Source organism: Bradyrhizobium sp. Kon37, from assembly GCF_055807535.1.
This window is the reverse complement of record NZ_JBVVOY010000017.1, coordinates 57,198-162,723: the sequence shown is the minus strand read 5'-3', so window position 1 is coordinate 162,723 and position 105,526 is coordinate 57,198. Positions and strand designations below refer to the sequence as shown.

109 protein-coding genes and 1 tRNA gene (1 of these 110 running past the window's edge) are annotated in these 105,526 nt (G+C 64.5%); 51 read left to right on the top strand and 59 right to left on the bottom strand.

The window, feature by feature from the left end:
* Positions 1-249: 249 nt before the first annotated feature.
* Positions 250-639: a hypothetical protein gene (locus AC0L3J_RS27065; protein ID WP_473348908.1), complete on the top strand. Its 390-nt coding sequence runs from the start codon at positions 250-252 to the stop codon at positions 637-639.
* Positions 640-713: 74 nt separating this feature from the next.
* On the opposite strand, the gene AC0L3J_RS27060 is transcribed toward AC0L3J_RS27065, so the two are convergent.
* A complete protein-coding gene (locus AC0L3J_RS27060; protein WP_473348906.1) occupies positions 714-1,757 on the bottom strand; it encodes a polysaccharide deacetylase family protein in 1,044 nt (347 codons plus the stop codon).
* Between the two features lie 253 nt (positions 1,758-2,010).
* Here AC0L3J_RS27060 and AC0L3J_RS27055 point away from each other — a divergent pair, with 253 nt between their 5' ends.
* Together AC0L3J_RS27055 and AC0L3J_RS27050 are read left to right on the top strand one after the other, a co-directional pair.
* Positions 2,011-2,322 carry a hypothetical protein gene (locus AC0L3J_RS27055; RefSeq protein ID WP_473348905.1) on the top strand — a complete coding sequence of 104 codons (312 nt, stop codon included), beginning with the start codon at positions 2,011-2,013 and terminating at the stop codon, positions 2,320-2,322.
* Positions 2,323-2,501: 179 nt separating this feature from the next.
* On the top strand, positions 2,502-2,714 hold the full coding sequence (locus tag AC0L3J_RS27050; protein ID WP_007604145.1) for a hypothetical protein: 213 nt from the start codon (positions 2,502-2,504) through the stop codon (positions 2,712-2,714).
* A 25-nt stretch (positions 2,715-2,739) separates the two neighbouring features.
* On the opposite strand, the gene AC0L3J_RS27045 is transcribed toward AC0L3J_RS27050, so the two are convergent.
* Positions 2,740-4,428: an MFS transporter gene (locus AC0L3J_RS27045; RefSeq protein WP_473293541.1), complete on the bottom strand. Its 1,689-nt coding sequence runs from the start codon at positions 4,426-4,428 to the stop codon at positions 2,740-2,742.
* 172 nt (positions 4,429-4,600) lie between these two features.
* Here AC0L3J_RS27045 and AC0L3J_RS27040 point away from each other — a divergent pair, with 172 nt between their 5' ends.
* From AC0L3J_RS27040 to AC0L3J_RS27010, 7 genes are all read left to right on the top strand, one after another.
* The gene (locus tag AC0L3J_RS27040) at positions 4,601-5,968 is read left to right on the top strand and encodes a hydrolase (protein ID WP_473348904.1); all 1,368 of its coding nucleotides are present in this window, start codon (positions 4,601-4,603) and stop codon (positions 5,966-5,968) included.
* 34 nt (positions 5,969-6,002) lie between these two features.
* A complete protein-coding gene (locus AC0L3J_RS27035; RefSeq protein ID WP_473348903.1) occupies positions 6,003-7,370 on the top strand; it encodes a cytochrome P450 in 1,368 nt (455 codons plus the stop codon).
* Positions 7,371-7,420: 50 nt separating this feature from the next.
* Positions 7,421-8,830 (top strand): DUF5939 domain-containing protein, encoded by a 1,410-nt coding sequence (locus AC0L3J_RS27030; RefSeq protein ID WP_473348902.1) that lies wholly within the window; start codon positions 7,421-7,423, stop codon positions 8,828-8,830.
* A 291-nt stretch (positions 8,831-9,121) separates the two neighbouring features.
* Positions 9,122-9,610: a tellurite resistance TerB family protein gene (locus tag AC0L3J_RS27025; RefSeq protein WP_027566318.1), complete on the top strand. Its 489-nt coding sequence runs from the start codon at positions 9,122-9,124 to the stop codon at positions 9,608-9,610.
* Positions 9,611-9,836: 226 nt separating this feature from the next.
* Positions 9,837-10,616 (top strand): SDR family NAD(P)-dependent oxidoreductase, encoded by a 780-nt coding sequence (locus tag AC0L3J_RS27020; protein ID WP_473348901.1) that lies wholly within the window; start codon positions 9,837-9,839, stop codon positions 10,614-10,616.
* Positions 10,617-10,743: 127 nt separating this feature from the next.
* Complete coding sequence (locus tag AC0L3J_RS27015) at positions 10,744-11,538, top strand: glutamine amidotransferase (protein WP_473348900.1); 795 nt, start codon at positions 10,744-10,746, stop codon at positions 11,536-11,538.
* A gap of 121 nt (positions 11,539-11,659) precedes the next feature.
* On the top strand, positions 11,660-12,472 hold the full coding sequence (locus AC0L3J_RS27010) for an enoyl-CoA hydratase (protein ID WP_473348899.1): 813 nt from the start codon (positions 11,660-11,662) through the stop codon (positions 12,470-12,472).
* A 124-nt stretch (positions 12,473-12,596) separates the two neighbouring features.
* Here the strand turns inward: AC0L3J_RS27010 and AC0L3J_RS27005 are convergent.
* Positions 12,597-12,672: transfer RNA gene (locus AC0L3J_RS27005), tRNA-Ala, on the bottom strand.
* A gap of 188 nt (positions 12,673-12,860) precedes the next feature.
* On the opposite strand from AC0L3J_RS27005, the gene AC0L3J_RS27000 reads away from it, so the two are divergent.
* Genes AC0L3J_RS27000 through AC0L3J_RS26990 form a run of 3 tightly spaced genes read left to right on the top strand, consistent with a single transcriptional unit; the run spans position 12,861 to position 14,411 of the window.
* Positions 12,861-13,151 carry a YggT family protein gene (locus AC0L3J_RS27000; RefSeq protein WP_007598721.1) on the top strand — a complete coding sequence of 97 codons (291 nt, stop codon included), beginning with the start codon at positions 12,861-12,863 and terminating at the stop codon, positions 13,149-13,151.
* Between the two features lie 20 nt (positions 13,152-13,171).
* Entirely contained in the window at positions 13,172-13,516 is a 345-nt protein-coding gene (locus AC0L3J_RS26995; RefSeq protein ID WP_027566322.1) for a DUF167 domain-containing protein, read from the top strand.
* 10 nt (positions 13,517-13,526) lie between these two features.
* Positions 13,527-14,411: a bifunctional methylenetetrahydrofolate dehydrogenase/methenyltetrahydrofolate cyclohydrolase gene (locus tag AC0L3J_RS26990; protein ID WP_473348898.1), complete on the top strand. Its 885-nt coding sequence runs from the start codon at positions 13,527-13,529 to the stop codon at positions 14,409-14,411.
* A gap of 43 nt (positions 14,412-14,454) precedes the next feature.
* Here AC0L3J_RS26990 and ppa read toward each other — a convergent pair whose 3' ends face one another.
* Both ppa and AC0L3J_RS26980 read right to left on the bottom strand, forming a co-directional pair.
* Positions 14,455-14,991, bottom strand: a complete 537-nt coding sequence (ppa, locus tag AC0L3J_RS26985; protein WP_456766858.1) for an inorganic diphosphatase — start codon at positions 14,989-14,991, stop codon at positions 14,455-14,457.
* Positions 14,992-15,168: 177 nt separating this feature from the next.
* On the bottom strand, positions 15,169-15,678 hold the full coding sequence (locus AC0L3J_RS26980) for a GNAT family N-acetyltransferase (RefSeq protein WP_007598725.1): 510 nt from the start codon (positions 15,676-15,678) through the stop codon (positions 15,169-15,171).
* Positions 15,679-15,941: 263 nt separating this feature from the next.
* On the opposite strand from AC0L3J_RS26980, the gene AC0L3J_RS26975 reads away from it, so the two are divergent.
* From AC0L3J_RS26975 to AC0L3J_RS26960, 4 genes are read left to right on the top strand one after another with little or no spacing between them, the layout of a single operon-like run.
* A complete protein-coding gene (locus AC0L3J_RS26975) occupies positions 15,942-16,832 on the top strand; it encodes an alpha/beta hydrolase family protein (RefSeq protein WP_473348897.1) in 891 nt (296 codons plus the stop codon).
* Complete coding sequence (locus AC0L3J_RS26970) at positions 16,829-17,296, top strand: DUF2269 family protein (protein WP_473348896.1); 468 nt, start codon at positions 16,829-16,831, stop codon at positions 17,294-17,296. The genes AC0L3J_RS26975 and AC0L3J_RS26970 overlap by 4 nt, the downstream gene beginning before the upstream one ends.
* A gap of 8 nt (positions 17,297-17,304) precedes the next feature.
* Positions 17,305-18,624, top strand: coding sequence for a DoxX-like family protein (locus AC0L3J_RS26965; protein WP_473348895.1), 1,320 nt, complete (start codon positions 17,305-17,307; stop codon positions 18,622-18,624).
* Entirely contained in the window at positions 18,624-19,031 is a 408-nt protein-coding gene (locus AC0L3J_RS26960) for a thiol-disulfide oxidoreductase DCC family protein (protein ID WP_473348894.1), read from the top strand. The genes AC0L3J_RS26965 and AC0L3J_RS26960 overlap by 1 nt, the downstream gene beginning before the upstream one ends.
* 91 nt (positions 19,032-19,122) lie before the next feature.
* Here the strand turns inward: AC0L3J_RS26960 and AC0L3J_RS26955 are convergent, their stop codons facing one another.
* The 6 genes from AC0L3J_RS26955 to AC0L3J_RS26930 all read right to left on the bottom strand — a co-directional run bounded on the left by AC0L3J_RS26955 (position 19,123) and on the right by AC0L3J_RS26930 (position 25,814).
* The gene (locus AC0L3J_RS26955; RefSeq protein WP_473348913.1) at positions 19,123-20,367 is read right to left on the bottom strand and encodes a flavin monoamine oxidase family protein; all 1,245 of its coding nucleotides are present in this window, start codon (positions 20,365-20,367) and stop codon (positions 19,123-19,125) included.
* A gap of 125 nt (positions 20,368-20,492) precedes the next feature.
* Positions 20,493-22,319, bottom strand: a complete 1,827-nt coding sequence (typA, locus tag AC0L3J_RS26950) for a translational GTPase TypA (protein WP_007598731.1) — start codon at positions 22,317-22,319, stop codon at positions 20,493-20,495.
* Positions 22,320-22,575: 256 nt separating this feature from the next.
* Positions 22,576-22,845: a hypothetical protein gene (locus tag AC0L3J_RS26945; protein WP_473348893.1), complete on the bottom strand. Its 270-nt coding sequence runs from the start codon at positions 22,843-22,845 to the stop codon at positions 22,576-22,578.
* Positions 22,842-24,272, bottom strand: a complete 1,431-nt coding sequence (locus AC0L3J_RS26940) for a radical SAM protein (RefSeq protein ID WP_473348892.1) — start codon at positions 24,270-24,272, stop codon at positions 22,842-22,844. The genes AC0L3J_RS26945 and AC0L3J_RS26940 overlap by 4 nt, the downstream gene beginning before the upstream one ends.
* On the bottom strand, positions 24,253-24,969 hold the full coding sequence (locus AC0L3J_RS26935; RefSeq protein ID WP_473348891.1) for a prolipoprotein diacylglyceryl transferase family protein: 717 nt from the start codon (positions 24,967-24,969) through the stop codon (positions 24,253-24,255). The genes AC0L3J_RS26940 and AC0L3J_RS26935 overlap by 20 nt, the downstream gene beginning before the upstream one ends.
* An 80-nt stretch (positions 24,970-25,049) precedes the next feature.
* Complete coding sequence (locus tag AC0L3J_RS26930; RefSeq protein WP_473348890.1) at positions 25,050-25,814, bottom strand: Crp/Fnr family transcriptional regulator; 765 nt, start codon at positions 25,812-25,814, stop codon at positions 25,050-25,052.
* Positions 25,815-25,969: 155 nt separating this feature from the next.
* Between AC0L3J_RS26930 and AC0L3J_RS26925 the strand changes: the two genes are divergently transcribed.
* Positions 25,970-26,371 (top strand): response regulator, encoded by a 402-nt coding sequence (locus AC0L3J_RS26925; RefSeq protein ID WP_473348889.1) that lies wholly within the window; start codon positions 25,970-25,972, stop codon positions 26,369-26,371.
* 10 nt (positions 26,372-26,381) lie between these two features.
* Here the strand turns inward: AC0L3J_RS26925 and AC0L3J_RS26920 are convergent, their stop codons facing one another.
* Positions 26,382-27,923, bottom strand: coding sequence for an alkaline phosphatase D family protein (locus AC0L3J_RS26920; RefSeq protein ID WP_473348888.1), 1,542 nt, complete (start codon positions 27,921-27,923; stop codon positions 26,382-26,384).
* 106 nt (positions 27,924-28,029) lie between these two features.
* Positions 28,030-29,475, bottom strand: a complete 1,446-nt coding sequence (locus AC0L3J_RS26915; protein ID WP_456766848.1) for a TAXI family TRAP transporter solute-binding subunit — start codon at positions 29,473-29,475, stop codon at positions 28,030-28,032.
* 154 nt (positions 29,476-29,629) lie between these two features.
* Between AC0L3J_RS26915 and AC0L3J_RS26910 the strand changes: the two genes are divergently transcribed.
* The gene (locus tag AC0L3J_RS26910) at positions 29,630-29,932 is read left to right on the top strand and encodes a 4a-hydroxytetrahydrobiopterin dehydratase (RefSeq protein WP_473348887.1); all 303 of its coding nucleotides are present in this window, start codon (positions 29,630-29,632) and stop codon (positions 29,930-29,932) included.
* Positions 29,933-30,036: 104 nt separating this feature from the next.
* A complete protein-coding gene (locus tag AC0L3J_RS26905; RefSeq protein ID WP_473348886.1) occupies positions 30,037-30,417 on the top strand; it encodes a YkvA family protein in 381 nt (126 codons plus the stop codon).
* A 179-nt stretch (positions 30,418-30,596) separates the two neighbouring features.
* Here the strand turns inward: AC0L3J_RS26905 and AC0L3J_RS26900 are convergent, their stop codons facing one another.
* Positions 30,597-31,571: an NADPH:quinone oxidoreductase family protein gene (locus AC0L3J_RS26900; protein ID WP_027566338.1), complete on the bottom strand. Its 975-nt coding sequence runs from the start codon at positions 31,569-31,571 to the stop codon at positions 30,597-30,599.
* Between the two features lie 237 nt (positions 31,572-31,808).
* Here AC0L3J_RS26900 and AC0L3J_RS26895 point away from each other — a divergent pair, with 237 nt between their 5' ends.
* The 6 genes from AC0L3J_RS26895 to argG all read left to right on the top strand — a co-directional run bounded on the left by AC0L3J_RS26895 (position 31,809) and on the right by argG (position 37,712).
* Complete coding sequence (locus AC0L3J_RS26895) at positions 31,809-32,648, top strand: SDR family oxidoreductase (protein WP_456766845.1); 840 nt, start codon at positions 31,809-31,811, stop codon at positions 32,646-32,648.
* A 117-nt stretch (positions 32,649-32,765) separates the two neighbouring features.
* A complete protein-coding gene (locus AC0L3J_RS26890) occupies positions 32,766-33,443 on the top strand; it encodes an invasion associated locus B family protein (RefSeq protein ID WP_473348885.1) in 678 nt (225 codons plus the stop codon).
* A 189-nt stretch (positions 33,444-33,632) separates the two neighbouring features.
* Positions 33,633-34,835: a dual-specificity RNA methyltransferase RlmN gene (rlmN, locus tag AC0L3J_RS26885; RefSeq protein WP_473348884.1), complete on the top strand. Its 1,203-nt coding sequence runs from the start codon at positions 33,633-33,635 to the stop codon at positions 34,833-34,835.
* 117 nt (positions 34,836-34,952) lie between these two features.
* Positions 34,953-35,447 carry a hypothetical protein gene (locus AC0L3J_RS26880; protein WP_027514939.1) on the top strand — a complete coding sequence of 165 codons (495 nt, stop codon included), beginning with the start codon at positions 34,953-34,955 and terminating at the stop codon, positions 35,445-35,447.
* A gap of 56 nt (positions 35,448-35,503) precedes the next feature.
* Entirely contained in the window at positions 35,504-36,280 is a 777-nt protein-coding gene (locus AC0L3J_RS26875; RefSeq protein WP_473348883.1) for a phosphatase PAP2 family protein, read from the top strand.
* 94 nt (positions 36,281-36,374) lie between these two features.
* Complete coding sequence (gene argG / locus AC0L3J_RS26870) at positions 36,375-37,712, top strand: argininosuccinate synthase (RefSeq protein ID WP_473348882.1); 1,338 nt, start codon at positions 36,375-36,377, stop codon at positions 37,710-37,712.
* A gap of 149 nt (positions 37,713-37,861) precedes the next feature.
* On the opposite strand, the gene AC0L3J_RS26865 is transcribed toward argG, so the two are convergent.
* From AC0L3J_RS26865 to sdhC, 11 genes are all read right to left on the bottom strand, one after another.
* Positions 37,862-40,051 carry an OmpA family protein gene (locus AC0L3J_RS26865; protein ID WP_473348881.1) on the bottom strand — a complete coding sequence of 730 codons (2,190 nt, stop codon included), beginning with the start codon at positions 40,049-40,051 and terminating at the stop codon, positions 37,862-37,864.
* 186 nt (positions 40,052-40,237) lie between these two features.
* Positions 40,238-40,480, bottom strand: coding sequence for a hypothetical protein (locus AC0L3J_RS26860; RefSeq protein WP_456766840.1), 243 nt, complete (start codon positions 40,478-40,480; stop codon positions 40,238-40,240).
* On the bottom strand, positions 40,480-40,965 hold the full coding sequence (locus AC0L3J_RS26855) for a pyridoxamine 5'-phosphate oxidase family protein (protein ID WP_456766839.1): 486 nt from the start codon (positions 40,963-40,965) through the stop codon (positions 40,480-40,482). Before AC0L3J_RS26855 ends, AC0L3J_RS26860 begins: the two co-directional genes overlap by 1 nt.
* Positions 40,966-41,037: 72 nt before the next feature.
* Positions 41,038-41,424, bottom strand: a complete 387-nt coding sequence (locus AC0L3J_RS26850; RefSeq protein ID WP_027514944.1) for a VOC family protein — start codon at positions 41,422-41,424, stop codon at positions 41,038-41,040.
* Positions 41,425-41,445: 21 nt separating this feature from the next.
* The gene (locus tag AC0L3J_RS26845; RefSeq protein ID WP_473348880.1) at positions 41,446-42,270 is read right to left on the bottom strand and encodes an FkbM family methyltransferase; all 825 of its coding nucleotides are present in this window, start codon (positions 42,268-42,270) and stop codon (positions 41,446-41,448) included.
* Between the two features lie 164 nt (positions 42,271-42,434).
* Positions 42,435-44,393: an ABC transporter ATP-binding protein/permease gene (locus AC0L3J_RS26840; RefSeq protein WP_473348879.1), complete on the bottom strand. Its 1,959-nt coding sequence runs from the start codon at positions 44,391-44,393 to the stop codon at positions 42,435-42,437.
* Positions 44,394-44,446: 53 nt separating this feature from the next.
* Complete coding sequence (locus tag AC0L3J_RS26835; protein ID WP_473348878.1) at positions 44,447-46,639, bottom strand: ATP-binding protein; 2,193 nt, start codon at positions 46,637-46,639, stop codon at positions 44,447-44,449.
* 189 nt (positions 46,640-46,828) lie between these two features.
* Positions 46,829-47,611 (bottom strand): succinate dehydrogenase iron-sulfur subunit, encoded by a 783-nt coding sequence (locus AC0L3J_RS26830; RefSeq protein WP_027566351.1) that lies wholly within the window; start codon positions 47,609-47,611, stop codon positions 46,829-46,831.
* A 42-nt stretch (positions 47,612-47,653) separates the two neighbouring features.
* Positions 47,654-49,489 (bottom strand): succinate dehydrogenase flavoprotein subunit, encoded by a 1,836-nt coding sequence (gene sdhA, locus AC0L3J_RS26825; protein WP_007598775.1) that lies wholly within the window; start codon positions 49,487-49,489, stop codon positions 47,654-47,656.
* A gap of 3 nt (positions 49,490-49,492) precedes the next feature.
* Positions 49,493-49,909: a succinate dehydrogenase, hydrophobic membrane anchor protein gene (sdhD, locus tag AC0L3J_RS26820; RefSeq protein WP_007598776.1), complete on the bottom strand. Its 417-nt coding sequence runs from the start codon at positions 49,907-49,909 to the stop codon at positions 49,493-49,495.
* The gene (gene sdhC / locus AC0L3J_RS26815) at positions 49,906-50,304 is read right to left on the bottom strand and encodes a succinate dehydrogenase, cytochrome b556 subunit (RefSeq protein ID WP_473348877.1); all 399 of its coding nucleotides are present in this window, start codon (positions 50,302-50,304) and stop codon (positions 49,906-49,908) included. Before sdhC ends, sdhD begins: the two co-directional genes overlap by 4 nt.
* A gap of 517 nt (positions 50,305-50,821) precedes the next feature.
* On the opposite strand from sdhC, the gene AC0L3J_RS26810 reads away from it, so the two are divergent.
* Positions 50,822-51,682, top strand: coding sequence for a sulfite exporter TauE/SafE family protein (locus AC0L3J_RS26810; protein ID WP_473348876.1), 861 nt, complete (start codon positions 50,822-50,824; stop codon positions 51,680-51,682).
* Here AC0L3J_RS26810 and AC0L3J_RS26805 read toward each other — a convergent pair.
* Both AC0L3J_RS26805 and AC0L3J_RS26800 read right to left on the bottom strand, forming a co-directional pair.
* Complete coding sequence (locus AC0L3J_RS26805; RefSeq protein ID WP_456766829.1) at positions 51,675-52,184, bottom strand: hypothetical protein; 510 nt, start codon at positions 52,182-52,184, stop codon at positions 51,675-51,677. The genes AC0L3J_RS26810 and AC0L3J_RS26805 overlap by 8 nt on opposite strands.
* A gap of 28 nt (positions 52,185-52,212) precedes the next feature.
* A complete protein-coding gene (locus AC0L3J_RS26800) occupies positions 52,213-53,742 on the bottom strand; it encodes a malonate--CoA ligase (RefSeq protein ID WP_473348875.1) in 1,530 nt (509 codons plus the stop codon).
* Between the two features lie 126 nt (positions 53,743-53,868).
* Here AC0L3J_RS26800 and AC0L3J_RS26795 point away from each other — a divergent pair, with 126 nt between their 5' ends.
* From AC0L3J_RS26795 to AC0L3J_RS26780, 4 genes are all read left to right on the top strand, one after another.
* Entirely contained in the window at positions 53,869-54,630 is a 762-nt protein-coding gene (locus AC0L3J_RS26795; protein WP_473348874.1) for an SDR family oxidoreductase, read from the top strand.
* Between the two features lie 364 nt (positions 54,631-54,994).
* Entirely contained in the window at positions 54,995-55,549 is a 555-nt protein-coding gene (locus tag AC0L3J_RS26790; protein ID WP_354064749.1) for a fasciclin domain-containing protein, read from the top strand.
* 183 nt (positions 55,550-55,732) lie between these two features.
* Entirely contained in the window at positions 55,733-56,362 is a 630-nt protein-coding gene (locus AC0L3J_RS26785; protein ID WP_473348873.1) for a cytochrome b/b6 domain-containing protein, read from the top strand.
* A gap of 15 nt (positions 56,363-56,377) precedes the next feature.
* A complete protein-coding gene (locus tag AC0L3J_RS26780) occupies positions 56,378-57,160 on the top strand; it encodes a molybdopterin-dependent oxidoreductase (protein ID WP_473348872.1) in 783 nt (260 codons plus the stop codon).
* A 166-nt stretch (positions 57,161-57,326) separates the two neighbouring features.
* On the opposite strand, the gene AC0L3J_RS26775 is transcribed toward AC0L3J_RS26780, so the two are convergent.
* Entirely contained in the window at positions 57,327-58,517 is a 1,191-nt protein-coding gene (locus tag AC0L3J_RS26775) for a YbfB/YjiJ family MFS transporter (protein ID WP_473348871.1), read from the bottom strand.
* Positions 58,518-58,744: 227 nt separating this feature from the next.
* Between AC0L3J_RS26775 and leuB the strand changes: the two genes are divergently transcribed.
* Positions 58,745-59,857 (top strand): 3-isopropylmalate dehydrogenase, encoded by a 1,113-nt coding sequence (gene leuB / locus AC0L3J_RS26770; RefSeq protein ID WP_473348870.1) that lies wholly within the window; start codon positions 58,745-58,747, stop codon positions 59,855-59,857.
* 149 nt (positions 59,858-60,006) lie between these two features.
* Here the strand turns inward: leuB and AC0L3J_RS26765 are convergent, their stop codons facing one another.
* Together AC0L3J_RS26765 and AC0L3J_RS26760 are read right to left on the bottom strand one after the other, a co-directional pair.
* Positions 60,007-60,393, bottom strand: a complete 387-nt coding sequence (locus AC0L3J_RS26765; protein WP_027566362.1) for a hypothetical protein — start codon at positions 60,391-60,393, stop codon at positions 60,007-60,009.
* 156 nt (positions 60,394-60,549) lie between these two features.
* Positions 60,550-61,341: a hypothetical protein gene (locus AC0L3J_RS26760; protein ID WP_473348869.1), complete on the bottom strand. Its 792-nt coding sequence runs from the start codon at positions 61,339-61,341 to the stop codon at positions 60,550-60,552.
* 116 nt (positions 61,342-61,457) lie between these two features.
* On the opposite strand from AC0L3J_RS26760, the gene AC0L3J_RS26755 reads away from it, so the two are divergent.
* Positions 61,458-62,492 carry an aspartate-semialdehyde dehydrogenase gene (locus tag AC0L3J_RS26755; RefSeq protein ID WP_275174609.1) on the top strand — a complete coding sequence of 345 codons (1,035 nt, stop codon included), beginning with the start codon at positions 61,458-61,460 and terminating at the stop codon, positions 62,490-62,492.
* A gap of 113 nt (positions 62,493-62,605) precedes the next feature.
* Here the strand turns inward: AC0L3J_RS26755 and AC0L3J_RS26750 are convergent, their stop codons facing one another.
* Positions 62,606-63,250: a carbonic anhydrase gene (locus AC0L3J_RS26750; RefSeq protein ID WP_473348868.1), complete on the bottom strand. Its 645-nt coding sequence runs from the start codon at positions 63,248-63,250 to the stop codon at positions 62,606-62,608.
* 111 nt (positions 63,251-63,361) lie between these two features.
* Here AC0L3J_RS26750 and AC0L3J_RS26745 point away from each other — a divergent pair, with 111 nt between their 5' ends.
* Positions 63,362-64,243, top strand: coding sequence for an HpcH/HpaI aldolase/citrate lyase family protein (locus tag AC0L3J_RS26745; RefSeq protein ID WP_473348867.1), 882 nt, complete (start codon positions 63,362-63,364; stop codon positions 64,241-64,243).
* Between the two features lie 55 nt (positions 64,244-64,298).
* On the opposite strand, the gene AC0L3J_RS26740 is transcribed toward AC0L3J_RS26745, so the two are convergent.
* The gene (locus tag AC0L3J_RS26740) at positions 64,299-65,270 is read right to left on the bottom strand and encodes a helix-turn-helix transcriptional regulator (RefSeq protein WP_473348866.1); all 972 of its coding nucleotides are present in this window, start codon (positions 65,268-65,270) and stop codon (positions 64,299-64,301) included.
* Positions 65,271-65,539: 269 nt separating this feature from the next.
* Complete coding sequence (locus tag AC0L3J_RS26735) at positions 65,540-65,935, bottom strand: hypothetical protein (RefSeq protein WP_456769892.1); 396 nt, start codon at positions 65,933-65,935, stop codon at positions 65,540-65,542.
* Here AC0L3J_RS26735 and AC0L3J_RS26730 point away from each other — a divergent pair.
* Positions 65,819-67,447: a methyl-accepting chemotaxis protein gene (locus AC0L3J_RS26730; protein WP_473348912.1), complete on the top strand. Its 1,629-nt coding sequence runs from the start codon at positions 65,819-65,821 to the stop codon at positions 67,445-67,447. The two genes, AC0L3J_RS26735 and AC0L3J_RS26730, sit on opposite strands and share 117 nt — an antisense overlap.
* A 180-nt stretch (positions 67,448-67,627) precedes the next feature.
* On the opposite strand, the gene AC0L3J_RS26725 is transcribed toward AC0L3J_RS26730, so the two are convergent.
* Positions 67,628-68,383, bottom strand: a complete 756-nt coding sequence (locus AC0L3J_RS26725) for an SDR family oxidoreductase (RefSeq protein ID WP_473348865.1) — start codon at positions 68,381-68,383, stop codon at positions 67,628-67,630.
* A 191-nt stretch (positions 68,384-68,574) separates the two neighbouring features.
* Here AC0L3J_RS26725 and AC0L3J_RS26720 point away from each other — a divergent pair, with 191 nt between their 5' ends.
* Together AC0L3J_RS26720 and AC0L3J_RS26715 are read left to right on the top strand one after the other, a co-directional pair.
* Positions 68,575-69,468, top strand: coding sequence for an AraC family transcriptional regulator (locus AC0L3J_RS26720; RefSeq protein WP_473348864.1), 894 nt, complete (start codon positions 68,575-68,577; stop codon positions 69,466-69,468).
* Between the two features lie 11 nt (positions 69,469-69,479).
* Positions 69,480-70,253 (top strand): N-acyl homoserine lactonase family protein, encoded by a 774-nt coding sequence (locus AC0L3J_RS26715; protein ID WP_473348863.1) that lies wholly within the window; start codon positions 69,480-69,482, stop codon positions 70,251-70,253.
* Here AC0L3J_RS26715 and AC0L3J_RS26710 read toward each other — a convergent pair.
* The 4 genes from AC0L3J_RS26710 to AC0L3J_RS26695 all read right to left on the bottom strand — a co-directional run bounded on the left by AC0L3J_RS26710 (position 70,250) and on the right by AC0L3J_RS26695 (position 72,784).
* On the bottom strand, positions 70,250-70,669 hold the full coding sequence (locus tag AC0L3J_RS26710) for a hypothetical protein (RefSeq protein ID WP_473348862.1): 420 nt from the start codon (positions 70,667-70,669) through the stop codon (positions 70,250-70,252). The genes AC0L3J_RS26715 and AC0L3J_RS26710 overlap by 4 nt on opposite strands.
* Before the next feature lie 151 nt (positions 70,670-70,820).
* Entirely contained in the window at positions 70,821-71,606 is a 786-nt protein-coding gene (locus AC0L3J_RS26705; RefSeq protein WP_473348861.1) for a glycosyltransferase family 32 protein, read from the bottom strand.
* 81 nt (positions 71,607-71,687) lie between these two features.
* Positions 71,688-72,293 carry a 3-isopropylmalate dehydratase small subunit gene (leuD, locus tag AC0L3J_RS26700; RefSeq protein ID WP_018459795.1) on the bottom strand — a complete coding sequence of 202 codons (606 nt, stop codon included), beginning with the start codon at positions 72,291-72,293 and terminating at the stop codon, positions 71,688-71,690.
* Positions 72,294-72,382: 89 nt separating this feature from the next.
* The gene (locus AC0L3J_RS26695; RefSeq protein WP_473348860.1) at positions 72,383-72,784 is read right to left on the bottom strand and encodes a metallopeptidase family protein; all 402 of its coding nucleotides are present in this window, start codon (positions 72,782-72,784) and stop codon (positions 72,383-72,385) included.
* Between the two features lie 155 nt (positions 72,785-72,939).
* On the opposite strand from AC0L3J_RS26695, the gene AC0L3J_RS26690 reads away from it, so the two are divergent.
* From AC0L3J_RS26690 to AC0L3J_RS26680, 3 genes are all read left to right on the top strand, one after another.
* Positions 72,940-73,221 carry a hypothetical protein gene (locus AC0L3J_RS26690; protein ID WP_456769762.1) on the top strand — a complete coding sequence of 94 codons (282 nt, stop codon included), beginning with the start codon at positions 72,940-72,942 and terminating at the stop codon, positions 73,219-73,221.
* Positions 73,222-73,262: 41 nt separating this feature from the next.
* Positions 73,263-73,520, top strand: coding sequence for a hypothetical protein (locus tag AC0L3J_RS26685; RefSeq protein WP_473348859.1), 258 nt, complete (start codon positions 73,263-73,265; stop codon positions 73,518-73,520).
* A gap of 155 nt (positions 73,521-73,675) precedes the next feature.
* A complete protein-coding gene (locus AC0L3J_RS26680; protein WP_473348858.1) occupies positions 73,676-74,242 on the top strand; it encodes a hypothetical protein in 567 nt (188 codons plus the stop codon).
* A gap of 109 nt (positions 74,243-74,351) precedes the next feature.
* Here the strand turns inward: AC0L3J_RS26680 and AC0L3J_RS26675 are convergent, their stop codons facing one another.
* From AC0L3J_RS26675 to ffh, 7 genes are all read right to left on the bottom strand, one after another.
* Entirely contained in the window at positions 74,352-74,561 is a 210-nt protein-coding gene (locus AC0L3J_RS26675) for a hypothetical protein (RefSeq protein WP_456766809.1), read from the bottom strand.
* A gap of 95 nt (positions 74,562-74,656) precedes the next feature.
* Positions 74,657-76,063 (bottom strand): 3-isopropylmalate dehydratase large subunit, encoded by a 1,407-nt coding sequence (leuC, locus tag AC0L3J_RS26670; RefSeq protein ID WP_473348856.1) that lies wholly within the window; start codon positions 76,061-76,063, stop codon positions 74,657-74,659.
* A gap of 323 nt (positions 76,064-76,386) precedes the next feature.
* Positions 76,387-76,773 carry a 50S ribosomal protein L19 gene (gene rplS, locus AC0L3J_RS26665; RefSeq protein ID WP_007598824.1) on the bottom strand — a complete coding sequence of 129 codons (387 nt, stop codon included), beginning with the start codon at positions 76,771-76,773 and terminating at the stop codon, positions 76,387-76,389.
* A gap of 110 nt (positions 76,774-76,883) precedes the next feature.
* Positions 76,884-77,639 carry a tRNA (guanosine(37)-N1)-methyltransferase TrmD gene (trmD, locus tag AC0L3J_RS26660; protein WP_473348855.1) on the bottom strand — a complete coding sequence of 252 codons (756 nt, stop codon included), beginning with the start codon at positions 77,637-77,639 and terminating at the stop codon, positions 76,884-76,886.
* A 116-nt stretch (positions 77,640-77,755) separates the two neighbouring features.
* The gene (gene rimM, locus AC0L3J_RS26655) at positions 77,756-78,343 is read right to left on the bottom strand and encodes a ribosome maturation factor RimM (RefSeq protein ID WP_473348854.1); all 588 of its coding nucleotides are present in this window, start codon (positions 78,341-78,343) and stop codon (positions 77,756-77,758) included.
* A 9-nt stretch (positions 78,344-78,352) separates the two neighbouring features.
* Positions 78,353-78,685, bottom strand: coding sequence for a 30S ribosomal protein S16 (rpsP, locus tag AC0L3J_RS26650; RefSeq protein ID WP_143842481.1), 333 nt, complete (start codon positions 78,683-78,685; stop codon positions 78,353-78,355).
* An 86-nt stretch (positions 78,686-78,771) separates the two neighbouring features.
* Positions 78,772-80,319 (bottom strand): signal recognition particle protein, encoded by a 1,548-nt coding sequence (ffh, locus tag AC0L3J_RS26645; RefSeq protein WP_007598828.1) that lies wholly within the window; start codon positions 80,317-80,319, stop codon positions 78,772-78,774.
* Positions 80,320-80,704: 385 nt separating this feature from the next.
* Here ffh and AC0L3J_RS26640 point away from each other — a divergent pair, with 385 nt between their 5' ends.
* On the top strand, positions 80,705-81,769 hold the full coding sequence (locus AC0L3J_RS26640) for an MBL fold metallo-hydrolase (RefSeq protein ID WP_473348852.1): 1,065 nt from the start codon (positions 80,705-80,707) through the stop codon (positions 81,767-81,769).
* A 182-nt stretch (positions 81,770-81,951) separates the two neighbouring features.
* Here AC0L3J_RS26640 and AC0L3J_RS26635 read toward each other — a convergent pair whose 3' ends face one another.
* The gene (locus AC0L3J_RS26635) at positions 81,952-82,668 is read right to left on the bottom strand and encodes an SIMPL domain-containing protein (RefSeq protein ID WP_473348851.1); all 717 of its coding nucleotides are present in this window, start codon (positions 82,666-82,668) and stop codon (positions 81,952-81,954) included.
* A 5-nt stretch (positions 82,669-82,673) separates the two neighbouring features.
* Positions 82,674-83,459: a GyrI-like domain-containing protein gene (locus tag AC0L3J_RS26630; protein WP_473348850.1), complete on the bottom strand. Its 786-nt coding sequence runs from the start codon at positions 83,457-83,459 to the stop codon at positions 82,674-82,676.
* A gap of 220 nt (positions 83,460-83,679) precedes the next feature.
* Here AC0L3J_RS26630 and dapF point away from each other — a divergent pair, with 220 nt between their 5' ends.
* The gene (gene dapF, locus AC0L3J_RS26625) at positions 83,680-84,555 is read left to right on the top strand and encodes a diaminopimelate epimerase (RefSeq protein ID WP_473348849.1); all 876 of its coding nucleotides are present in this window, start codon (positions 83,680-83,682) and stop codon (positions 84,553-84,555) included.
* Positions 84,555-85,808: a tRNA (N(6)-L-threonylcarbamoyladenosine(37)-C(2))-methylthiotransferase MtaB gene (gene mtaB, locus AC0L3J_RS26620; RefSeq protein WP_473348848.1), complete on the top strand. Its 1,254-nt coding sequence runs from the start codon at positions 84,555-84,557 to the stop codon at positions 85,806-85,808. The genes dapF and mtaB overlap by 1 nt, the downstream gene beginning before the upstream one ends.
* A 162-nt stretch (positions 85,809-85,970) precedes the next feature.
* Here the strand turns inward: mtaB and AC0L3J_RS26615 are convergent, their stop codons facing one another.
* Both AC0L3J_RS26615 and AC0L3J_RS26610 read right to left on the bottom strand, forming a co-directional pair.
* Positions 85,971-87,080, bottom strand: coding sequence for a DUF2336 domain-containing protein (locus tag AC0L3J_RS26615; protein ID WP_473348847.1), 1,110 nt, complete (start codon positions 87,078-87,080; stop codon positions 85,971-85,973).
* A 136-nt stretch (positions 87,081-87,216) separates the two neighbouring features.
* Positions 87,217-87,918, bottom strand: coding sequence for an RluA family pseudouridine synthase (locus AC0L3J_RS26610; protein ID WP_473348911.1), 702 nt, complete (start codon positions 87,916-87,918; stop codon positions 87,217-87,219).
* Positions 87,919-87,996: 78 nt separating this feature from the next.
* Here AC0L3J_RS26610 and ftsY point away from each other — a divergent pair, with 78 nt between their 5' ends.
* Together ftsY and AC0L3J_RS26600 are read left to right on the top strand one after the other, a co-directional pair.
* Entirely contained in the window at positions 87,997-88,944 is a 948-nt protein-coding gene (gene ftsY, locus AC0L3J_RS26605) for a signal recognition particle-docking protein FtsY (RefSeq protein ID WP_473297037.1), read from the top strand.
* A gap of 3 nt (positions 88,945-88,947) precedes the next feature.
* A complete protein-coding gene (locus AC0L3J_RS26600; RefSeq protein WP_007598838.1) occupies positions 88,948-89,550 on the top strand; it encodes a septation protein A in 603 nt (200 codons plus the stop codon).
* A gap of 178 nt (positions 89,551-89,728) precedes the next feature.
* Here AC0L3J_RS26600 and AC0L3J_RS26595 read toward each other — a convergent pair whose 3' ends face one another.
* The 5 genes from AC0L3J_RS26595 to ccmA form a co-directional block, all read right to left on the bottom strand.
* Positions 89,729-90,322: a DsbE family thiol:disulfide interchange protein gene (locus tag AC0L3J_RS26595; protein ID WP_473348846.1), complete on the bottom strand. Its 594-nt coding sequence runs from the start codon at positions 90,320-90,322 to the stop codon at positions 89,729-89,731.
* A 24-nt stretch (positions 90,323-90,346) separates the two neighbouring features.
* A complete protein-coding gene (ccmD, locus tag AC0L3J_RS26590; protein WP_106945552.1) occupies positions 90,347-90,532 on the bottom strand; it encodes a heme exporter protein CcmD in 186 nt (61 codons plus the stop codon).
* Positions 90,529-91,317 carry a heme ABC transporter permease gene (locus tag AC0L3J_RS26585; RefSeq protein ID WP_473348845.1) on the bottom strand — a complete coding sequence of 263 codons (789 nt, stop codon included), beginning with the start codon at positions 91,315-91,317 and terminating at the stop codon, positions 90,529-90,531. The genes ccmD and AC0L3J_RS26585 overlap by 4 nt, the downstream gene beginning before the upstream one ends.
* Before the next feature lie 91 nt (positions 91,318-91,408).
* Entirely contained in the window at positions 91,409-92,077 is a 669-nt protein-coding gene (gene ccmB, locus AC0L3J_RS26580; RefSeq protein ID WP_106945554.1) for a heme exporter protein CcmB, read from the bottom strand.
* A 277-nt stretch (positions 92,078-92,354) separates the two neighbouring features.
* Positions 92,355-92,957, bottom strand: a complete 603-nt coding sequence (gene ccmA / locus AC0L3J_RS26575) for a heme ABC exporter ATP-binding protein CcmA (protein ID WP_473348910.1) — start codon at positions 92,955-92,957, stop codon at positions 92,355-92,357.
* Between the two features lie 242 nt (positions 92,958-93,199).
* On the opposite strand from ccmA, the gene acnA reads away from it, so the two are divergent.
* From acnA to AC0L3J_RS26560, 3 genes are all read left to right on the top strand, one after another.
* A complete protein-coding gene (gene acnA / locus AC0L3J_RS26570; protein ID WP_473348843.1) occupies positions 93,200-95,920 on the top strand; it encodes an aconitate hydratase AcnA in 2,721 nt (906 codons plus the stop codon).
* A 234-nt stretch (positions 95,921-96,154) separates the two neighbouring features.
* Positions 96,155-96,946 (top strand): DUF1223 domain-containing protein, encoded by a 792-nt coding sequence (locus tag AC0L3J_RS26565; protein WP_456766794.1) that lies wholly within the window; start codon positions 96,155-96,157, stop codon positions 96,944-96,946.
* Positions 96,947-97,567: 621 nt separating this feature from the next.
* A complete protein-coding gene (locus AC0L3J_RS26560; RefSeq protein ID WP_473348842.1) occupies positions 97,568-97,936 on the top strand; it encodes a DUF2794 domain-containing protein in 369 nt (122 codons plus the stop codon).
* Positions 97,937-98,048: 112 nt separating this feature from the next.
* Here the strand turns inward: AC0L3J_RS26560 and AC0L3J_RS26555 are convergent, their stop codons facing one another.
* The 4 genes from AC0L3J_RS26555 to AC0L3J_RS26540 all read right to left on the bottom strand — a co-directional run bounded on the left by AC0L3J_RS26555 (position 98,049) and on the right by AC0L3J_RS26540 (position 103,155).
* A complete protein-coding gene (locus AC0L3J_RS26555) occupies positions 98,049-98,579 on the bottom strand; it encodes a GNAT family N-acetyltransferase (RefSeq protein WP_473348841.1) in 531 nt (176 codons plus the stop codon).
* 224 nt (positions 98,580-98,803) lie between these two features.
* The gene (locus tag AC0L3J_RS26550) at positions 98,804-99,595 is read right to left on the bottom strand and encodes a Bax inhibitor-1/YccA family protein (protein WP_007598855.1); all 792 of its coding nucleotides are present in this window, start codon (positions 99,593-99,595) and stop codon (positions 98,804-98,806) included.
* 270 nt (positions 99,596-99,865) lie between these two features.
* The gene (locus tag AC0L3J_RS26545; protein WP_473348840.1) at positions 99,866-102,436 is read right to left on the bottom strand and encodes an ABC transporter permease; all 2,571 of its coding nucleotides are present in this window, start codon (positions 102,434-102,436) and stop codon (positions 99,866-99,868) included.
* Complete coding sequence (locus tag AC0L3J_RS26540; RefSeq protein WP_007604314.1) at positions 102,433-103,155, bottom strand: ABC transporter ATP-binding protein; 723 nt, start codon at positions 103,153-103,155, stop codon at positions 102,433-102,435. The genes AC0L3J_RS26545 and AC0L3J_RS26540 overlap by 4 nt, the downstream gene beginning before the upstream one ends.
* Positions 103,156-103,210: 55 nt before the next feature.
* Here AC0L3J_RS26540 and AC0L3J_RS26535 point away from each other — a divergent pair, with 55 nt between their 5' ends.
* Together AC0L3J_RS26535 and thpR are read left to right on the top strand one after the other, a co-directional pair.
* A complete protein-coding gene (locus AC0L3J_RS26535) occupies positions 103,211-103,846 on the top strand; it encodes an arylesterase (RefSeq protein WP_473348838.1) in 636 nt (211 codons plus the stop codon).
* 187 nt (positions 103,847-104,033) lie between these two features.
* A complete protein-coding gene (gene thpR / locus AC0L3J_RS26530; protein ID WP_007598862.1) occupies positions 104,034-104,570 on the top strand; it encodes an RNA 2',3'-cyclic phosphodiesterase in 537 nt (178 codons plus the stop codon).
* A 67-nt stretch (positions 104,571-104,637) separates the two neighbouring features.
* On the opposite strand, the gene AC0L3J_RS26525 is transcribed toward thpR, so the two are convergent.
* A complete protein-coding gene (locus AC0L3J_RS26525; protein WP_354201509.1) occupies positions 104,638-104,892 on the bottom strand; it encodes a type II toxin-antitoxin system VapB family antitoxin in 255 nt (84 codons plus the stop codon).
* 138 nt (positions 104,893-105,030) lie between these two features.
* Between AC0L3J_RS26525 and zapE the strand changes: the two genes are divergently transcribed.
* On the top strand, positions 105,031-105,526 hold the start of the coding sequence (zapE, locus tag AC0L3J_RS26520; RefSeq protein ID WP_473348837.1) for a cell division protein ZapE. 689 nt of this gene lie beyond the right edge of the window; the window shows 496 of its 1,185 coding nt (coding positions 1-496); the start codon lies at positions 105,031-105,033; its stop codon lies off the right edge, out of view.

Genomic DNA, 105,526 nt, shown 5'->3' with positions numbered 1-105,526 from the left:
GCTTGGAGAGGTTGAACAAGGCGTTGGGACTGGCGAAGGGCACGCCGTTGTCGGAGCGAATGGCGAGCGGCAGGCCGGCGCATTCGGTCATCATGTGCGCACTGCGCAGATGAGTCCGGTCGAGCGCAGCCATTGCATCACCGTGGCATCACGTCGGATCTCGCACGGCAGTCCGAGTGATCGTGATCACATAAACTCGCGATCGGCTCTCCTAGTGTCCAGCTCACGCCAAACACGGGGAGATTTCATATGCGCAAGATCATTCTGGTGGCCGCTATGGTGCTGGTCTCTGCCTCTGCCCAGGCCGGAGGCCCGCGCAGCCTGTCGCTGTCCGCGGTGAGCGAGCCGGCTTCGGTTCAGCAAACGACGCCGGCACTTGCTGCCGCGCCGACGCAGGTGAGCGAAGCAGCGCCAGCCGCCGAAGCTCCGAAATATCTCGATCGCCCGCCGGCGGTTTCGCTTGCTGCGCCTGCGGCGGCCGCCGCGCCCACACCGACGACCACGACGGCCTCAGCGCCCGCGGCGACGACCCAACCCGCCGCGAAGACGACGGCCAAGGCAGACAAGCCGAAGCACAAGCGCAGCTGGACCGAAGGCCGCATCATCAGCGAGCTGCATCGTCACGGCATCTACTGGTAAGATGCCTGCTCTCAAAAAGCATATGGCCGGGACAAGCCCGGCCATGACGCGAGAGTTTTGGATTTGATCGGCGCTTACTGCGAAACCGTCTGCACCACGCTTCCGATCGGACGCGCGCTTGAGGTCGGCACCTTCAGGTCCTTCAGCAGCGCCTCGTCATACTCCGGCAGCGTCTGGAAGGTCGTCTTGGCCTTCATCTGCACGATCTTGTAGCCGCCGGCCTTGAGACGCGCGAGCAGCGCCGGCATGGCTTCGCCGGTGTGCTTCTGGAAGTCGTGCATCAGGATGATGCCCTTGCCGAGCTTGTCGAGCCTGGTCATCACGGTCTCGATGATCTTCTCCGGCGTCGCGCCCTTCCTGAAGTCGAAGGAGTCGATGTCGGTCGAGAACATCGCGACGTTGCGAGTGCCGAAATAGCTCATGATCGCCGGATTGTGCTGAAGCTGCGGGAAGCGGAAGAACGGTGCGGGATTGGTGCCGAGCGCAAACCTCACTGCGCTGAAGCCCTTCTCGACCTCGTCCTTGGCCATTTGCTCCGTCATCTTCTTGCCGTTCAGATTGACGTGCGACCAGGTGTGCGCGCCGACCGTGTGGCCCTGGGCCACCACCTGACGCAGGATCTCCGGATGGTAGGTTGCATGCTTGCCGACCGAGAAGAAAAGGCCCTTGGTGCATTCATCTGCGAGCGCCTTCAGCACCGCGGGCGTGTTGACCGGCCAGGGACCGTCGTCGAAGGTCAGCACGACCTCTTTGTCGGTGAGGAAGTCGAACTGCTTGAAGTGATCGAAGCCGAAGCCCGGACCGCCGGTGGTGTCGATCTCGACCACTCTGGAGACGCCGAGCGCGTTCGGATTGGCGCAGGTCGATTTCTGCTGAACCGGCATCGGCGCAGGTGCGGGCGCCGGGGCTGCTGCCGGCTTGGCCGCAATCGCCGCTGTGGTCGCGACGTCGTCCTTGGCGGCGAGCTTCGCCTGTGCCGGCAATGGATCGGCGGCACGGGCGGCAATCGTCTTGGGAGCGGCCTGGTCGGCGCGCGAGGAATAATAAAACCAACCGCCGGCGGCAATCACGACCGCCGCAACTACACTGGCCAGCATCAGGCCCAACGCATTACGCATCGCCATTCTTTCCAATTACGCAACCAAACCGGCGGAATTTCCCGCTCGCCGAGCCATTAATGCGAAGGAACAGTTAACGTGACACCAACACGACTGCGGATATGAAGGAATTTCAGCGAGGTGCACCAACGTGACCGAAGTCACAGAGGGTGGGCCTCCCGTGACCGTCATCACAGTGGAAACTGTTTTGCTGGAGCATGGTCAGTCCCATCAACAACGGGCCCGCTTCCAGCGGTGCCAATGGGAGCTTCAAATGACCAACTCGCTGAACATCAAGTCCTTGAGTAGCAAGATCCGCGACACCAGCCTGGCTCTGGGCTTTGCCGCCATCCTCTCGATCGCCTCGACCGGCTCCAGCTTCGCCTTCTCGTCCGAAGCGCAGCAGCAGTGCACCGGCGACGCCTTCCGCCTGTGCTCGTCGGAAATCCCGAACATCCCGAAGATCACGGCGTGCATGATGAAGCATCGTTCGGATCTGAGCGCCGGTTGCCGCACCGTGATGGACAAGGAACTCGCCAAGGGCGGCGCGTCACGCAAGGTCGCTGACGCCCAGGACAGTCAGTAACAGACAGTCAGTAACAGCAACGATAGCTCGTTGCGTCGGTTAGCTCCCCTCGCGATGTGCCCCGGCGTGAATGCCGGAGCCACGCGGCGGCGCAAGCCCGCCTGCCAATAAAGCCGTTGCGGCTTCGGTATCGTCGCTCTAGCTTCCCCGCACATCTTCCGGGTAAGAGGCATTACGCGATGACCAGATTTCTTTTCATTATTCCATTGATCCTGTTTGCATCGGCCGCGTCCGCGCAGCAGCCCGGTCACGACGCCTGTGCGCGCGATGTGACGCGCTTCTGCCGCCCGGTGATGAACAATGGCGATCAGGCTGTGCTCGCCTGCCTCAAGCAGAACCGTACGCGGCTCACCAAAGGCTGCGACAAAGTGCTGACGGATCACGGGCAGTAAGACGTCGCTACGGACTCGCAAAAACCTACGTGCTGCTTCCCGCCGCAGTGGCGACCACGGGCAGCACCTCACTTGCGGCCTGGTCCGGCGTCTCCTCTTTCCAGCGCACTGAGCCGAACGGACGCTCCAGCATGCGGCGGATCCGCACCGGATCGGGGCCGATGTGGAAATCGATCGCTTCCTGATGCAGCGCGCGTTCGGACTGGGTCGAGCGGTTGCGCTGGCGCAGATAGTCGAGCCAGGTCGGACAGTGGTAGCGCTCGGTCCACAATTCGGGATCGGCGATGTCGCGCGCGATCGACCAGCCATAGGCACCGTTGCGCTGACGAGAGAGCTGCACGTCCTGCATCACGTTGTGAAAGGCGCGGGCGTTCTCTTGGGCGACGCGGTATTCGATCTCGACCACCAGCGGCCCGCTGCGTGCCGTGAGCGACAGTTTGACTTCAGGATCGGCCAGCACATCGGCGTCTTCGTTACGGGCGCCGACGCGCGGCATCGTGAGCCAGATCCCCAGCACCGGCGAGATCAGCATCAGCCCGGCGGCCGTCAGCAACGCGACCTCGACGCCGGCATAGTCGGTGAGATGGCCCCAGCCCCAGGCGCCGATCGCGATGCCGCCGGAAATCGAGGCCTGGAACGCCGCGAGCGAGCGGCCCGCGACCCAGCGCGGCGCCGAGAGCTGCACGCCGATATTGAACAGCGCAATGGCGGCCATCCAGACCGCGCCTGCGAGCACCAGGGCAGCCGCGGTCAGCACCGGCTCGGTGCTCACGGCGAGAGCGGCCATCGCAAACGCCATCGAGATGGTGCAGGCGCGGATCGCAGCTTCGCCGCTCATGCGCTTGCGCAATTCGTGGATATTGAGCGCACCGACCACGGCGCCCATCCCGAAGGCGCCGAGCATGATGCCGTAGGTTTGCGCGCCGCCATGCAGCAGATCGCGCGCCACCAGCGGCATCAGCGCCATGATGGCACCGCCAATCAGGCCCATCACCAGCGTGCGCAACAGCACGATCTTGATCGGCGGCGAATTGGTGATGTAACGGAAGCCCGAGACCATGGCGCGGTTGAGCTTCTCCCGCGGCAGGCGCGAGGGTTCGGTGTTGCGCCGCCAGAGCAGCAGTACCACCAGCAGGGGCAGATAGAGGATCGCATTGCACGCAAACGCCGCCACCGCACCGAGCGCGGCGACGATGACACCACCGACCGCCGGGCCGAAGCTGCGCGCGATGTTGTAGCTGATGCCGTTCAGCGCGACGGCCGACGGCAGAGCATCGGGCGGCACCTGCTCGCTGACTGAGGACTGCCAGGCCGGACCGAACAGTGCGTTGCCGCTGCCGACGACGAAGCAGAAGACGAGCAGCGTTTCCGGGGAAATGTAGTTGAGCCAGGCCAGGACCGTGAGCGCGGTCGCGCCAGTCAGCGCGATCATGAGTGCGATCAGGGTCACGATGCGGCGGTCATACATGTCGGCGATGGCGCCGGCCGGCATCGAGATCAGCATGATCGGCAGCATCAGAGCGGTCTGCACCAGCGCCACCTTGTCCGCCGAGGCCGCCATCTGCGTCATCGCCCAGGCGGCGCCCACGCCCTGGATCAGCAGGCCGAGATTGGAGAGCAGGCTGGCGAGCCAGATGCGCCGGAACACGGTGTACCGCAGCGGCGCCATGATGCCGTCGGCCGCAATTTTCTGGCGGTTCGTCTGCTCGGTCATATCCCCTTCCAAATGGGCTGGCAGAAGTGGTCCTGAAGTTGTCTTGACGTTGTCTTGGAGTGGTCTTTGGGCGATTCCGACAAGCTCAGTGATGCCTGCGAAAGTCCTTCGCTGTCCAGTGGTTAGGCCGGTATAAGCGGTGCAAAGAGATGGTTTTGCCGGGGAGGAACAGATGAAGCTGTCACGACGGATGATCTTGCAAGGGGCCGGCAGCTTGCCCTTCGCAGTTGCGAGCCTGCGGACGGGCGCATTGGCTCAACCTTCACCTGCCGGGCCGGGCGAGGTGTCTCCGATCCTGTTCGTCCACGGCAATGGCGACTACGACGCGCTCTGGATGACGACCTTGTGGCGGATGGAATCCAACGGTATCGCCCGCGACCGCATGGCGGCGATCAATTTCACCGATCCCAATGCACGAAGTGACGACAAGGTCGAACAGGCGGGCCGCTCCTCGACCGAGGACCAGCGCCGCGAGCTCGCCGCCGCTATAGCCGAACTGAAGCACCGCACCGGCGCCGCCCGCGTGGCGCTGGTCGGCAGCTCGCGCGGCGGCTATGCCATCCGCAACGTCATCAAGAACGGCGGCGCCGGCGATGTCAGCCACGCCGTGCTGTGCGGCACGCCCAATCACGGCGTGTTCGCGACCGACGACCAGCCCAACAGCGAGTTCAACGGTCGCGGCGCGTTCCTGCGCAGCCTGAACGAGGGCGAGAGCGAGGTGACGCCGGGTGTCGCCTTCCTCACCTTGCGCAGTGACGGCATGGACAAATACGCGCAAGCCGATGGCCGCTTCATCGGCAAGCCCGGTACGCCGACCGGCGTCAGCGTCGAAGGTCCGGAGTTGAAGGGGGCCACCAACCTCGTGCTCGGCGCACTCGATCATCGCGAGGTGGCGTTTCACCCCCGGGCCTTCCGCGAGATCTACAAGTTCATCGCCGGCCGCGAGCCCGCGCGCATCGCGATCGCGCCGGAGCAGGGCGTGAAGTTGAGCGGCCTTGTTACCGGCACGCCCGGCGGCGTGTCGACCAATCGCCCGGTGGCCGGCGCAACCGTCGATGTCTTTCGCGTCGATCCTGAAACCGGGGAGCGCAAGGGTAGCGCCGTGTACAGCGCGAAGACCGGCGCCGATGGCCGCTGGGGACCGGCGCAGGTCGAGCCTTCCTGGTCGCTCGAATTCGCCCTCGCAGCGCCGGATGCGCCGACGACGCACATCTACCGCTCGCCCTTCCCGCGCTCATCGGACGTGGTGCATCTGCGCGCTGCGCGTCCGCTCGGGCCCGCGGACAAGGACGCCGGGGCTGTCGTGATCATGTCGCGCCCGCGCGGTTATTTCGGCCTGCCGCGGGACGTGGTGCTGCTCGACGGCAAGGAGCCGTCGGACGTCAAATCGGGTGTGCCCACGGATTCGACAGCAACACTGCGCCTTGCGGCCGGCGAGGTCGGGCGTAACATCGTGGCCCAATTTGGCGAAGAACGAATTGTGGCACGCGCCTGGCCTGCCTCCGAGAACAGGATTGCGATTGCCGAGCTGACTTATTAGCTAATTGCCTGCGTCACCTCTGCGGGAGCGAGCCATGAACATCGCCAGCGTGCGTCGGCCCATCGTCCCTCCGACCCCGCCGCGTGCGCCCGACGACATGTCGTTCCTTGCCCGGCTTGCCGTGATCAAGCGGAACATGATCGCGACCTGGGGGCAGCGCGCCTACGAGGAAGACGTCATCGAGGGCCGCTTCTTCTTCCGCAACAGTTTCATCCTGAACCGGCCGGATGCGATCCGGCACGTCCTGCTCAGCAATTACGAGAATTATTCGCGCACCCCGGCGGGCATCCGCATGCTGCGCCCCGTGCTCGGCGACGGTCTTCTGATTGCGGAGGGCCATTCGTGGACGTTTCAGCGCCGCACTCTCGCGCCCGCGTTCACCCCGCGTGCGACGGCAAATCTCGTTCCGCACATGACGGCGGTGCTCGACGAGACCATCGCGAAGCTCGACGCGCGAACGAGCGAGCCGGTCGATCTGCGCGAGATCATGCAGCGGATGACGCTTGAGATCGCCGGACGCACCATGTTCTCGTTCGGCATGGATCGCCATGGCCCGACCTTGCGCAACTTCGTCATGGAGTATGGAGCCCGACTCGGACGGCCGTACTTACTCGATATGGTGCTGCCGCTGTCCTGGCCGAGCCCGATGGATTTTGCCCGCGCCCGTTTCCGCAAGCGCTGGACCGAATTCGTCGCGATGCTGATCGCCGAGCGGCGTGAGATGGGCAAGAAGGACGGCGCGCCGCCGCGCGATCTGTTCGATCTCATGGACGAGGCGCGTGACCCTGAAACCGGCAAAGGCTTTTCGGACGAGCAACTGGTCGACGAAGTCGCGACCATGATCCTCGCGGGTCACGAGACCACGGCGACCGCGCTGTTCTGGGCGCTCTATCTGCTCGCGCTCGATCCCGATACGCAGGAGGAGATCGCCTCCGAGACGCGTGGCGAACACCTCGACAGCATGGCCGACATCGATCGTCAGAAGTTCACCCGCGCCGCGATCGAGGAGACCATGCGGCTTTATCCGCCGGCCTTCCTGATCGCCCGGGCCGCGCGCGAGAAGGATAACGCGGCCGGCGTCGTCATCGGCAAGGGCGACATCATCATGATCGCGCCGTGGCTGCTGCACCGGCACGAGAAGCTGTGGGATCAGCCGAACGCGTTCATTCCAAAACGCTTCATGTCGACGGAAGCGCCCGATCGGTTTGCCTATCTGCCTTTTGGCGCGGGTCCGCGGGTCTGCGTCGGCGCCCCCTTCGCGCAAGCTGAATCCGTGCTGGCACTGGGCCGGCTGATCGGTGCGTTCCGAGTCGAGCTTGCCGATACCAGCCCTGTCATCCCGCTCGGCGTCGTCACGACCCAGCCGGACCGTTCACCCCTGTTCCGCATCACGCGTCGGTGACAGGCGTTCGCCTGGCCGACGGCGTGATCCACACCAGATAGAGTTACGCCATGAGCGACATCCAGGCCCAGTTTTCCGTTCTGAAGCAGACCGCCGAGGCGAAAGTGGTCGACGCGATCGCGCGCCTCATCGAGGATGGCGAAGATCACGAGCTCAACCGCGTCAATGTCCTCGATTTCGCGAAGCAGCACGGTCTCGATGAAGAGCACGCGATCTCGGCGTTCCTGCATTCGGCGCGGCTCGGCCTGTTCGATCTGGGCTGGAATGTGCTGTGCCCGGGCTGCGGCGGCGTGTTGGGGGCGCACTCGACCCTGAAGGCGCTCAAGCCCGACGATTATCACTGCGCGCTGTGCGCCTGCGGCTACAAGGCGTCCGTCGATGATCAGGTCGAAGTCTCCTTCACCGTCAATTCACGTGTCCGGCGCATTGCGGCGCATGATCCCGATACGCTTCCGGTGTGGGAGTACTTCAAGCAGGTGTTCTGGAGCTCCGGCGTCGACTTCAACAAGGAATCGTTTGCGACGCTCGCCAACGAGGTGACGCTGGATACGATGGAGCTGCCGGCCGGCGAGAAGGCGACCATGTCGCTGCAGCTGCCGAACGACTTCATCATCATCTTCGAACCGGTGACGCACGCCGCCCATTTCATCGACGTGCAGGGCGAGCCGACCAAGGACCGTCAGCAGCTCGCCATCATGTACAACAGGGTGCAGGCGCCGACGGGAACCACGACCATGCGGCCGGGCCCGCTGCGGCTGTCGCTGGAGAACCAGGCCGGCGTGCGCGTGCTGCCGTCGGTGTTCATCGCGGCCGAGGCACTCCATCACCTCATCGGCAAGCGCAAGCCGTTCCTGACTGCCAAGCGGATGCTGTCGAACCAGACGTTTCGCGACGTGTTCAAGGCGGACAATCTCAGTCTCGACCAGCGGCTCCAGATCACCTCGCTGACCTTCCTGTTCACCGATCTGAAGGGCTCGACCGCGCTCTATGAGCGCGTCGGCGACCTCGCCGCCTTCGACCTCGTGCGCGCGCATTTCCACGCGCTGCTCGAGATCATCTCGTCGGAGAAAGGCGCGGTGGTGAAGACCATTGGCGACGCCGTGATGGCGACCTTCGTCCGTCCCGAGCACGCGATCGCGGCGGGTTTGCGGATGCGCGCGGCGATGGACGAGCTCAACAAAAAGCGCGGCACTGCCGATCTCATCGTCAAGATCGGCATCCACGAGGGTCCGTGTCTCGCGGTGATGCTGAACGAACGTCAGGATTATTTCGGCCAGACCGTCAACATCGCCGCCCGCGTGCAGAGCCTCTCGACCGCGCAGGAGATCCACATCACCGGCCCGGTGCTGGATGCACCGGCGGTCGCCGAAGTCCTCAAGCAGCGCGAAATAAGGCCGATCCAGAAGCAGGCCGCACTGCGCGGCATCGCCGACAAGATGGTGGTGTACGAGATACCGTGACTGGGTGTCGTCCCGGCGAAGGCCGGGACCCATACCGCGTGATTTCCGAAACGGGCTGGATGGTCGTTGCCAAAGCCTTCGCCAAACCGCAGCCTGTGGTTATGGGTCCCGGCCTTCGCCGGGACGACATGTGCGCACTTGCCTTGCCCCACTCTAAAATCACAGCACTCCAGATTGCCGAAACGTAATGCAGCGCGCGGAACTGACGCACGTTGCGCCGGTTGAGTTTCCTGCTCATATAATGCTGGTAGCGGCCGCGCTCCGCGGCTTCATCGATTTCGGTAGGACCTTATGCTCGACGGCCTGCGCCAATTCATCGCCGACATTGTTGCTCCCCATGCCCAGGACCGCGCATTCGGTGACAGTGATTACCGGCTGGCGGCGACCGCGCTGCTGGTTCACGTGATCTCGCTGGACGGCCAGCCGACGGCTGCCGAGCAGCGCAAATTGCACAGCCTGATCGAAAGCCACTTTGGGCTCGATCGCGGCACGGCGGATCGTCTGATCGCGGATGCGACGGAGGTCGAGGGCGAGGCGGTCGATCTCTATCACTTCACCAGCATCATGATGCGCTCGCTCGACGAAGAGGGCCGCAAGCGGGTCGTCCAGATGATGTGGGAGCTGGTCTACGCCGACGGCCAGGTCACCGAGTTCGAGGATAATGTGGTCTGGCGCGCCTCCGACCTGCTCGGGATCGCCCAGCGCGACCGCATCGACCTGAAGCACGCGGTCGCAGATCGTGCCGGTGGTCAGGTCAAGGACAGCGCGCTCGGTGGGTGATCTCTGCCAGCACCGCCAATTGACGGTTGTGGCGACACATGACGAAACTTTAATGTAGCCCCCGGCCGTCTCGACTCCGGATTCGTCCGTAAAATCCCGGGTTTTTTCGCCCCCTGTCACCCGCTCAAGTGGCCATGCTGTCAGCGCCGCTTGCCTGTCGCGCTAGGCCTATGCTCTGGTTCCAGCATTGCGGGGCCAAAAAACTTCAATTCAAGAGACTTCGATCGTGACTGAGCGGGTAACGTTGATCACCGGTGCCTCGGCGGGCATCGGCATGGAGCTGGCGCGTGTGTTCGCCGCGAACGGACATCGTCTTGCGCTGACGGCGCGACGCGCGGACCGGCTCGAGGCGCTTGCGAACGAGATCGCCGCCAAGGGCGGCAAGAAGGCGATCGTGATCGCCTGCGATCTCGAGGATGCGGAGGCCGGCGAGAAGATCGCGGCCGCACTCGTCGCCGAAGGCGTCGAGCTCGACAATCTCGTCAACAACGCCGGCTTCGGCGTGTTCGGTGACGCAATCGAGCGCGACCGCGTCGAGCAGCTCGGCATCGTCGATGTCAATGTCCGGGCCCTGACGGATCTGTCGCTGCGCTTTGCCGATCAGCTGATCAGGAACAAGGGCGGTCTTCTCAACGTCGGATCGGTCGCGGGCTATCTGCCCGGCCCCGGCATGGCCGTCTACTACGCGTCCAAGGCCTATGTCATTTCCTTCACCGAGGCCTTGCGGGCGGAGCTTGCACCGCACGGCGTTCGCGTCACCGTCCTTTGCCCGGGCCCGGTGCCCACCGAATTCCAGGCGCGCGCCGGCGTTGGGTCCGGCCATGATACGGCCCTTCTCAATGTTCCTGCCGCCGATGTCGCACGACAGGCCTATTGCGGGCTGATGGCCAATAAGCGGGCAGTGCTCCCTGGTCTGGGCATCAAGGTCGTGCCATTTGCGCTGCGCTTCTTCCCGCGCGGCTTCATCCTGTCGGCTACCAGCCGGTTTCAGAGGCAAAGACAGTAAAGAGAGCTCTCGGTCCGTCGTGGCCCGGAGCTTGCTTTCTATCGGGCGTGTGTGTGCGCAAACTCACACGAAATTAACGATCGCTTAGTTATGCTGGCGGTCTGAACCGATAGCACTCGCAAAGACCATGTCGTTCCGGACGAACAGGTTTGGTGGCGCAGAAGTGGTGCCCTTCCCTAGAGGGACGCCGAACGTCGCCGCCTCCGAAACCCGGTTGCCGGTTCTGATCATCCTGCATCAGGAATCCTCGACGCCCGGCCGCGTCGGCAATGCGCTGCGCGCGCTCGGCCATCGCCTCGACATCCGCCGTCCCCGCTTCGGCGATCCGCTGCCCGAGACCCTCGACCAGCATGCGGGCGCAGTGGTCTTCGGCGGTCCCATGAGCGCAAACGACCCCGACGACTACATCCGTCGCGAGATCGACTGGATCGAAATTCCGCTCCGCGAACAGCGGCCCTTTCTCGGCATCTGCCTCGGCGCGCAGATGCTGGCGAAGCAGTTAGGGGCCCGCGTCGCGCCGCATGCGGATGCGCTGACCCAGATCGGCTACTACCCGATCCGCCCGACACCCGCGGGACACGGGCTCTGCCCGAATTGGCCGGCGCGGGTCTATCATTGGCATCGCGAAGGCTTTGAATTGCCGGTTGGCGCCGAACTGCTTGCCGAAGGCGATGATTTTCCGGTGCAGGCATTCCGCACCGGCAACGCTTTCGGCGTGCAGTTTCATCCTGACGTGACCTACGCGATGATGCATCGCTGGACCACGCGCGGCTATGACGGCCTCAGCGCGCCCGGCGCGCGGCAGCTGCATCATCATTTCGCAGATCGTGCCGTCTACGATGCCGCCGAACGCGCCTGGCTCGATCACTTCATCGACGGCTGGCTGACGCGCCGACCGGTTCTGGCGCAAGCCGCCGAGTGATCGCGCCTTAGCAGGTCCTTAACGCAGGTTCTTGGCGCAAGCTCTTCTCATCCGTTTGTATGCTAGGCTCATTGTCAACGAGCGCGCGCGAACGCGTGCCGGCAAACAAAGGGAGAGCGCCATGGCCTACGAACACATTCTCTATGAGGTCAGCGACAAGGTCGCGACCATCACGCTCAACCGTCCCGACCGCATGAATGCGTGGACGCCCATCATGGAGCGCGACGTGCGCCATGCGATGGAAGCATCGAGCGCCGATGACAATGTCCGCGTCATCGTCATCACCGGCGCGGGCCGTGCCTTTTGCGCCGGTGCCGACATGGACGCATTGAAGGGGCTCGACCCCGATGATGTCGGGCGCGCGTCGAACCTGCCGCCCTTCGACATGAACCGGCGGCCCGATTGGCAGACGCGCTATGGCTTCTATCCGTCGATCGGAAAGCCTGTCATTGCCATGCTCAACGGCGCAACCGCCGGAATCGGCCTCGTCCACGCGCTCTATTGCGACCTGCGCTTTGCCGCCGACAACACGGTGTTCACGACAGCCTTCGCGAGGCGCGGATTGATCGCAGAGCACGGCATCAGCTGGATGCTGCCGCGAATCGTGGGCCACGCCAACGCGATGGATCTGTTGCTCTCGGCGCGGCGCGTTTCGAGTGACGAGGCGCTGCGGATCGGGCTGGTCAACCGGCTCTGCTCGCCGGAAAAACTCCGCGAGGAGACCTATGCCTATGCGCGCGACCTCGCCGATTTCGTCTCGCCGAGCGCGATGGCCGTGATCAAGCGGCAGCTCTACGAGGTGCCGTTCCAGACGCTGGCGGAGGCGACGATCGAAGCCAACCGGGACATGATGGTGGCGCTGAACGGCAGCGATTTCCGGGAGGGGGTCGCAAGCTTCGTGGAGAAGCGGCCGCCGAGATTTACGGGGAAGTGAAGTAGGGGGGATTCGGATGGAGCCCGCCGTCGCCCTTCGGGCTATGGCGGGGCAGCCTTCGCTCACTTCGCTGCGAGAGACCTTCCGGGCTTGCCTAGCCGTAGCTCGCGAAGCGAGCGAAGGCTGGTGGAGCCAGGCGGGATCGAACCGCCGACCTCGTCATTGCGAACGACGCGCTCTCCCAGCTGAGCTATGGCCCCTTTTGTAAGCCGCTCTGGTCAATGCGGCAGACAACCGGGCGCCATTTAAGTCCCCGCCAAGGTCAAGTCAAGGACGGCTGTAACCCGGTTTTAGCCATCCCGGCACCGACTTCCCTTGTTTGGACCGGGGGGAACCGATATCTAGCAAAAGACGTCAATCCCGACCGAAGCCAGAGTCTTTAAAAGCCATGCGTGCCGTTCTCGACATCGTCATCATCGTGCTCGACCTCTACGTCTGGCTGCTGATCGCGTCCGCGATCCTGTCCTGGCTGATCGCCTTCAACGTCGTAAACACCCGCAACCAGTTCGTGTCGGCGGTGGCGGAGTTCCTGTACCGAATCACGGAGCCGGTCCTGGCGCCGATTCGCAATTTCCTGCCCAGCCTCGGCGGCCTCGACATCTCGCCGATCATCCTGATCCTGCTCATCATGTTCATCGAGCGGGTGATCCTGTATTACATCTACCCGAACGTGATCTAAGCAGGCTGGAGCGCGCTGGGTTGCCAAAGAACCTTGTCATCAAGGAACCTTGGCGTTACGGGGCCGCAGGAATCAGCATCGCGCTGCGGGTGACGCCGCGCGGCGGCCGCGACGACATCGACGGGATCGAGCAGCTCTCCGATGGCCGCAGCGTGCTCAAGGTGCGTGTGCGCGCCATCGCCGATGGCGGCGAGGCCAACAAGGCCGTTCTGGTGCTGCTGGCGAAATCGCTGGGCGTGCCCAAGGCCAGCGTCAAACTCCTGTCGGGAGCGACCTCGCGGCTGAAGCAGATCGCGGTCGACGGCGATCCGGCGCGGCTCGGCGAAGCCCTGCGCCAGCTCGCATCAGCCAAATCGACGGACTGAGGAAATTGACATGACCGCCAAGATCATCGACGGAAAAGTCATCGCCACGGAACTTCGCGCCCGCGTCGCGGACGAGGTCGCACGCGTCAAACGCGAGCACAATCTGGTACCGGGCCTCGCGGTGGTCCTGGTCGGCAGCGACCCCGCTAGCGAAGTCTATGTCCGCTCGAAACACACCCAGACCCAGGCCGCCGGCATGGCCTCGTTCGAGCACAAGCTGCCGGCCGACGTCTCGCAGGCAGATCTCCTGGCGCTGGTTGCAAAACTCAACCGCGATCCCGCCGTGCACGGTATTCTGGTGCAATTGCCGCTGCCCAAGGGCCTCAACACCGAGGCCGTCGTCAATGCCATCGATCCCGCCAAGGATGTCGATGGGCTGCATCCGAACAATGCCGGCCGCCTCGCCGGCGGTTTTGAGGCGCTGTCGCCCTGCACGCCGCTCGGCTGCATCATTTTGACCAAGAGCGTGCATGCCTCGCTCGAAGGCATGAACGCCATCGTCATCGGCCGCTCCAACCTCGTCGGCCGCCCGCTGGTGCAGCTGTTGCTGAACGAGAACGCCACGGTGACCATCGCGCATTCGCGCTCGCGCGACCTGCCCGGGCTCGTCAAGCGCGCAGACCTCGTCTACGCCGCGGTCGGAAAGTCCGAGATGGTGCGCGGCGACTGGCTGAAGCCGGGGGCGACCGTGATCGACGTCGGCATCAACCGGATCCCGAAGTACGACGGAAAGACGCGTCTCGTCGGCGACGTTGCCTATCAGGAAGCGCTCGCTGTGGCTGGCGCCATCACGCCGGTGCCGGGCGGCGTCGGTCAGATGACTGTCGCCTGCCTGCTCGTGAACACGTTGCGCGCGGCCTGCGCGATTGCAGGGCTGCCGAAACCGGCGGTGTAGGTTTTCTTCACCTCGCCCCGCTTGCGGGGCGAGGGAGCAGAGCTCAGGCCTTCTTCTTCTTCTCGCGATCTATGCCTTCGAGGATCAGCTTGTGTGCATCCTCCGGGCCGCCCCAGCGCAGGATCTTCACCCACTTGCCGGGTTCGAGATCCTTGTAATGTTCGAAGAAGTGCTGGATCTGCTGGAGCGTGATGTCCGGCAGGTCGGAATATGACTTCACCTTGTCGTAGCGCTGGGTGAGCTTGGACGAAGGCACCGCCAGAATCTTCTCGTCACCGCCGGCCTCGTCTTCCATGAACAGAACGCCGACCGGGCGCACGCTCATGACCGCGCCTGGGATGATGGCGCGGGTGTTGATGATGAGGACGTCGCAGGGATCGCCGTCATCGGACAGCGTGTGCGGGATGAAGCCGTAGTTTCCGGGGTAACGCATCGGAGTGTAGAGGAAGCGGTCGACCACCAGCGTGCCGGCTTCCTTGTCCATCTCGTATTTGATCGGTTCGCCGCCCACGGGGACTTCGATGATGACGTTGATGTCGTTGGGTACGTTCTTCCCGATCGAGATCGCATCGATACGCATTCAAGGCTCCGTTGTTGCCGAGGTTAAATCGCACCCGGCAGCGATTTTGGCGCTGTCATACGCGGGCTTGGCCCGCTGATCCATCGCGTTTTTGTGAAATAATGAATCCGGCGATCACCGGCTCAAAAGGCAGCGGTATCGACGGAAGGGATATGCTGCCGGCCGGACTTCAGCAGCTCAATTGGTCCAAGCGAAGGCAACCTTGTCGAGCGATTTCGGCCCGAAACGCTCCGAGGAGCGCGCCACCATGCGGCCGCCCAGGGCGCGGTAGAACTCGGTGGCCGGATCGTTGTCCGAGAGCGCCCACACCACCATGCTTTTCAGGCCGCTCTGCATCAGGTCGCGGCGGGCCGCAGTGAACAGACGGCGGCCAAAGCCCAGACCCTGGAATTCGGGACGCAGATAGAGCTCGTAGACCTCGCCGTCGAAATGCAGGCTGCGGGCGCGGTTGCGGCCGTAATTGGCGTAGCCCGCGATCTTGTCGCCGAACACCAGCACGCTGACGCGGCTGCCCTTGCGGATCGCGCTGTCCCACCATTGCGGACCGCGGCGGTTGATCAGCTTTTCCAGTTCGGCGCCGGGAATGATGCCCTGATAGGCGGAGCGCCAGGCTTCGTCATGGGTGGACGCCACCGCAGTTGCATCTGCGGCTTTGGCCGGCCGGACCTCGATCAGGGTTGTGCTCATGGACGTGATCAAACCAAGTCGCCGCGCCGGCGGCAAGACCTATCCTTAATTATCGGTTAACCTGTGGACTTTCTGCATCAGTATTTGAACCATGTTGTACCGAAAAAAGACAAGACGCCGATTCGAATGGCACCGGGGTGCTCTGCGCCGGTGCAAAACTGCTTTGCGGCAACGAATGAACGGCAATGGCAACGCAGAAAGTCTGCCGATATTGATTCGTTCCTACTAGTGTGACCGTCGCAGTTTCTCGCCTCCGGCCATTCATGCGGCTTCTCAACATTCTCGTGCTTCCGGCTCTGCTGGCCTTGCTGACAGCGCCGCCTGTGTGCGCTCAGGTCATTTTTGGTTCGTCCGGAGCGGAGGGCGATCCGCTTCGCCGTCAGCAATGGCGCGTGCCGTCGCCGGATACCGACATCGCCGCTCATGCCCTGCTGTTTCGCCCGCCGGGTGCCGGCCCGTTCCGGCTTGCGGTGATCGCGCATGCCTCGACGCAAAATGGGTTGCGGCGCGCGCAAACGCCACAGCCGGAATACCGCGCACTCGCTGCGTTCCTCGTCGCGCGCGGCTTCGCCGTGCTGGTGCCGGAACGGCTCGGCCATGGCGTAACAGGCGGCCGCTATGTCGAGGACCAGGGTGGCTGCGACGATGCCGACTATTTGCGCTCGGGCCGCGCAACGGCCGACGAAATCGCGCTCGCGCTGGAGGATATGCGAAAGCAGGATTTTATCCGCAAGGACGCCGCAATCGTGATCGGACATTCCGCCGGCGGTTGGGGCGCGCTGGCGCTCGCGAATGCCGATCCGAAGGCGATCTCCGCCATCATCTCCATTGCGCCGGGCCGCGGCGGCCATGCCAATGACGAGCCGAACCGGATCTGCGCGCCGCATACGCTTCTCGCGGCGGCGGCTGAATTCGGCAAGGCCGCGCGCATCCCCGTCACATGGCTTGTTGCGGCCAATGACAGCTACTTTGCGCCGTCATTTTCGCTTGCGTTGGTCGATGCGTTTCGCGGCGGCAGTGGCAAGGTCGACTTCCGCACGACGCCGGCCGTCGGTAGCGAGGGCCACTGGATGATCGAAACCGAGGCCGGCGTCAAAGCCGCGAGTGCCGAACTCGATCGCGCGCTGAAGCCGGCGGCTGGCAAAAAGCCATGACGTTATATTTCCTCATCAAATATCTGCATGTGCTCGGCGCTATCGTCATCCTCGGTACCGGAACCGGTATCGCCTTCTTCATGCTGATGGCGCATCGCACGAACGACGTGGCGTTCATCGCGCGTACCGCTTCGGTGGTGGTGGTCGCGGATGCGATCTTCACGTTGTCCGCCGTGATCCTCCAGCCGGTCACGGGCGGCCTGCTGATGATGCTCTCGACAACGTCGGCCGCCGAGCGCTGGCTGCTCGCATCGCTTGCGCTCTACGCAATTGCTGGCTTGTTCTGGATCCCCGTGATCTTCATGCAGATCGAGATGCGCGATCTCGCGCGGAAGGCCGCCGAGCAGCGTGGCGCGCTTCCGGAGCGCTATTTCGTCCTGTTTCGCCGCTGGTTCGCGTTCGGTTTCCCCGGCTTCGGCGCCACGATGCTGATTCTCTGGCTGATGATCGCAAAACCGTTTTGAGGAAGGTCATGAGCCAGCGAACCATTCTCGTGCTCGGCGCCTCAGGCCTGATCGGCCGCTACGTCACCGACGATCTTCGCGCGCAGGGATTTCTCGTCGTCGGCGTGGCGCGCAGCCTGTCGCCCGCCCAGAAGATGTGCGCGCTGGACATCGAGCAATCGATCCTCTCGCTCGACGTAGCCGCGCTGACGCATCTCCTTGGTGAGCACGCGGTCGACGTCGTCGTGAACTGCCTCGGCGTGCTCCAGGACGGTCCCGGCAGCGATACCAACGCGGTGCATCGCGATCTCGTTGTACGATTGCTTCAGGCGATTGGCGGCAGCGATCGTGCGATCCGGCTGGTGCACATCTCGATTCCCGGGACCGCGGGCGAGGATCGAACCGCGTTTGCAACGACAAAGCGCGAGGCCGAACGTTTGATCGCGGCTTCCGGCATTCCCCACGCCATCCTGCGGCCTGGTTTCGTGGTCGCGCCGTCGGCCTATGGCGGCAGTGCGATGCTCCGCGCGCTTGCGGCCTCCCCGCTCAACCTGCCGGAGAAGGAGATGGCGAAGCCGTTCCAGCCCGTTGCTGTCGAGGATATTTCCGCCACCATTGCCTGGCTTGCCGCGCGCGATATCGACGACGCATCGGTGAAGGCCGTGAACTGGCACCTGATGCAGGTCGAACCGATCACAATGGCTGGCGTCATCGAGCAGTTTCGTATCGCATTCGGCACGGCCGGCTGGCTGCGCGTCGCGATGCCGTCCTTACTGCTCGATCTCGGCGCGAAAGGCAGCGACGTCGCCAACTATCTTGGCTGGATGCCGCCGATGCGCTCCACGGCCATCGCCGAGCTGCGCCGCGGCGTGAGCGGTGATCCCTCGGCGTGGATCGCCGCCACGGGCATCGTGCCGAAATCACTGGCTCAGACGGTCGGCCGCCACCCCGCCACGATCCAGGATAAGTGGTTCGCGCGGCTGTTCCTGGTCAAGACGCTGATCTTCGCCAGCCTTGTCGCGTTCTGGTGCGTCTCAGGCTTCATCGCGTTGTTCGTGTCCTATCGTGCCGCGGCCGGCATCCTGACTGCGCACAATTTTCCCTCGGCGCTGGTCGATCCCATCACAATCGGCACCAGCCTGATGGACATGAGCATTGGCGTGCTGATCGCCTTCCGCCGCACCGCCGCGATCGGACTCGTTGCGGGCATCATGGCTTCGCTCGGCTATATGTTTGGTGCCGCGATCCTGACGCCGGATCTCTGGATCGAGCCGCTCGGTGCACTGGTGAAGACGGGACCGGCGATCGTGCTGATGTTTGTCGCGCTTTTGATGTTGGACAATCGCTGATGCCCAAATGGCCTGACGATGACGTCATCCTGTTCGACGGCGTCTGCATCTTCTGCTCGCGGTGGGTGCGGTTCGTCGCCAAACGTGATACGGCGAAGCGATTTCGCTTCACGCCGATCCAATCTGACTATGGCGCCCGGCTCGCACGCACGTTCGGCATCGATCCCGCTGATCCCGACACCAATGCCGTGGTTCATGGCGGCGCGGCGTTCATGAAATCCGACGCTGCGCTGACGGTGCTGTCGCAGCTCCCTGGTTGGAGCTGGGTGCGCGCGTTGTTCGCCGTGCCCAAAGCGTTGCGCGACGCGGTGTACGGCCTCATTGCGCGCAACCGCTACCGCATTTTTGGCAAGTACGATGCGTGCTTCGTGCCTGATGCCGAATTAAGGGCGCGGGTGATCGAGTAATTCGTCATTGCGAGCGCAGCGAAGCAATCCTGGCTGCCGCTGCGGAAAGATTCTGGATTGCTTCGCTGCGCTCGCAATGACGAGCGTGCGGTTACGGTTTGCCCAGAACGCCCAGCATTTCCCTCGCCGCCCGCTCCCCTGAGTCCCTCGCGCCATGCGCCGTGGAGAAAAAGTTCGGCGACGTCGCTTCTCCTGCAAAGAACAGCCGCCCATCGACCGGTGCGGCCAGTACGGCGCGATCGCCGGCGTGGCCTGGCAGCGCGTGCGAATAGGAGCCTCTTGCGAAGGGGTCGTGCGCCCAGCGCGACGCGTAGAGCGGCTTCAGCTTTCGCCTGATGTCGTTGCCGAGCAAGCCTGCGATCTCGTCGATGCTTTGCGCGGCAAGAGCGCCTTCGCCGGCATCTTCCAGCTCGCGCGCAAAGCTGCCGCCGAAAAAGCCTTCGATACAGGGCTGGCCAAACGGGCGGATATGATAGGTGCCCATGTCGGTGCGCATGGTGGCGCCGCGCAAATTACCATTTTTGGGGAAGGCTTCGGCACCGTCGAGCGCCAGCGTCACCTTGTCGTCGACCCCGAGCGGCAGGCCGGCTGCGGCATCGACCTTGGTGCGCAAGGCAGGCGAGAAGCGGATCGCTTCGTCGGCGATGAGATTGGTCGGCACGGTGACGATCACCTTGTCGGCGGTCAGCGTGCCCTGCGATGTCTCGATGCGGATGCGCTGGCGGGAATGATCGATCAGCGCGACGTTACAGTTCAGCGCCACCGGGCAGGGCGCGCCATAGGCCGCGATCAGAGCGCCATAGCCGCGGCGGACGCGCCAGTTGAGGTCACTGTCCTCATAGGCGTCCCAGTCCAGCGTCGACATGTCCTTCAGTTCGCAACCGTTGATGTAGGTCGAGATCGCGTCGATCATGGGATTCCAGCGATTGCCCGGCTCCAGGCTCAAGCTCGCGGGGACATCCTGGTCCTTCTGGGCAGTCTTCCACAGCCGCTGATAGAAGGCGTCCATCGCGCGCATGAAATCGTCGCGCTCGGCTTTCGGAAACGCGTTGCCATAGGCGCGCTCGCGCCAGGGCGGCAGGTCCTTGTTGACCTCGAAACCGAGCTGTTTCGCAATCGCGACAAAGGAGTTGTTGTCCGCCGAATGCAGCCAACCGCAGCCGACGTCGAAGGTGACTTCGGGCGAGGCCTGCACCGTCCAGGCTCGGCCGCCGAGCCGGTCGCGCGCCTCGAGCACGATCACGGAGAGGCCGGATCCTGCCAGCGCATGCGCCGCGCCGAGGCCGGCGGCGCCCGCACCGATGATCGCGACGTCGACGGAGGAGGGAAGGGACATAGCGGTCAATTTCATCGTCATGCCCGGGCTTGTCCCGGGCATCCACGTCATTGACACCAGTATCGAAGACGTCAATGGCCGGGACAAGCCCGGCCCTGACGCATTCGTCGTGTGTCCGAGTGGCCTTAAGCCACCGCTTCCTTGGACTTTTCCGCGCGCTTGCGCTCGTTCGGGTCGAGGTGCCGCTTGCGCAGGCGGATCGACTTCGGCGTGATCTCGACCAGCTCGTCGTCCTCGATATAGGCCAGCGCCTTTTCCAGGGTCATGCGGATCGGCGGGGTCAGGCGCACCGCTTCATCCTTCGACGTGGTTCGGATGTTGGTGAGCTGCTTGCCCTTGAGCACGTTGATCTCGAGGTCGTTGTCGCGGGTATGCTCGCCGACGATCATGCCCTTGTAGACCTTCCAGCCCGGCTCGATCATCATCGGGCCGCGATCTTCCAGCTTGAACATGGCGTAAGCCACCGCTTCGCCCTGGTCGTTGGAGATCAGCACGCCGTTGCGGCGGCCCTGGATCTCGCCCTTGTACGGCGCGTAGCCGTGGAACAGACGGTTCATGATCGCGGTGCCGCGGGTGTCGGTGAGCAGTTCGCCCTGGTAGCCGATCAGGCCGCGGGTCGGCGCGTAGAACACCAGGCGCAAACGGTTGCCGCCGGACGGCTTCATCTCGATCAGCTCGGATTTGCGCTCGCTCATCTTCTGCACGACGACGCCGGAATGCTCCTCGTCGACGTCGATGACGACTTCCTCGATCGGCTCCAGCGTGGCGCCGGTGGCCTCGTCCTTCTGCAGCACGACGCGCGGACGCGACACCGAAAGCTCGAAGCCTTCGCGGCGCATGGTCTCGATCAGGATCGCAAGCTGCAATTCGCCGCGGCCCGAGACTTCCATCGCGTCCTTGTCCGAGGCTTCGACCACGCGCAGCGCGACGTTGCCTTCGGACTCGCGCAACAGGCGGTCGCGGATCATGCGACTGGTCACCTTGTCGCCTTCGGTGCCGGCGAGCGGCGAGTTGTTGACGATGAAGGACATCGACACGGTCGGCGGGTCGATCGGCTGCGCCACCAGCGGGGTGTCGACCGACGGATCGCAGAAGGTGTCGGCGACGGTGCCCTTGGTCAGGCCGGCGATCGCGACGATGTCGCCTGCCTCGGCTTCGTCGAGCGGGGTGCGCTCGATGCCGCGGAAGGCGAGGATCTTGGTGATGCGGCCGGTCTCGATGGTCTTGCCATCGGCGCCCAGCACCTTCACGGCCTGGTTCGGCTTGATCGAACCGGAAGAGATACGTCCGGTGATGATGCGGCCGAGATAGGGGTTGGCTTCGAGAATGGTGCCGATCATGCGGAACGGGCCTTCCTCGACGGTCGGCGGCGCGACATGGCGCACGATCAGGTCGAACAGCGGCTGCATGCCGGCTTCGTGCGACCCATCCGGGCTCTCGGCCATCCAGCCCTGCTTGGCCGAGCCGTAGAGGATGGGGAAGTCGAGCTGCTCCTCGCTGGCATCGAGCGCCGCGAACAGGTCGAACACCTCGTTGATGACTTCGGTCGCCCGCGCGTCGGGACGGTCAACCTTGTTGATCACGACGATCGGCTTCAAACCGACCTTGAGCGCCTTGGAGACCACGAATTTGGTCTGCGGCAGCGGGCCTTCGGCGGCGTCGACCAGCACCAGCGCGCCGTCCACCATGTTGAGGATGCGCTCGACCTCACCGCCGAAATCGGCGTGGCCGGGGGTGTCGACGATGTTGATGCGAGTGTCCTTCCACTGCACCGAGGCCGCCTTGGCCAGAATGGTGATGCCGCGCTCGCGCTCCAGATCGTTGGAGTCCATGGCGCGCTCGGTCACCTTCTGGTTCTCGCGATAGGTGCCGGATTGCTGGAGCAGGCGGTCGACCAGGGTCGTCTTGCCGTGGTCGACGTGGGCGATGATGGCGATGTTGCGAAGGTTCATGAGTGAGCTTCTTTGCGGTCGGACAATGGGTTAAGCGCGATCTCGCCGGTCAGACCGGGACCTCTTCTCGAAACAACGCTTGAAGACTGGAAACGGGGCGCTTTCCGCCCAAAAGGGAAAGCCCGGCATATCGACCGGGCACCCTACGCGTTGCGGCGCAATATAGGCAAAAACGGCCAAAAAACAATGTGTTCTTTGGCCGTTGGTTGATTGAATTTTGTCCGGGGATTCCCGGGGGTTAGGCGAAAAGCCCGGCTCAGCCGCGCCGGCCCTTGATGGCGGCCCAGATCAGGGCGACCCCGCCCAGCCCCACGACCAGGCCCAGGAACACCAGGGGCGCGACGTCGGAATCGATCCGGCCTCTGTCGGATATGGATATTCCGCCGAACAGGAGTGCACAGGCGCCGGGTAGCAGCAGGACGATCCCGAAGATCGCCATGAGCGCGGTCAGGCAGCCGCTGCGCTTGTTCGGCGGAGCAGGAGGCGGTCCCGGCGGGGCTGGCGGCGGCGTGTCGCTGATGCTCATGCCTGCAGGGCTCCTTCGGTTGACTGCGCCGCCAGTTCGGCACGGATGCCGTCGATCTTTCCGTTCCGGTAGAACAGATTGTAGGTGTCGAACGGGATGATCGCGCCGTTCTCGGTGACGAAATGGATGCAGCTGCGCTTGACGTTGCCGACGCAGAAATTGAAGCGGTCGAGAAACTGCACGATGGTGACGCGGAATACGTTCTCGTACGTGATTCCCTGCGGCACCTCGAAGCTCGGCAGGCAGCACAGCAATTCGCAGACGCGCTCGCTGGTGTTCAGCGGTCCCGAGGACAGCGAAAACAGGTCGATGAATTTCTCCCTCAGCGCCGGATGCTTCTCCGGGCTTATCGTATTGGGCAGCAATGCGACGAGTTGCTCCTGCGGGATCAGCGAGGTCAGCGGCAGCACTTTCTCGCCGTTGCGCAGGCCGTAGCCGATCGAGATGCTTTCGGGGTTGCAGGGCAGCGGGATCATGTCCTTGTCGCCGAACACCCCGGTTTCGACCACGCGCTTGCGGATCTCCGACAGCATGATGCGGTCGGTGTTCTTGTCGAAATTCTCGTTGCGGCCGGCATCCTGCACCGGCTGCAGCGTGACGCCGCGCACGCATTTCCAACTCAGCGCGTGGCGAACGATGTCGCCGATCTCGGCATCGTTGACGCCGCGCTTGATGGTCGCGACCAGCGTGGTCGACACGCCGTAATGCTCGAGATTTTCCAGCGCCTGCTGGCGAATCTTGCGCAAATCCGCGCCGCGCAGATTGATCAGTGCGTCGCGTTCGAGCGAGTCGAACTGGAGATAGACCTCGAGCCCGCGCTTGTTCTCGGCGAGCCGCGCCACGAAATCCTTTTCGCGGGCGATACGCAGGCCGTTGGTGTTGATCATGACATGGCGGATCGGGCGGGCGCGCACCGCATCGAGGATCGCGAAGAAATCCGGATGCAGCGTCGGCTCGCCGCCGGAGATCTGCACGAGGTCAGGCTCGCCTTCGCTCGCGACCAGCGCGTCCAGCATTCGCTCGATCTTGGGCAGCGGCGTGAAGCTGGTCCGCGCCGGCGAGGAATCGGCAAAGCACACCGGGCAGGTCAGATTGCAATGCTCGGTGATCTCGATCAGCGCCAGGCAGGAATGCTGCTCGTGGTCGGGGCACAAGCCGCAATCGTAGGGGCAGCCGAATTCGGAATGCCGTTGAAAGGCGAGCGGCCGGTCGCCGGGCTTGATGAAATCCTTGCACAGGCGCCAATAGGCTGCGTCGGTCGACACCAGCGTGGACTGGACGCCATGCTCCTTGCAGCGCTTCTCGTACCAGACCTCGTTGTCGAGGATCTGGATCTTGGCCGGCACCAGCTTCAGGCAGGTCTCGCAGAGAGATTGGGTCTGGCCCCAGAAAATATAGGGACGCGACTTACGCAATGGCGCGTTCATGCATGGGTCTCGCTTTGGGCGCCGTCGCCAGCATGACGAGGGCGTAGAGCAGGATGGACAGCGACAGCAGGTGAAACAGCGTGAAGGGACCGATCAGCGTGCCATAGGGCTTGAGGAATTCCCACAGGAAGCGCTGTGCGCCATAGTAGACGAGGACGAGGTAGAAACCATTGGTGATCACAAACGCGCTCCGGTTCAAGACCGCCAGCACGTAGAGCAGCGCGAAGACGCCCATCGCGGCGCTTTCGTAGAGCTGCACGGGATGTCGAAGGATGCCGTCGCCGAAATCATGGCCCCAGAGCCATGCCGTCGGCGTGCCGTAGGTGAAATCGTCAAGGCCCGCGAAATAGCAGCCGAGCCGGCCGATCGCGATGCCGATCGCCAGCGGCAGCGCAAAACGGGCGCCGGTTCGTACCGTGATCCCTGCGGACCATTTGTAGAGCTCGATCGCCGCGATGCCCCCGGCGAGCGCACCTTCCACGGAGCGCGCGATGCCGCTCTGGCTCGACAGCCACAGATTGGCGGAGCCGAACAGATAGGCGCCGAGGCCTGCACCGAACACCAAAGCGGCGAGGTAGGACCGCTCGAATGATTGCGCCGGAAACCGCAAGCCCTGTCGCGACAGCCAGTAGAGCGCCACGGCCGCAGCCAGCCACGCTGCGATGTCGAAGAGAGTGTGAAGGAAAGCCCCGCTCATGCGGGGGACATTAGCCCAGGTTCCCGCCCGGCGGGATAGTGCGGCCGCTTCTTATCCCCGAAGAGGAGCGAGGCAGGCAGCTAGCCGGCTTGCCGCTCTTCGGTCGGATAGACGCCGCGCAGCACCTCCTCGAAGTGCAACTTCACGGCCTCGTTGCACAGGCAGGCGCGCAGGCGCAGGCCCTCGCGGTTGCGGACCAGGATCGATCCGCGCCGCGTGTCGAGCACGCCCTCCGCCTTGAACGACTGGAGCACGCGGCTGGCATAGCTGCGGCCGACGCCGAGCAGCGTCGCGAGCTGTTCGTGTGTCAGCGGCACGCTGCTCTCGTCGCCGGTCCGCTCCATCGCCGCCAGCATCCATTTGGCGGTGCGCTGCTCGATCGAGTGAATGGCGTTGCAGGCGGTGGACTGGAAGATCTGCGCCAGCATGCAGTCGGCGTAGCGAGCGAAGACATGGCGCAACGAGGACGAGCGCTGCTTGGCGGCCTCCAGTTTGCTGACGTGAATTCGCGCAAACGGTCCGCCGAATTTCACGCAGATCCGGGTGTAGGCCGGCAGATAACCCTCGCTGACGATGCCGCCCACCGCGCCTTCGCGGCCGACCAGGATGGTCTCGACATCGCGACCGTCCTCATTTGGAACGAGGAAGGTTGCAAGCGATGGTCCGCAGGGAAAGTGGACCACCTGGACGTCGTCGCCGGGGTTGTAGAGCAGTTCATTCGCCGCGGCGCTTTCGAGCATGACATGCGGCGCAAGCAGGGCGAAGTCGGCCGGGCTCAAGCGCCGCAGCAGATTGTTGGTCGGCCGGCTGTCGATCTCGGTGGCGTTGCTGGTCCGCGCGTCCATCTCAAACTCCCATCCGCCTCCACATTAGCGAGTTCCGACGAGGTCCTGTGTGCACAAGTAGACAGACCCGATAACTGTGATGTGGTGGTTTCGTTCCGGGAACCCTCCGCGCGGATACAGACGTCGTGACCCGGTATCCCAGTCAGAGAAACCTCATGCTCCACGTTACGATGATGGCACCCGCTGTTTCCAATGGTTCAAATTGTCCCGCCGATGTCCTCATCGTTGAGGACGATCCGATCATCGCCATCGACTTCGAGGATCGCCTGCTCGGATTTGGCGTGAAGAGCGTCCGCACGGTCGGTTCAGTGGCGCAGGCGCTGGCCGTCATCGCGGCGCGCGCCCCCGAATTCGCCTTGCTCGACGTCGGGTTGAGTCGCGAGAACAGCTTTGCGGTCGCCGAACGGCTCGCGGCCCTGAAAATTCCGTTCGTCTTCGTCACCGGCTACGGCGCTGACGCGCGCATCCCGCCGGAATTCGCCAGCCAGCCGCGTCTGCAGAAGCCGTGTTCGAGCGACGCGCTGGAGGCGGCGCTCCAGCTCCGCGCGGCGGACTAGCGATACGGCGTCAGGCCTGTTTCGGATCGAGCGTGGTTGACCACAGCGCGACGTCGGCGCGGTCGCGCAAGGTCACCGTCATTTGGCCGGAAGCGCCGTCGATCTTGACGTGACCGAAAAACTGCATGCCGGCGGACGGCGGCAGGTTCTGGTTGTCTTTCCCCGGCGCCTTGACGAAACGCACCTCCGGCCCAAACGTATTGTCGAGCGCGTTCGGACCGAATGTGCCTGCGTGAAGCGGGCCCGACACGAACTCCCAGAACGGCTCGAAATCCTGGAATTGCGCCTTGTTCGGATCGTAATAGTGCGCGGCGGCGTAATGCACGTCCGCCGTCAGCCACACGGTGTTGCTGACCGGCGCCATCTTGATGAAACGCAGGATATCGGCGATCTCGAACTCGCGGCCGCGCACCGGGCCGTCGCCCTGCGCAATGGCTTCCGATCCACCCTTTGCCGTATCTGACACGACGAGGCTGAGCGGCATGTCGGAGGCGATCACCTTCCAGGTCGCGCGCGAATTCAACAGGCCGCGCTTGAGCCAGGCGATCTGGTCCGGGCCGAGGAAATAGCTGGCCGGGCCGTAAGCGGTTTCGAGGTTGGGGCCGTTCGGGCCGCGATAGCTGCGCTCGTCGAGCACGAACACGTCGAGATGGGGGCCATAGGAAATCTGGCGATAGACCCGGCCGGGCTCGACGATGCTCTCGCGCATCGGATACATCTCGTGGAAGGCACGGCCTGCGCGGGCCGCAAGCAGTGCGATATCGCGCTCCTTGTAGGTCGCCGGCAGCTCCTTCGAAAGCGACCAGTTGTTGGTCACCTCATGGTCGTCCCACTGCACGAAGATCGGCACTTCGGCATTGAAGGCGCGAAGATTCTCGTCAGTGAAATTGTATTTGTGCGCGGCGCGGTACTCGTCCAGCGTCTCTGCAACCTTGGCCTTTTCGGGGATCGTGACGTTCTTCCAAATCTTGCCGTCGGCGAGCTTCACCTCGGGCTGGATAGGGCCGTCGGCATAGATGGTGTCGCCGGAGTGCAGGAAGAAATCCGGACGGTGCTTGCGCATCGCCGAGAAGGTGAACATGCCGCCGTCATCGGGATTGATGCCCCAGCCTTGTCCTGCGACATCGCCGCCCCAGACGAAGCTGACGTCGCGGCGGTCGGCGGGCGCGGTGCGGAAGCGGCCGGTTACCGGCTCGCCCTCCACCGCGGTGTGCGAAAGATCGCGGAAGCGGACGCGATAAAAGATGTCCTGTCCGCCGGGCAGGTTTTCGATCAGCATCTTCGCGGTGAAGTCGCTCTCGGGCAGCGCCGCGATCGGCGGCAGTGCGCGGGCATCCCTGAACGACTCCGTCGTCGCCACCTCGACCAGCATCTGCGCGGGCCGGTCGGTGCGCGCCCAGACCACGCCGCTGTCGACGGTGACGTCGCCCGACTGCACGCCGTGGGTCACCGCCGGCCGGTCGGCCGCGCGGGAGAGATGGGGCATTGCGACCGCGCCGAGCGCGCCGGCACTGGTCGTCAGGAAACGGCGGCGGGAGAATTTGATGTTCATGAAGACGGTCCCGATATCGCGTGTGGCGATCGCCCTGGGCGGCCGCCACGGTGAAGCCTGACGCTATATTGAGACAATGTGACGCAGCGATTACGCGCGCAAGCGCTTACGCGTTGCCGGCGGCCCGGAATTGGGCACCGGCGCGCTGCAGGTTCTGCGGCAGGCTGAACAGCACCGCCTTGCGGTCGGCAACCGCCGCATGAAACTGGTCGAGCGCGATGTTGAAGGCGGTCAACGCACCTTCCTCGATCGCGCCGTGGTCGTAGCAGCGCAGCGTATCGCGCAGGATCTCGTCGGCCTCGGTCTGCATCTGATCGAGATCTTCGGTCGTTTCGCTTTTTCGAGCGGCGGTAATCATGTCGAGCAGCCGCTCGCGCAGATGGCTGTTGTTGTCGCGTTCGTCCTTCTTCAGATAGCCCGCAAACCAGGCGCCGATCGAGCCCATGGCGGAGAGCGCCATCAGGGTCCACCAGATGTAGTCGCTGTATTTGTCGAGGAAGGTCTTTTCTTCGCCGTCGACGAAAGCGGCGGCGCCCGGATGCACGGGAATCACCGCATCCTTGTCGGTGTCGGGCGTTTCGATCTTCGCCGCCAGCGGGAATTCCGTCACCAATTGCTGGCGTACGGCGAAAAGCTGGCGCGTGAACGCCGCGATGGTGGTTTCGGACACAGCCTTGCGCGCCACGATGTGGTGCGAGAAGCTGATGGTCTTGACCTCGTCATCGGGACGATCCGGCGAGCCGCCGTAAGTGCCCGCGGGAATCTCGGCCGCTTCATAGACCGGATGATTTTGCGCAATCGCATCGGCGGAATCGATCGCGAGGAAAGTCGGCGTGCCGAACTCCTTGGCCGAAGTGGCGATCGCGTCCGCAGTGATCTTGCTGTTGACGGGACCGGCCGCGAGATAGGCATCGACCTTCTGCGACTTGATCGCCTCGGCAACTTCATTGGCCGGGAATTGCACGATCTCGACCTTGGCGGGATCGACACCGTATTGCTGCAGGATCACCTTGAGCAAATTGACGTTGGCCTGGGTGCGGCCAACCACGCCGACCCGATGTCCGGCGAGCTGCGCGATCTTGGTGATCTTCGCGCCCTTCTTCTTGCCTTTGACGGGTATGGACCACAGCACCACGACATTCTTGCGCAGGGTCGCAACGGCTTGCGCGTTTTTCGGCACGTCGAGATCGCCGCGCACGATGGCGAGGTCGGCCTTGCCTTCCGCGAGCAGATTGGCGCTGGCGGTGGCGCCGTCGGTCTGGATCGGCCGCAACCGCACAGAACTCTTATGCTGCGCGAAGGCCTGTGTCAGTGCCTGCACGACCTTGACGTCGTCGCTGTTGGCGGGCCCGACCGCGATCTTCAGCGTCACCGGCCGCATGGCAAAATAGTAGCCGCCGGCGAGCGCGCCAACGATCGCGAGCACCAGCGCGAGAGTCACGAGCGCCGTCTTCCGCGCCGATGATCGCGGCGAGGGCGGGGTGGGCGCTTCGGCCAGGTCCAATCCCCCGGTCATCGATCTCCCGAACAGTCGCTTGAGGCTCAGTTTCATCTTGGCCGGCGATTTACGCCCGCAAGTGTAGCAAATTTCTTGTCCGGCAGGGTTACATCTCCGTCATGGTTAGCGGATGGGGTCTAATCCCGTATGAACCCGGGGCGTCAGTGCGGTGTTAGGGTAAAGTTCCCCTAAAAGGACGGAGGCGACGATGGCAGAACGGCTCTCGGCGGAGGCGCGCAGGCAGGCGCTGGGCGGACTACCTGGCTGGACCGAGGTTCAAGGACGCGACGCGATCGGGAAAACCTTTGTCTTCAAGGATTTCAACGAGGCGTTCGGATTCATGACGCGCGCGGCGCTGGTCGCCGAGAAGATGGACCACCACCCCGAATGGCGCAATGTCTACAAGACGGTGGAGGTGGTGCTGTCGACTCATGACGCCGGCGGCGTCACCGCGCTGGACATCGAGCTCGCCAGGGCGATGAACGCCATCGCCAAGCTGACACCAGGCTGACGCCTTGCGGGGACCGGTCGAGTCCCCATCTTGTGATCAGCACGGGATGCGGCGATCTGCCATCCCCGATGCCGCCCTTGGCTGGAACGGGGAGTTTGTCGAACATGGCTGCCGAACACAGCGTCGGTTTCGAGCCGGCCGACCGGCTCGCGGAAGATCGTGAGAGCGTGCGGCGCCGCTTCTGGCGCAAGCTGAAGCGTGTCGCCGCGCATCTGCCGTTCGCCGAGGACCTGCTCGCCGCCTATTACTGCGCCTTCGACCGGCAGACGCCGCGCCATGTCCAGGCCTCGCTGCTCGGGGCGATCGCCTATTTCATCCTGCCGTTCGACTTCGTTCCCGACGTGATGCCGATCCTCGGCTTCACCGATGACGCCGCCGTGCTCGCCACTGCGATCCGCATGGTCGCCAGCCACATCACGAACGAGCATCGCGAAGCCGCCCGCGCCGCGCTGAAGCGCGGGGTGGATGAGGGGGACGCGCACTAGCAGCGCGCCGCTCCAACTCCAACGTCGTCCTGGCGAAAGCCAGGACCCATTACCCCAGAGAGGAGTTTGGCGAAGACTCGTCGCTCGGTACGATGACCGGGCGCGACCGATAGATTCCGCGGTATGGGTCCTGGCTTTCGCCAGGACGACTCGGGGAGAGAGCCTTCGCTACCCCTCCCTCACGGACGCAAAATCACCTTGCCCATGGCCTGACGCCCCGCCAGCACCTTCAGCGCATCCGCCGTCTGCGCCAGCGGGAAGACGCGATCGACATGCGAGGAGATCTTTCCTTCCGCTGTCCACTTCACGAGCTTCTCGAGATTGGCGCGGTTCTTTTCCGGGTTGAGCCGGGTCCAGGCGCCCCAGAACACGCCGCGGATATCGCAGCCCTTCAGCAGCGCGAGGTTCAGCGGCATCTTTGGGATGTCGCCGGCGGCAAATCCGATCACGAGGAAGCGGCCTTCCCAGGCAATCGAGCGCAGCGCCTGCTCGGCATACGTACCACCAACCGGATCGAAGATGATGTCGACGCCCTTGCCGCCGGTGAGCTTCCGCAAGCCTTCCTTCAAATCTTCCTTGCCGTAATTGAGCGTGAGTTCTGCGCCGTGCGCCTTCGCGAATTCGAGCTTCTCGTCCGACGAGGCGCAGGCGATCACCTTCAGGCCCATCAGCTTGCCGAGCTCGCACGCGGCAAGTCCGGTGCCGCCGGCGGCGCCGAGCACCGCGAGCGTCTCGCCCGGCTTCGGGCTCGCGCGATCTTCCAGCGCATGCAGCGCGGTGCCGTAGATGATGATGATACCGGCCGCGCGGTCATAATCGAGATTGTCGGGGATCTTCACGATCGATGCAGCCGGCAACGCGATCTTTTCGCGCGCGCCATTGTGGCCACAGGAGGCAACGACGCGATCGCCGACCTTCAGATCGGTCACGCCGGGGCCGATGCTCTCGATCACGCCAGCCACTTCGGCGGCCGGCGAGAACGGGAACGGCGGCTTGATCTGGTACTTGCCCTGGATCATCAGGATGTCGAAAAAATTCAGCGCCGCAGCCTTGATCGCGATCACGGCTTCGCCGGGACCGGCCACCGGATCCGGCACGTCGGCCAGAACGAGATCGTCGGGCTGGCAATATTGCGAGCAGAGGATGGCTTTCATGGCGGCACCTTCTTGAGAAGTGAAGTACTGGGCGTTTCGAGTGGATTTATAGTTTGCCCGTTTCTGCCGGATTTAGGTGCGGGCGACAATCCGGTTTCTTTGTCTATTAGACCGCACCGGCCTATCCTCTCGTCATTGCGAGCGCAGCGAAGCAATCCAGAATCCGTGCCGCGGAAATAGCCTGGATTGCTTCGCTTCGCTCGCAATGACGGAAGAAGAAAAGGGAGGATTCAAACCATGTTTGAAACAGGCCTGCTCAAGGACAAGCGCATCCTCGTCACCGGCGGCGGTTCGGGCCTTGGCGCCGCGATGGGACGCCGCTTCCTCACGCTCGGTGCCGAGCTCGTGATCTGCGGCCGCAAGCTCGATCGGCTCGAAGCGGCGGCGAGCGAGATGCGCGAAGAGACCGGCGGCAAGGTCACGACGATCGCCTGTGATATCCGCGACGGCACCGCCGTCGAGAGCATGATGGACGCCATCTGGCGCGAGGCGCCGCTCGATATCCTCGTCAACAACGCGGCTGCGACTTTCATTGCGCAGAGCGAGCATCTCTCATTCCGCGCCGCGGATGCGATCCTCGCGCCGACGCTGCATGGTGCGATGTATTGCACGCTTGCCGCGGGCAAGCGCTGGATCGACGGCAAGCATGGCGGTGTCGTTCTCTCAATTCTCTCGACCTCGACCATCACCGGCCGCGCCTTCACCGTGCCGTCGGCGATGGCGAAGTCGGCCGTGCTGGCGATGACCAAAAGTCTCGCCGTGGAATGGGGCCCGAAGGGCATCCGCACCGTCGCGATCGCGCCGGGACCATTCCCGACCGCCGGCGCCTCGGGCCAGCTCCGCCCCGAAGGTCGCGACGAAGGATGGGCCGCGCGCAACCCGATGGGACGCGCCGGTGAGCACGGCGAGCTTGCCGACCTCGCCAGCTTTCTGGTCTCCGATCGTGCCGGCTACATCAACGGCGAGATGGTGGTGATCGACGGTGGCGCGCATTTGCGCAGCTCCGGCGCCGAGGATTTGTTGCGCTGGACCGACGCGCAATGGGCGGAGCAGCGTGCGGCGCGATCCAGGGCCTAGTCGCCGCGAACTTCGCTAACTGCCTTCCCAAATTGGACTTTCCCGGCTATCCCTGCCGCGGGGACAATGCGCGACCGGGCCATCTTCCAGTCACAATATTGAGGGAACCACTCCAGCATGTGGCGGGTGCTGATTTTAGCTTTGATGACGGGCGTGGCGGCCTGTGGGATCATCGATTCCGCGCGGGCGCAGACGGCGCAACCTGCGCCCAAGGCTGCACCGAAAGAGGCTGCACCGAAAGAGCCCGCGCCGAAACCGGCTGCGCCGGTGGCCAATACCACTGGAAAGACGGTTGCCAAGCCCGAGAGCAAACCGGCGACCCCGCACGCGGCGGTTGCGGGCGGCGCCGAGCCAACCCTGATCGGTCAGTTCGGCACCTGGGGCGCCTATTCGGCCGCGCCCAATGGCAAAAAGGTCTGCTTCGCGCTGGCCAAGCCGTCGTCGTCGAAGACCAACCCGCCGAATCGGCCGCGCGATCCTGCCTATGCCTTCGTCTCCACCCGCCCGGCGGAGAAGGTCAACAACGAAGTCTCGGTCATGATCGGCTACGCGCTGAAGCCGGGCTCTGAATCCTCGGTCGAGGTCGGCGGCGCCGCGTTCGCCATGTACTCGCAGGGCGACGGTCTCTGGATCAAGAACGCGGCCGAGGAAGAGCGGATGGTCGAGGCCATGCGCAAATCCGCCGATCTCGTGGTCAAGGGCATCTCGTCCAAGGGGACCGAGACGACCGACACCTTCTCGCTGAAGGGCCTCGCCCAGGCGCTTGACCGGATCTCCCAGGATTGCAGGCGTTAAGCCTGCGGTCGATAAGGTCGCAATCGGCGGTTCCGGTTGCTATATAGGGCGCGTTCCAGATTTTCTCCTGTCATTCCGGGGTGATGCGGAGCATCGAACTATGGTGCGCAATTGCGCACCTGAGAATCTCGCGGTTCCGGGTCCGGTCCTTCGGACCATCCCGGAACGACCACCTGATCAGGCCATTCCATGCAACCGATGACCGAGCCGCACAACGCAACGCTGGTGGAGAAGACTCCGCTCGAAACCTATGTGCCGCCGGCGAAGCCCTCGCTGATCGGCCTGTCGCGCACCGAGCTTGCCGATCGTCTCGGCGAGATCGGCGTTGCACCGGCGCAGCGCAAGATGCGTGTGCAGCAGCTGTGGCACTGGATGTATTTCCGTGGCGCCCAGAATTTCGAAGAGATGACGTCGGTCTCGAAGGGCATTCGCGCCGAACTCGCGCAACATTTCACCGTTGACCGGCCCGAAGTCGTGGCCGAGCAGATCTCCAACGACGGCACCCGCAAATGGCTGCTGCGGCTGCCGAGCGGCGACAATGTCGAGCGGGCGCATGAAGTCGAGTGCGTCTACATCCCCGAAACCGATCGCGGCACTCTGTGTGTGTCCTCCCAGGTCGGCTGCACGCTGAACTGCTCCTTCTGTCACACCGGCACGCAGCGCCTGGTGCGCAACCTCACCGCCGGCGAGATCGTGGGACAGGTGATGGTCGCGCGGGATCGTCTGAACGACTGGGCCGATCGCGAAGACGGTACGCGTCGCGTCACCAACATCGTGATGATGGGCATGGGCGAGCCGCTCTACAATTTCGACGCGGTGCGCGATGCGCTGCTGATCGTCGGCGACAACGAAGGCATCGGCATCTCCCGCCGCCGCATCACGCTGTCGACTTCGGGCGTGGTGCCGAACATCGTGCGCGCGGGCGAGGAGATCGGCGTGATGCTCGCGATCTCGCTGCATGCGGTGCGCGACGAGCTGCGTAACGAGCTGGTGCCACTCAACCGCAAATATCCGATCAAGGAATTGCTGCAGGCCTGCCGCGATTATCCCGGCGCCTCAAACGCGCGCCGCATCACCTTCGAATATGTGATGCTCAAGGGCGTCAACGACTCGCTCGACGACGCCAAGCTGCTGGTGAAGATGCTCAAGGGCATTCACGCCAAGATCAATCTGATCCCGTTCAACCCCTGGCCCGGCACCGCCTATGAATGCTCGGACTGGGACCAGATCGAGAAATTCTCGGAGTACGTCTTCAACGCCGGCTATTCCTCGCCGGTGCGCACCCCGCGCGGCCGCGACATCCTCGCCGCCTGTGGCCAGCTCAAGTCGGAGACGGAAAAGCTCTCCGCCAGGGAACGCCAGACGCTGCGGGCCATGGCGATGACGGATTGATGATGGCGGCGGTCGCGCATCCTCGTCATTGCGAGCGTAGCGAAGCAATCCAGGGTTTTTCCGCAGAGGCAGACTGGATTGCTTCGCTACGCTCGCAATGACGGCGAGGGTGGTGTGATGTCCCTGATCGGCCGCCTCATCGTCATCTTCATCGGCTTTCTCGCCGCCTGCTTCATCGGCGGCATGATCGTCGTCGTCGCGCTGTTGTTTCCGGAGTTCGCCGACCTTGGCGCAGGTCCCGTCGATCAGGGCACGATCGATATCGTGCTCGGGTTCGGCTTCATCTTCGTCTCCGGCTTTGCGCTGGTGCCGGCGGCGGTGATCGTCGCGATCACCGAGGCGCTCTACATCCGCAGCGCGCTCGCCTATGCCGTGGGCGGAGGCGTCGTGGGGCTCGCCTGCTATCTCGGGCTCGTCCCATTTCATTCCGACACGCTGCAATTCGAAGGCATCGTGCGGCGGCATCTGGAGATCATGACCGGCGCGGGCATCGTCGCCGGTGTCGTCTACTGGCTGATCGCCGGCCGCAATGCCGGCGCCTGGCGCAATCCGCCGCTGCCGCGCAAGCCGCCTCCGCCGCTGCCGTCGAATTCAAGACCGGACGTGCGGTGAGTTTCTGACTTGCCACGGGGTTTTCATCCCCTTCCCACTCGGCTAAACCGCGCGCCATGAACCGGACTGGACTCTTCATCGCCCTGGCGCTGTGGCTCGTGATCGGCGTCGTCTTCGGGCTATATCCCGAGCTTGACCTCAAGCTCGCCGCGCTGTTCTTCGACCCCGCGACGAAGTCGTTTCCGCTCAAGCTGAACGATTGGGCCGGCTTCGCGCGCGACGCCGCGATGTGGGTCGCCTGGGCGTTCGTGCTGCCTGCGCTGGTCGCGCTCGTGGTCAAGATGGTCCGGCCCGACCGGCCACTGATGGTATCCGGGCGCGCGATTGTCTTCCTTCTGGTCACGATCATCCTATCAGCCGGCATCCTTACCAATCTCGCCTTCAAGTCCTATTGGGGCCGGCCGCGCCCGGTGGTGGTGACGCAGTTTGCCGGCGACCAGCAATTCGTGCCGTGGTGGGATCCGCGCGGCGGCTGTGCGCGCAACTGCTCGTTCTTCTCGGGCGAGGGCGCGACCGCGTTCTGGACGCTGGCGCCCGCCGCACTGGCGCCGCCGCCGTGGCGGCCGCTCGCTTATGCCGGAGCGGTGGTGTTCGGCCTCGTGACCAGCGGGCTGCGGATGGCCTTTGGCGGCCACTTCTTCACCGACGTGTCGATCGCCGGCCTCGTCACCTTCGTCGTGATCTGGTTTGCCTACGCGCTGATCTACCGCTGGCCGCGGACCCGGTTTTCGGACGAGGCGGTCGATGCCGCCCTGACCCGGCTGAACATGCCCGCCTACCGGCTGCGCCAGCGCCTGTTCGGCAGCAAGTCGAGTGCCGAGTCCTCAGTTTGAGCCATTAAAGGGGTGCCGAGCCCCGCGAAATTTGATATTCGCGCGGTCAACCCCGTGAAACGACACCCGCCCTTCGAGACCGATTGGAAGCCCCATGACCACGATCCTGAAAAGCCTGCCCAAGGGCGAGAAAGTCGGCATCGCGTTTTCGGGCGGTCTCGACACCAGCGCCGCGCTGCTCTGGATGAAGCAGAAGGGCGCCCGCTGCTACGCCTATACCGCCAATCTCGGCCAGCCCGACGAATCCGATTACAACGAGATTCCGCGCAAGGCGATGGAGTTCGGCGCGGAGAAAGCGCTGCTGGTCGATTGCCGCACGCAGCTCGTCCATGAAGGTATCGCCGCGATCCAGTCCGGCGCCTTCCATATCTCGACCGGCGGCATCACCTATTTCAACACCACGCCATTGGGGCGCGCCGTCACCGGCACGATGCTGGTCGCGGCGATGAAGGAGGACGGCGTCAACATCTGGGGCGACGGCTCGACCTTCAAGGGCAACGACATCGAGCGCTTCTATCGCTACGGCCTGCTGACCAATCCGGGCCTTCGTATCTACAAGCCCTGGCTCGACCAGCAATTCATCGACGAGCTCGGCGGCCGCGCCGAGATGTCGGCGTTCATGACCGCCCAGGGTTTTGCCTACAAGATGAGCGCCGAGAAGGCGTACTCGACCGACAGCAATCTGCTCGGCGCGACGCACGAGGCCAAGGATCTCGAAAGTCTCGACAGCGGCATCAAGATCGTCAACCCGATCATGGGCGTGCCGTTCTGGCGTGACGACTGCAACGTCAAGGCCGAGAAGGTCGTGGTGCGTTTCGAGGAAGGCCAGCCGGTCGCGCTGAACGGTCAGACCTTCTCCGATCCCGTCGCGCTGTTCCTCGAAGCCAACGCCATCGGCGGCCGCCACGGCCTCGGCATGAGCGACCAGATCGAGAACCGCATCATCGAGGCCAAGAGCCGCGGCATCTATGAAGCGCCCGGCATGGCGCTGCTGCACATCGCCTATGAGCGCCTCGTCACCGGCATTCACAACGAAGACACCATCGAGCAGTACCGCATCAGCGGCATGCGTCTCGGTCGTCTGCTCTATCAGGGTCGCTGGTTCGATTCACAGGCGCTGATGTTGCGCGAGACCGCGCAGCGCTGGGTCGCCCGCGCCGTCACCGGCGAGGTCTCGCTCGAGCTGCGCCGCGGCAACGACTATTCGATCCTCAACACGGAAAGCCCGAACCTCACCTATGCGCCGGAGCGGCTCAGCATGGAGAAGGTCGAAGACGCGGCGTTCACGCCGGCCGATCGCATCGGTCAGCTCACCATGCGCAACCTCGACATCAACGACACCCGCGCCAAGCTGAAGCTCTACAGCGACACGGGGCTGCTGTCGGGCAGTGAAGGATCGCAGATCTTCCGGCTGGAGAACGACAAGGGCTGACGCGCTCGTAGCCCGGATGGAGCGAAGCGAAATCCGGGACTTTCGACCAAGCCGATAGAACCCGGATTGCGCTTCGCTCCATCCGGGCTACGAAACAAAACAAAAATGGCCGGGATTGCTCCCGGCCATTTTGCATTGTGTGCTTCGCCTTAGCGCGGCGGCGCGGTGCCGGGCGGGGGCGGCGGCAGCGAGGCCTGGCCGCCGTTGAGCAGCGGCGTGATGTTGCGGACGGTGACGCGGCGGTTGATCGCGCTCGGCCCTTGCGTCTGCTCCTTCAGGTACTGCTCGCCATAGCCCTGCGACGTCAGGTTCTCAGACGGCACGCCGAATTGCTGGGTCAGCAATTCGGCCGCGGACTGCGCACGACGATCCGACAATGACAGATTGTCGACGTCGTTGCCGACCGCGTCAGTGTGTCCCTCGATCAGGAACACCGCGCGCGGGTTGGCTTGGATCGCCTGATTGAGACCGTCGGCGATCACTTGCAGCTTGGCCGCCTGATCCTGGGGGATCGTCCACGAACCCGTCTCGAAGGTGATCGAGTTGACGTCGACGCTCGGCATCTGCATCCGAACATTGGGGCTGTAGCGGATTTCGTCGAGCGTATAACGTCGATCGATCCGCTGCACCGGCGGTGCCTGCATGGTCTGGTAGATCACGTCCGGCGACGCCTCCTGGGCGTCGACGATATAGCGGTCGTAGGGAATGTTCACGACCGGCGGCGGCGCGTCGACATAGAAGCCGCCGACCGACTGCGGATCGCGGTAGCTGTTGTCGATGATGATGAGCTCGCGCCCGCGGGGATCCCTGCGGATGCGTCGCAGCAATCGACCGTCCGGACCGACCGTCGTGATGATCTCGCTGCCGTCGGGACGGATCACCACGGTGCGGGTATCCGCGCCGACAGTCTCGGTGCGGATGTCGCGGGCGCCATAGCGGAAGCGATAGAGATCGTTGCCGCGGACGTAGGCCTGCCCGCCGGGATCGCGGATGATGATGCGATCCGGCTCGGTGTAGACGGTGCGACCGCCTTCGACGGATTCGCGCCGCTGATTGTGGAGGTCGGCGATGGTGGCTCCGATCACGGCGCCGGCCACCACGCCAGCACCGATCGCGAGCGGCGTGAGGTCACGCTGCGGCGGACGCGGTGCTGGCGGCAGCGGTGCTGCGATCCTCGGCGCGGTTCGGAAAGCCGGTGCAACCGTCGGCGGCGCGTATTGCGCCCTGTTGGGCGGAGGCGTTGCGGCCGCGGAGCCCGGGACGGTGCTCGGTGCCGCGGCGCCGGCGGGGGGAGCCGGCGGGCGGGGCGGGGCGCCTGCTTGCGGCTGGGTCGGCGGAGCTCCGGCAGCGGGCGCGCCAGCAGGAGGCGTTCCTCCCTGCTGACCCGGGGTTGGCGTCGCGGCTGGAGCCGGGGTCGCGCCAGGAGCGGGCGTGGGTCCCGCACCGGGACGTCCGGGCGGGGGCGTCGGAGCGCCACCGGGGGTGGGGGTGGTCGTCGGCGCGGGCGTGGCGCCGGGAGCAGGTGTCGCTGATCCTGCAGCCGGGGGTGCGCCAGGACGTCCGCCGGGGGGCGGCGCACCGGGGCGTCCAGTCGGCGGCGTGCCTGGTGTGCTGCCCGGAGCCGGCGTTGCGGTCGGCGCAGGTGTTGCTGTCGGAGCAGGCGTGGCGGTCGGGGCAGCAGGCGTTGCCGGGCGCGCTGCGGGAGCAGCAGATGCCGGAGGCGTTGCTGTCGGTGCAGGCGCAGGCCGTCCCGAAGGACCGGCCGCAGGAGGCGGCGGAGGTGTCGGTGCGTGCTGCTGCGGAGCGGCGGCGGGCGGTGTGGGAGCCGGACGAGCCGCGGGCGGCGTCTGAGGCGGAGGTGTGGGTGCGTGCTGCTGCGGTGCCGCGGCGGGCGGCGGTGCCGGGGGCGCGGGAGCCGGGCGTGCCGCGGGCGGTGCAGGAGGCGGCGCATGCTGTTGCGGAGCCGCAGCCGGGGGCGGCGACGGCGGCTTCGGGGCCGCAGGCGGTGGCGGGGGCGGTGCCGGACGGGCCGCAGGTGGCGGCGGAGGCGGCGGCGGAGCTGCGGGGCGCGGCGGTGCGGCAGCCGGCGGAGGTGCCGCGGGCGGATGGGGCGGTGCAGCTGCGGGCGGCGGTGCGGCCGGGCGCGCGGGCGCCGCAGGCGGCGCGGCCGCTGGCGGTCCCTTCGGCGGCTGCTTCGGTTTTCCGTCAGGGCCGGTCTCTTGTGGCTGCGCCTGCGCGACGACGAGCGGCGGCGCGCCTTGCGCATGCGATGCGGAGCTTGCGAATTGCATCGCGGTCAGAGCCGTGGTGGCAAGCAGCACGAAACGAAGATTAGTCATGATGGTGAACTTCCCCGGAAGGTTCTTTGACGAAGTGTTGGGATGAACAGCTACGCGTTAGGCCGGATTGTGGCGGACGAAGCGCACGCGGCCCGATTTATTTCTGCACGCAAATCACCTCACTATGGTGACGTTCATTGCGCATTCAGACGCAGGTTGCAATTGCCTTGGATGTGATGCGTCGCCTCATGCGAGATCCCGCGGCGGACTTGCGTCCGTCGCGGGATTCGGCGTGAGCGGTCCGTTCGGTCCGCGTGATGGAATCTCTTCGGGCATGCGGCCCGGTAATTCGTCGGGCGGCGCTGGCGAGCCGGGCTCGCGCACCGGCGGCGCGATTTCAGGCTGCGGATTGCCCGGCGGAATCCCCGGCGGTGGCTCGGTAGGTGTGCCCGGCGTCGACGGCGGAATCTCGGGCGGCTCGATCGGCATTACATTGAGACCTTGCGGTTGTCGCCGAGATCGGGCCGCGTGTTCGTCACTGCCGCGGCCGCCATCTTCACATAGGAGATCACGGTGCCGGGCGAGTCCCAGAACTCGGCATCGTCGGGCGTGACCTTGAGCACGCGGATGTTGGGATCTTCCGCAGAGTCCCACCACGCCTTGGCCGGCGTCGAGAACAGCTCCTTGATCTTCGCGCGGTCATTGGAAACGACAGCGGTGCCCGTCAGCGACACGTATTTCTGGCTGCCCGCATCCGCGAACGACAGGTTGATGGACGGATTGCGCGCGATCTCCTCGTCCTTGTGACGCCGCGCGTCGGTGAGGAAATATATCGTGTCCGCGTTGCGATCGAGATATGCGCTCATCGGCCGCGCGCGGAGCTTGTCGCCATCGCGCGTCACCAGCATCGCGAATCCGATCGTCTTCATCAGATCCCATACGCGATCGATATCGCGGGCATTGTCGTTGGCCATGTCGTGCTCCTTCTTGCAAGGGACGACAACGGCGCGCGCGGAACGAGGTTCCGGCCGAGGGATGGAACTTATCTATTCCGGCGCGTGGCAAACCGCCTCGATGTTGTGTCCGTCGGGATCGAGCACGAAGGCGCCGTAATAGGTCGGATGGTAATGCGCCCGAATGCCCGGCGGCCCGTTGTCGCGCCCGCCCGCCGCAATCGCCGCCTTGTAGAACGCATCCACCGCGGCGCGGTCCTTTGCCAGGATCGCGACATGCACCGGCTTGTTCAGCGCGCCCTCGCCGCCGATCCAGAAATCCGGCTTGCCATCGGCGCCGAAGCCGGCGGCTGGATCGTGTCCGGTCTGCTCCTGCGTGACCTCCATGATCAGGCCGTAGCCGAGCGGGGCCAATGCCTTGGCATAGAACGCCTTGGCGCGCTCATAGTCGGAGACCGGGAAGCCCATATGGTCGATCATCGTAACCTCCGTCGTTCGTCGTCAACGCGACAGGAACGTATTGCTCCGCGTCTTGCGCGCAACCACAAAGCCGCGCGCGACCATGTCGGCGATACAATCTTCCCGCCAATCCTTTTGTGACAAATGCTCGATCACCACCGCGCGCGGCCACAGCGATTGCGGCGCGTCGCGGAAGAAGCCGATCAGCACGCGATCCTCGAAGCCCTCGACGTCGATCTTCAACGCGTCCACATTGGTGACGCCGGCTTCGTCGAGAATGCGCGTCAACCGCAGCGAGGGCACTTTGATCGCCTCCGCGCTGGCCGTGCCGGTGACGACATGCGTAGCGCCGAGATTGCCGCCCCCGCTCTCGATCATGAGCTCGCCGTCGCTGTCGCCGGCGGCCGCCTGCACCAGGCGCACCTGCGTCGCTTGCGACGCGGCCCGGTTGAACGACAGCCGTCCAAACGTCATCGGATGCGGCTCGATTGCGACCACTTTTCCCGATGGCCCGACCTGTCGCGCCATCACCAGTGCAAAGGTGCCGACATTGGCGCCGACGTCGACGAACACGCCGCCCGCCGGGGTGTGCTGGCGCAGGAAGTCGAGCTCGTCGAGATTGTAATCGGGATTGAACAGCGCGCCGCGCTCGGTCGCGCTGCCCTGGTGATAGAAGCGGAACGATGCGCCCTGGTACTGCACGTCGAGGGGGCCACCGCGCAGCAGGTTCACCAATCGCGACAGCCACGGCCGGAACGCTCCACGCTTCAGCCGCGACTGTGTCGCGAGGCGAATGATGGCGGCCTGCGCCGCGTTCGGCGCAAACGCGCCGAACGGCGCGGACGAAGGGGCATTGTCGGTCGTCAAGCGGCGGTCCTCATTGCAAGCGGCGCATGCATAGCCGGTTTTGCCGGGGACTCCAACGTTGCGGGAAAAGAATGTAGCCCGGATGGAGCGAAGCGTAATCCGGGGTTCTCGCCTTACGGATAGACCTTCCCGGATTGCGCTTCGCTCCATCCGGGCTACGAGCTTCACGCCGCCTTTTTCGGCGGCGCCTTGCGCTGCCTCAAGAACCGCCCGAGCAACTTGCGCTTGCCCTTGCGGGGGATCAGGTCGATGTCGCTGACGAGTTTTGCGCCGCCCTTGCGGCGCTCCAGCACGATCTTGCGGCTGTGGAAGGCTTCCAGCTCGATACGATGCGCGACGCTGACGATGGTGGCCTTCGGCAGCTCGTCGGTGATCATCTTCATCATCTTGTCCTGGCTCTTCTCGTCGAGCGCCGAGGTCGCCTCGTCGAGCACGACGATGTCAGGGCTGTGCAGCAACAGTCGCGCGAAGGCCAGGCGCTGCTTCTCGCCACCGGACAGCGTCTGGTCCCACGGTGCCTCTTCCTCGATCTTCTCCTTGAGATGGTCGAGACCGACCTTGTGCAGGGCCTCGCCGATCTCCTCGACGGTCCAGTCGTCTTCTGCGCCGGGATAGGCGACCGCGCGGCGCAAGGAGCCGGATGGCACGTAGGGTCGCTGCGGCAGCATGAACAGCCGCCGGTCGGGATGGAAATTGACGCTGCCGCCGCCCCATGGCCAGAGCCCGGCGATGGCGCGCACCAGCGTGCTCTTGCCGGTGCCGGATTCGCCGGCCACCAGCAGCCGCTCGCCAGCCTCGATCACCACCTCGGTCTCGCCGACCACGGCGGTGCCGTCGTCGAGCGTGACGGAGAGGTCGTTCAGCTCCAGCATGGCGTCGTTGCTGGTCTCGCCGCGCTTGATGCGGCCGAAGCCGTCGCCCTGCTCGGCGCGCTCGAGGCCGTCGAGCGACATCATCAGCGAGGCGATGCGGCGCGCGCAGGCATTCCAGTCGGCAAGCCGCGGATAATTGTCGACCAGCCAGCCGAACGCGCTCTGTACGATGGTGAAGGCGGAAGCCGCCTGCATCACCTGCCCCAGCGTCATGCTGCCGTCGAGGAATTTTGGCGCGCAGAGCAGCAGCGGAACGACCGGCGCAACGAGGCTCGATCCCTGCGACACCAGCGTGGTGCGCATGTGCTGACCCGCCAGCCGCGCCCATTGCCGCAGCACGTTGGTGAAATTGCGGTCGATGCCGTCGCGCTCTTCCGCTTCGCCGCCGAGCAGCGCGATGCTCTCGCCGTTCTCGCGCACGCGCGTCAGCGTGTAGCGGAAATCCGCCTCGGCCTGGTTCTTGTCCTCGGAGACCTGCACGAATTGACGGCCGATCACCAGGATCGAGCCCGATGCGATTCCCGCATAAAGCATCGCGGCGATCACCAGGAAGCCTGGAATGGTCACCGACGATCCCGCAAGCGTGACGGTGAGTGCGCCGCCGATGGTCCAGAGCACGACGATGAAGGTCGCGGCCGACAGCAGCGCGGAGGTCACGCCGGCGAGAAAATCCACCGGCGAATCGGTCGCGACGCGGAGATCTTCCGCGATCCGATACTCCGGATTCTTGTGGTCGCCGCTGACGAGATTGAGCTGGTAATAGCGGCCGTTGCCGAGCCAGCGCGTCAGCACGCTTGCCGTCAGCCAGGCTCGCCAGCGCCGTTGGATGCCCATGCGCGCGAACACTTGCGCCACGCCGAGCACGATGCTGCCGATCGCGAGCGGGAAGAACACCGCGGTGAGATGGAAGACGGTGGACGCCTCGCGCTTCTCGATCGCATCGAAGATCGCCCGATTCCAGACGTTGATGCCGTATTGGAAACCGACGGTCAGGACGATCAGCACGCCGAGGCCGATGGAATAGAGCCATGCCAGCCGGTCGCCGTTGCGGCCCCAGAAGCCGCGCGCGCTGATCCAGAAGCGGGTGAGGAGATAGTCCTTGCGGGCCTGCTCGGCCTCTTCGGGCGAGAGCGCCGGGTCGGGCTCGACCAGCTCGGGCGGCGGCGGAGCCACTTCCTCGCCGGTCTCGCCGACGATTTCGACAATGGGCGGCTTCTTGCCCGATTCGCGCTTTCCGGCCGACTTTTGCATGGCCGGATAACGCCAACTAAATCAAAAGGTTCCCGTGAGTTCCAGGTGTCGGTTCATTCAGCGGCGCCGTCGCGGACCCGGCGGAGACGTGCGAGGCGGTGCAGCACGCGCGACAGCTGATCGATCGCGTAGGGCTTTTGCACCAGCTCGAAATCGATCTTGCCGTCCTGGGACAGCGCCTCGCTGTAGCCGGTGGTCAGCACCACCGGCACGCCGATGCCGCGCTCGCGGACCGCCTGCGCGAGATCGAGACCGGTCATGCCGGGCATCACGATGTCCGAGAAAACGACATCGAAGCGATCGGAATCCATGACCAGCTCGGCGAGTGCATCGGTTGCATTGTCGACCAGCGTGATGCTGTAGCCGAGCTCGGTGAGGCCGTCGGCCGCGAAATTGGCGAGCTCGATATTGTCCTCGACCAGCAGCACCGACATGCCGCTGCCGGCCACAGCGGGGGCCGTGTTCGGTGCCTGCCGCTGCGGCAACAAATGCGGCGCCACGCGCGGCAGATAGAGCGAGAAGGTGCTGCCGTGGCCTACCTCGCTGGTGACTGTCACCTCGCCGCCGGACTGCCGCGCGAAGCCGAACACCTGCGACAGGCCGAGACCGGTGCCGTGGCCGACCTGCTTGGTGGTGAAGAACGGCTCGAAGATGCGCTCCAGCCGCGCAGCCGGAATGCCGATCCCGGTGTCGCTGACGGCAATGCCGACGAAACCGTGTTTGCCAGGAAGGTCTTGTTTGCCAGGAAGATCTTGGCTGCCTGAAAGATCAGGGTTGCCCGAGACGGGAGCCCGCGTGTCCGCAATGGTCGCCGCGGCCTCGACCTCGAAAACGATCCTGCCCTTGCCGTGCATGGCATCGCGCGCATTGGTCGCCATGTTGATCAACGCCGTCTCGAACTGGCTCGCATCGGCATTGACGAGGCAGGGCTCGGCCGGCAGCCGCATCGCGATTTCGATTGCGGGTCCGAGCAGCGTCGCGAGCATGTCGTGCAGCGACTGCAGCCGCGCGCCGACGTCGAACACCTCCGGCTTCAAGGTCTGCCGCCGTGCAAAGGCGAGCAGCTGCGATGTCAGCTTGGCCGCGCGCCCGACCGCGTCGGCAATGGCGGTGATGTAGCGCTGGCGCCGCTCCTCGCTCAGCTGCGGCCGGTTCAGCAGATCGACCGAGGCGCGAATCACGGTCAGGAGGTTGTTGAAGTCGTGCGCGACGCCGCCGGTGAGCTGGCCGAGCGCCTCCAGGCGCTGGCTGTGCTTGAGCGCCTCCTCGGCTTCGCGCCGCGCGGCGGCCTCGGCCTGGAGATGCTGGGTGCGCCGGAACGCGAACGCCAGCAGCAGAAACAGCAGCGCGGTGGCGGGAATGCCGAACACCAGATGCTGGCCCATGGTGGCGAACCAGCGTGCGCGGATTGCCGAGGTCTCCAGCCCCGCGCTGACATAGATCGGGTATTCGGCGATGCGTCGGTAGCCGATGCGGCGCTCGACCTCGTCCGATGGCCAGGCGATGGTGATGAGGCCATGCTCGGGATGAGCGGCGATGCTGCGGCCGACCGGCCCGTTAGGATCGAGCCTGAGGTCGCGGTCCAGCCGTGGAAGATGCGCCAGCACCACGCCGTCGGTGCGTGCCATGGCGAGGAAGCTGCCGGGATCAGAGCCGATCCTGGCGTAAAAGCTCTCGAAATATTCCGGCAGGACGGAAGCCTGGATCACGCCGATGAAGCTGCCGTCGTCGGAGCCGCGGCGGAGGCTGACCCCGAAGAAGCGCGCGCCCTGATAGGGCTGGCGCGGCGTCAGCGGGACTCCGATGTAGCTGCCGATGGTCTGGTCGACATGGGCGGCAAAATAGTCCCGATCCGCAAAGCTCTGTGCCGGCGGCGGCGAGGCCAGGCTGTTGACCAGCGACTTTCCGTCCGCATCGAAGATCCATGCTGATTTCAACTGCGGCAGCGAATCGGTCAGCTGCTTCAGGCGGCGGTGCAGGGCCGGCTCGCGCGCGCGGATGATGTCGTCGGGCATGCCGCGCACCACCTCGTTGATCTCGGCGAGGCTGCGGTCGATGGTCTCGAACACCTTGAGCGCGTGCTCGTGCGCGACATCGAGGGTGCGCTCGATCTCGCGGTCGGCGATGTCTTTGGTCGAGGTGTAGGAGATCGAAGCGGCGATCGCGAACAGCGCAATCGGCAGCGCCAGGGACGCAGCCATCATCCACTGCAGCAATCTCAGCGAATTGCGTTGTGCGCCCTGCACGGTCGCTCCGGTCCCACGCCGGAGAGCTTACTTGAATTTCGCGCCGGGAAGGAAGCGGCTTGTGGCGGGAACCAGAGGTTGCAACCCGTCGGCTTGCGCGCGCAGGGGCGGAGGCAAAATCTGCTCGAATCCGCGCCGGCCGTAGAATGCCCCGGCCATTCCGGCCGGGGATCGCAGCATAAGTGACGCCTAGATCTGGCGCTCGACCATCTTGAGCTTGAGCTCGGCGATGGCTTCCGCCGGGTTGAGGCCCTTCGGGCAGGCCTTGGCGCAGTTCATGATGGTGTGGCAGCGATAGAGGCGGAACGGGTCCTCGAGATTGTCGAGCCGCTCGCCGGTCGCTTCATCCCGCGAATCCGACACCCAGCGGTTGGCCTGGAGCAGCGCGGCGGGACCGAGATAGCGCTCGCTGTTCCACCAATAGCTCGGGCACGAGGTCGAGCAGCAGGCGCAGAGAATGCACTCGTAGAGGCCGTCGAGCTTCTCGCGGTCTTCGTGGCTTTGCTTCCATTCCTTCTGCGGCGTCGGCGAGGTCGTCTTCAGCCACGGCTCGACCGAAGCGTACTGCGCATAGAAATTGGTGAGGTCGGGGATGAGGTCCTTCACCACAGGCTGGTGCGGCAGCGGATTGATCTTCACCGCGCCGTCCTTGACGTCGTGCATCGAGCGGGTGCAGGCCAGCGTATTCTGGCCGTCGATGTTCATCGCGCAGGAGCCGCAGACGCCTTCGCGGCAGGAGCGGCGGAAGGTCAGCGACGGGTCGATGTTGTTCTTGATCCAGATCAGGCCGTCCAGCACCATCGGCCCGCAATCATGGGTGTCGACGTAATAGGTGTCGACGCTGGGATTCTTGCCGTCGTCCGGGTTCCAGCGATAGACGCGGAATTCGCGAGTTTCAGTCGCGCCCGCGGGCTTCGGCCAGGTCTTGCCGCCGCTGATCTTCGAGTTCTTCGGAAGTGCGAATTCAACCATTTCGATAAAGCTTTCGCTGTTCGCTCAGTACACGCGCGCCGTTTAGTAAACGCGAGCTTTCGGCGGGATGTACTGGACGTCGTTGGTCATGGTGTAGTCGTGAACCGGGCGGTACTCGATCTTGACCTTGCCGGAATCTTCCAGCCAGGCCAGCGTGTGCTTCATCCAGTTTTTGTCGTCGCGCTCGGAGAAGTCCTCGCGGGCATGCGCGCCGCGGCTCTCGGTGCGGTTGGCGGCCGAGTTCATCGTCACCACCGCCTGCGCGATCAGATTGTCGAATTCGAGCGTCTCGATCAGGTCGGAATTCCACACCAGCGAGCGGTCGGACACGGCGATGTCGGTGATGCCGCTATGGACCTTCTCGATCAAATTCTGGCCTTCGCTCAGGATGTCGCCGGTGCGGAACACCGCGCAATTGTTCTGCATCACGTGCTGCATGCCTTCGCGCAGCTTCGCAGTCGGGGTGCCGCCGGAGGCGTAGCGATAGTGGTCGAGGCGGCCGAGCGCCAGGTCGGACGAGTTCGCCGGCAGCTCCGGCTGGCTGGCGTTCGGCGTGAGCTTCTCGGCGAGGCGCAGCGCAGCGGCGCGGCCGAACACGACGAGATCGATCAGCGAGTTCGAGCCGAGGCGGTTGGCGCCGTGCACGGAGACGCAAGCGGCCTCGCCGATCGCCATCAGGCCCGGGATGATGGCGTTGTCGTCGCCGTCCTTCTTGGTCAGGACTTCGCCGTGATAATTCGTCGGGATGCCGCCCATGTTGTAGTGCACGGTCGGCACGATCGGGATCGGCTCGCGCGTCACGTCGACATTGGCGAAGATCTTTGCGGATTCCGAGATGCCCGGCAGGCGCTCAGCCAGCACCGCGGGATCGAGATGGTCGAGATGAAGGAAGATGTGGTCCTTCTTCTTGCCGACGCCGCGTCCCTCCCGGATCTCGATGGTCATCGCGCGCGAGACGACGTCACGCGAAGCCAGATCCTTCGCCGACGGCGCATAGCGTTCCATGAAGCGCTCGCCCTCGGAGTTGACGAGATAGCCGCCTTCGCCGCGCGCGCCTTCGGTGACGAGACAGCCGGAGCCGTAGATCCCGGTCGGGTGGAACTGCACGAACTCCATGTCCTGCATCGGCAGGCCGGCGCGCAGCACCATGCCGCCGCCATCGCCGGTGCAGGTGTGCGCCGAGGTGCAGGACGCATAGGCGCGGCCATAGCCGCCGGTCGCCAGAATCACGGACTGGGCGCGGAAGCGGTGCAGCGTGCCGTCGTCGAGCTTGAGCGCGATGACACCGCGGCAGGTGCCCTGGTCGTCCATGATCAGGTCGATGGCGAAGAACTCGATGAAGAACTCGGCCGCGTGGCGCAGCGACTGGCCGTACATCGTGTGCAGCATGGCGTGGCCGGTGCGGTCGGCGGCGGCGCAGGTGCGCTGCGCCTGGCCCTTGCCGTAGTCCAGCGTCATTCCGCCGAACGGGCGCTGGTAGATCTTGCCGTCTTCGGTGCGCGAGAACGGAACGCCCCAATGCTCGAGCTCGTAGACCGCCTCGGGCGCGTTGCGCACCATGTATTCGATCGCGTCCTGGTCGCCCAGCCAGTCCGACCCCTTCACGGTGTCGTACATGTGCCAGCGCCAGTCGTCCTTGTGCATGTTGCCGAGGGACGCCGAGATGCCGCCCTGCGCCGCGACGGTGTGCGAGCGGGTCGGAAATACTTTGGTGATGCAGGCGGTACGAAGACCGGCTTCGCTGCAGCCGACCACGGCGCGCAAGCCCGCGCCGCCGGCGCCGACCACGACGACATCATAGGTGTGGTCTTCGATCGGATAGGCTTTGCCGTTGGTGGCGGGAGCGCCGTTGCCCTTGCCATTGGTCTCTGTGGCCATGGGTTAGACTCCGGAGGAAAGTTTCAGGATCGCGTAGGTCGAGGCGAGCGCCACGGCGAACGAGAAGAAGTTGTTGAGCATGATCGAGATGAGCTTCAGCTTCTCGTTATGGATGTAGTCCTCGATCACGACCTGCATGCCGATCTTCATGTGCCAGGCGCTGGCGAAGATGAAGAGCAGCAGGATCACCGCGATCGGCAGCGAGCCGAGGATCTGTGCGGCACCGGCCTGGTTGCGGCCGAGCAGCATCATCACGATCACGATCACGGGGATCATCAGCAGCGTCATGGCGACGCCGGTGATGCGCTGACGCCAGAAATCGGACGTGCCCGAATGCGCCGCGCCGAGATTGCGCACGCGGCCGAGCGGGGTGCGCATGGAGGAGCCCTTCGGAGCGCCGTGGGATTCGTCGAAACTCATCGTCCGCCTCCGATCGCGTAGGCGATGATCCAGACGAGGATCGTGAGCACGATGCCCCCGATCAACGCGCCCCAGGTCAACGCTTCGCGCTCATTGGCCTTGAAGCCGTAGCCGAGGTCCCAGACGAAATGCCGGATGCCGCTGAGCATGTGGTGCATCAGCGCCCAGGTGAAGCCGAACACGATCAGCCGGCCGATGATGCTGCCGGTGAAGGCCTGGACGTGGCTATAGGCGGCCGGGCCCGAGGCTGTCGCAATCAGCCACCAGGCCAGCAGCAGCGTTCCGGCGTAGAGGGCAATCCCGGTGGCGCGATGGACGATGGAGAGCGCCATCGTCAGCGTCCAGCGGTAGACTTGCATGTGTGGCGAAAGCGGTCGTTCGATCCGTGCGGTCATGGGCTTCGATTGCTTTATTGCGGCCCAGCATGGGCGCGCGGGGATCGCGAAAGGTCGGCTCTATTTACGGAGTCGATTTCACCTGCGCAATCACCAAATCGCCATAGATCGAACTTGGGTTCAGCTCTAGGCCCTTGATGTAACAAGGCCAATCGGCGGCTTGGTATACCACGGCCATGGCGCACCGGCTAAAGACAGAATCCAAATTCAAGTCTTGCCGCAAAGCTGCGGCGCATTGAAATTACTATTGGAACGGCTCTAAGCCGCCGCAGCCCCAACCAGGGTTCGAACCAGTCATTCCTGACGTTCGAACCGGCAGGGATGATCGGCGAGCAATTTTCATTTTCCGCGAAGCGCACCGATTTTTCGCGAGACGGGCGGATATGCGCAGCCTGCATCCCACCCCAGAGCGCCGATGCGGCGGTCGACCCGACAAATCAGATCGCCTAGAGCATTGCGGGCAGCTGTCCGAGCGATGCATCGGAGAAGTTGCGACCACCGCCGGGGCAGGTCAGGGGTGACTGCAGGACTCGATATCAAGGAGATCGTCGAACTCGCGCTGTTGCTGATCGCAACCGGCGCGCTCTCCGGATTTTTGGCCGGCGTGTTCGGCATTGGCGGCGGCGCGATTCTGGTGCCGGTGTTCTACGAGTGCTTCCGCATCGCCGGTGTGCCGCTCGAGGTGCGCATGCCGCTGTGCATCGGCACTTCGCTCGCTGTCATCATTCCGACTTCGATCCGTTCGTTCCAGGCCCATTACAAGCGCGGCGCCGTCGATCTTGCTATCCTTCGGGTCTGGTGGCTGCCGATCTTGATCGGCGTCGTCGCCGGCAGCGTGGTCGCGCGCTACGCGCCGGAGCGGCTGTTCAAGATCGTGTTCGTCGCCGTCGCCTGGTCGGCCGCGGTACGGCTGATCTTCGCGCGCGAGAGCTGGAAGCTCGGCGATGATCTGCCGAAGGGGCCGCTGATGCGATTCTACGGCTTCTGCGTCGGCATTTTGTCGACGCTGATGGGCATCGGCGGTGGATTGTTTTCGAACCTGCTGATGACGTTCTATGGCCGCCCGATCCATCAGGCCGTGGCGACATCGTCGGCGCTCGCGGTGCTGATCTCGATCCCCGGTGCGCTCGGCTACATCTATGCCGGCTGGCCTGCGGCGGCGCACTATCCCGGCGTTGCAGCCCTGCAAGTCCCATTCGCGCTCGGCTACATCTCCCTGATCGGCGCCGTGCTGGTGATGCCGATGAGCCTTGTGACAGCACCGCTCGGCGTGAGAGCCGCGCATGCGATGTCCAAGCGGAGGCTGGAGGTCGCGTTCGGGTGCTATCTGTTCATCGTCGGCAGCAGGTTTGTGCTGAGTCTGGTGGGCGCTAGTTAACCGACCGGTCCTTCAATCTCACTTCGCTGTGGCCCCACATTTGAAGATTGCCTTGCGCCTCCAGAAGATCGGCCTCAACCAACGCCTGAATGCGGGCCGCAAAGACCTCAAAATCGACGGGAGCCGCTAACGCTTCTTCCTTTTCGACCCTCTCAACCGCGCAGTACAGGACCATTGCGACCTTCTGCCATCGCGGCTTCATGACAGAGAAAATGACGCGATCCAAATCGGTCTCCAGCACAGAGGACGGAAGTGAAACGTCTTCCCACCGGAGTGTGCTGTCGATGGTGGCAGGCCGTCCCGGCGGTTCAAGATCCGGAAATCGCTTGTAGATCAGTCGCAGAAGCTTGAATTGCAAATGGAAAACCGCCGTTACGAGCGGGTCTGCAAACAGCTTTCGACCGTCATCGCCAACATCGACGATCGCGGCCTCCGCTCGCCGGAATGCTGCGGCAGCATCGAGCAGGTGCTTGTGTATCTTCTTAGCTTGCTCTCGGTTCATGTCCCCCAAGCCCGGAGCGATTGCGCCCCTACTTCTTCGCGTAAAGATCCTTGTAAATATCCCGCAGCACGTTCTTCTGCACCTTGCCCATGGTGTTGCGCGGCAGCTCGTCGACCACGAAGACGCGTTTGGGCATCTTGAACTTCGCCAGCCGGCCGTCGAGCGCCTTCAGCACCGCGGCCTCGGTCACATCGGCGCCCTTGTTGCAGACCAGCACGGCCGTGACGCCCTCGCCGAAATCGGCGTGGGGCACGCCGATCACGGCGGATTCGATCACGCCGGGCATGGCGTCGATCTCGCTCTCGATTTCCTTCGGGTAGACGTTGAACCCGCCGGAGATGACGAGATCCTTGCCGCGGCCGAGAATGTGGACGTAACCCTTGGCGTCGATCTTGCCGAGGTCGCCGGTGATGAAGAAGCCGTCGTCGCGGAATTCCGCCTTGGTCTTCTCCGGCATGCGCCAATAGCCCTTGAACACGTTGGGGCCCTTGACCTCGATCATGCCGATTTCGTCACGCGGCAGTTCCTTGCCAGTCTCGGGCTCCGTGACGCGCACGGAGACGCCGGGGAGCGGAAAGCCGACTGCGCCGGGCACGCGTTCGCCGTCGTAGGGATTCGACGTGTTCATGTTGGTCTCGGTCATGCCGTAGCGCTCGAGCACGGCATGCCCCGTGCGCGCCGACCATTCGCGATGGGTTTCGGCGAGCAGCGGCGCCGAGCCCGAGATGAACAGCCGCATGTGTTGTGTGGTTTCGCGCGACAGCGCGGCGTTCTGGAGCAGGCGGGTGTAGAACGTCGGCACGCCCATCAGCACCGTAGCGCGCGCCATCAGCTTGATGATCAGATCCGGGTCGAGCTTCGGCAGGAAGATCATCGACGCGCGCGCAAACAGCGTCACGTTGGTCGCCACGAACAGGCCGTGGGTGTGGTAGATCGGCAGCGCGTGGATCAGCACGTCCTTTTCGGTGAAGCGCCAGAAGCCGACGAGCGAGAGCGAGTTCGACGCCAGATTGTCGTGGGTCAGCATCGCGCCTTTGGAGCGGCCGGTGGTGCCGGACGTGTAGAGGATCGCGGCGAGATCGTCGTTTGCGCGCGGCACCGTGGTGAATTCGCTGCTTGCCTTGTCGGCGGCGTCCGTCAGCGAGCCCTTGCCGTCAGGCCCGAGCGTCTCGATTTTCGCCTTCACCTTGGCGGCGATCGGGGCAAGCCCGTCCGCCTTGGCGGGATCGCAGACCACCAGCGAGGGCTCGGCATCGCCGATGAAATAGTCGAGCTCGTTCAGCGTATAGGCGGTGTTGAGCGGCAGGTAGACCGCGCCGGCCCGCACGGTGGCCAGATACAGCACGATGTTGGCCACGGATTTCTCGACCTGAACCGCAACCCGGTCGCCGGGCTTCACGCCGCGCGCGACCAGCACATTGGCCATCTGTCCGGCCCGGGCGATCAGATCGCCATAGCTGATGCGGACGCCATCATGCGTCTCGATGGCGAGGCGCGCAGGGCTGTCCAGGCCGTCGAACAGGCGGGAAAACAGATTGGCGTTGGCAGCTTGGTTCATGCAAGATTTCCTCGACCGCAAGGCTTGACTGCAAGGCTTGACCACAAGGCTCGTCAGACAAGGCCGGTCAAAACCGAGGGCTGGATTAGCAAAAACCGCCCCGATGAAGCAACGGAGACAGTTTGCATGACCAAAAACGGGAAACGCGTGGCCTGGGTCACGGGCGGCGGCAGCGGGATCGGGGAGGCCGGCGCCGAGGCGCTCGCGGCCGACGGCTGGACGGTGGTGGTCTCGGGCCGGCGCAAGGACGCCCTGGATACCGTGGTCGCGAAAATCGCCAAGGCGGGCGGCGCCGCCGAAGCCATCGCGCTGGACGTGTCGGTCGCCGCCGCGGCCCAGAAGGCGGCCGATCAAATCATCGCGAAGCACGGCCGGATCGACCTGCTGGTGAACAATGCCGGCATCAATGTCCCCAAGCGCAGTTGGAAGGACATGAAACTGGAGGGTTGGGATAAGCTCGTCCAGGTCAATCTCAACGGCGTGCTCTATTGCATGCACGCGGTGCTGCCGACGATGCGCAAGCAACAGGACGGCTCCATCATCAACGTCTCGTCGTGGGCCGGCCGACACGTCTCGAAAATGCCGGGCCCGGCCTACACCACGACCAAGCATGCGGTGCTGGCGCTGACCCATTCCTTCAATATGGACGAATGCGTCAACGGCCTGCGCGCCTGCTGCCTGATGCCGGGCGAAGTGGCGACCCCGATCCTGAAGCTGCGCCCGGTGGTGCCGAGCGGAGAGGAGCAGGCCAGGATGCTGCAATCCGAAGATCTCGGCCGCACCATCGCCTTCATCGCGAGCATGCCGGCGCGGGTGTGCATCAACGAGCTCTTGATCAGCCCGACGCATAATCGCGGGTTCATTCAGACGCCGCACAACAGGGATTGAGGCGTAGCGCGCGTCTCATCCTCCATCGTCGTCCTGGACAAGCGCAGCGCAGATCCAGGACCCATTCCCCCAGGCAGTAGTTTGGCGAAGACCCGGCGTAGCCAGCGTCGCACCGCAACTCCTCCCTGGGGTAATGGGTCCTGGCTTTCGCCAGGACGACGATGGTGAGTGCGTCACCCCACGGAGCACCACGCACTTAGTTTCACGCATCACAAAGAAGTTTTATTCGAAACCGCTTCGCAAACCCTCCCGTAATTCGAGCCAACGACGTCGCTGCTGCTTCACGCTCACAGGTCGCAGCCACCGTTGTTGCCCAACTCGAACGCCGGCAATCGCCGGTCATCATCCAATCGGGAGACTCTCCATGTCGAAGCGCATTGCCTATCTTACCGCTGCAGCTTTCAGCGCGCTGGCCATCACCGCGACCGTCGTCGCGCCGGCCCGCGCCGAGGAAAAGACCGTCATGGTCGGCGGCGCCGCGATGTTCCCGTCCAAGAACATCGTCCAGAACGCCGTCAACTCGAAGGACCACACCACGTTGGTGGCGGCGGTGAAGGCGGCCGGCCTGGTGCCGACGCTGGAAGGCAAGGGTCCGTTCACTGTGTTCGCGCCGACTAACGCCGCCTTCGGCAAGCTGCCGGCCGGCACCGTCGACACCCTGGTCAAGCCCGAGAACAAGGCGACGCTGACCAAGATCCTCACCTATCATGTCGTGCCCGGCAAGCTCGAGGCGTCCGACCTCACCGACGGCAAGAAGATGAAGACCGCCGAAGGCGAGGAGCTGACGGTGAAGAAGATGGACGGCAAGGTCTGGATCGTCGACGCCAAGGGCGGCACCTCGATGGTCACGATCTCCAACGTCAACCAGTCGAACGGCGTGATCCATGTGGTCGACACCGTGCTGATGCCGGCGACGTAAATACCGCGCGGTCCGGCTTCACCCCCGAACCGGATGCGACGAAATGGCGAGCCGGGGGTCCCCGGCTCGCTTTATTGTGACCATGATAGCCCGCCGGTATCGATTCGATGCCGGGCAGGGCGTAACGAAAGCGGAAGCATCGGCGTATAATTGCTGTCAGACGATGTTCAGGACGGAACCGCCATGTCGAGCCTCACAGTCACCGACGAGCAGGTCAGCGCCACCCCGGCCAAAGTGATCCAGCCGGCCTGGGTCCGGGTCATGCACTGGGTCAACGCCCTCGCCATGATCCTGATGATCCTGTCGGGTTGGCAGATCTACAACGCCTCGCCGCTGTTCGGTTTCAGCTTTCCGCGCGACTACACGCTCGGCGGCTGGCTCGGCGGCGGCCTGCTCTGGCACTTTGCGGCGATGTGGCTGTTGATGATCAACGGCCTTGCCTATCTCGTCACCGGTTTTGCCACCGGCCGCTTCCGCAAGAAACTGCTGCCGATCACCCCGTCTGGCGTGCTCCACGATGTCAGGGCCGCCCTGACCTTCAAGCTCGGCCATGCCGACCTCACCGTCTACAATTACGTGCAGCGGACGCTCTATGCCGGCATCATTCTGGTCGGCGTGATCATCGTGCTGTCGGGCCTTGGGATGTGGAAGCCGGTGCAATTGCACTGGCTCGTCAGCCTGTTCGGCGACTATCCGACGGCGCGCTACATCCATTTCTTCTGCATGGCCGCGATCTGCGCGTTCCTCGTCATTCACGTTTTACTCGCGCTGCTGGTGCCGAAGAGCCTGCGCGCGATGATCATCGGCCGCTAGAGCGGAGAGAGAACCATGGCCAAGCGCTCATTTCTGATCCCCGGCGTCGACAAGCGGCTGCTGATCAAGGACTCCATCAAGACGATGCCAGAGGTCAGCCGCCGCCGCTTCATCGCGGGCGGCGCCAGCCTCGGCGCACTGACGCTGCTCACCGGCTGCGACGTGATCGACTCGTCCTCCGCCGAGGAGATGCTGAAGTCGGTTTCGAAATTCAACGATGCCGTGCAGGCCTTCATCTTCAATCCCGACGCGCTGGCGCCGACGTTTCCCGAGAGCGCGATCACCAAACCGTTTCCGTTCAACGCCTATTACGATCTCGACGACGCGCCCGATGTCGACGGCGAATCCTGGAAGCTCGAAGTCCGCGGCCTCGTCGACAACAAGAAGTCGTGGACGCTTCCGGAATTGTACAAGCTGCCGCAGGTCACGCAGATCACCCGTCACATCTGCGTCGAGGGCTGGAGCGCGATCGGCAGCTGGACCGGCACGCCGATGCGCGACTTCCTCAAGCTGATCGGCGCCGACACGCGTGCGAAGTATGTCTGGTTCCAGTGCGCCGACAAGGACGGCTACAATTCACCGCTCGACATGCGCACCGCGCTGCATCCGCAGACCCAGATGACGTTCAAATATGCGAACGAGATCCTGCCGCGCGCCTACGGCTTCCCGATGAAGATCCGCGTGCCGACCAAGCTCGGCTTCAAGAACCCGAAATACGTGGTGTCGATGGAAGTCACCAACGACTACAAGGGCGGCTATTGGGAAGACCAGGGGTACAATTCGTTTAGTGGGAGCTAGCTCCGCGAGTTAACCTGATCGTCGTCCCGGCGAAGGCCGGGACCCATAACCACAGGGAGACGTTTGGCGAGGATTCGTAGTGAAGCGTCCTCCCACCGTACTCTCGCCTGCATCCGTCGATAGATCACGCGGTTTGGGGTCCCGGCCTTCGCCGGGACGACACCAGCTATTTAGCCGGCCCCACCTTCCGCTGGCACAGCGCTGCAACCGCGCCCAGCGCCAGCAGCGCTGCCGAGACGTTCAGTGCGTAACTCAAGCTCCCCAGTGCATCCGTGATCGCGCCGACCACGATCGGGCCGAGCGTCTGGCCGACGCCGAACGAGATCGTCATCGCCGCGATCGCGGTCGGCCACACCTCGGGCGGATAGTTGAAGCGCACGAAGGCGGTGGTCGAGCCGACCACGGCGAAGAAGGCGACGCCGAACACGATTGCGGAGACCGCGAGCCATGCCGGCGAATGCCCGAGCATCGGCAGGGCGGCGCCGAGCGCGTTGGTGCCGAGGATGATGGCGGTGGCCAATCCGCCGCGATCGAGCGCGAGCACGCTGCGCCAGGCCCACGGCGTGACGAAGGCGCTTAGGCCGATCAGGCTCCAGAACCCGGCCTGCGCCGCGGCCCCGCCGCCGCCATCGCGCACATAGGCGATCATGAAGGTCATGTAGGCGATGTAGCCCGCGCCGAACAGGAAGTAGCCGGCGAGATAGACCAGCACGGGAAGAATCGCGAAGGCGCCGTGGCTGCCTTGCGAGAAACGCACGCCGCTCTCGATGCGGACCAGGAACAGCGGCACGGTCATGACGACGGACAGCAGGGTCATCGCCCACCACACGATCCACCACGAGCCCGGCCCGAAATATTGCAGCGTGAACGGGGCGATCAGGCCGGAGGAGAGAATGCCGATGCCGGGCCCGGCATAGAACAGGCTGAGCAGGAAATTGGCCCGCTCCGGGCGCGACTGCGCGATGGAAGCGGCCAGCGCGCCGCCGGCGACGAAACCGGCCGCCGCGCCAACGCCCAGCACGAGACGCGCCAGGCTCAGCGCAACGAAATTCCCGGTCAGCGCGCAAGTCGCGAGCGCGGCGACGCAGGCCAGGGTTCCGCCGCGGATCGCGGCCGACCAGCCGACGCGCTCGATCAACCGGGACGCCACAAGCGCGCCCGCGAGGTAGCCGACGGCGTTGATGGTGTTCATGAAACCGGCCGCCGAGTAGGACCAGCCGAGGTCCTCCCGCATGTCGGGCAGCACCAGCGAATAGGCGAAGCGGCCGATACCCAGCCCAACTGTCGCGGCCAGCGACAGGGTCAGGATCAACCGTGCGGGGTGGGCATCGGGTGGAGGGCGGTCAGGTGCGTGCAAGGGGTACTCCGGCATGCGCAGTGTGGCAGGCCCTGCCCGCCTTGCACAGAACCGAAGCGGCAATGGTGTCTTGCCAAGCACGCATCGCCGCTCTAGCACTCCGGCCGAAATTCACGAGATGCCGTCATGCCCGGCCTTGTGCCGGGCATCCACGTTCTTCTGCACCCGAGGCAAGACGTGGATGGCCGGGTCAAGCCCGGCCATGACGAAACGGAGGAAGAACGACCATGGCGACCCACAAACTGCTGCTGCTTCCCGGCGACGGTATCGGCCCCGAGGTGATGGGCGAGGTGAAGCGGCTGATCGACTGGCTCAGTTCGGCCGGAATCGCCAAGTTCGAGACCGATACCGGCCTGGTCGGCGGTTCGGCCTATGACGCGCACAAGGTGTCGATCTCGGAAGGCGACATGGCCAAGGCCAAGGATGCCGACGCCATCATCTTCGGCGCGGTCGGCGGTCCCAAATGGGACGCGGTGCCGTACGAGGTGCGCCCCGAAGCCGGCCTGCTGCGCCTGCGCAAGGATCTCGGTCTGTTCGCGAACCTGCGTCCCGCCGTCTGCTACCCGGCGCTCGCGGAGGCCTCCAGCCTCAAGCGCGAGGCGGTCGAGGGCCTCGACATCATGATCGTGCGCGAGCTCACCGGCGGCGTCTATTTCGGCGAGCCCAAGACCATCACCGATCTCGGCAACGGCCAGAAGCGCGCCATCGATACCCAGGTCTACGACACGTATGAGATCGAGCGCATCGGCCGCGTCGCCTTCGAGCTTGCGAAGAAGCGCAAGAACAAGGTGACGTCGATGGAGAAGCGCAACGTCATGAAGTCTGGCGTGCTCTGGAACGAGGTCATGACCCAGGTCCACAAGCGCGAATACCCCGACGTCACGCTCGAGCACCAGCTCGCCGATTCCGGCGGCATGATGCTGGTGAAATGGCCGAAGCAGTTCGACGTCATTGTCACCGACAATCTGTTCGGCGACATGCTGTCCGACATCGCGGCGATGCTGACGGGATCGCTCGGCATGCTGCCCTCGGCCTCGCTCGGCGAGGTCGACGTCAAGAGCAAGAAGCGCAAGGCGCTGTACGAGCCCGTGCACGGCTCGGCGCCTGATATCGCAGGCCAGGGCCTCGCCAATCCGATCGCGATGATCTCGTCCTTCGGCATGGCGCTCCGCTACTCCTTCGACATGGGCGCGCTCGCCGACAAGGTCGACGCCGCGATCGCCGCGGTGCTGGCCAGCGGCCTGCGCACCGCCGACATCAAGTCGGAAGGCACCACGTCCGCCTCGACCACGCAGATGGGCGAAGCGATCCTGAAGGAATTGCAGAAGCTGCACGCCTAGAGTCGTAGCCCGGATGGAGCGAAGCGAAATCCGGGGGTCTTGCGGCGCGTCGAAAATCCCGGATTGCGCTTCGCTCCATCCGGGCTACACGACAAACAAAAATGGCCGGGCGCGAGCCCGGCCATTTTGATTCGGTCGATAATTCCGCTTCAGTACAGCGGGAAATTCTGCGGATAGCCGCCAACATCCTGCGGCGTGCTCAGCGGCTGGCGATCGATCGGGCGGTTGAGATTTTCGCGCGCGAAGGTCGGATAGCCCACCGCCGGCGGGAAGGCGTAGTCGGAGAACTTGCGGTCGCCCGGATTGACCTCGGTGCCGCCGTCGAGCCAGGAGCGCTTGCTCACATAGATGCGGGTGCGGCCCTGCTGATAGCTCGCATTGGGGCCGCTCGGGCCGTAATAGTGACGGCCGCTGTCATAGCGCTGCTTCTTGGTGTCGGCCGAGGCGGGTGTCGCGAAGGCTGAGGACATGGCAATCACGGCGCCGGCCGCAAGCCACATCGCCAGTTTGTTCGCGGCAGAGAAATTCGAGCTCATCACGTCCCCTTCAGGCGGCAAGCCGCCAATCAATTTCACCCTCATACTAACCCGGCCGGGGCGGCTGCAACTAGGTCTATTGGGTCACACCAGCGCTGAATAATCGTGCGCGCCGGCAAAAGTTGCATGGATACAGCCACTTGAGCTTGATGCCGGTCAGAGCGCGCCGCGCAATTGCGCATTGGCGGCGCCGAGCAACCAGTCCGACGAGGCCGGGGGCGTGCAGGGGCGGCGCTTCAGCTCCGCATGGGCGAACAATTCGGCCAGCTTCGGCTCGTTGCCCGAGGTCAGCAGCGTCAGCCGGTTCAGCGTGCAGGCGATCACGGCGCGCCGGGCGGGCAGGCTGTCGCCCTGGCAGGAGAAGCCGGAGATCTGGAGCGCCGGCTCCTCGCTGCGCTTGAGGTAGCCGAGGCAGGCCCGCGCGCCCTCCGCCGTGCCGGTCGGCTGGAATAGGGCGACGGGGCCGAATTTCGTGTCGATCAGGCCGGCTTGCTGCAGCGGGGTCGTGCTGCCCAGTCCCATCCGGGCGGCCAGGTCCATCGCTGCCGGACGCGCCACGTCAAATTCGCCGCCTTCCCGGTAAATCTCTAGCTCGGCCATGGCCGTGTCCGCCTCGCCCGCCCAGCGCATCACGTCCCTGCGGCCGCCTTCGGGGTGTCTCAAGATGGTGTAAGAGGCTGTTTTTTCTGACGAATCGAGCCGGCTGAGGGCGAAGCCTGGAGGCGAGCGGTCGGCCACGGCCCAACCCGGCTTCAGCGCTGGCTCATCGTCGTCGCGCAAGGTTGGCAGCTGGCCGAGTGCCGCAAGGCCGAGGATGGCAAACAGCACCAAAGCCCCCACATAGGCGAACAGGCGTGCCAGCGTGCCGACGACCTCGTCGGCGAAGGCTGCAAGCGCCAGATGGATCGTGGTGGGGTTTGCGGCCGTGCTGGCCTCGGGCGACTGCATCCACGTCCCTAAGGCATGGTCCAACGTTGTCTTGAGGCCGGTTCTCGCATAGAAGCGCTGCTCTTCCTGTTTAAGCCTCAGCTTCAGGAAAGAGCTTTTTCGTCGGAGAGTGAACGATGGGTTACAAAGTCGCAGTCGTCGGCGCGACCGGCAATGTCGGACGGGAAATGCTCAACATCCTCGATGAGCGCAAATTCCCCGCGGACGAGGTGGTCGCCCTGGCCTCACGCCGCAGCATGGGCGTCGAGGTCTCCTACGGCGACCGCACGCTGAAGGTCAAAGCGCTCGAGCATTACGACTTCTCCGACGTCGACATCTGCCTGATGTCGGCAGGCGGCGAGGTGTCGAAGGAATGGTCGCCGAAGATCGGCGCCGCCGGCACGGTCGTGATCGACAATTCCTCGGCCTGGCGCATGGATCCGGACGTGCCGTTGATCGTGCCGGAAGTGAATGCGGACGCGACCGCGGGCTTCAAGAAGAAGAACATCATCGCCAATCCGAACTGCTCGACCGCGCAGCTCGTGGTCGCGCTCAAGCCGCTGCACGACAAGGCGACGATCAAGCGCGTCGTGGTCTCGACCTATCAATCGGTGTCGGGCGCCGGCAAGGACGCGATGGACGAACTGTTCTCGCAGACCAAGGCCGTCTACACCAACCAGGAGCTGGTCAATAACAAGTTTCCCGCGCGCATCGCCTTCAACGTCATCCCCCAGATCGACGTCTTCATGGAGGACGGCTACACCAAGGAAGAGTGGAAGATGATGGCGGAGACCAAGAAGATTCTTGATCCCAAGATCAAGCTCTCCGCGACCTGCGTGCGCGTGCCTGTCTTCGTCGGCCATTCCGAGGCCGTCAACATCGAGTTCGAGAACCCGATCAGCGTGGACGAAGCGCGCGACATCCTGCGCAAGGCGCCGGGCTGTCTCGTCATCGACAAGCATGAGCCCGGCGGCTACGCCACGCCGTATGAAGCCGCCGGCGAGGACGCCACCTATATCAGCCGCATCCGCGAGGACGCGACGGTAGAGAATGGTCTCGTGCTGTGGTGCGTGTCGGACAATCTGCGCAAGGGCGCCGCGCTCAACGCGATCCAGATCGCGGAAGTCCTGATCAACCGCAAGCTGATCAGCGCGAAGAAGAAGGCGGCGTAGGAGCTGTCATCGGTCTCGTAGGGTGGGCAAAGGCGCATCGCGCCGTGCCCACCATCATTCCGCGATTACGATACAATTGGTGGGCACGCTTCGCTTTGCCCACCCTACGAGACTTACGTCGCCTCGCGCGCGTTCCTGAATTCCTTCGCCGCCTTGTCCAGCACGAACAGCGATCCCTCCGCGACGCCGAAATAGGCGCCGTGGGTCTGCATCTGGCCGGCGTCGACCGCCTTCTGCACGAACGGAAACGTCATCAGGTTTTCCAGGCTGCGGAACACCGCGGCCTTCTCGATGCGCTCGACGAATTGCGCCATGGTCTCGTGGTCGCGCTGCTCGACCACCTCGCCCGGCTTGATGAACATCTGCATCCATTTGCCGATGAAGTCGCCCGGCGTGAGCGGCTCGATCTTGTCGACGAAGGCGCGGATGCCGCCGCACTGGGCGTGCCCGAGCACCACGATGTGCTTCACCTTCAGCACTGTCACGGCATACTCCAGCGCCGCCGAGACGCCATGCGCGTTGCCGTCGGGTTGATACACCGGCACCAGATTGGCGATGTTGCGGACCACGAAGAGTTCGCCCGGCCCGACGTCGAAGATCACTTCGGGCGAGACGCGGCTGTCGCAGCAGCCGATCACCATCACTTCAGGGAACTGTCCCTTCACCGACAGCTCGCGGTAGCGGGTCTGCTCGGTCGGCAGCCGCTGGGTGGCGAAGGCCTTGTAGCCTTCCAGCAAATGCTCTGGGAATGTGGTCATGGCCTATGCCTAATCATATACCGCTGGGACGAACAAGCCTTTCGAATAGGCAGGCCAGATGCTATCGGCTTCGGTCGGAAGTGAGATGAGGAAACCGGAAGGAACGCTTGCATGACCCGCCCGCGCCGCAGCCATTTGTTCATGCCCGGCTCCAACCCCCGCGCGCTGGAAAAGGCGCGTAATCTCGGCGCCGACGGGCTGATCCTCGATCTGGAAGATTCCGTCGCGCCCGATGCCAAGGCGGTGGCACGCGACGGCATCGCTGCCGCGGTCGCGGCCAAGGGGTTCGGCAAGCGCGAGATCCTGATCCGGACCAACGGCCTCGACACGCCCTGGTGGGCCGACGATGTCGCGATGGCGGCGAAGGCCTCGCCGGACGGCATCCTGGTTCCAAAGGTTTCAAGCGTCGAGGACCTCGACACGATCGGCCGCCGTCTCGCCGAGCTCGGCGCGGCGCCCACCGTGAAAGTCTGGGCCATGATCGAGACCGCGCGCGCGGTGCTGCATGCAGAGGAACTCGCTGCCGCCGGGCGCGATCCAGCGCGGCGCCTGTCAGGCTTCGTGTTCGGCCCGAACGACATCTCGCGCGAGACGCGCATCAAGATGCTGCCGGGCCGCGCCGCGATGATTCCGATGATCACCCATTGCATCCTGGCGACGCGCGCCCATGGCCTCGAAATTCTCGATGGTCCCTACAGCGACATCGCCAATTCCGACGGTTTCGCCACCGAATGCGCGCAAGGCCGCGATCTCGGTTTCGACGGCAAGACGCTGATTCACCCCTCGCAGATCGAAGCCTGCAACGCGATCTTCACCCCGCCCGAAGAGGACGTCGCGCGCGCGCGAAAGATCATCGCCGCGTTCGAACTGCCGGAGAACGTCTCGCGCGGCGCGATCCGTCTCGACGGCGCCATGGTGGAGCGGCTGCACGCCGACATGGCACGGCGCACGATCGAGATCGCGGATGCGATTGCGGCGATGGCGAAGGGTTGAGGGCTCGCCGCTTGCGACAGCGCTTTGCTGCGAATTCAGGAACTGCGTCGTCGCGTCACTGCCTTCGTCTCGCATTCTTTAGGGTTTCGGATGGCAGCTCACCGACCGCTCGCCGATATTCCGATGCAAAGCGGCCGAGATTTTGAAAGCCGCATTTGAACGCGACGGCAACCACGCTGGTCTGCTCATCGGGATGGCGTAAGAGCTCCGTCGCCCGCTGCAGCCGGAAGCGCCGCGCGAACTGACCCGGTGATCCCCGCCCCGCTAGGGAGAATTCCCGATAAATCGTCCGCACGCTGACGTTGGCGATTGCGGCAATCTTCTCCAGATCGATTGGTTCGTCCCAATGAGCCTCGATGTAGGATTCGACGATGTCGATGACGGATCGGTTGGCGCCCGGTGCCGGGCCCTGAAACCGGTCAGTGAAATTGTGCCGGTGCGCCAGAAGGATTCGAACCATCAGCGCCCGTTCAAGTTCGCCGATGGCTATGGGGGAGTAATCCTGGCCGAACCTGTCCAACTCCTCCGCGAATCTAAAGACGTCCTGACGAACATGAGTCATAACCGACGGATCAGCTTCGCCCGGGGCGAAACGCAGCTCCGTGTCGCTATCATCGCCCAGGATTGTCTTGAGCAACCGCTCGAGTGCGCCGGCATCGATCCTCAGCACCAATTGGCGATAGCCCGGCGCAAACTCGAGATCCAGCCTGGCGTCTCCGGAGATGATCGGACTGAAGGCCTCAATCAGCTCGCTGCTCCCATTGTTCCTGAAGCTCGCAGCCCCCTGGATGGAGAAGAACTGGCGGAGAATCTGCGATTCTGGAAAGGAGAGCGACGCCGCACCGTCGTAGCCGCAGAACGCGAGGCCGATCGATTGCAAGCGAGCAAAATTGGCATGGATACCGAACTCGCCGCCGTGCTTGTCGAAGCGGTCGGCGCCATATTCGGCGAACAGGCGGTCGCGCGCGAACTCGCTGTCGCGCGACTGAAGCAAAGGATACCGGTCGAGATAAGAGACGCCGCCCAAATCAGAATTCCTCCCCGCAGAGACTAGCGTATCGCCTCCCCGGCGCTGCCAATGCGAGACTGAATGAAACGGCTGTCGGACGTGACTGGATCACTCGAGGAGGCATGAACGCGCTCATGTCGGCTGCGACCAATTGTCCGATCCCCATGCGCATACCTGATCCTCGGGACCACGGACTCGTGATCGATCGTTGCCGGCCGCATTGCCGACTATCGATAACGATCTTTAGGCCTTTCTTCGCAATTCAAAGCCGATGGCTGTTCGGCGAGTCAGCAAAGGTCGGGAAGTTTCTGTCCGGCTAATCGCGTTGGCGGAATCCGGCCATTGTGTCTTCGATCGGACAAATACTCTGATAATTCGATTCGTATAGCTCGTTCATGTGCTGGGTCGCAGAGCCGACGAACGGTCGGTCCTCGTGAGATTCCGAGCGAGATCATGAATTCTGCGATCGCTTGCAAGCCCACGCGCTGCAAACGGGCCATCAATTTCGGAGCGATGAAATGTTCGGTCGTAAATCCCGTGTCGATGCACAAGCTCAGATTGAGGCAATCGGCCGGTCGCAAGCCATGATCGAATTCAATCTTGATGGGACGATCATCACGGCTAACAAGAATTTTCTCGACGCCCTCGGCTATCGGCTCGATGAAATCCAGGGCAAACATCATTCCATGTTCGTTCCCGCCGACCAGCGTGATAGCGCCGAGTACAAGGCGTTCTGGGCCGCATTGAACCATGGCGAGTATCAGGCGCGCGAGGTCAAGCGCATCGCGAAGGGCGGCCGCGAGGTCTGGATCGAAGCGTCGTACAATCCGGTGCTCGACGGCAACGGCAAGACGGTGAGGGTCGCCAAGATTGCGACCGACATCACCGGGAAGAAGATCCGCAGCATGGCGGACGCTTCCAAGATCGCCGGCATCAGCCGTGCGCAGGCCGTGATCGAGTTCACGCTCGATGGCACCATTGTCACCGCGAACGAGAATTTCTGCAACGCGCTTGGCTATTCGCTCGCAGAGATCCAGGGAAAGCATCACAGCCTGTTCGTGCCCCAGAGCGAGCGCGACGGCGCGGCCTATCGCGAGTTCTGGGCCAAGCTCAACCGCGGCGAATACCAGGCTGGCGAGTTCAAGCGCATCGGCAAGGGCGGCCGCGAGGTCTGGATCCTCGCCTACTACAATCCATTGCTCGACGAGAATGGCAAGCCGTTCGGCGTCGTCAAGTTCGCCACCGACGTCACTGCCGAGAAGCTGAAGACCGCGGATCTCGCCGGTCAGATCGCGGCGATCGAGAAGGCGCAGGCGGTGATCGAGTTTAACATGGACGGCTCGATCATCACCGCGAATGCCAACTTCCTGAGCGCGCTCGGGTACTCGTTGGCCGAGATCAAGGGCAAGCATCACGGCATGTTTGTCGAGCCGTCGGAGCGCGATAGCAATGGCTATCGCGAGTTCTGGGCGGCGCTCAACCGCGGTCAGTACCAGGCGGCCGAATACAAGCGCATCGGCAAGGGCGGCAAAGAGGTCTACATCCAGGCTTCCTACAACCCGATCATGGATCTCAACGGCAAGCCGTTCAAGGTCGTGAAATATGCGACCGATGTCACGAAGCAGGTGCTGCTCCGCATGGGCAACGAGCGGGTCCGCGGCATGATGGAATCGGTCGCCGCGGGTTCGGAGGAATTGAATGCCTCAGTGCGGGAGATCTCCGAGGCGATGACCAAGTCCCGCCAGACTGCCAGCAGTGCGGTCGATCAGGTCGCCGCCGCCGACGCCCAGGCCCAGCGCCTCACTGAAGCGGCGCTGGCGATGAGCGGGATCGTCGAGCTCATCAACAACATCACCGGGCAGATCAACCTCCTGGCACTTAACGCCACCATCGAATCCGCCCGCGCCGGTGAAGCCGGTCGCGGCTTCGCCGTGGTCGCCTCGGAGGTCAAGAGCCTCGCTAACCAGGCCAAGCAGGCGACCGACAAGATCGGTGCCGAGATCGGCAGCCTCAACGGCATCTCCGGCGACGTCGTCACCGCCTTGGCTTCGATCAAAACGGCTATCAACAACGTCAGCGAATATGTGACGTCGACGGCCGCGACAATCGAAGAGCAAAGCACGGTGACGAATGAGATGTCGACCAGCATGCAGCGCGCGGCAGCGGAAGCCGCCGCGATGGCCGCTGGTGCATGATCTTCGCGCAGACCGCGTTGACGGTCTGCTACGGGATTTGCAAGGCCGGTATGGTCGGCACGATCGAGCGAGTCCAATGTCGACGCATTGGCGCAGTAGCCGTGCGGGAATCAAAAGGCGATGCTGCGGGCGGCAGCGGCGCCGGGGACGCGCCCGCTTCTTAGCCCAATCGCGCCTCGCTCAGATCTTCTGGCCGCCGGACACCTCGATCCGCTGCGCCGTGACCCAACGATTGTCGGGACCGAGCAGGCTCGCGACCATCGGTCCGATATCGTCGGGCAAACCGACGCGGCCCAGTGCGGTCATCTGCGCAAATTGGCTGTTCAAATCCGGCATGTCCCGAACCGCGCCGCCGAGAAAATCGGTTTCGATCGCGCCCGGCGCGACGACGTTGGCCGTGATGCCGCGTCCGCCAAATTCCTTGGCCATGTAGACGGTCAGAACCTCGATGGCGCCCTTCGCAGCCGCGTAGGCGGAAAATCCCGGAAACGACACGCGCGTCAGCCCGCTGGAGAAGTTGATGATCCGGCCCTTGTCGGCGAGCAAGGATAGCAAGGCCTGCGTCAGGAAGAATGGTCCTTTGACGTGCGTGGCGAACAGGGCATCGAATTGTTGCTCCGTCGTCTCTGCGATCGCGGCCATCTCGCCCTGACCGGCATTGTTGACGAGGTGATCGAATCTCTCGGCGCGCCAATGCTCCGCCAACGCGGATCGAACTTTTGTGAAGAACGCGGGAAAGCTCGACACGGCGGTGACATCAAGCTCCAGCGCGACGGCCTTGCGCCCCAGCGATTCAATCTCGGCGACGACTTCGCGTGCTGCGGCGGCCCCGTTGCGATAGGTCACGATCACGTCGCCGCCGTGACGTGCGATGGCGATGGCGGTGTTGCGGCCAAGGCCGCGGCTGGCGCCGGTGACGAGAGAAATGGTGGGCATCGGAAATTCCTCGAAGCGTTGCGGTGATGTCCGTTTGCCCGCGATCGATCGCCCGGTGTTGCCGGATCCTCGGAGTGTCTTGCCCAACACTCCGGGATGCGGCCACGGCGGACTTGCCCAAAACTCCTGATTTTCTGCCTGAACGGCCGGCGCCGATTGCCTGTGCGCCGGGCTCGGCCTAAAATTGGCGCGTGACCGAAACGCTTCTCCAGATCGCCAGTCGTTATTCCGCGGCTCACGCCGACGACAGGGGCGTCGCCTCCACGCCCTTCGCCGGAGTCTCGATCATCCGCGAGACCGCGCCGAGTGCGCTCCTGTACGCGATCTCCAGGCCTCTGGTCGCACTCGTCTTGCAAGGCGCCAAACGTGTGGCGACCGGCCGGACGTCCTTCGACTTCGGCGCAGGCGCTTCCTTGTTGATTGCGAGTGATGTGCCGACGGTCAACCAGATCACGCGCGCGACGGCGGCCATGCCCTATCTTTCGCTCGTCGTCGAGCTCGACCCCACAACCATCGAGGGACTGGTGGTCGAGATGGGTTCGCTCCCGTTCATTCCGTCCCGCCCGCTGCGAGTCGAGCCGACGGAGCAGGAGCTCGCGGACGTAGCGCTCCGGCTGTTGCGCCTGATCGACCGTCCCTCGGCCTTGCCGATCTTGCGCGGCCAGTTGATGCGAGAGCTGCATTATTGGCTGCTGGCCGGCCGCCACGGCGGGGCCATCAGGGCGCTCGGAATTGCCGATAGCCATGCACAGCGGATCGGCCGCGCGGTTGCGCTCATTCGTGCCGGCTATGCCAAGCCGTTGCGCGTCGATCGGTTGGCCAAGACCGCGGCGATGAGCCCGTCGGCATTTCACGCGCACTTCCGGAGCGTCACTTCGCTGACCCCGCTACAGTTTCAGAAACAGCTTCGCCTGATCGAAGCCCGCCGCGCGATGCTGGCCGACGGTGTGCAGATCGCGACCGCGGCTCATCAGGTCGGCTACGAAAGCATCACGCAGTTCACGCGAGAATATTCCCGGTTGTTCGGCATGCCACCTGGGCGCGACATGCGCGAGGCGAAGCGGCGGATGGAATCGGCGGCTTGATGACTTCCCCAATGGCGACGGTTGACAGACTCTACATCCTCGACGGCGGCATTGCGCAGGTCTCGGACGGTTCGATCTATTCTCCGGGCATCAATGTCGGGATACCCATGACGTTGAGCTGCAATGCCTACCTCGTCAGTCATCGCGGCGAATGGCTGATCTGGGATACGGGAATCGAGGATGAGCTATCGAAGCATCCGGAAGGACGCATCATTGCCCATGGCATACGCGGCATCGTGCGTCGTCCCATCGCGGACCAACTGGACGAAATCGGGGTGCGGCCCCGCGACATCGGCACGATCCTGCTTTCCCACGCGCATTTCGATCATATCGGAAATGTCGATCTGTTCGAGAATGCAAGATGGATCGCCCAGCGGGCTGAATTCGAGGCCATGTTCGGACCGGAGCCTGAAGAATTCGGCTATTCGCTGCAGCACTACAAATCGTTGAAGGAGCGGCCGTACCAGATCGTCGATGGTGACCACGACGTATTTGGCGACGGCGCGGTGCGCATGATCTTCACGCCGGGCCATACCCTCGGGCATTGCTCGCTCATGGTGAGGCTACCGCGGCGCGGCGCCGTGCTGCTGAGCGGGGACGTCGCGCACAATCGCGAGAACCTCCGGCACATGCGCGTGCCGTCCTTCAACGCCGATCCGCAGGCAACGGTCGCGTCCATGGCCAAGGTGGTCGAGCTGCTTCGCTCCGAGAATGCCGAAATCTGGATCAATCACGATATGGCGCAGAGCGATGAGCTGCCTCACGCGCCAGACTGGATCGTTTAAGCGCGCGTCACCTCGGCACGATCGAGCGACTCCAGCGTTGACGCATTGGCGCAGAAGCCGCGATAGTTGTCCGCGGCGGTGCCGTCGGCCAGCTCGCGATCGCACTGGCCCTTGTGGCTGCAAAGTGCGCACACCCGCTCCATATCGCGCAGCAGCAGCGGATGCGCGCGGCCGAGCCCTTCGGCGCTGATGCCGAGCTGCTCCAGCATCTTCGGCAATTCGTCGGCAGAATGCTTGCCGTGGCGGACCAGCTCTTCGAGATCGTCAGGCGCGATCCGCAGATCTTGCGCAATGCGGTCGAAATCGGCGCGATCGAGCTGCCGGATCTCGTTCAGCTCGCGGCGATGCTTCAGCCAGCTTGCGAAGGACTCGATGAGGTCCTGGACAATGGGATAAGGCCTGGTTGCGGTGCTCATGCGAAGCTCCATTCGAACGGCGGAATTGGAGCGAGATTAGGCACAATGGTGCAGGTGCGCGTTGCGCTGGATCAAATAGCGATGAGGGAGCCCCAGGCTCCGCTGCACCTCTCCCGCAAGCGGGAGAGGGAGCGCAACTCTTGCGCGGCAGCTATGCGAACCGCTCCGCCGCCCACGCATACAGGCTGCCCGGGATCGGTTTCTCGCCGCCGCGGCCCTTGGGCGAGATGTGCAGGCCGATGATCTCGCGGTCGGTGACGAGGCCGAGATAGCTCGAGGGATCGAAGAACAATTTTGGCTCGGCATGCACGGCGTAGAACGACTGCTTCGGCAATGCGCAGTGCAGCTCGCCGGTGCGGCGCGCGAGCGCGGTGAGTGCCGCCGGCCCGAAGATCGCAACGCGGATGTCGGAGAGGCGGTTCGAGCCGCCGCGCAGGCGGCGCATCGCAAAGGTGACGCGATGGCGCAGCGACAGCCAGTTCGGCGTCAGCTCCTCCTGCTCCATCAGCTCTTCGAAGGCGGCAACGATGCCGTGCCCGGGCGGAAGGTAAATCACGGAGTTGCCGAGCTGGCGCGGCCGCTCCCACGCGAAATAGGGCTTTGCCGGATCGATTTCGACGGGCCTGAGCAACAGCACGTCGGCGTCGAGCCAGAGGCCGAGGCCTTTTGCCATAAGCTTCATGCGAAAGAAGTCGCTGAACTGAAGCGTGGTCCAGTCGCGCCAGCTTCCATCCGGCTGCGGCGGCCGCAATCGTTCCGAGAACGCATGCGGCAGGATCGCCTCGGCATCCGCATTGCCGACGCCGGTGGGCAGGCCGGGAATGGTGTCAAAACTGTAGACCGTGACCTTGTGGCCGGCAGCCAGCTGCGAGCGCAGACAGGTCTGGCGCAGGGCGTCCATCGGGCCGTGCCAGAAGGTGACGATGTCAGGCAGCATGGGCGCAAGCTATAGAGGACAACGCTGGCAAAGAAAAAGCCCCGGCGCTGTCAGCACCGGGGCGCAAACAAAAACTTGAGATCAGGCCCAGGCGCGTTCGCGCTTGAGCTTGTCCTCATAGGTATCGATCGACGCCTTCTTCTCCATCGTCAGGCCGATGTCGTCGAGGCCGTTGATCAGGCAGTGCTTGCGGAACGGGTCGATCTCGAACTTGACCTTGCCGCCGTCAGGACCGCGGATCTCCTGGTTCGGCAGGTCGATCGTCAGCGTCGCGTTGGCGCCGCGCTCGGCGTCGTCGAACAGCTTGTCGAGGTCTTCCTGGGCCACGCGGATCGGCAGAATGCCGTTCTTGAAGCAGTTGTTGTAGAAGATGTCGCCGAACGAGGTCGAGATCACGCAGCGGATGCCGAAGTCGAGCAGCGCCCAGGGCGCGTGCTCGCGGCTCGAGCCGCAGCCGAAATTGTCGCCGGCGACCAGCACCTTCGCATTGCGATAGGCGGGCTGGTTGAGGACGAAATCCGGATTCTCGCTGCCGTCGTCCTTGTAGCGCTGCTCGGAGAAGAGTCCCTTGCCAAGGCCGGTGCGCTTGATGGTCTTGAGGTACTGCTTCGGAATGATCATGTCGGTGTCGACATTGATGATCTTCAGCGGCGCCGCGACGCCTTCCAGCGTGGTGAACTTGTCCATGGTTGCGCTTTCCCGGGATGGTCTAGGGAACCGGTATTTATCGCGATCGGGGCGGAAATCCTAGGCCGAATTCGGCAGATCTCGTCTGCCTAACCGGGCTCTTGAGCCTCGATCGCGGCCATATCGTCGTCCGACAGGCCGAAATGATGGCCGATCTCGTGGATCAGGACGTGGCGGACGATATGACCGAGGCTTTCGTCGTGCTCGGCCCAATAGTCCAGGATCGGCCGGCGGTAGAGCCAGACCATGTTGGGCAGCCGCGCCACGTCGCCAAAACTCTGCTGCGGCAGGCCGACGCCCTGGAACAGGCCGAGCAGGTCGAACTCGCTCTCGCATGCCATCTCGTCCAGGACTTCCTCGGTGGGGAAGTCGTCGACGCGGATGATCACGCCCTCGCACAGCCTACGAAACTCCGCCGGCAGGCGTTCGAACACGTCGTGCGCCATCGCTTCCATCTCGGCCAGCGAGGGCGCTTTCAATTCCGTCCACATGGGCTTCTCATAGCGTGGGTTTCGCGGCGATGCATCCGGCTTTATAAGCGCGGCGAGGTTGACGGGCGCCGTCAAAACGGGGAGCCTAGGGCCTCGAAATGGACGTTCAGATGGGCGGAAAAATGCGAGCGAAAACAGCGCTGACGCTACTGTGCATGGGGTTGTTTTCGCAGTTTTGCGTTGGCGCGGAGGCCCAGACCGCGGCTCCCGGGATCAGGCTGGCCCAGGCGGCCTCGCGAGACGATCTCCCGCCGCCGCGCAAGCGGGCCCCGGCGCGCCTGCGCGTCACGCCCTATTACAGTCCGGATGGCGTCTATCCCCGTTACAATCCCGGTCCCGATGCGGTGCGCGAGTGCAACGCCACCTATGTGCAGGAATATCGCCCCAGCGGCACGGTGATCGTGCCGCATATGAGCTGCTACTGGCGCCGGGGCTGATACGAGCGCGATGCCGTCGCGCGCCTGAGGCGGAGGTCGTCATGACGAGATGGTTCGCATTGGCGGTTGCTGTCGGGCTTGTCGCAGGCCTGCCTCACGCGTCCGCTGCGCACAGGGTGACGAAGCTGCCCGATGCGTCGGCCGGGCGCGCGGTGTTCGACGGGCGCCGACATGTGCGGTCCGATGTCGTGCGATACGCCCCGCGTCCTGATCCGCATTACTACGCGCGGCCGGTCTACTACCGTCCTTATCCCTACGGCGTGCCCGCACCCTTCGTGCTCGGCTTCAGGCCGTGGTGACGACGTCGCGGCGCGGCGCAGTGCACGTCGTTCATTCATGAGGCATTCACGTCGCTGTCCCTAATTTAATCTTGGGAGCGACTGCTAATGAACACGGATGACGCGAGCCGGGAGCGAGCGTCGCAACTCCGCTGTCCAGATTCAGGGAGAAGTCGATGCTGAGGATATTGGGTCTCAGGGCAAGCCCGATGCGCTTGCTCGGAATTGCGACCGCCGCGACGCTGATGCTGTCGGCCGGAACCACGCGTCGTGCTGAGGCGATGACCCCGATCAATCCGACGGCGTTGCCTGCGGCGAAGGCCGCAAGTGACGACGTGATCCCGGTTCGCCACGGTGGTGGCGGCGGTGGGCATGGTGGTGGCGGTCATGGCGGCGGCTTCCATGGCGGCGGCGGTTTCCACGGTGGAGGCGGCTTCCACGGTGGCGGAGGACATATCGGTGGCTTCCGCGGCGGTGGTTTCCACGCTGGTGGTTTCCGCGCCGCGCCCGCCTTTCATGGCGGCGGCTATCGCTACGGCGGAATTCATCATTACGGCGGCTATCACCGCTACGGCGGCTATCGCCCTGCCTATTACGGCCATCGCCATTTCCATCGGCGCTACTACGGCGGCTACTATCCCTATTACAGCCATCCGCGCCGCTGCCGGGTCATCTGGACCTATTACGGCCCGCGCCGCGTCTGCCGCTGGCATCGCTGGCACCATCCGTACCGCTATTGGTGATGTGAGTTGTGTCGTCATGCCCGGGCTTGTCCCGGGCATCCACGATCCTTCTGTGCAAGTCTAGAACGTGGATGGCCGGGACGAGCCCGGCCATGACGGAGAACGTCGGTTAAATCCAATCCTTCAACTTCCACGTCGCCGACGTCCAGCGCGTGAGGTTCTCCAGCTTCCATTGCTTGAACATCGCCGGCGGCCAGCGGCTGAGCTTCGAGGCCTCCTCGACCTCGGGCTTGGCGATCATCCGCAGCGGCGCGGCGCGCCGCCGGTGCTGGGGCGTCGCCGCGCTGATCAGATCGACATATTCAGGCTTGCTGGCCATGAGCTCGTGTCCTCGCGATACCTTCGCGAGGACGCAGTGTCGGCGCTGCCGATTAACGGCGGTTTGCCGCAATCGCTCAAATTGCAGGGAGCGGCTTACCGCCACTCCCTGATGTCGACGAAGTGACCCGCGATCGCCGCGGCTGCGGCCATCGCCGGCGACACCAGATGGGTGCGGCCCTTGAAACCCTGGCGGCCCTCGAAATTGCGATTCGAGGTCGAGGCGCAGCGCTCTTCCGGAGCCAGCTTGTCGGGATTCATCGCGAGGCACATCGAGCAACCGGGCTCGCGCCATTCGAAGCCGGCCTTGATGAAGATCTTGTCCAGACCTTCAGCCTCGGCCTGCTCCTTCACGAGGCCGGAGCCCGGCACGACCATGGCGTTGACGCCGCCTGCGACTTGCTTGCCTTCCGCGATCTTGGCGGCGGCGCGCAGATCCTCGATCCGGCCGTTGGTGCAGGAGCCGATGAAGATGCGGTCGAGCTTGATGTCGGTGATCTTCGTCCCCGCGGTCAGGCCCATATATTTCAGCGCGCGGTGCTTGGAGAGACGCTTGGCCTCGTCCGCGATCTTGTCGGGATCGGGCACGCTGCCGGTGACCGAGATCACGTCTTCAGGACTCGTGCCCCAGGTCACGATCGGCGGCAGCTTCGCCGCATCGAGCCGCAGCTCGTGGTCGAAATGCGCGCCCTCGTCCGAGCGCAACTTCTCCCAGTAACGCATCGCCGCATCCCAGTCGGCGCCCTTCGGTGCCTTCGGGCGGCCGCGCAAGAAGTCGAACGCCTTCTGGTCCGGCGCGACCAGGCCGGCGCGCGCGCCGCCTTCGATCGACATGTTGCAGACCGTCATGCGGCCTTCCATGCTGAGCGCGCGGATCGCGTCGCCGGCGTATTCGAGCACGTAGCCGGTGCCGCCCGCGGTGCCGATCTCGCCGATGATCGCGAGGATGATGTCCTTGCCCGTCACGCCGTCAGGCAATTTGCCGTCGACGGTGACGCGCATGTTCTTCGCCTTCTTCTGGATCAGCGTCTGCGTCGCCAGCACATGCTCGACTTCCGACGTGCCGATGCCGTGCGCGAGCGCGCCGAACGCACCATGCGTCGAGGTGTGGCTGTCACCGCAGACGATGGTGGTGCCGGGCAGCGTGAAGCCCTGCTCGGGGCCGATGACGTGGACGACGCCCTGACGCTTGTCGAACTCGTCGTAATATTCGATGCCGAATTCCTTGGCGTTGTCGGCCAATGCCTTGATCTGCTCGATGCTTTCAGGGTCGGGGTTCGGCTTGCTGCGGTCGGTGGTCGGCACGTTGTGATCGACGACGGCCAGCGTCTTCTCCGGCGCGTGGACCTTGCGGCCGGTGGCGCGCAGGCCTTCGAACGCCTGCGGTGAAGTGACCTCGTGCACCAGATGGCGATCGATATAGAGCAGGCAGGTGCCGTCCTCGGCTTCGTGCACCAGATGGTCGTTCCAGATCTTGTCGTACAATGTGGTCGGCTTGGACATGAGCGTCAGCTCCAGGAATGTGTGTAGAGCGGGTTGCGCGGCTGGCGCGCGGGCAACGAAATCGTCAGCGCAGCTTTTAGGCTGCGCGCGTAAGCTCTGACGTTGCCGAGGTCGCGAAGCGTCCGAAGAACCGGCCGGGCAGCCGCGAGCGATCGTCGATGACGACGCGCTTGACGGGCGAGAGGCTGGTCAAATCTGGAAACATTCCAAGAATATATAGCAGGCCGAACCGGAATCGCGAGGGCTTTGACGCGCACGGCTGACGCAACAAAAAAGCGCGGGGTTTGGCCCCGCGCTCTCGGTAACTCGTCTGTAAGCGGAGCTTACTCGTTGACGGCAGCAGCCGGGCGGTCCTGCTTCTTCTCGACGATGCGGGCCGACTTGCCGCGAAGGTTGCGGAGGTAATAGAGCTTGGCGCGACGCACCTTGCCGCGGCGCACCACCTTGATCGAGTCGATCATCGGCGACATCACCGGGAACACGCGCTCCACGCCTTCGCCGTACGAAATCTTGCGCACCGTGAAGCTCTCGTTGAGACCGCCGCCGGAACGGCCGATGCAAACGCCTTCATAGGCCTGCACGCGGGTGCGGTCGCCTTCGACGACCTTCACGTTGACGATCACGGTGTCGCCGGGGCCGAACTCCGGAATCTCCTTGTTGGCGGAGAGCTTGTCGAATTGCTCTTTTTCGAGCTGTTGGATCAGGTTCATGGGTAAATCTCCATCGGCGCGCCCAGCCTTGGAAAACGGGGGCTGCGCGAAATTCGTTTATCCAGCCATTGCGGATGTGGCCGCTGCTATAAGGCAAGCCGGAGCGTTTGTCACCCGTCTGTCTTGTTTTTTGGCGTTTTTTGGCGTCCGGCCCGATTCGGGACTTTGCTCGGGATTTGGGCCCACAAATCCGGTCGCCGGGCCGCCGTCAGGGCCTCGGATTCCGCCCGCCGCCAGCTGGCGACCTTGGCATGGTCGCCAGAGGTCAGGATTTCCGGGATAGGGGTTCCCTCGAACAGCTGCGGGCGGGTGTATTGGGGGTATTCGAGCAGGCCGTCCGAGAAGCTTTCCTCCGTTCCCGAGGCTTCCTTGCCCATCACGCCCGGCAGCAGCCGAACACAGGCGTCGATCAGGGCCAGGGCCGCGATTTCACCACCCGAGAGCACGTAATCCCCGATCGAGACCTCTTCCAGGCCCCGCCCGTCGATCACGCGCTGGTCCACCCCCTCAAACCGCCCGCAGACGATCAGGGGACCCGGGCCCGTGGCGAGCTCCAGGACGCGGGCCTGGGTCAATGGCCGACCCCTCGGGCTCATCAGCAGTTTCGGCCGGTCCGGGCCGATCGCGGCGGCATCGATCGCGGCCGCCAAAACATCGGCCCGAAGCACCATGCCCGGCCCGCCGCCGGCCGGGGTGTCGTCGACGCTGCGGTGGCGGTCGGTGGCCGAGGCCCGGATGTCCCGCGCCTCCAGCTTCCAGAGCCCGCTAGTCAGCGCCCGGCCGGCCAAGCTCACGCCGAGCGGCCCCGGAAACATCTCCGGAAACAGCGTCAGCACCGTCGCGCGCCAGGGTGAGGAGGTGGTCATCGGATCTCAATTATTGTCGTCCCGGACAAGCGGAGCGCAGATCCGGGACCCATAGCCACCGCGCTTCGTTTTGCGACGGCTGGAGCGATCAGCTTAGCCAAAATTCTGGCCTGTGGTTATGGGTCCCGGCCCCCCGTGCGCAAGTTGCGCACTAGGCCGGGACGACTCGGGGAGGAATCCTCCTCTTCGTCATCGCCGTCGTCACCCGCGATTTCCTGCGGCAGCGCGATCACGACGCGGCCGCCGGCGATGTCGACCTCAGGCACCACTGCGTCCGTAAACGGCAGCAGTATTGTAGTGCCTGTGGGCGGCGCGATTTCGATGATGTCGCCGGCGCCGAAATTGTGGATCGCGAGCACGCGGCCGAGCGCATCGCCCGCCGTGGTGACGGCGGCGAGCCCGATCAGATCGGTGTGGTAATATTCACCCTCGTCCGTCGCGGGCAGCTTTTCGCGCGCGACGTAGAGCTCGATGCCGTTGAGGCGCTCGGCCTCATCGCGGGTCGTGACGCCCTTGAACGTCGCAACCAGATGATCCTTGGCCGCGCGCGCCGTTGCAACCTCGAACTGGCGCTTGCCGTCCTTGGACGAGAGCAGACCGTAGCTTCGCACGGCAAATGGATCTTCCGTGAAGGTCCACAGTTTGACCGCGCCGCGCACCCCATGCGCGGCGCCGATCCGCGCGACGCAGACCAGCGCCGGCATGATCTCGCCTTAACCCTTCGCGGCGGCTTCGGCCTGCGCCTTGCGCTCCTTGCGCGGCACGGCCTTTTCCGGATTGCTGCGCGCTTCGCGCTTCTTGACGCCGGCGGCGTCGAGGAAGCGCGACACACGGTCCGACGGCTGCGCGCCCTTGGCGAGCCAGGCCTTCACCTTGTCCATGTCGAGCTTCAGCCGGGTCTCGTTGTCCTTCGGCAGCAGCGGATTGAAATAGCCGAGACGCTCGATGAAGCGGCCATCGCGAGGGAAGCGCGAATCGGCGACGACGACGTGATAGACGGGGCGCTTCTTGGTGCCTGCACGGGCGAGACGGATAACGACGGACATCTAAGTTCTCCTTCAAAGTACGTTTTGTTCGGTTGATTGGTATTCCGCGTTGCGCGAGACCGTTGCGATCTCCCGCGACGAATTCCTCATTTCTTCTTGCCCGGGAAACCGCCGAGACCCGGCAGCATCGGCTTGCCGCTCAGTCCGGTCAGGCCCGGAACGTTCGGCAGACCCTGGCGCAGTCCGGGCGGCAAATCCTTCGGCAGGCTGGGCAGACCTTGTCCGCCACCACCCTGCATCTTTTCCTGCAGCGCCTTCATCTCTTCCGGCGAAGGCGGCTTCATGCCGCCGCCAAAGCCCATCGCCTGCGCGATGCCCGCGAGCGGGCCGCGCTTGCCCGAGCCCATGGCCTTCATCATGTCGGCCATGTTCCGGTGCATCTTCAGCAGCTTGTTGACCTGCTCGACGCTCTGGCCGGAACCTGCGGCGATGCGCTTCTTGCGGCTGGCCTTGAGCAGATCGGGATGACGGCGCTCGTCGCGCGTCATGGAATCGATCACCGCGACCTGGCGCTTCAAGATCTTGTCGTCGATGCCGGCGGCCGCGATCTGGTTCTTCATCTTGGCGATGCCGGGCATCATGCCCATCAGCCCGCTGATGCCGCCCATATTGGCCATCTGCGACAGCTGCTCGCGCATGTCGTTGAGGTCGAACTGACCCTTGCGCATCCGCTCGGCGGTGCGCGCGGCCTTTTCCGCGTCGATGTTGGCGGCGGCGCGTTCGACCAGCGAGACGACGTCGCCCATGCCGAGGATGCGGCCGGCGATACGGTCGGGATGGAAATCCTCCAGCGCGTCGGTCTTTTCACCTGTGCCGAGCAGCTTGATCGGCTTGCCCGTCACCGCGCGCATCGACAGCGCGGCGCCGCCGCGGCCGTCGCCGTCGACACGCGTCAGCACGATGCCGGTGAGGCCGACGCGCTCGTCGAAGGCGCGGGCGAGGTTGACGGCGTCCTGGCCGGTGAGGCTGTCCGCCACCAGCAGCACTTCATGCGGATTTGCGGCGGCTTTGATCGCCGCCGCTTCCGCCATCATCTCTTCGTCGAGCGTGGTGCGGCCGGCGGTGTCGAGCAGCACGACGTCGTAGCCGCCGAGCTTGCCGGCCTCCAGCGCGCGCTTCGCGATCTGCGCCGGCAGCTGCCCGGCGACGATCGGCAGCGTCGGAATGTCGAGATCGCGGCCCAGGACGGCCAGCTGCTCCATCGCCGCGGGACGGTAGATGTCGAGCGAGGCCATCAGCACCTTGCGCTTGTCGCGCTGGACCATGCGACGGGCGAGCTTTGCGGTGGTGGTGGTCTTGCCGGAGCCTTGCAGGCCGACCATCATGATCGGCACCGGCGGCACGGAATTGATGTCGATGGTCTGGCTTTCGGCGCCGAGCGTGTTGATCAGCTCGTCATGGACGATCTTGACCACCATCTGGCCTGGCGTCACCGACTTGACGACGGTGGCGCCGATCGCCTGCTCGCGGACCCGCTCGGTGAAGCTGCGCACCACCTCTAACGCGACGTCGGCTTCCAGCAGCGCGCGGCGCACCTCGCGCATGGCGGCGTCGACGTCCTTTTCGGTCAGCGCACCGCGCCCCGTCAGACGATCGAGAATGCCGCCAAGCCGTTCCGACAGATTGTCGAACAATGCCGTTGTCCTGTTGCTGTCCTCCCGATGGGAGGAGCACTCCGTTACTCACCGCTGTCATGCCCCGCGAAGGCGCGGGGGATGACCACTCACTTGGGCAAGCGATCTTCCAAACACCTTTACGCCCGAGGGCGCATCGCGCTGTCGGGCGTTGGCCTCTGGCCTCTGGGGTCAGTGGGCGGGTCGAAAAGAAAGCCTTTCCGAGAAAGTGGGCGGGTTAAACGCCGCTGCCGCCCGAAAGTCAAGGAAAGTTAGGGTGGCCGGGGCCGCTTTGGAAGGCAAGGCCTTGAAAAGATGAACTTTCCGGCGGCGGGTTCCTTTTCCGCAGACCCCGCCCATATAGCGGTGATGTCCTGCCCCTCCGACCATCCCTGAAGCCAGATCCGTGCCGATCACCCGCCGCCGCCTTTTCGGACTGCTCGCCGGTGCCGGCGCATTGGTCGGCGTGCCCTCCCTTTGGATGTCCCGCATGAAAACCTATGACGGCCCGGTCTCCGACCATTTCGACGGCCTGAACTTCTTCGATCCGGACGGCGTGCCGCCGAAATCGCTTCGTGAGGTCCTGCGCTGGCAATTCGGCGGCAAGCGGCAGCGCGCGAGCTGGCCGGATTGGGCGCCGAGCCCCCATGCCGACGCCCCGCCGGACCGCGTCGACGGCGACAAGGTGCGGCTCTCTTTCGTCGGCCACGCCAGCTGGCTGATCCAGACCGGCGGCCTCAATATTCTCGTCGATCCCGTCTGGTCGACGCGGGTCTCGCCCGTCAGCTTCGCCGGGCCGAAGCGGCACAACGATCCCGGCATTGCGTTCGACAAGCTGCCGAAGATCGATGTCGTGCTGGTCTCGCACGGCCATTACGATCATCTCGACATGGCGACGCTGTCGCGGCTCGCCAAGAATTTTGCCCCGCGTGTGGTGACCCCGCTCGGCAATGACGTCACGATGCGCAGCACCGATGCGACGATCAAGGTGGAAGCGTTCGACTGGCACGATCGCGTCGAGCTCGGCGGCGGTATCGCCGTGACGCTGGTGCCGACCCGGCACTGGTCGGCGCGCGGCATGTTCGATCGCAACAAGGCGCTGTGGGCGAGTTTCGTGCTGGAGACGCCGGCGGGGAAAATCTATGTCGTCTGCGATTCCGGCTATGGCGATGGCGGGCATTTCCGCCGCGTCGCCGAGAAGCACGGCCCGTTGCGCCTGGCGATCCTCCCGATCGGCGCCTACGAGCCGCGCTGGTTCATGCGCGACCAGCACATGAATCCGGAGGATGCGGTGAAGGCGCTGGCGGATTGCGGCGCGCAGGAAGCACTCGGGCATCACCACGGCACGTTTCAGCTGACCGACGAAGCAATCGATGCGCCGGCGAAGGCCTTGGTCGAGGCACTCGATGCCGCCAAGGTTCCGCAGGAGCGGTTCGTGGCGATGAAGCCGGGGCAGGTGGTGGAGGTTTAGGTTCGTCGTCGCTGCTAACTCCGCTGTCGTCCCGGCGAAGGCCGGGACCCATAACCACCGAATGCGATTTGGCGAAGATGGGTCAATGCCATCTCGCGCCATAACTTCTTCTGAGGAGTATGGGTCCCGGCCTGCGCCGGGACGACACCGTTGTTGTAGCAGGCACTGTGCCTCTTACGCCCTCACTGCCCCTGCTTGATCGCCCAGCTCACATTCACCGTCACCGCCAGCGTTTCCTCGCCGGGCGCAACGGCCGCGCCGCCTGCGGCCATCGGCGCTGCGGCCATGCGCCCCTTGAACAGCGGCATCGGGGCGCCGCCTTCGGACACGCTGAGCGGCGCGCCGAGCGTGACTCCGGTAGTCTTGGCGTAGATCTCAGCTTTGCGGCGGGCGTCTGCGACGGCCTTCTCGCGGGCATCGTCGAGCAGTTTCGAGGCCTGCGTCACCTCGAAGGAGATGTTGCCGATATCGTTGGCGCCGGCGCCGACCAGCGTGTCGATGATGGCGGCGACCTTGGTCACGTCGCGGATCTTCACGGTGACGCGGTTGGAGGCGCGGAAGCCGACCACGGGCGAGGCACCGGTGGATTTATTCTGGCCGTATTGCGGCTGCAGCGACAGCCGCGAGGTCTGGTAATCCTTCTCGTCAATGCCTGCGCCCTTCAGCGCCAGCAGCACCTTGCCCATCGCGGCGTTGTTGGCGTCGGAGGCTTCCTTCGCCGACTTGGCGTCGTTGCCGACGCCGGCATCGATCTGCGCCAGATCAGGCGCGGCGGAGATCGTGGCTTCGCCGCTCACCGAAATCGCTGACGGAAAATCGTCGGCGAGCGCAGGCGCTGCGAGCAGCGCGGCGGCAAAGGACGTGACAAGGGAGGTCAAAAGGATGGCAGGCTTTTTCATCGGTCTCACTTCAGCGGCACGAATACATTGATCACGAGCTTGTCCTCGGCCGTCTTCAGGGGATCGGTGAGGTATTCCTCGATGAAGGTGTCCTTGGCTTCCAGCTTCTTGTCGTCGAGGTGGTTGGTGATCGCCTCGTAGGTGTTGTCCATGTTGTCGTAGGAGCCGCGATGGACGAATTTCAGCGCCTTGCCCTCCGGCGATTTGCCGACGCTCATGTCCTTGGGCAGGTTCTTCGGGTCCTGCTCGACCGGGATTTCGGCTAAGAAGGTGAAGCCGGTGTCGTCGGTCGAGGTGTAGACGATCATCGAATTGCCGGCGTGCTTGATGCCCTGCTTGTCCAGCAGCGTGTTCAGTGCCTTGAAGGCGTCGATCAGTGTGTCGAAGGCAGAGTCCCAATTGGCAGTGCCCTTGACCATCACGACCTTCTTGGGCTCGAGCGTGGTCTCCTGTCCAAAGGGATCGGCCGTCTGCACGGGAGCCGGCGTCGCGGCGGCAGCCGGGGGCGGAGTGGCCGGGCTGGGTGAGGCACTGGCGGCGGGCGAGGGCGAGGTTGCCGGGGACGTTGCAGGCGACATTGAAGGGCTTGGCGAGGCGCTGGCCGCCGGCGAGGGCGTGGCAACGGGTGCAGCGCTCGCGGCCGGGGCAGGCGAAGCTGACGGGGCCGGCGAGGGGCTCGCTGATGCGGCCGGCGCCGGGCTCGGCGTTTGGGCCAGCGTGGCCGACAGACCAAACGACAAGGCCGCTGCCGGAATCAGCGCGGCCAAAGCGAGACGACGAAACCTGAACATTTTTATTCTCCCCAATAGCTTATCCGCCAAGGCCTTACGTCCCCGAGGCCTTAACCCGGCCGCACGTCCCGGTTTGCGCGAATTGCGCCGTTCTAACACGCGAGCGCCGAATTCGTCCCATGACAGATGCGTCATGGCAGCGTCCTGGCTCTCGGCGGCAAATCACTGGCCAAGAGGGCCAAGGATCGCCATATAAGGCGGGCGAAATTCGGGAATTTTCATGAGCGCGCTGGCCAACCACGCATTTGCCAAGATGAACGGCATCGGCAACGAGATCGTCGTTGTCGACATGCGCGATTCCACCTCGAAGGTCACCGCGGACGATGCCCGCGCGGTGGCATCGGCGCGAGGCGGCGTGACCTACGACCAGCTCATGGTGCTGCAGAAGCCGCGCTTCGAGGGCACCGAAGCTTTCATCAGCATCTACAACAGTGACGGCTCCGAGGCCGGCGCCTGCGGCAACGGCATGCGCTGCGTGGTGCGGCGCATCTTCGAGAAGACCGGCCAGACCAATGCGACGTTCGAGACGGCCGCGGGCCTGCTCAATGCCTGGCAGGGTCCGGCGCCGGAGCTTTATACGGTGGACATGGGCGCGCCAAAATTCGGCTGGCAGGACATTCCGCTCGACCAGGAATTCCGCGATACCCGCTACATCGAATTGCAGATCGGCCCGATCGACAACCCGATCCTGCATTCGCCCTCGGTGGTCAGCATGGGCAATCCGCATGCGATCTTCTGGGTCGATGACGTCAACGCCTACGACCTCGAGCGTTTCGGTCCGCTGCTGGAAAACCATCCGATCTTCCCCGAGCGCGCCAACATCACGCTCGCCCACATCGTCGATCCCCAGCACATCACGATCCGCACCTGGGAGCGCGGCGCCGGCCTGACCAGGGCCTGCGGCTCGGCCGCATGTGCCACGGCGGTCGCGGCGGCGCGGCTGAAGCGCGCCGAGCGCAATGTCGAGATCACGCTGCCCGGCGGCAAGCTCGGGATCGAATGGCGCGAGCGCGACGATCACGTGCTGATGACGGGCACGGCGACCTTCGAATATGAAGGCCGTTTCGATCCGGCGCTGTTCGCGCCGGTCGGCTGATGACCGTCGATATCGTCACCTTCGGCTGCCGCCTCAATGCCTTCGAGGCCGAGGTGATCCGCCGCGAGGCGGAAGGCGCGGGGCTCTCCGACACCATCGTCATCAACAGCTGCGCCGTCACCAATGAGGCGGTGGCGCAGGCGCGCCAGTCGATCCGCAAATTGAAGCGCGAGCGGCCCGGAGCGCGCATCGTCGTCACCGGTTGCGCGGCGCAGACGCAAAGCGGCATGTTCGCCGAGATGGCCGAGGTCGATCGCGTCGTCGGCAATGACGACAAGATGCGCTCGTCCGCATGGCGCGAGGCGCGTGCGGCGTTCGATCTCGGTGCGGGCGAAAAAATCGCCGTCAGCGACATCATGGCGGTGAAGGAGATGGCGCCGCATCTCGTCGACGGCTTTGCGAGCGGCCTGCCGCGCGTGTTCGTGCAGGTGCAGAACGGCTGCGACCATCGCTGCACCTTCTGCATCATTCCGTTCGGGCGCGGCAATTCGCGCTCGGTGCCGATGGGCGGGGTGGTCGATCAGGTCCGGGCATTGGTCGAGCGCGGCCATGCCGAGATCGTGCTGACCGGCGTCGATCTCACCAGCTACGGCGCCGACCTGCCGGGCGCGCCGAAACTCGGCATGCTGACGAAGCAGATTTTGCGGCATGTGCCGGAGCTAAGGCGCCTGCGCATCTCCTCGATCGATTCGATCGAGGCAGACAGCGATCTGTTGGATGCCATCGCCGAGGATTCGCGGCTGATGCCGCATCTGCACCTGTCGCTGCAGTCCGGTGACGACATGATCTTGAAGCGGATGAAGCGGCGGCATACGCGCGGCGACGCCATCGCGTTCTGCGACCAGGTCCGTCGCCTGCGCCCGGATATCGCGCTGGGTGCCGACATCATTGCCGGCTTTCCGACCGAGACCGAGGAGATGTTCTCGCGCTCGCTCGATCTGGTTGACGAATGCGGCCTGATCTTCCTCCACGTCTTCCCCTATTCGCCGCGTCCCGGCACGCCGGCCGCGCGGATGCCGCAGGTGGCGGGCGGTGCAATCAAGGAGCGTGCGAAGCGGCTACGCGCGGCCGGTGACGCTGCGCTTCTGCAGCGGCTGCAAACCGAGATCGGCGCCACGCGTGAGGTGCTGATCGAGAGCGACGGCCAGGGACGCACGCAGCATTATCTGCCGGTGGCGATTGCGGGCGAGCGTATCGGCAGCGTCGTGCCGCTGCGGATCGCGGGCAGTGATGGCGCGCGGCTGACGGTGTGACGGTTCCTTCCCTTCTCCCCATGTGGGAGAAGGTGGCGCGAAGCGCCGGATGAGGGGTTGCTTCCGCGTACTCAACTCAATGTGGACTCGCGGAGAGAGACCCCTCACCCGTCTCGCCGCTGCGCGGCGAGCCACCCTCTCCCACAAGGGGAGAGGGAAAAACTATAACGCCCGCACCTGCCAGAACCGCAGCGTCCGCCGCGCATTCTCCGGGGTCATGCGCGCGTAGTTGCTTTGAGCCCTTGCGATATCGGCCGGCTTCATCGCGCCGCTCGCAAAGCGGCTCTGAAGCACGGCCGCGGTGGTTTCCCAGCTGAGCTGCGCCGCCTTGCACGGCACCAGCAGGCCGTCCTCGCGCAGGCTTTGCATCAGCGGGCGAATCACTTCGACGGTCGATCCCGACAATGCCGCCAATGCGGCCACCGCTTCTTCATAACGCCGCTGCGTTGCGAAGCCGAGCAGCGTCGCTTCGCTGAGCTGGCCGGTCGCCTTCAGGCCTGCGACAGCGCGCTTGGCACCTTCGAAATCGCGGACCCCCGACATCTCGCGCTCGACACCGACGGTGACGGCGGCGATCGCGGTCTGGATCTCCTCGAACAGATGCGGCGGCGCGCGTGACAACAGCCGGGTCCGCACGGCATCGCTCGCCGAGCGCAGCAATTGACGGCGCAGGTCTGACGGCAGATCGACGCGGACGCCGACGCTGACCGCGAGTTCGGGATCGGCCTCGGCCTGTCCGACGATGACGGCAAATCCGTTTCCGGACACGCGCGCGCCGGGATTGGCGGCGAGCCGCCGGCTGACGCTGGGATAGCGCCGCGCCAGCAATGCATCGGTGACGATCTCCTTCAGCCACCAGCGCCCGGCGACCGCGAGCAGATGCGGCTCGCCCTTGCTGGATGCGATCTGCACCAGCGCGCCGTCATCGAGGCGCGCGGATTCCTGCAGCACGGGACCGGCGATGCGGATTTCGTCATTGTTAGCGAGGCGGCGAATGACCGATGGCGGCGCCTGCGCGATCGGCGCGAGCTGCGCGCTGATCTCGGCGAGCGCTACGCGCGCGCCCATGTCGGCGATGGCCCGGAGCTCGATGGTGCCGATCAGGCGATCCAGCACATCGTCAAACAGTGCGATCTGCTCGTCATCGAAACTGCCGGCGGAGGACAGGAACAGGTCGGTGACACGGCGGGCGGTCGCCAGGCCCTTTTCCGCGGAGCCAGTCCGAAGCGCGGACTCGACCTCGTCGATGATCGATAATTCGGCCGTGGACATGACGCGCAGCTCGTCCTGAGCAGATTGACGGAAGCTTGTTCTAAGCAACCGCTATCATTAGCGACGAGCACTGAACGTTTCGTAAACTATAGGGAGCGCTGCGCGGCCTCCTCACCATGAGGAGCGAGCAGTTGGGCTACTCCCCGTTCCACCCGCAGGCGCGGAGCCGCTCGTGCATGTGGGGCGGGGCCGGCGCCACCACGCGAACCGGCTCCTTGTTGCGGGAGATCGGCACCACGATCTCGCGGGAATGCAGGTGCAGCTTCGGCTCGCCGAAGCGCGGGCCGTTGCCGTAAATGTTATCGCCGAAGATCGGCCAGCCGGTCGCCGACGAATGCACCCGCAATTGATGGGTCCGTCCGGTCACCGGTTCCATGGCGAGCCAGGTCAGGCCGTCGCCCCGGCCCATCACCTTCCAGTTGGTGGTGGCCTTCTGGCCCTCGGGATCGGGCTTCTGCCACCAGCCGCGCTCGGCATTGAGCCGTCCGAGCGGCATGTCGATGGTGCCTTCGTCCTCGGTGGGGCCGCCCTCGACGATGGTCCAGTAGGTCTTGCCGATCTTGCCATGCTTGAACAGCAGGCCGAGCGAGGCCGTCGCCTTGCGATGGCGGCCGAGCACCAGGCAACCGGAGGTGTCCTTGTCCAGCCGGTGGGCCAGCACCGGCGGCCGCGGCAGGCCGAAACGGAGCGCGTCGAAGGAGGTTTCCAGATTGGCGCCGCCCTTGGGTCCGCGATGCACCGGCAGGCCGGCCGGCTTGTCGATGACCAGCATCAATCCGTCGCGATGGAGCACGCGGCCTAAGATTTCGTCGGCGGTCAATTCGGGAACATCGAGCAATTGCAAGACTTTCGTTATCGGCGAGACTTTCGGTCAAGACTTTCGTTTGCGAGCCGGAACGGCTAACACACCGCCACCATGAACGATACCACCCCCGAGACCCCCAAGCTGAGCTGGTGGCGCCGCCTGTCCGACGGGCTGAAGCGCACCTCGTCCTCGCTCGGGACCGCGGTCGCCGACCTCGTCACCAAGCGCAAGCTCGACCGCGCCATGCTCGACGACATCGAGGACGTGCTGCTGCGCGCCGACCTCGGCACCTCGGTCGCGGTGCGGATCGCGGATGCGGTTGGCACGGGGCGCTATGACAAGGCGATCTCGGCGGACGAGGTCAAGGACGTCGTCGCGACCGAGGTCGAGAAGGTGCTGGCGGCGGTGGCCAAGCCGCTCGAGATCGACGCCGGCAAGAAGCCGTTCGTCATCCTCGTGGTCGGCGTCAACGGCTCCGGCAAGACCACCACCATCGGGAAACTCTCGCAAAAATTCGCATCCGAAGGCCGCAAGGTGATGCTGGCCGCCGGCGACACGTTTCGCGCCGCAGCGATCGAACAGCTCAAGGTCTGGGGCGAACGCACGAAGACGCCCGTCATATCGGGTGCGCAGGGCTCGGATTCGGCGAGCCTCGCCTTCAACGCGCTGACGGCGGCGAAGGAGCAGGCCGTCGACGTGCTCCTGATCGACACCGCCGGGCGCCTTCAGAACAAGGCCGAGCTGATGAACGAGCTCGAAAAGGTCGTGCGCGTCATCCGCAAGGTGGACGCGACTGCGCCGCATGCGGTGCTGCTGGTGCTGGACGCCACCGTCGGCCAGAACGCACTATCGCAGGTCGAGGCCTTCCATCGCACCGCCGGGGTGACCGGTCTCGTGATGACGAAGCTCGACGGCACCGCCCGCGGCGGCATTCTGGTGGCGCTCGCGGAGAAATTCAAACTGCCGGTGCATTTCATCGGCGTCGGCGAAGGCGTCGACGATCTCGCGCCGTTCACCGCGCGCGATTTCGCCCGCGCGATTGCCGGAATCGAAAGCTGAAGAATGGACAAGACCCAGCCGCACCCGCTGTTCAAGCTTGCCACCGAGCTCGGTCCGCTGCTCGTGTTCTTCTTCGTCAATGCGAAGTTCAATCTGTTCGCCGCGACCGGCGCCTTCATGGTCGCGATCGTTGCGGCGATGATCGCCTCCTATGTGGTGACGCGCCACATCCCGATCATGGCGATCGTGACAGGCGTCATCGTGCTGGTATTCGGCACGCTGACGCTGGTGCTGCATGACGAGACCTTCATCAAGCTCAAGCCGACCATCATCTACGCTTTGTTTGCCGCGATCCTCGGCGGCGGCCTGTTGTTCGGCCGCTCCTTCATCGCCGTGATGTTCGACCAGATGTTCAATCTGACGCCGCAGGGCTGGCGCATCCTGACGCTGCGCTGGGCGCTGTTCTTCGCCGGCATGGCGGTGTTGAACGAGATCGTCTGGCGCACCCAGAGCACCGACTTCTGGGTCAACTTCAAGGTGTTCGGCGTCACGCCGATCACCATGATCTTCGCCATCGCCCAGATGCCGCTGACCAAGCGCTATCACCTCGAGCCGGCGTCGCTGGAAGCGAGCGAGGCCGAGGCGGGGGACGTGCGGAAGGGGTGAGCTCTTTCAGCTCGCTACACACTCAACTGTCATCGCCCGCGAAGGCGGGCGATCCAGTATTCCAGAGACGGCAGTGAGATGCGGAGAGGCCGCGGCGTACTGGATGCCCCGCCTTCGCGGGGCATGACAGCGGTGTGCGAGGCTGACTCCTTTGCTCCGCTCGCAATGACGGTCTTCGCTACGACCCCGCCTTCAACGCCTTCTCCATCTGCGGCAGCAACACCGTCCGCAGATTGTCCGGCGTGATCGGCCCGACCAGCTTGTAGACGATGGTGCCTTCGCGACCGACGACAAAGGTCTCCGGCACGCCATAGACGCCCCATTCGATCGAGGCGCGGCCGTTGGCATCGACGCCGACGTGGCCGAACGGATTGCCGTAGCGCCCCAGGAAGCGCCGCGCATTGTCGGCGGCATCCTTGTAGTTGATGCCGACGAGCTGGAAGCGCTTGTCTTTTGCCAATTCGGTCAGCAGCGGCGCCTCGTCGTGGCACGGCACGCACCAGGACGCCCAGACATTGACGAGGCTGACCTTGCCCTTGAACGCAGCGGGATCGAGGCCGGGGATCTGCGCGTTGTCAGCCTGCAATCCCTCGAGCGGCGGCAGCATGGTCTGCGGCGCGGGACGTCCGATCAGCGCGGACGGGATCCGCGAGGGATCGCCGCTGCCGAGCCGGAACCAGAACAGCAGCGCCAGGCCGATGAAGGCGATCAGCGGCAGCACCATCAGGAAGGTGCGGCGCTGTGGCGGAGCGGACGTCGATTGCTCGCTCATGATTGATCTCTCATACTTGATCTCTCATGGCCGATCGGTCGCGCTACGGCCGGAGCGGCGGGTCACGCCGCTGCGCTCGAGTTCGCGCAGGCGCTGTGTCTGGCTACGATAATCGAGCACGATCCAGCCGATCAGGATCACGACCACAAGGGCGGCCGCGGCATAGGATGTCACGATGAACGACGCGTAGGGACCGAGCGACATGATCATGCAGCCCCGACTTCGTTTGACGTGCTGCCTTCGCGCGAGCCGGTGCCGACTTCTGAAAACGCCACACGGCTTGCCTGCATCATCTGCAGCGAGCGGACACGGCGGCGCAAAATTTCGTTGCGCATAGCCGCGATATGCAGCGTGACGAACAGCAGGGAGAACGCGACCGCCATCACCAGCAGCGGAATCAGAAACGATTTGTCGAGCGACGAGCCACCCATCCGCATCACCGAGGCCGGCTGGTGCAGCGTGTTCCACCAGTCGACCGAGAACTTGATGATGGGCAGGTTGAGCGCGCCGACCAGCGTCAGCACGGCGGCGGCGCGCGCCGCGCGGGAGGGATCGTCGACCGCGCGCCACAGCGCCATCAGGCCGAGATACATCAGGAACAGGATCAGGACCGAGGTCAGCCGCGCGTCCCATTCCCAATAGGTGCCCCACATCGGCCGGCCCCACAGCGATCCGGTCAGCAGCGCGAGGAAGGTGAAGCTGGCACCGATGGGCGCTGCCGCTTTGGCGGCTACGTCGGCGAGCGGATGCCGCCACACCAGCGTGCCCAGCGAGGCAATGCTCATCACGCCCCACACGAACATCGACAGCCAGGCATTGGGCACGTGGATGAACATGATCTTCACCGTCGCGCCCTGCTGATAGTCATCGGGCGCGGTGGCAGACTGATAGAGCCCGATCGCGAGCAGGATGATTGTCGCGGCCGCAAGCCACGGCAGCAGCCGCGCGGTCAGCGCGAGGAACCGTGTGGGGTTGGCGAGGTCGATCAGCGTCATGGTATCCTGATAATCACAGGTAAGCGCTCACGCAATCAGCACGAAAGTCCGCAGCGAAAGTTGATCGGGGTCAAAGTCAGTCCAGCCCATCTCAATCCAGTCCATGCTTCAGGCTCGCCGCGGCCGCGAAGGGGCCAATCACGAGGCTGACCAGCGACAGCGCGCACAGGATCGAGAACGGCGCGCCGAACGTCATGGGGCCGACGATCGCCGCCTGCGAGGCCGCGACCCCGAAGATCAGCACCGGTATCGACAGCGGCAGCACCAGGACCGCCATCAGCAAGCCGCCCCGATGCAGCGTCACCGCCAGCGCCGCACCGATCATCCCGGTAAACGTCAGTGCCGGGGTGCCGGCGAGCAGCGTCAGCGCCACCGCGCCGGTTGCGACCATGTCGAGGTTGAGCAGCAGGCCGAGCACGGGGGTTGCGACGATCAGCGGCAGGCCGGCGGCCAGCCAATGCGCCAGCGCCTTCGCCGCGCAGGCGAGTTCCAGCGGGGTCCGGCTCATCGTGATCAGGTCGAGCGAACCGTCCTCGTGGTCGGCCATGAACAGCCGGTCCAGGGTCAGCAGGCTCGCCAGCAGCGCCCCCAGCCACAGGATCGCCGGCCCGAGCCGCGACAGCAGCGCCAGATCCGGCCCCACCGCAAACGGCATCAGCACCACCACGGTCAGGAAGAACAGCACGCCAATCAACGCCCCGCCGCCGACGCGGAGCGCGATCCGGATGTCCCGGCGAATGAGGGCAGACAGGGCGGTCATGGCGTGACTCTTCGTGGGGAGCGGCTGCGTCTAACGGCTTCGAGCCGCGGGCCCAGTGCGCTCCCTCCCCCCTTGTGGGGGAGGGCGGGGGAGGGGGGTAGCCCCGGGAGAGATGCCGATCGTTCGTCGGCGAGCAGCAACCGATAGCCCGCTTTTTCAGTGCTTGAACCGAAAGAGTGTCGCCCGTGGCACCCCCCTCCCTGACCCTCCCCCACAAGGGGGGAGGGAACGGAGAGATCGGAGTTCGGCCGCTTGGAAAACTGAGGGTCCACGGGAATCATGCCATCCCCCCGATCCGCAGCTCCCGCGAATCGATCCCGAGGGGGGCGTGGGTGGCGGCCACGATCAGGCCGTCGCGGCTGAGGTGCTCGCGCATCAATCCGGAGAACATGTCCTGTCCCGCGACATCCAGCGCCGTGGTCGGCTCGTCCAATAGCCAGACCGGCCGGCGGACGGTCAGCAGGCGGGCCAGCGAGAGCCGGCGGCGCTGGCCGGCGGACAGGAAGGCGGCGGGCAGATCGGCAGCATGGTCAAGCCCGACGGTGGCGAGGCTGTCGCCGGCATCGAAACGCTCGCCGCCCAGGAAATCGGCCCAGAATGTCAGATTCTCCGCCACGCTCAGGGCCGGCTTCAGGGCGTCGCGATGGCCGAGATAGTGGCATTGTTCCGGCAATGTCAGCTCGGAATCGCCTCCGTCCAGCGCGATCGTGCCGCCCGCCGGAATGAGCAGGCCCGCGATCAGCCGCAGCAGCGAGGTCTTGCCCGATCCGTTGCGGCCGACGACCGCCACGGCTTCGCCGGAGCCGGCCCCGAAATCGAGCCCGGCAAACACCTCGCGGCCGCCCCGCACGCATGTGACCCCATGTCCGGAAAGCTGCATCTCGCCTCGTACCAGCCCGCTCAACGTCAGGCCTCAGGAAAACTTGGGGTAGCGTATGGGAATTTTTGGCTCGCGGATTGCCGCGGCACGTTTGTGGCTGTGGCGGCGCGGTTAGAAAGCTTCTATAAGCCCGGAACTACTTGATGCAGCAACTCAACCTGCCCCTGCAAGCGACTCAGCCTGCCTACGCTGACGGTGTTAAAATACCCTGCCGGGTATAACTGACAATTGGGATTTCCTACATGACCTCGCTCGACAGCTTCAAATGCAAAAAGACCCTCAAGGTCGGCGCCAAGACCTATGTCTATTACAGCCTGCCCACGGCCGAGAAGAATGGTCTGAAGGGAATTTCGAAACTCCCCTACTCGATGAAGGTCCTGCTCGAGAACCTGCTCCGCAACGAGGACGGCCGCTCGGTCAAGAAGGCAGATATCGTCGCGGTGTCGAAATGGCTGCGCAAGAAGTCGCTGGAGCATGAGATCGCCTTCCGCCCGGCGCGCGTGCTGATGCAGGATTTCACCGGCGTGCCCGCCGTGGTCGATCTCGCCGCGATGCGCAACGCGATGCAGAAGCTCGGCGGCGATGCCGAGAAGATCAATCCGCTGGTGCCGGTCGACCTCGTCATCGACCACTCCGTGATCGTGAACTTCTTCGGTGACAACAAGGCCTTCGGCAAGAACGTCACCGAGGAATACAAGCAGAACCAGGAGCGCTACGAGTTCCTGAAATGGGGCCAGAAGGCGTTCTCGAATTTCTCCGTCGTGCCGCCCGGCACCGGCATCTGCCATCAGGTCAATCTCGAATATCTCTCCCAGACGGTCTGGACCAAGAAGGAGAAGATGACGGTCGGCAAGAAGACCGGCACCTTCGAGGTCGCCTATCCCGACTCGCTGGTCGGCACCGATTCCCACACCACCATGGTCAACGGTCTTGCCGTGCTCGGCTGGGGCGTCGGCGGCATTGAGGCGGAAGCCTGCATGCTCGGCCAGCCGCTGTCGATGCTGCTGCCCAACGTCGTCGGCTTCAAGCTGAAGGGCGCGATGAAGGAAGGCGTCACCGCGACCGACCTCGTGCTGACCGTGACGCAGATGCTGCGCAAGCTTGGCGTCGTCGGCAAGTTCGTCGAGTTCTTCGGCCCCGGCCTCGACCATCTCTCGGTCGCCGACAAGGCGACGATCGCCAACATGGCGCCCGAATATGGCGCGACCTGCGGCTTCTTCCCGGTCGATGCCGCCGCGCTCGATTATCTCAAGACCTCCGGCCGCGCCTCGGCGCGCGTCGCGCTGGTGCAGGCCTATGCGAAGGCGCAAGGACTGTTCCGCACCGCCAAGTCGCCCGATCCGGTGTTCACGGAGACGCTGACGCTCGACCTCGGCGACGTCGTGCCCTCGATGGCCGGCCCGAAGCGCCCCGAAGGCCGCATTGCGCTGCCGTCCGTGGCCGAGGGCTTCTCGCTCGCGCTCGCCAGCGAATACAAGAAGGCCGAGGAGCCGGAGAAGCGCTTCTCCGTTGACGGCAAGAAGTTCGACATTGGCCATGGCGACGTCGTGATCGCCGCGATCACCTCCTGCACCAACACCTCGAACCCGAGCGTGCTGATCGGCGCCGGTCTGCTGGCGCGCAACGCCGCCGCGAAGGGCCTCAAGGCCAAGCCGTGGGTGAAGACCTCGCTCGCCCCGGGCAGCCAGGTCGTGGCCGCCTATCTCGCCGATTCCGGCCTCCAGGCCGATCTCGACAAGGTTGGCTTCAACCTGGTCGGCTTCGGCTGCACCACCTGCATCGGTAATTCCGGTCCGCTGCCGGAGGAGATTTCGAAGTCGATCAACGACAACGGCATCGTCGCGGCTGCGGTGCTCTCCGGTAACCGCAACTTCGAAGGCCGCGTCTCGCCGGACGTGCAGGCGAACTATCTGGCCTCACCGCCGCTCGTGGTCGCTCACGCGCTCGCGGGCACCGTCACCAAGAACCTCGCTGTCGAGCCGCTCGGTGAAGGCAAGGACGGCAAGCCGGTCTACCTGAAGGACATCTGGCCGACGACGAAGGAGATCAACGCCTTCATGAAGAAGTTCGTGACCGCGGCGATCTTCAAGAAGAAGTATGCCGATGTGTTCAAGGGCGACACCAATTGGCGCAAGATCAAGACGGTCGAGAGCGAAACCTATCGCTGGAACATGAGCTCGACCTATGTGCAGAACCCGCCCTATTTCGAAGGCATGAAGAAGGAGCCGGAGCCGGTCACCGACATCGTCGAGGCCCGCATCCTCGCCATGTTCGGCGACAAGATCACCACCGACCACATCTCGCCGGCCGGTTCGATCAAGCTCACCTCGCCCGCCGGCAAATATCTCAGCGAGCACCAGGTGCGTCCGGCCGACTTCAACCAGTACGGCACGCGCCGCGGCAACCACGAAGTCATGATGCGCGGCACCTTCGCCAATATCCGCATCAAGAATTTTATGCTCAAGGGCGCGGATGGAAATATCCCTGAGGGCGGTCTGACAAAACACTGGCCCGACGGCGAGCAGATGTCGATCTACGACGCCGCGATGAAGTACCAGCAGGAGCAGGTGCCGCTGGTGGTGTTCGCCGGCGCCGAATACGGCAACGGCTCCTCGCGCGACTGGGCCGCGAAGGGCACGCGTCTGCTCGGCGTGCGTGCCGTGATCTGCCAGAGCTTCGAGCGCATCCACCGCTCCAATTTGGTCGGCATGGGCGTGCTGCCGCTGACCTTCGAGGACGGCACCTCCTGGTCCTCGCTCGGCCTGAAGGGCGACGAGAAGGTCACCCTGCGTGGTCTCATCGGCGATCTGAAGCCGCGCCAGAAGCTGACCGCCGAGATCGTCTCCGGCGACGGTTCGCTGCAGCGCGTTTCGCTGCTCTGCCGCATCGATACGCTGGACGAGCTCGAATACTACCGCAACGGCGGCATCCTGCACTACGTGCTGCGCAAGCTCGCGGCGTAAGCGCGGATTTGTGAACGGTGGCTCACTGCGAAGTGAGTAGTAGGTTACACGAAGGCGGCCTATCACAAGGCCGCCTTCACGCGTTTGCGGCAGGCTTCAGATGGGCCCGCCCGGCGGAGAACCTCACGCTTTGGACGGTTACTTTGGCGGACGAAAGTGCGAGGCCCGTAAGACTACGGTGACCATCCGGCGGTAAGATTTCCCTCTCACGAGCAATGGTGTGCGGCGTTCGACATGACAACAATGACGGCTTCTCATCTGGTTTCACGCAACGTGATCTCGAGGTGGTCCGGCGCCCTCTGGTCGGGTGCTCTTGGTCTCTGTGCGATCGTCGCCGTCATTCGTCCTGCCGAGGCTGACCCCCGCGCCGTTGTCGAATTGTTTACCTCGCAGGGCTGCTCCTCCTGCCCGCCGGCCGACAAGATCATCGGCGACCTCGCCCGCGATCCCTCGATCATCGCGCTGAGCATGCCGATCGACTATTGGGACTATCTCGGCTGGAAGGACACATTGGCCGATTCGCGCTTCTCTGCACGGCAGCGTGCCTACTCGCGCATGCGCGGCGACCGCGAAGTCTACACGCCGCAGGTCGTGGTCAACGGCTCCACGCATGTCGTCGGCAGCGACCGCACCGGCATCGAAAGCGCGATCGGCAAAACCGACAAGGGCACGGGCGTGATGAGCGTGCCGGTGACGATGTCGCTCGCGGGCAAGCAGATCAACGTCTCGGTGGCCGCGAGCAACGAGCCGACGGCGTCCCACGGCGAGGTCTGGATCTGCTCGATTGCGAAGTCGGTGCCGATCGCGATCAGCCGCGGTGAAAATCGCGGACAGCAGGTGATCTATCACAACGTGGTGCGCAATCTGCTGAAGGTCGGCGACTGGACCGGCCGTCCGGAAAGCTGGACGGTGCCGATCGAGAACCTCACGCGCGACGGCGTCGACGGTGCTGTGGTCTATGTCCAGGACGGCAGCCGGGAAAAGCCGGGCCCGATGCTGGGCGCGGCGTATACGTCGCTGCACTAACGCGCACACTTCGAATCTTCCGATTCAAGCACACTCTCAATCCTCATGTGAGGAGCGCGCTCTTGCGCGCGTGGCGGACGATGCTGCGCATCGCCGCGAGAACCATGCAGGCCTTGCTGAGGCAGCTCGGCCTCGATCCTTCGAGACGCCGCTTCGCGGCTCCTCAGGATGAGGGGAGGGAGTGTTCTCGCTGATGAGGAAAAAGTCCGTCGAAGCGGAAACATCCCGACACAAACAAAACCGACCCCAAACAAAAAAGGACCAACTCGCGTTGGCCCTCCTTGTCGTGCGAACAGACCCGATCCTAACGGCCCCGGGGGGCTGGGGGCTGAGGAATCCGGAACCGAAAGGACCGGGTCAACGCACATAGGTCTTTTCGCAATGCAGGGCGGCAGTCGCTTGGCGGAAAAGCGGCGACACTATGATTCCTGCTAACGATCCCGTGACGGTTTGCCGCGACAGAGTTCCACCGCTGCGTGTGGGCGGATCTGCTCCGATTCGAGTCCTTACAGGGCCCCTTGCGGTGGGGAACAGTTGGCGCGATCATGCAACTGTCATGATCCGCGGTTCCGGGGACGGTCTTCGCGGACGCGGTCATGCTGATGCGACAGGAGGCGGCCTATGAGTCTGTCGGAGGATGCCGATCCGAGCGAACAGCGCGGGGCGGCGCGCCCCGCCGCTTCGAATGCGCAACTGAGCCGCGTGACGTTCAACCGGCTCGAGCTGCACCGTATTCTCAATCTCTACGGCCGGATGGTCGCCGACGGCGAGTGGCGCGACTACGCCATCGACTTCCTCAGGGATCGCGCCGTGTTCTCGGTCTTTCGCCGCGCGTCGGAAGTGCCGATCTATCGTATCGAGAAGGATCCGCGTCTCGCGCGCAAGCAGGGCATGTACAGCGTGATCTCGGCGACGGGTCTGATCCTGCGCCGCGGCCACGAGCTCGAGCGCGTGCTCCTGGTGATCGATCGCAAGCTGGCGGTGGTGTAGCGGCGCGCTCGGTGCTGTAGGGTGGGCAAAGGCGCATCGCGCCGTGCCCACCATCTTTCGTCAAACGCGTTGGCTATGGTGGGCACGCTTCGCTTTGCCCACCCTACGAGACCTATTTTGCCGGCACGCTCTTCGCGCCCTCACCAAGATCCCGCTGCATCATCACCGTGTCCAGCCAGCGGCCGAATTTCAGCCCGACGCTGGGATGCGTGCCGATCATCTTGAAGCCGCCTTTGGTGTGCACGCCGATCGAGCCGGCATTGGCGGAATCGCCGATCACGGCGATCATCTGGCGGAAGCCGCGCGCCTCGCATTCAACGATCAGCCGCTCCAGCAGGAGCGCTCCGAGGCCGCGGCGGTGGAATGCTGGATCGAGATAGATCGAGTTCTCGACCGTGAAGCGGTAGGCCGGTCGCGGCCGGTAGGCGCCGGCATAGGCGTAGCCGGCGACGCGCCCGTCGAGGATGGCGACGAAATAGGGATAGCCGCCGTCGATCAGCGTTCGGTAGCGGCGCGTCATCTCGGCGAGGTCGGGCGGCTCCAGCTCGAACGTCGCGGTGCCCTCGCGGACAGCCTGCTGGTAGATGGCGGTGATGGCGGGAAGGTCGGCCTCAGTGGTGGGCCTGATTTCGGGTGCGGACATGGGGCAAGATTAGAGCCTTCCCGGGACGACTGGAAGAGGCAACGGTGCTTCCTCATACTCCGTCATTGCGAGGAGCCCTTGCGACGAAGCAATCCAGAAATGCACCGGCGGAGGGACTCTGGATTGCTTCGCTGCGCTCGCAATGACGCTGGGTGTGGAGAGGCCAGCCCAAACAAAAACCCCGGCCTTTCGGCCGGGGCTGGTGTCGTCGCTATGGCTGGCGCTTAGTCGCGCTGGCCGAGGAGCTGCAGGAGCAGCGTGAACAGGTTGATGAAGTTCAGGTACAGCGACAGCGCGCCGGTGATGGCCGCACGCTCTGCGATGTCACCGCCGGCCGAGGCGTAGCCGTAGATGTAGTCGTTCTTCAGCCGCTGGGTATCCCAGGCGGTGAGGCCCGCGAACACCAGCACGCCGACCACCGACACGACGAACTGCAGCACCGAGCTCGCCAGGAACAGGTTCACCAGGCTCGCGATGACGATGCCGATCAGGCCCATGAACAGGAACGAACCCATTCCGCTCATGTCACGCTTGGTGGTGTAGCCGTAGAGGCTGAGCGCGCCGAAGGTCGCCGCGGTGATGAAGAACACCCGCACGATCGAGGTGTGCGTGAACACCAGGAAGATCGAGGACAGCGAGACGCCCATCAGCGCCGCGAACACCCAGAACAGGATCTGGGCGGTCGAGGGAGCGAGACGGTTGATGCCCGCCGAGATCACGAACACCATCGCGAGCGGCGCGAGCATGAACAGCCACTTCAGCGGGCTGACGAACATCGCGTAGCCGAACGGCGTCAGGAACAGCTTGCCGACGCGGACGGCTTCCGGGGTCGGAACATCCGTCACGGCGGCCATGTAGACGCCGAGCGCGGCAAGGCCTGTGATGGCCAGGCCGATGCTCATGTAGTTGTAGATGCGCAGCATGTAGGCGCGCAGGCCGGCATCGACCGTCGCGGCGTCAACACGCCCGGCGGCCCTGCCGAAAGGAGAAGCGTAATTGCGGTCTAGGTCCGACATGGTCGAATTCCCGTTGGTTGGTCCGGTCCGGCATGAGGGTCGCCATGCCGCCGGTTCGTCAAATTCTATCTCGGATACCGATGTCTGCCGACTAAATTTTGGCTAACAATCGGGGCTCCGAACCCATTCGATATGTGGGAAACTAACACATCCGCTGCAACCGTCCACGCGCGGCTGAATGTCGCCCTTCCCTGCAATCCTGGCGAGCGGACGTGGTTAATCGCTGGAATCGTGCGATTTCGCTCCCGCGCACCCGCCCGCTACCATTTGTCACAAATTCCGCAACACCGTGGCAGGCTTTTTGTTCAACGCCAGCAGCGTGCCGGCGAGACCCAGGCCGACCGTGACGACCAAGGCAGCCGCGACCACGCCGGCGGCGCTGCCGCCCTGCCAGACGAAGGTGAGGGTCATCAGCCGGGTCACGATCATCCAAGCCGCGACGCTGCCGGCGAAAACGCCGAACATTGCGGTGGCAAGTCCGATCAGGAGGTATTCGAGGGCATAGGCGCCGAGCAGCCGCAGCCGGGTCGCGCCCAGGGTCTTGAGGATCACCGCATCGTAGACCCGGTGGCGATGGCCGGCGGCGAGCGCGCCGCCCAAAACCAGGATCGCCGAGATCAGGGTCACCGCGCTGGCGCCGCGGATTGCCAGCGCCAGGTTGGTCACGACCGAGCCGACCGTCTCCATCACCTCGCGCACGCGCACGCTCGTCACCATCGGATAGGCGTCAGCGACATCCTTGATGATCTTGCCGTCGCCGGCCGCATCGCCGCCGGCTTCCGTCAGCGTCGCGATGTGGGTGTGCGGGGCACCCTTGAATGCGTTCGGCGAAAACACGAGGACGAAATTGATGCCGAGGCCCTGCCAGTCGATCGTGCGCAGATTGCTGATCTTCGCGGGGATGTCGCGGCCGAGGATATTGACCACGACCTCGTCGCCGAGCTTGAGGCCGAGTCCGTCCGCGATCTTCTTCTCCATCGAGACCAGCGGCGGCCCGGAATAATCGGCGCTCCACCACTCGCCCTCGACCACCTTGGAGCCTTTCGGCAGCTCGGCGGTATAAGTCAGGCCACGGTCGCTCTGCAGCACCCACTCGGAATCGGTGCTGGGCTTGAGCTCCTCGGCGCGGACGCCGCGGGCTCCGACTATGCGCCCGCGCAGCATCGGCACGTCATCGACCTTCGCGCCAGGGGCGATCTGGCGCAGATATGAGTCGAACTGCTCGGCCTGCGTGCTCGGAATGTCGATGAAGAAGAACGATGGCGCGTGCTCGGGCAGTGCCGCCAGGAACTGCCGGCGCAGATTGCCGTCGATCTGGGTGATGGTGACGAGCACGGCGAGCCCGAGGCCCAGCGACAGCACGACGGAGGGCGTCAGCGCGCCCGGCCGGTGGATGTTGCCGATCGCAAGTCGCAGCATCGGCCAGCGCGTGCGCGGCAGCCGCCGCGCGATCGTCATCAACAGCGCGGCAATGCCGCGCAGCAGCGCGAACACGACCACGGAGGAGGCCACGAACACCGCGGCGATGCGCTTGTCGAAGGACAGCCCGATCACGACCGCGATGAGCAGCGCGATCACGACGGCCATGAAGACGAGATAACTCCAGCGTGGCCGATGCCATTCGGAGCTGATGGTGTCGCGGAACAGGGCGGCCACCGGCACGTCGTGCACCCGCCCGAGCGGCCACAGGCCGAAGGCAAGCGCCGTGAGCAGCCCATAGACGAACGACAGCGCGAGCTCGTCGGCATGCACCGCCGGCACCACCGGCAGCGGCAGCAGCTTGCCGAACAGGCCGACGATCGCGAAGGGCATCGCGGCGCCGAGCGCGAGGCCGATCGCCGAGCCGATCGCTGCGAGCAGCAGAACCTGGGCGAGATAGATGCCGAACACGTCGCGCCCCGTGGCGCCGACGGCCTTGAAGGCCGCGATCACCTCGAGCTTGTGGTCGATATGGGCCTTGACGGCATTGGCGACACCGACGCCGCCGACCAGCAGCGCGGCGAGGCCGACCAGCGTCAGGAACTGCGTGAAGCGGTTGATGTTGCGCTCGAGCTGCGGCGAGGCATTGGAGCGGCTGCGGACCTCCCAGCCGGCCTGCGGCGCGGCGTTGCGGGCGTCCGCGATGAAGGCGTCGGTGGCGCGCTCGCTATTGGCGATCTCCGGCAGCTTCACACGATAGACCCAGCGCACCAGGCTGCCGGGCTGGACCAGCCCGGTGGCGCGAAGGCCCGCCTCGCTGATCAGGAAGCGCGGGCCGAAGCCGATGCCGCCGGCGAGCTTGTCAGGCTCGGTTTCGACGGCGCTGCGGATCTGGAACGTGGCAGCCCCGACGGTGACGCGATCGCCGGTCTTGAGCGACAGCCGCGCCAGCAGTGTCGGATCGGCGGCCGCTCCGAACGCGCCGTCGCGCTCCGCGAGCAGGTCGGACATCGGCAGCGGTGGCGCCAGCGTCAACTGGCCGAGCATCGGATAGGTGTCGTCGACCGCCTTCATCTCGACCAGCGCCAGCTTGCCCTCGGCCGAGCGCGCCATGCCGCGCAGTGTGGCGGCGCTCGAGACGGTGCCGCGCGAACGCAGGAAGGCGACTTCCTCCGGCTTCGCCTCGCGCTGAAACAAGACGAACGACACGTCGCCGCCGAGCAGCGTACGGCCCTCGCGGGCGAGGCCGTCGCTCAGGCTGGCCGAGACCGAGCCGACGCCGGCGATCGCCATCACGCCGAGCGCGATGCAGGCAATGAAGACGTAGAAGCCGCGCAGGCCGCCGCGTAATTCGCGCAGCGCGTAGCGCAACGACAGCGCGACGCCGTTGGGCTTCGCGAACGGTTCGGCAGCAGCGCTCATGCCGGCGCCGACTGTGTGTCGATGCGCCCGGAGCGCAGGCGGATCACGCGATCGCAGCGATGCGCGAGCGAGGAATCATGCGTGACCAGCACCAGTGTCATGCCGCGCTCGGCATGCTTGCTGAACAGGAGGTCGACGATCTGTTGTCCCGTGGCTTCGTCGAGATTGCCGGTGGGCTCGTCGGCAACGAGGATCGCGGGGTCGGGTGCCAGCGCGCGGGCCAGCGCGACGCGCTGCTGCTCGCCGCCGGAGAGCTGCGTCGGATAATGATGCAGACGGTCGCCGAGCCCGACTGATTGCAGCTCCTGCGCCGCGCGCTTTGCGGCGTCGGGATTGCCGGCGAGCTCGAGCGGCACCGCGACGTTCTCCAGCGCCGTCATGGTCGGGATCAGATGGAAGGACTGGAAAACGATGCCGACCTGGCGGCCGCGGAAGCGGGCCAGCGCGTCCTCGTCGAGGGCATTGAAAGGCGTGCCGCTGACCACCACCTCTCCGCTATCAGGACGCTCCAGCCCCGCCATCACCATCAGCAGCGTGGATTTGCCCGAGCCTGACGGGCCGATCAGGCCGATCGTCTCGCTCCGGCCCACGCGCAAGCTGATATCCTTGAGAATGTGAACGCGTGCCGCGCCCGTGCCCAATGACAGATTGACGTTGGAGATGGCGATGGTGTCCGCCGAGCTGTCGGCGAGCGAAGAGGAAGAGATGCGAGTATCCATGGTCCGGTCATATGGCAACTCCGCACGCGCGGTCGAGAGGCGTTACGGATTGTTCATGCACATAGCCGTGTTGATGTTCGCTTTGATGACGGTCGCAAATCCGGCATGGGCCGAGGCGGCGAAGCCGATCAAGCTGGTGGTTCTCGGCGATTCCCTGAGCGCCGGCCTCGGCCTCCCGGCCCAGCACGCGTTCCCCACCAAGCTTCAAAAAGCCTTGCAAGACAAAGGCATAGAGGTCGGCATGACCAATGCCGGGGTCTCCGGCGACACCTCCTCGGGTGGCCGTGACCGGCTCGACTGGTCGGTCCCCGACGGAACCGACGGCGTGATCATCGAGCTCGGCGCCAACGATGCGCTGCGCGGCATCGATCCCGATTTGACGCGCGCCGCGCTGAGCGAGATCGTCCAGCGCCTCCAGGCGCGCAAGATCGCGGTGATGCTGTGCGGCATGCTGGCGCCGCCGAATTACGGCGCGGACTATGCCGCGCGCTTCAATTCGATTTATCCGGATCTGGCGAAAAAATTCGGCCTGCCGCTCTATCCGTTTTTTCTCGACGGTGTCGCGGCCGATGCCAAGCTCAACCAGGCCGACGGCATTCATCCGACCGCGGCCGGCGTCGACATCATCGTCAAGAATATCTTGCCCACGGTTGAGGCATTCATTGGCACGATAGCTGAGCAGCGGCGTTGAAAAGCAGGCAGCGCCGACCGTAACTCCCAGGGTTTTACCGGGGTGAGGCGCGCGATGCTTCGCAGAGTCACACAACTGCGATAGGAATTGAGGTACCGGTGATTCGTCGCCGGCTCTAAAATTTGGATATGATCTTGCCTTGGGATCTTGCCCTCGGATCATGCCCAAGCATCGGGAGTGCGAAACGATGCCGCGTTTGTTCACTGGTCTGGAAATTCCGGCCGAGATTGGCCAGTCGCTTTCCAATTTGCGGGGCGGCCTTCCCGGCGCCCGCTGGATCGATCCCGAAAATTATCACGTCACCCTGCGCTTCATCGGCAATATCGACGGCATGTCCGCCAACGAGATCGCCTCGATGCTGTTTCGCGTCGACCGCAAGCCGTTCGAGGTGAAGGTGCAGGGTTTACAGAGTTTCGGCGGACGCAAGCCGCGCGCGGTGGTCGCCACCATCGTGCCGAGCAAGCCGCTGATGGAATTGCAGGCCGAGCTCGAGCGCCTGATGCAGCGGATCGGCCTCGACCCTGAAGGCCGCAAGTTCATCCCGCATGTCACGCTGGCCCGGCTGCACGACGCCACCGACCGCGACGTCGCCGATTATCTCTCGCTGCGCGGCTATTTTCCCAGCAAGGCGTTCACGGCCGAACGTTTCGTGCTGTTCTCGTCTCGCGCCTCCACCGGCGGCGGCCCCTATGTGGTCGAGGACGCCTACGAGCTGTGTGAGTGAGTCTGGCTCGCAGAAGATGGAGCGACGCCGACCCATATGGCGCGTAGATGCCTAGCATCGACTGAAGTCAGAATGGCAATCCGTGTTCGTCGTATCCAACTATTTCGTCGGGCATCCGGTCGGCTAATACAGGCAGCTCGCTCCAGCGTCGACGGATTGCGGCCATATCCTCCAAAAGAGCAGTTTTGCAGTACTGATTGTCGATGCGCCTGAGGCGCTCTTCGATAGCTCGCGTCGTAGCAAGGGCAACCGTCTCGCCAGTGAGTTGCGCCAGACGCCTCGCGAGACGTTCGACCTCGGAGTCCTCGATACTAAGGGCCATGCCAGGAACCTCGAAGTAGTCGCTTTAGCCCTGTGATATCTCAATTATTCGCCTCCGACCACGTGGATGTGGGTGCGCGCATAAGCCTTTGCGCCAATACGGAGTTGCAATTTCCGCTCATCTCTGGCGGTAAAGAGCATGCTCTCGACCCCCAGTTCCTCATTTCGCGAGGCCTATCAGGCCCAGATCGCGTCCGGCGCGATCGAGCCCGATGCCGCCCAGGCCGAAATTGCCGACGCCTATGCGGCGCTCGATCAGCGGCTCGCCGATTACAAGCCGGCGCGCAAGCAGGGCCTGCTCAGCCGCCTGTTCAGCAGCGACAAGGACGAGGCGCCGCACGGGCTCTACGTCCATGGCGAGGTCGGTCGCGGCAAGACCATGCTGATGGATCTGTTCTTCCAGCACTCGACCGTCGAGCACAAGCGGCGCGCGCATTTCCACGAATTCATGGCCGAGGTGCACGAGCGCATCTACGATTTTCGCCAGGGCATCGCGCGCGGCGAGATCGCCGACGGCGACGTCATCGCGCTGACCGCGCATGCGATCTTCGAGGAGAGCTGGCTGCTCTGTTTCGACGAATTCCACGTCACCGACATCGCGGACGCGATGATCCTCGGCCGCCTGTTCGCAAAGC

Bases quoted from the DNA above. Each gene is read 5' to 3' on its own strand.
- leuC (WP_473348856.1), bottom strand. From the start codon at position 76,063: ATGTCCAAGCCGACCACATTGTACGACAAGATCTGGAACGACCATCTG.
- AC0L3J_RS26960 (WP_473348894.1), top strand. From the start codon at position 18,624: ATGCCCAAATGGCCTGACGATGACGTCATCCTGTTCGACGGCGTCTGC.
- AC0L3J_RS26600 (WP_007598838.1), top strand. From the start codon at position 88,948: ATGGACAAGACCCAGCCGCACCCGCTGTTCAAGCTTGCCACCGAGCTC.
- AC0L3J_RS27060 (WP_473348906.1), bottom strand. From the start codon at position 1,757: ATGCGTAATGCGTTGGGCCTGATGCTGGCCAGTGTAGTTGCGGCGGTC.
- sdhA (WP_007598775.1), bottom strand. From the start codon at position 49,489: ATGGCCACAGAGACCAATGGCAAGGGCAACGGCGCTCCCGCCACCAAC.
- mtaB (WP_473348848.1), top strand. From the start codon at position 84,555: ATGACCGTCGATATCGTCACCTTCGGCTGCCGCCTCAATGCCTTCGAG.
- trmD (WP_473348855.1), bottom strand. From the start codon at position 77,639: ATGACCACCTCCTCACCCTGGCGCGCGACGGTGCTGACGCTGTTTCCG.
- AC0L3J_RS26715 (WP_473348863.1), top strand. From the start codon at position 69,480: ATGGCGACGGTTGACAGACTCTACATCCTCGACGGCGGCATTGCGCAG.
- AC0L3J_RS26540 (WP_007604314.1), bottom strand. From the start codon at position 103,155: ATGGATACTCGCATCTCTTCCTCTTCGCTCGCCGACAGCTCGGCGGAC.
- AC0L3J_RS26550 (WP_007598855.1), bottom strand. From the start codon at position 99,595: ATGTCGGACCTAGACCGCAATTACGCTTCTCCTTTCGGCAGGGCCGCC.
- AC0L3J_RS26780 (WP_473348872.1), top strand. From the start codon at position 56,378: ATGGCCAAGCGCTCATTTCTGATCCCCGGCGTCGACAAGCGGCTGCTG.
- AC0L3J_RS26955 (WP_473348913.1), bottom strand. From the start codon at position 20,367: ATGTCCCTTCCCTCCTCCGTCGACGTCGCGATCATCGGTGCGGGCGCC.
- AC0L3J_RS26585 (WP_473348845.1), bottom strand. From the start codon at position 91,317: ATGACGCTGATCGACCTCGCCAACCCCACACGGTTCCTCGCGCTGACC.
- AC0L3J_RS27015 (WP_473348900.1), top strand. From the start codon at position 10,744: ATGTCGTTCCGGACGAACAGGTTTGGTGGCGCAGAAGTGGTGCCCTTC.
- ccmD (WP_106945552.1), bottom strand. From the start codon at position 90,532: ATGATCATGTCGCTCGGTCCCTACGCGTCGTTCATCGTGACATCCTAT.
- AC0L3J_RS26900 (WP_027566338.1), bottom strand. From the start codon at position 31,571: ATGAAAGCCATCCTCTGCTCGCAATATTGCCAGCCCGACGATCTCGTT.
- AC0L3J_RS26615 (WP_473348847.1), bottom strand. From the start codon at position 87,080: ATGTCCACGGCCGAATTATCGATCATCGACGAGGTCGAGTCCGCGCTT.
- AC0L3J_RS27040 (WP_473348904.1), top strand. From the start codon at position 4,601: ATGAAGCTGTCACGACGGATGATCTTGCAAGGGGCCGGCAGCTTGCCC.
- AC0L3J_RS26890 (WP_473348885.1), top strand. From the start codon at position 32,766: ATGTGGCGGGTGCTGATTTTAGCTTTGATGACGGGCGTGGCGGCCTGT.
- AC0L3J_RS26630 (WP_473348850.1), bottom strand. From the start codon at position 83,459: ATGTTCAGGTTTCGTCGTCTCGCTTTGGCCGCGCTGATTCCGGCAGCG.
- AC0L3J_RS26690 (WP_456769762.1), top strand. From the start codon at position 72,940: ATGGGGTTGTTTTCGCAGTTTTGCGTTGGCGCGGAGGCCCAGACCGCG.
- leuB (WP_473348870.1), top strand. From the start codon at position 58,745: ATGGCGACCCACAAACTGCTGCTGCTTCCCGGCGACGGTATCGGCCCC.
- AC0L3J_RS26880 (WP_027514939.1), top strand. From the start codon at position 34,953: ATGTCCCTGATCGGCCGCCTCATCGTCATCTTCATCGGCTTTCTCGCC.
- AC0L3J_RS26850 (WP_027514944.1), bottom strand. From the start codon at position 41,424: ATGATCGACCATATGGGCTTCCCGGTCTCCGACTATGAGCGCGCCAAG.
- AC0L3J_RS26915 (WP_456766848.1), bottom strand. From the start codon at position 29,475: ATGAAACTGAGCCTCAAGCGACTGTTCGGGAGATCGATGACCGGGGGA.
- AC0L3J_RS26990 (WP_473348898.1), top strand. From the start codon at position 13,527: ATGACCGCCAAGATCATCGACGGAAAAGTCATCGCCACGGAACTTCGC.
- leuD (WP_018459795.1), bottom strand. From the start codon at position 72,293: ATGGACAAGTTCACCACGCTGGAAGGCGTCGCGGCGCCGCTGAAGATC.
- AC0L3J_RS26930 (WP_473348890.1), bottom strand. From the start codon at position 25,814: ATGGACGCGCGGACCAGCAACGCCACCGAGATCGACAGCCGGCCGACC.
- AC0L3J_RS26755 (WP_275174609.1), top strand. From the start codon at position 61,458: ATGGGTTACAAAGTCGCAGTCGTCGGCGCGACCGGCAATGTCGGACGG.
- AC0L3J_RS26970 (WP_473348896.1), top strand. From the start codon at position 16,829: ATGACGTTATATTTCCTCATCAAATATCTGCATGTGCTCGGCGCTATC.
- AC0L3J_RS26785 (WP_473348873.1), top strand. From the start codon at position 55,733: ATGTCGAGCCTCACAGTCACCGACGAGCAGGTCAGCGCCACCCCGGCC.
- AC0L3J_RS27050 (WP_007604145.1), top strand. From the start codon at position 2,502: ATGACCAGATTTCTTTTCATTATTCCATTGATCCTGTTTGCATCGGCC.
- AC0L3J_RS27000 (WP_007598721.1), top strand. From the start codon at position 12,861: ATGCGTGCCGTTCTCGACATCGTCATCATCGTGCTCGACCTCTACGTC.
- AC0L3J_RS26945 (WP_473348893.1), bottom strand. From the start codon at position 22,845: ATGAGCATCAGCGACACGCCGCCGCCAGCCCCGCCGGGACCGCCTCCT.
- AC0L3J_RS26895 (WP_456766845.1), top strand. From the start codon at position 31,809: ATGTTTGAAACAGGCCTGCTCAAGGACAAGCGCATCCTCGTCACCGGC.
- rimM (WP_473348854.1), bottom strand. From the start codon at position 78,343: ATGCCGGCGCTGGTCTGCGTCGCGCGGATCGGCGCCGCGCATGGGGTG.
- AC0L3J_RS26860 (WP_456766840.1), bottom strand. From the start codon at position 40,480: ATGCCGATCGAGCCGCCCGAGATTCCGCCGTCGACGCCGGGCACACCT.
- AC0L3J_RS26710 (WP_473348862.1), bottom strand. From the start codon at position 70,669: ATGAGCACCGCAACCAGGCCTTATCCCATTGTCCAGGACCTCATCGAG.
- AC0L3J_RS26855 (WP_456766839.1), bottom strand. From the start codon at position 40,965: ATGGCCAACGACAATGCCCGCGATATCGATCGCGTATGGGATCTGATG.
- AC0L3J_RS26695 (WP_473348860.1), bottom strand. From the start codon at position 72,784: ATGTGGACGGAATTGAAAGCGCCCTCGCTGGCCGAGATGGAAGCGATG.
- AC0L3J_RS26555 (WP_473348841.1), bottom strand. From the start codon at position 98,579: ATGTCCGCACCCGAAATCAGGCCCACCACTGAGGCCGACCTTCCCGCC.
- AC0L3J_RS26935 (WP_473348891.1), bottom strand. From the start codon at position 24,969: ATGAGCGGGGCTTTCCTTCACACTCTCTTCGACATCGCAGCGTGGCTG.
- AC0L3J_RS26905 (WP_473348886.1), top strand. From the start codon at position 30,037: ATGGCTGCCGAACACAGCGTCGGTTTCGAGCCGGCCGACCGGCTCGCG.
- AC0L3J_RS26765 (WP_027566362.1), bottom strand. From the start codon at position 60,393: ATGAGCTCGAATTTCTCTGCCGCGAACAAACTGGCGATGTGGCTTGCG.
- AC0L3J_RS27045 (WP_473293541.1), bottom strand. From the start codon at position 4,428: ATGACCGAGCAGACGAACCGCCAGAAAATTGCGGCCGACGGCATCATG.
- sdhD (WP_007598776.1), bottom strand. From the start codon at position 49,909: ATGAGTTTCGACGAATCCCACGGCGCTCCGAAGGGCTCCTCCATGCGC.
- AC0L3J_RS26525 (WP_354201509.1), bottom strand. From the start codon at position 104,892: ATGGCCCTTAGTATCGAGGACTCCGAGGTCGAACGTCTCGCGAGGCGT.
- rlmN (WP_473348884.1), top strand. From the start codon at position 33,633: ATGCAACCGATGACCGAGCCGCACAACGCAACGCTGGTGGAGAAGACT.
- AC0L3J_RS27065 (WP_473348908.1), top strand. From the start codon at position 250: ATGCGCAAGATCATTCTGGTGGCCGCTATGGTGCTGGTCTCTGCCTCT.
- AC0L3J_RS26795 (WP_473348874.1), top strand. From the start codon at position 53,869: ATGACCAAAAACGGGAAACGCGTGGCCTGGGTCACGGGCGGCGGCAGC.
- AC0L3J_RS27010 (WP_473348899.1), top strand. From the start codon at position 11,660: ATGGCCTACGAACACATTCTCTATGAGGTCAGCGACAAGGTCGCGACC.
- AC0L3J_RS26560 (WP_473348842.1), top strand. From the start codon at position 97,568: ATGAGTCTGTCGGAGGATGCCGATCCGAGCGAACAGCGCGGGGCGGCG.
- typA (WP_007598731.1), bottom strand. From the start codon at position 22,319: ATGAACCTTCGCAACATCGCCATCATCGCCCACGTCGACCACGGCAAG.
- rplS (WP_007598824.1), bottom strand. From the start codon at position 76,773: ATGAACCTGATCCAACAGCTCGAAAAAGAGCAATTCGACAAGCTCTCC.
- ftsY (WP_473297037.1), top strand. From the start codon at position 87,997: ATGAACGATACCACCCCCGAGACCCCCAAGCTGAGCTGGTGGCGCCGC.
- AC0L3J_RS26805 (WP_456766829.1), bottom strand. From the start codon at position 52,184: ATGAACCGAGAGCAAGCTAAGAAGATACACAAGCACCTGCTCGATGCT.
- argG (WP_473348882.1), top strand. From the start codon at position 36,375: ATGACCACGATCCTGAAAAGCCTGCCCAAGGGCGAGAAAGTCGGCATC.
- AC0L3J_RS26675 (WP_456766809.1), bottom strand. From the start codon at position 74,561: ATGGCCAGCAAGCCTGAATATGTCGATCTGATCAGCGCGGCGACGCCC.
- AC0L3J_RS26635 (WP_473348851.1), bottom strand. From the start codon at position 82,668: ATGAAAAAGCCTGCCATCCTTTTGACCTCCCTTGTCACGTCCTTTGCC.
- ppa (WP_456766858.1), bottom strand. From the start codon at position 14,991: ATGCGTATCGATGCGATCTCGATCGGGAAGAACGTACCCAACGACATC.
- AC0L3J_RS26940 (WP_473348892.1), bottom strand. From the start codon at position 24,272: ATGAACGCGCCATTGCGTAAGTCGCGTCCCTATATTTTCTGGGGCCAG.
- AC0L3J_RS26980 (WP_007598725.1), bottom strand. From the start codon at position 15,678: ATGAGCACAACCCTGATCGAGGTCCGGCCGGCCAAAGCCGCAGATGCA.
- AC0L3J_RS26680 (WP_473348858.1), top strand. From the start codon at position 73,676: ATGCTGAGGATATTGGGTCTCAGGGCAAGCCCGATGCGCTTGCTCGGA.
- ccmB (WP_106945554.1), bottom strand. From the start codon at position 92,077: ATGACCGCCCTGTCTGCCCTCATTCGCCGGGACATCCGGATCGCGCTC.
- AC0L3J_RS26975 (WP_473348897.1), top strand. From the start codon at position 15,942: ATGCGGCTTCTCAACATTCTCGTGCTTCCGGCTCTGCTGGCCTTGCTG.
- rpsP (WP_143842481.1), bottom strand. From the start codon at position 78,685: ATGTCCGTCGTTATCCGTCTCGCCCGTGCAGGCACCAAGAAGCGCCCC.
- dapF (WP_473348849.1), top strand. From the start codon at position 83,680: ATGAGCGCGCTGGCCAACCACGCATTTGCCAAGATGAACGGCATCGGC.
- AC0L3J_RS26535 (WP_473348838.1), top strand. From the start codon at position 103,211: ATGCACATAGCCGTGTTGATGTTCGCTTTGATGACGGTCGCAAATCCG.
- AC0L3J_RS26830 (WP_027566351.1), bottom strand. From the start codon at position 47,611: ATGGTTGAATTCGCACTTCCGAAGAACTCGAAGATCAGCGGCGGCAAG.
- AC0L3J_RS27025 (WP_027566318.1), top strand. From the start codon at position 9,122: ATGCTCGACGGCCTGCGCCAATTCATCGCCGACATTGTTGCTCCCCAT.
- AC0L3J_RS26750 (WP_473348868.1), bottom strand. From the start codon at position 63,250: ATGACCACATTCCCAGAGCATTTGCTGGAAGGCTACAAGGCCTTCGCC.
- thpR (WP_007598862.1), top strand. From the start codon at position 104,034: ATGCCGCGTTTGTTCACTGGTCTGGAAATTCCGGCCGAGATTGGCCAG.
- AC0L3J_RS26965 (WP_473348895.1), top strand. From the start codon at position 17,305: ATGAGCCAGCGAACCATTCTCGTGCTCGGCGCCTCAGGCCTGATCGGC.
- AC0L3J_RS26840 (WP_473348879.1), bottom strand. From the start codon at position 44,393: ATGCAAAAGTCGGCCGGAAAGCGCGAATCGGGCAAGAAGCCGCCCATT.
- AC0L3J_RS26920 (WP_473348888.1), bottom strand. From the start codon at position 27,923: ATGAACATCAAATTCTCCCGCCGCCGTTTCCTGACGACCAGTGCCGGC.
- AC0L3J_RS26800 (WP_473348875.1), bottom strand. From the start codon at position 53,742: ATGAACCAAGCTGCCAACGCCAATCTGTTTTCCCGCCTGTTCGACGGC.
- AC0L3J_RS27055 (WP_473348905.1), top strand. From the start codon at position 2,011: ATGACCAACTCGCTGAACATCAAGTCCTTGAGTAGCAAGATCCGCGAC.
- AC0L3J_RS26745 (WP_473348867.1), top strand. From the start codon at position 63,362: ATGACCCGCCCGCGCCGCAGCCATTTGTTCATGCCCGGCTCCAACCCC.
- AC0L3J_RS26735 (WP_456769892.1), bottom strand. From the start codon at position 65,935: ATGATGTTTGCCCTGGATTTCATCGAGCCGATAGCCGAGGGCGTCGAG.
- AC0L3J_RS26725 (WP_473348865.1), bottom strand. From the start codon at position 68,383: ATGCCCACCATTTCTCTCGTCACCGGCGCCAGCCGCGGCCTTGGCCGC.
- AC0L3J_RS26910 (WP_473348887.1), top strand. From the start codon at position 29,630: ATGGCAGAACGGCTCTCGGCGGAGGCGCGCAGGCAGGCGCTGGGCGGA.
- AC0L3J_RS27030 (WP_473348902.1), top strand. From the start codon at position 7,421: ATGAGCGACATCCAGGCCCAGTTTTCCGTTCTGAAGCAGACCGCCGAG.
- AC0L3J_RS26565 (WP_456766794.1), top strand. From the start codon at position 96,155: ATGACAACAATGACGGCTTCTCATCTGGTTTCACGCAACGTGATCTCG.
- AC0L3J_RS26545 (WP_473348840.1), bottom strand. From the start codon at position 102,436: ATGAGCGCTGCTGCCGAACCGTTCGCGAAGCCCAACGGCGTCGCGCTG.
- AC0L3J_RS27035 (WP_473348903.1), top strand. From the start codon at position 6,003: ATGAACATCGCCAGCGTGCGTCGGCCCATCGTCCCTCCGACCCCGCCG.
- AC0L3J_RS26705 (WP_473348861.1), bottom strand. From the start codon at position 71,606: ATGCTGCCTGACATCGTCACCTTCTGGCACGGCCCGATGGACGCCCTG.
- acnA (WP_473348843.1), top strand. From the start codon at position 93,200: ATGACCTCGCTCGACAGCTTCAAATGCAAAAAGACCCTCAAGGTCGGC.
- AC0L3J_RS26865 (WP_473348881.1), bottom strand. From the start codon at position 40,051: ATGACTAATCTTCGTTTCGTGCTGCTTGCCACCACGGCTCTGACCGCG.
- AC0L3J_RS26595 (WP_473348846.1), bottom strand. From the start codon at position 90,322: ATGAGCGAGCAATCGACGTCCGCTCCGCCACAGCGCCGCACCTTCCTG.
- ccmA (WP_473348910.1), bottom strand. From the start codon at position 92,957: ATGCAGCTTTCCGGACATGGGGTCACATGCGTGCGGGGCGGCCGCGAG.
- AC0L3J_RS26685 (WP_473348859.1), top strand. From the start codon at position 73,263: ATGACGAGATGGTTCGCATTGGCGGTTGCTGTCGGGCTTGTCGCAGGC.
- AC0L3J_RS26760 (WP_473348869.1), bottom strand. From the start codon at position 61,341: ATGCAGTCGCCCGAGGCCAGCACGGCCGCAAACCCCACCACGATCCAT.
- AC0L3J_RS26790 (WP_354064749.1), top strand. From the start codon at position 54,995: ATGTCGAAGCGCATTGCCTATCTTACCGCTGCAGCTTTCAGCGCGCTG.
- AC0L3J_RS26875 (WP_473348883.1), top strand. From the start codon at position 35,504: ATGAACCGGACTGGACTCTTCATCGCCCTGGCGCTGTGGCTCGTGATC.
- sdhC (WP_473348877.1), bottom strand. From the start codon at position 50,304: ATGACCGCACGGATCGAACGACCGCTTTCGCCACACATGCAAGTCTAC.
- AC0L3J_RS26925 (WP_473348889.1), top strand. From the start codon at position 25,970: ATGCTCCACGTTACGATGATGGCACCCGCTGTTTCCAATGGTTCAAAT.